The sequence below is a fragment of the Streptomyces sp. ST2-7A genome, assembly GCF_021390475.1.
Lineage (GTDB): Bacteria > Actinomycetota > Actinomycetes > Streptomycetales > Streptomycetaceae > Streptomyces.
The window spans coordinates 1-115,343 of record NZ_JAJUWS010000001.1 but is presented as its reverse complement, the minus strand read 5'-3'; the positions used below and the strand labels follow the sequence as shown (position 1 = coordinate 115,343).

The 115,343-nt window shown below is 72.3% G+C and carries 96 protein-coding genes and 2 pseudogenes; 55 read left to right on the top strand and 43 right to left on the bottom strand.

Features of this window, described 5'->3' with window-relative positions:
• Positions 1-432: 432 nt before the first annotated feature.
• Positions 433-1,605 (top strand): ADP-forming succinate--CoA ligase subunit beta, encoded by a 1,173-nt coding sequence (gene sucC, locus LZF96_RS00485; protein ID WP_233864512.1) that lies wholly within the window; start codon positions 433-435, stop codon positions 1,603-1,605.
• Between the two features lie 57 nt (positions 1,606-1,662).
• Positions 1,663-2,547 (top strand): succinate--CoA ligase subunit alpha, encoded by an 885-nt coding sequence (gene sucD, locus LZF96_RS00480; RefSeq protein ID WP_233864510.1) that lies wholly within the window; start codon positions 1,663-1,665, stop codon positions 2,545-2,547.
• A gap of 185 nt (positions 2,548-2,732) precedes the next feature.
• Here the strand turns inward: sucD and LZF96_RS00475 are convergent, their stop codons facing one another.
• On the bottom strand, positions 2,733-4,313 hold the full coding sequence (locus LZF96_RS00475; RefSeq protein ID WP_233864508.1) for a sigma factor-like helix-turn-helix DNA-binding protein: 1,581 nt from the start codon (positions 4,311-4,313) through the stop codon (positions 2,733-2,735).
• A 476-nt stretch (positions 4,314-4,789) separates the two neighbouring features.
• Between LZF96_RS00475 and LZF96_RS00470 the strand changes: the two genes are divergently transcribed.
• The gene (locus LZF96_RS00470) at positions 4,790-6,847 is read left to right on the top strand and encodes a DUF6350 family protein (protein ID WP_233864506.1); all 2,058 of its coding nucleotides are present in this window, start codon (positions 4,790-4,792) and stop codon (positions 6,845-6,847) included.
• Between the two features lie 446 nt (positions 6,848-7,293).
• Here LZF96_RS00470 and LZF96_RS00465 read toward each other — a convergent pair whose 3' ends face one another.
• A complete protein-coding gene (locus LZF96_RS00465) occupies positions 7,294-8,070 on the bottom strand; it encodes a hypothetical protein (RefSeq protein WP_233864504.1) in 777 nt (258 codons plus the stop codon).
• 231 nt (positions 8,071-8,301) lie between these two features.
• Between LZF96_RS00465 and purN the strand changes: the two genes are divergently transcribed.
• From purN to LZF96_RS00445, 4 genes are all read left to right on the top strand, one after another.
• Positions 8,302-8,937, top strand: a complete 636-nt coding sequence (gene purN / locus LZF96_RS00460; RefSeq protein ID WP_233864502.1) for a phosphoribosylglycinamide formyltransferase — start codon at positions 8,302-8,304, stop codon at positions 8,935-8,937.
• Entirely contained in the window at positions 8,934-10,496 is a 1,563-nt protein-coding gene (gene purH / locus LZF96_RS00455; protein ID WP_233864500.1) for a bifunctional phosphoribosylaminoimidazolecarboxamide formyltransferase/IMP cyclohydrolase, read from the top strand. Before purN ends, purH begins: the two co-directional genes overlap by 4 nt.
• A gap of 390 nt (positions 10,497-10,886) precedes the next feature.
• Positions 10,887-12,149, top strand: coding sequence for a cellulose binding domain-containing protein (locus LZF96_RS00450; protein WP_374203046.1), 1,263 nt, complete (start codon positions 10,887-10,889; stop codon positions 12,147-12,149).
• A 111-nt stretch (positions 12,150-12,260) separates the two neighbouring features.
• Positions 12,261-13,205, top strand: a complete 945-nt coding sequence (locus LZF96_RS00445; RefSeq protein ID WP_233864498.1) for a hypothetical protein — start codon at positions 12,261-12,263, stop codon at positions 13,203-13,205.
• Between the two features lie 205 nt (positions 13,206-13,410).
• Here the strand turns inward: LZF96_RS00445 and LZF96_RS00440 are convergent, their stop codons facing one another.
• A complete protein-coding gene (locus LZF96_RS00440) occupies positions 13,411-14,223 on the bottom strand; it encodes a class I SAM-dependent methyltransferase (protein WP_233864496.1) in 813 nt (270 codons plus the stop codon).
• Between the two features lie 80 nt (positions 14,224-14,303).
• On the bottom strand, positions 14,304-14,750 hold the full coding sequence (locus LZF96_RS00435) for an ATP-binding protein (RefSeq protein WP_233864494.1): 447 nt from the start codon (positions 14,748-14,750) through the stop codon (positions 14,304-14,306).
• A 240-nt stretch (positions 14,751-14,990) separates the two neighbouring features.
• Between LZF96_RS00435 and LZF96_RS00430 the strand changes: the two genes are divergently transcribed.
• The 9 genes from LZF96_RS00430 (at position 14,991) to LZF96_RS00395 (ending at position 21,889) form a co-directional block, all read left to right on the top strand.
• Entirely contained in the window at positions 14,991-15,812 is an 822-nt protein-coding gene (locus LZF96_RS00430; RefSeq protein ID WP_233864492.1) for a helix-turn-helix transcriptional regulator, read from the top strand.
• 20 nt (positions 15,813-15,832) lie between these two features.
• Positions 15,833-16,033 (top strand): DUF397 domain-containing protein, encoded by a 201-nt coding sequence (locus LZF96_RS00425; protein WP_233864490.1) that lies wholly within the window; start codon positions 15,833-15,835, stop codon positions 16,031-16,033.
• Positions 16,034-16,153: 120 nt separating this feature from the next.
• Positions 16,154-16,669, top strand: a complete 516-nt coding sequence (locus LZF96_RS00420; RefSeq protein WP_233864488.1) for a DinB family protein — start codon at positions 16,154-16,156, stop codon at positions 16,667-16,669.
• Positions 16,670-17,045: 376 nt separating this feature from the next.
• The gene (locus tag LZF96_RS26835; protein ID WP_308294119.1) at positions 17,046-17,756 is read left to right on the top strand and encodes a dihydrofolate reductase family protein; all 711 of its coding nucleotides are present in this window, start codon (positions 17,046-17,048) and stop codon (positions 17,754-17,756) included.
• Positions 17,749-18,297: a deaminase gene (locus LZF96_RS26830; RefSeq protein WP_308294118.1), complete on the top strand. Its 549-nt coding sequence runs from the start codon at positions 17,749-17,751 to the stop codon at positions 18,295-18,297. Before LZF96_RS26835 ends, LZF96_RS26830 begins: the two co-directional genes overlap by 8 nt.
• A 365-nt stretch (positions 18,298-18,662) precedes the next feature.
• Complete coding sequence (locus LZF96_RS00410; protein WP_233864486.1) at positions 18,663-18,992, top strand: hypothetical protein; 330 nt, start codon at positions 18,663-18,665, stop codon at positions 18,990-18,992.
• 158 nt (positions 18,993-19,150) lie between these two features.
• Positions 19,151-19,921 (top strand): ABC transporter ATP-binding protein, encoded by a 771-nt coding sequence (locus LZF96_RS00405; RefSeq protein WP_233864484.1) that lies wholly within the window; start codon positions 19,151-19,153, stop codon positions 19,919-19,921.
• Entirely contained in the window at positions 19,918-21,204 is a 1,287-nt protein-coding gene (locus tag LZF96_RS00400; protein WP_233864476.1) for a hypothetical protein, read from the top strand. Before LZF96_RS00405 ends, LZF96_RS00400 begins: the two co-directional genes overlap by 4 nt.
• Positions 21,197-21,889, top strand: coding sequence for a hypothetical protein (locus tag LZF96_RS00395; protein WP_233864474.1), 693 nt, complete (start codon positions 21,197-21,199; stop codon positions 21,887-21,889). The genes LZF96_RS00400 and LZF96_RS00395 overlap by 8 nt, the downstream gene beginning before the upstream one ends.
• Before the next feature lie 112 nt (positions 21,890-22,001).
• Here the strand turns inward: LZF96_RS00395 and LZF96_RS00390 are convergent, their stop codons facing one another.
• Positions 22,002-22,604: a putative immunity protein gene (locus LZF96_RS00390; protein WP_233864472.1), complete on the bottom strand. Its 603-nt coding sequence runs from the start codon at positions 22,602-22,604 to the stop codon at positions 22,002-22,004.
• A 227-nt stretch (positions 22,605-22,831) separates the two neighbouring features.
• Between LZF96_RS00390 and LZF96_RS00385 the strand changes: the two genes are divergently transcribed.
• The 5 genes from LZF96_RS00385 to LZF96_RS00365 all read left to right on the top strand — a co-directional run bounded on the left by LZF96_RS00385 (position 22,832) and on the right by LZF96_RS00365 (position 25,638).
• Complete coding sequence (locus LZF96_RS00385) at positions 22,832-23,488, top strand: DUF433 domain-containing protein (RefSeq protein WP_233864470.1); 657 nt, start codon at positions 22,832-22,834, stop codon at positions 23,486-23,488.
• Positions 23,478-23,864 carry a toxin-antitoxin system, toxin component, PIN family protein gene (locus LZF96_RS00380; protein WP_233864468.1) on the top strand — a complete coding sequence of 129 codons (387 nt, stop codon included), beginning with the start codon at positions 23,478-23,480 and terminating at the stop codon, positions 23,862-23,864. The genes LZF96_RS00385 and LZF96_RS00380 overlap by 11 nt, the downstream gene beginning before the upstream one ends.
• 56 nt (positions 23,865-23,920) lie before the next feature.
• The gene (locus LZF96_RS00375) at positions 23,921-24,670 is read left to right on the top strand and encodes a MerR family transcriptional regulator (protein WP_233864467.1); all 750 of its coding nucleotides are present in this window, start codon (positions 23,921-23,923) and stop codon (positions 24,668-24,670) included.
• A gap of 10 nt (positions 24,671-24,680) precedes the next feature.
• Complete coding sequence (locus tag LZF96_RS00370; protein WP_233864466.1) at positions 24,681-24,911, top strand: hypothetical protein; 231 nt, start codon at positions 24,681-24,683, stop codon at positions 24,909-24,911.
• A gap of 61 nt (positions 24,912-24,972) precedes the next feature.
• Positions 24,973-25,638, top strand: a complete 666-nt coding sequence (locus tag LZF96_RS00365) for a hypothetical protein (RefSeq protein ID WP_233864465.1) — start codon at positions 24,973-24,975, stop codon at positions 25,636-25,638.
• Positions 25,639-25,758: 120 nt separating this feature from the next.
• Here LZF96_RS00365 and LZF96_RS26825 read toward each other — a convergent pair whose 3' ends face one another.
• From LZF96_RS26825 to LZF96_RS00310, 11 genes and pseudogenes are all read right to left on the bottom strand, one after another.
• On the bottom strand, positions 25,759-26,997 hold the full coding sequence (locus tag LZF96_RS26825) for an FtsX-like permease family protein (protein WP_233864464.1): 1,239 nt from the start codon (positions 26,995-26,997) through the stop codon (positions 25,759-25,761).
• The gene (locus LZF96_RS00355; RefSeq protein ID WP_233864463.1) at positions 26,994-27,740 is read right to left on the bottom strand and encodes an ABC transporter ATP-binding protein; all 747 of its coding nucleotides are present in this window, start codon (positions 27,738-27,740) and stop codon (positions 26,994-26,996) included. Before LZF96_RS00355 ends, LZF96_RS26825 begins: the two co-directional genes overlap by 4 nt.
• Before the next feature lie 46 nt (positions 27,741-27,786).
• A complete protein-coding gene (locus tag LZF96_RS00350; RefSeq protein WP_233864462.1) occupies positions 27,787-28,569 on the bottom strand; it encodes a hypothetical protein in 783 nt (260 codons plus the stop codon).
• Between the two features lie 790 nt (positions 28,570-29,359).
• A complete protein-coding gene (locus LZF96_RS00345) occupies positions 29,360-29,887 on the bottom strand; it encodes a transposase (RefSeq protein WP_233864461.1) in 528 nt (175 codons plus the stop codon).
• Positions 29,884-30,423 (bottom strand): winged helix-turn-helix domain-containing protein, encoded by a 540-nt coding sequence (locus LZF96_RS00340; protein ID WP_233864460.1) that lies wholly within the window; start codon positions 30,421-30,423, stop codon positions 29,884-29,886. The genes LZF96_RS00345 and LZF96_RS00340 overlap by 4 nt, the downstream gene beginning before the upstream one ends.
• A gap of 230 nt (positions 30,424-30,653) precedes the next feature.
• Positions 30,654-30,937 (bottom strand): annotated as a pseudogene (locus LZF96_RS00335) (transposase); the annotation flags it as partial.
• Between the two features lie 466 nt (positions 30,938-31,403).
• A complete protein-coding gene (locus LZF96_RS00330; RefSeq protein ID WP_233864458.1) occupies positions 31,404-32,708 on the bottom strand; it encodes a PQQ-binding-like beta-propeller repeat protein in 1,305 nt (434 codons plus the stop codon).
• Positions 32,709-32,963: 255 nt separating this feature from the next.
• On the bottom strand, positions 32,964-34,424 hold the full coding sequence (locus LZF96_RS00325; protein ID WP_233864456.1) for an aspartate aminotransferase family protein: 1,461 nt from the start codon (positions 34,422-34,424) through the stop codon (positions 32,964-32,966).
• A 185-nt stretch (positions 34,425-34,609) separates the two neighbouring features.
• Positions 34,610-34,870: a hypothetical protein gene (locus LZF96_RS00320; RefSeq protein WP_233864454.1), complete on the bottom strand. Its 261-nt coding sequence runs from the start codon at positions 34,868-34,870 to the stop codon at positions 34,610-34,612.
• A gap of 137 nt (positions 34,871-35,007) precedes the next feature.
• Positions 35,008-35,652: an HNH endonuclease family protein gene (locus LZF96_RS00315; protein WP_233864452.1), complete on the bottom strand. Its 645-nt coding sequence runs from the start codon at positions 35,650-35,652 to the stop codon at positions 35,008-35,010.
• Positions 35,653-35,955: 303 nt separating this feature from the next.
• The gene (locus LZF96_RS00310; RefSeq protein WP_233864450.1) at positions 35,956-36,579 is read right to left on the bottom strand and encodes an RDD family protein; all 624 of its coding nucleotides are present in this window, start codon (positions 36,577-36,579) and stop codon (positions 35,956-35,958) included.
• A gap of 319 nt (positions 36,580-36,898) precedes the next feature.
• On the opposite strand from LZF96_RS00310, the gene LZF96_RS00305 reads away from it, so the two are divergent.
• Entirely contained in the window at positions 36,899-37,774 is an 876-nt protein-coding gene (locus LZF96_RS00305) for a bifunctional methylenetetrahydrofolate dehydrogenase/methenyltetrahydrofolate cyclohydrolase (RefSeq protein WP_233864449.1), read from the top strand.
• Complete coding sequence (locus LZF96_RS00300; protein WP_233864448.1) at positions 37,771-38,211, top strand: DUF3017 domain-containing protein; 441 nt, start codon at positions 37,771-37,773, stop codon at positions 38,209-38,211. The genes LZF96_RS00305 and LZF96_RS00300 overlap by 4 nt, the downstream gene beginning before the upstream one ends.
• A 70-nt stretch (positions 38,212-38,281) precedes the next feature.
• Here LZF96_RS00300 and LZF96_RS00295 read toward each other — a convergent pair whose 3' ends face one another.
• From LZF96_RS00295 to LZF96_RS00240, 12 genes are all read right to left on the bottom strand, one after another.
• Positions 38,282-39,427 carry a glycine betaine ABC transporter substrate-binding protein gene (locus tag LZF96_RS00295; RefSeq protein WP_233864446.1) on the bottom strand — a complete coding sequence of 382 codons (1,146 nt, stop codon included), beginning with the start codon at positions 39,425-39,427 and terminating at the stop codon, positions 38,282-38,284.
• 266 nt (positions 39,428-39,693) lie between these two features.
• Positions 39,694-40,698, bottom strand: coding sequence for a glycine betaine ABC transporter substrate-binding protein (locus LZF96_RS00290; RefSeq protein WP_233864444.1), 1,005 nt, complete (start codon positions 40,696-40,698; stop codon positions 39,694-39,696).
• 258 nt (positions 40,699-40,956) lie between these two features.
• A complete protein-coding gene (locus tag LZF96_RS00285; protein WP_233864442.1) occupies positions 40,957-43,098 on the bottom strand; it encodes a proline/glycine betaine ABC transporter permease in 2,142 nt (713 codons plus the stop codon).
• A 2-nt stretch (positions 43,099-43,100) separates the two neighbouring features.
• Positions 43,101-44,264 (bottom strand): glycine betaine/L-proline ABC transporter ATP-binding protein, encoded by a 1,164-nt coding sequence (locus LZF96_RS00280; RefSeq protein WP_233864441.1) that lies wholly within the window; start codon positions 44,262-44,264, stop codon positions 43,101-43,103.
• Complete coding sequence (locus tag LZF96_RS00275) at positions 44,261-45,904, bottom strand: GMC family oxidoreductase (RefSeq protein ID WP_233864440.1); 1,644 nt, start codon at positions 45,902-45,904, stop codon at positions 44,261-44,263. Before LZF96_RS00275 ends, LZF96_RS00280 begins: the two co-directional genes overlap by 4 nt.
• 163 nt (positions 45,905-46,067) lie before the next feature.
• Positions 46,068-47,570 carry an aldehyde dehydrogenase family protein gene (locus LZF96_RS00270; protein ID WP_233864438.1) on the bottom strand — a complete coding sequence of 501 codons (1,503 nt, stop codon included), beginning with the start codon at positions 47,568-47,570 and terminating at the stop codon, positions 46,068-46,070.
• A 476-nt stretch (positions 47,571-48,046) separates the two neighbouring features.
• On the bottom strand, positions 48,047-49,045 hold the full coding sequence (locus tag LZF96_RS00265; protein WP_233864437.1) for a malate dehydrogenase: 999 nt from the start codon (positions 49,043-49,045) through the stop codon (positions 48,047-48,049).
• Positions 49,046-49,351: 306 nt separating this feature from the next.
• Positions 49,352-50,347, bottom strand: coding sequence for an XRE family transcriptional regulator (locus LZF96_RS00260; RefSeq protein ID WP_233864435.1), 996 nt, complete (start codon positions 50,345-50,347; stop codon positions 49,352-49,354).
• Positions 50,344-51,351, bottom strand: a complete 1,008-nt coding sequence (locus LZF96_RS00255; RefSeq protein WP_233864433.1) for a peptidoglycan-binding protein — start codon at positions 51,349-51,351, stop codon at positions 50,344-50,346. The genes LZF96_RS00260 and LZF96_RS00255 overlap by 4 nt, the downstream gene beginning before the upstream one ends.
• 601 nt (positions 51,352-51,952) lie before the next feature.
• On the bottom strand, positions 51,953-53,239 hold the full coding sequence (gene rocD / locus LZF96_RS00250) for an ornithine--oxo-acid transaminase (protein WP_233864428.1): 1,287 nt from the start codon (positions 53,237-53,239) through the stop codon (positions 51,953-51,955).
• 69 nt (positions 53,240-53,308) lie between these two features.
• Positions 53,309-54,295, bottom strand: a complete 987-nt coding sequence (locus tag LZF96_RS00245; protein WP_233864426.1) for a cytochrome c oxidase assembly protein — start codon at positions 54,293-54,295, stop codon at positions 53,309-53,311.
• Between the two features lie 29 nt (positions 54,296-54,324).
• The gene (locus LZF96_RS00240) at positions 54,325-54,804 is read right to left on the bottom strand and encodes a DUF2243 domain-containing protein (RefSeq protein WP_233864424.1); all 480 of its coding nucleotides are present in this window, start codon (positions 54,802-54,804) and stop codon (positions 54,325-54,327) included.
• 188 nt (positions 54,805-54,992) lie between these two features.
• Here LZF96_RS00240 and trpS point away from each other — a divergent pair, with 188 nt between their 5' ends.
• The 3 genes from trpS (at position 54,993) to LZF96_RS00225 (ending at position 58,604) form a co-directional block, all read left to right on the top strand.
• The gene (gene trpS / locus LZF96_RS00235; protein ID WP_233864422.1) at positions 54,993-56,009 is read left to right on the top strand and encodes a tryptophan--tRNA ligase; all 1,017 of its coding nucleotides are present in this window, start codon (positions 54,993-54,995) and stop codon (positions 56,007-56,009) included.
• 569 nt (positions 56,010-56,578) lie between these two features.
• Positions 56,579-57,151: a 2'-5' RNA ligase family protein gene (locus LZF96_RS00230; protein ID WP_233864420.1), complete on the top strand. Its 573-nt coding sequence runs from the start codon at positions 56,579-56,581 to the stop codon at positions 57,149-57,151.
• A 499-nt stretch (positions 57,152-57,650) separates the two neighbouring features.
• Positions 57,651-58,604: a YihY/virulence factor BrkB family protein gene (locus tag LZF96_RS00225; RefSeq protein ID WP_233864417.1), complete on the top strand. Its 954-nt coding sequence runs from the start codon at positions 57,651-57,653 to the stop codon at positions 58,602-58,604.
• Here the strand turns inward: LZF96_RS00225 and LZF96_RS00220 are convergent.
• A complete protein-coding gene (locus LZF96_RS00220; RefSeq protein WP_233864414.1) occupies positions 58,501-59,841 on the bottom strand; it encodes a D-alanyl-D-alanine carboxypeptidase family protein in 1,341 nt (446 codons plus the stop codon). The genes LZF96_RS00225 and LZF96_RS00220 overlap by 104 nt on opposite strands.
• Positions 59,842-60,195: 354 nt before the next feature.
• Here LZF96_RS00220 and LZF96_RS00215 point away from each other — a divergent pair, with 354 nt between their 5' ends.
• The 4 genes from LZF96_RS00215 (at position 60,196) to LZF96_RS00200 (ending at position 64,723) form a co-directional block, all read left to right on the top strand.
• Positions 60,196-60,447 carry an SCO4848 family membrane protein gene (locus LZF96_RS00215; protein WP_233864411.1) on the top strand — a complete coding sequence of 84 codons (252 nt, stop codon included), beginning with the start codon at positions 60,196-60,198 and terminating at the stop codon, positions 60,445-60,447.
• An 8-nt stretch (positions 60,448-60,455) separates the two neighbouring features.
• The gene (locus tag LZF96_RS00210) at positions 60,456-61,865 is read left to right on the top strand and encodes a metallophosphoesterase (protein WP_233864404.1); all 1,410 of its coding nucleotides are present in this window, start codon (positions 60,456-60,458) and stop codon (positions 61,863-61,865) included.
• A gap of 754 nt (positions 61,866-62,619) precedes the next feature.
• Positions 62,620-62,958, top strand: a complete 339-nt coding sequence (locus LZF96_RS00205; RefSeq protein ID WP_233864402.1) for a carboxypeptidase-like regulatory domain-containing protein — start codon at positions 62,620-62,622, stop codon at positions 62,956-62,958.
• Between the two features lie 136 nt (positions 62,959-63,094).
• Positions 63,095-64,723 carry an ABC transporter substrate-binding protein gene (locus tag LZF96_RS00200; protein ID WP_233864400.1) on the top strand — a complete coding sequence of 543 codons (1,629 nt, stop codon included), beginning with the start codon at positions 63,095-63,097 and terminating at the stop codon, positions 64,721-64,723.
• A gap of 422 nt (positions 64,724-65,145) precedes the next feature.
• Here LZF96_RS00200 and LZF96_RS00195 read toward each other — a convergent pair whose 3' ends face one another.
• Complete coding sequence (locus LZF96_RS00195; RefSeq protein ID WP_233864398.1) at positions 65,146-66,513, bottom strand: FAD-binding oxidoreductase; 1,368 nt, start codon at positions 66,511-66,513, stop codon at positions 65,146-65,148.
• A gap of 300 nt (positions 66,514-66,813) precedes the next feature.
• Between LZF96_RS00195 and LZF96_RS00190 the strand changes: the two genes are divergently transcribed.
• Positions 66,814-68,004, top strand: a complete 1,191-nt coding sequence (locus LZF96_RS00190) for a hypothetical protein (protein WP_233864396.1) — start codon at positions 66,814-66,816, stop codon at positions 68,002-68,004.
• Positions 68,005-68,117: 113 nt separating this feature from the next.
• The gene (locus tag LZF96_RS00185; protein ID WP_233864395.1) at positions 68,118-69,839 is read left to right on the top strand and encodes a choice-of-anchor I family protein; all 1,722 of its coding nucleotides are present in this window, start codon (positions 68,118-68,120) and stop codon (positions 69,837-69,839) included.
• Between the two features lie 218 nt (positions 69,840-70,057).
• On the opposite strand, the gene LZF96_RS00180 is transcribed toward LZF96_RS00185, so the two are convergent.
• Complete coding sequence (locus LZF96_RS00180; protein WP_233864393.1) at positions 70,058-70,471, bottom strand: ATP-binding protein; 414 nt, start codon at positions 70,469-70,471, stop codon at positions 70,058-70,060.
• 923 nt (positions 70,472-71,394) lie between these two features.
• On the opposite strand from LZF96_RS00180, the gene LZF96_RS00175 reads away from it, so the two are divergent.
• The gene (locus tag LZF96_RS00175; protein ID WP_233864391.1) at positions 71,395-72,393 is read left to right on the top strand and encodes a hypothetical protein; all 999 of its coding nucleotides are present in this window, start codon (positions 71,395-71,397) and stop codon (positions 72,391-72,393) included.
• A 124-nt stretch (positions 72,394-72,517) separates the two neighbouring features.
• Here LZF96_RS00175 and LZF96_RS00170 read toward each other — a convergent pair whose 3' ends face one another.
• Positions 72,518-73,342: an alpha/beta hydrolase gene (locus tag LZF96_RS00170; RefSeq protein ID WP_233864390.1), complete on the bottom strand. Its 825-nt coding sequence runs from the start codon at positions 73,340-73,342 to the stop codon at positions 72,518-72,520.
• Positions 73,343-73,806: 464 nt separating this feature from the next.
• Between LZF96_RS00170 and LZF96_RS00165 the strand changes: the two genes are divergently transcribed.
• The 3 genes from LZF96_RS00165 (at position 73,807) to LZF96_RS00155 (ending at position 76,550) form a co-directional block, all read left to right on the top strand.
• Complete coding sequence (locus LZF96_RS00165; RefSeq protein ID WP_233864389.1) at positions 73,807-75,069, top strand: hypothetical protein; 1,263 nt, start codon at positions 73,807-73,809, stop codon at positions 75,067-75,069.
• A 128-nt stretch (positions 75,070-75,197) separates the two neighbouring features.
• Positions 75,198-76,136 (top strand): immunity 49 family protein, encoded by a 939-nt coding sequence (locus LZF96_RS00160; protein WP_233864388.1) that lies wholly within the window; start codon positions 75,198-75,200, stop codon positions 76,134-76,136.
• Positions 76,137-76,286: 150 nt separating this feature from the next.
• Entirely contained in the window at positions 76,287-76,550 is a 264-nt protein-coding gene (locus LZF96_RS00155; RefSeq protein ID WP_233864386.1) for a hypothetical protein, read from the top strand.
• Between the two features lie 262 nt (positions 76,551-76,812).
• Here the strand turns inward: LZF96_RS00155 and LZF96_RS00150 are convergent, their stop codons facing one another.
• From LZF96_RS00150 to LZF96_RS00125, 6 genes are all read right to left on the bottom strand, one after another.
• Positions 76,813-78,312 (bottom strand): Fic family protein, encoded by a 1,500-nt coding sequence (locus tag LZF96_RS00150; RefSeq protein ID WP_233864916.1) that lies wholly within the window; start codon positions 78,310-78,312, stop codon positions 76,813-76,815.
• Between the two features lie 137 nt (positions 78,313-78,449).
• On the bottom strand, positions 78,450-79,223 hold the full coding sequence (locus LZF96_RS00145; RefSeq protein ID WP_233864384.1) for a succinate dehydrogenase iron-sulfur subunit: 774 nt from the start codon (positions 79,221-79,223) through the stop codon (positions 78,450-78,452).
• Entirely contained in the window at positions 79,223-80,977 is a 1,755-nt protein-coding gene (sdhA, locus tag LZF96_RS00140) for a succinate dehydrogenase flavoprotein subunit (protein ID WP_233864382.1), read from the bottom strand. The genes LZF96_RS00145 and sdhA overlap by 1 nt, the downstream gene beginning before the upstream one ends.
• Positions 80,978-80,999: 22 nt before the next feature.
• Positions 81,000-81,479: a succinate dehydrogenase hydrophobic membrane anchor subunit gene (locus LZF96_RS00135; RefSeq protein WP_233864379.1), complete on the bottom strand. Its 480-nt coding sequence runs from the start codon at positions 81,477-81,479 to the stop codon at positions 81,000-81,002.
• Positions 81,480-81,485: 6 nt separating this feature from the next.
• Positions 81,486-81,866 carry a succinate dehydrogenase, cytochrome b556 subunit gene (gene sdhC, locus LZF96_RS00130; protein ID WP_308294117.1) on the bottom strand — a complete coding sequence of 127 codons (381 nt, stop codon included), beginning with the start codon at positions 81,864-81,866 and terminating at the stop codon, positions 81,486-81,488.
• A gap of 148 nt (positions 81,867-82,014) precedes the next feature.
• Entirely contained in the window at positions 82,015-82,785 is a 771-nt protein-coding gene (locus LZF96_RS00125) for a 2-oxo-4-hydroxy-4-carboxy-5-ureidoimidazoline decarboxylase (protein ID WP_233864376.1), read from the bottom strand.
• Positions 82,786-83,626: 841 nt separating this feature from the next.
• Here LZF96_RS00125 and LZF96_RS00120 point away from each other — a divergent pair.
• The 15 genes and pseudogenes from LZF96_RS00120 to LZF96_RS00050 form a co-directional block, all read left to right on the top strand.
• On the top strand, positions 83,627-84,397 hold the full coding sequence (locus LZF96_RS00120; RefSeq protein WP_233864373.1) for an RNA polymerase sigma factor: 771 nt from the start codon (positions 83,627-83,629) through the stop codon (positions 84,395-84,397).
• Positions 84,398-84,774: 377 nt separating this feature from the next.
• Positions 84,775-86,358: a methylmalonyl-CoA mutase gene (locus LZF96_RS00115; protein WP_233864371.1), complete on the top strand. Its 1,584-nt coding sequence runs from the start codon at positions 84,775-84,777 to the stop codon at positions 86,356-86,358.
• A 602-nt stretch (positions 86,359-86,960) separates the two neighbouring features.
• Positions 86,961-88,361 (top strand): DUF6716 putative glycosyltransferase, encoded by a 1,401-nt coding sequence (locus LZF96_RS00110; protein ID WP_233864361.1) that lies wholly within the window; start codon positions 86,961-86,963, stop codon positions 88,359-88,361.
• A gap of 98 nt (positions 88,362-88,459) precedes the next feature.
• Positions 88,460-89,719 carry an acylneuraminate cytidylyltransferase gene (locus LZF96_RS00105; protein WP_233864358.1) on the top strand — a complete coding sequence of 420 codons (1,260 nt, stop codon included), beginning with the start codon at positions 88,460-88,462 and terminating at the stop codon, positions 89,717-89,719.
• Positions 89,716-90,678 (top strand): N-acetylneuraminate synthase family protein, encoded by a 963-nt coding sequence (locus LZF96_RS00100; RefSeq protein WP_233864355.1) that lies wholly within the window; start codon positions 89,716-89,718, stop codon positions 90,676-90,678. Before LZF96_RS00105 ends, LZF96_RS00100 begins: the two co-directional genes overlap by 4 nt.
• Positions 90,679-91,384: 706 nt before the next feature.
• The gene (locus tag LZF96_RS00095) at positions 91,385-92,554 is read left to right on the top strand and encodes a hypothetical protein (RefSeq protein WP_374203055.1); all 1,170 of its coding nucleotides are present in this window, start codon (positions 91,385-91,387) and stop codon (positions 92,552-92,554) included.
• Positions 92,555-93,099: 545 nt separating this feature from the next.
• Positions 93,100-94,311 (top strand): amidohydrolase, encoded by a 1,212-nt coding sequence (locus tag LZF96_RS00090; RefSeq protein WP_233864353.1) that lies wholly within the window; start codon positions 93,100-93,102, stop codon positions 94,309-94,311.
• 249 nt (positions 94,312-94,560) lie between these two features.
• Complete coding sequence (locus LZF96_RS00085; RefSeq protein ID WP_233864349.1) at positions 94,561-95,592, top strand: BMP family protein; 1,032 nt, start codon at positions 94,561-94,563, stop codon at positions 95,590-95,592.
• 372 nt (positions 95,593-95,964) lie between these two features.
• Positions 95,965-97,680 carry an ABC transporter ATP-binding protein gene (locus LZF96_RS00080; protein WP_233864913.1) on the top strand — a complete coding sequence of 572 codons (1,716 nt, stop codon included), beginning with the start codon at positions 95,965-95,967 and terminating at the stop codon, positions 97,678-97,680.
• On the top strand, positions 97,677-98,882 hold the full coding sequence (locus LZF96_RS00075; protein WP_233864340.1) for an ABC transporter permease: 1,206 nt from the start codon (positions 97,677-97,679) through the stop codon (positions 98,880-98,882). Before LZF96_RS00080 ends, LZF96_RS00075 begins: the two co-directional genes overlap by 4 nt.
• A complete protein-coding gene (locus tag LZF96_RS00070) occupies positions 98,882-100,168 on the top strand; it encodes an ABC transporter permease (protein WP_233864337.1) in 1,287 nt (428 codons plus the stop codon). Before LZF96_RS00075 ends, LZF96_RS00070 begins: the two co-directional genes overlap by 1 nt.
• Positions 100,165-100,659 (top strand): cytidine deaminase, encoded by a 495-nt coding sequence (locus LZF96_RS00065; protein WP_233864334.1) that lies wholly within the window; start codon positions 100,165-100,167, stop codon positions 100,657-100,659. Before LZF96_RS00070 ends, LZF96_RS00065 begins: the two co-directional genes overlap by 4 nt.
• A 245-nt stretch (positions 100,660-100,904) precedes the next feature.
• Entirely contained in the window at positions 100,905-102,191 is a 1,287-nt protein-coding gene (locus LZF96_RS00060) for a thymidine phosphorylase (RefSeq protein ID WP_233864332.1), read from the top strand.
• A gap of 947 nt (positions 102,192-103,138) precedes the next feature.
• Positions 103,139-104,464, top strand: a complete 1,326-nt coding sequence (mgtE, locus tag LZF96_RS00055) for a magnesium transporter (protein WP_233864320.1) — start codon at positions 103,139-103,141, stop codon at positions 104,462-104,464.
• 185 nt (positions 104,465-104,649) lie between these two features.
• A pseudogene (locus LZF96_RS00050) lies at positions 104,650-104,970 on the top strand (hypothetical protein); the annotation flags it as partial.
• A gap of 259 nt (positions 104,971-105,229) precedes the next feature.
• On the opposite strand, the gene LZF96_RS00045 reads toward LZF96_RS00050, so the two are convergent.
• Positions 105,230-106,519 carry an MFS transporter gene (locus LZF96_RS00045; RefSeq protein ID WP_233864317.1) on the bottom strand — a complete coding sequence of 430 codons (1,290 nt, stop codon included), beginning with the start codon at positions 106,517-106,519 and terminating at the stop codon, positions 105,230-105,232.
• Between the two features lie 230 nt (positions 106,520-106,749).
• Between LZF96_RS00045 and LZF96_RS00040 the strand changes: the two genes are divergently transcribed.
• From LZF96_RS00040 to LZF96_RS00030, 3 genes are all read left to right on the top strand, one after another.
• Positions 106,750-107,691: a LysR family transcriptional regulator gene (locus LZF96_RS00040; RefSeq protein WP_233864912.1), complete on the top strand. Its 942-nt coding sequence runs from the start codon at positions 106,750-106,752 to the stop codon at positions 107,689-107,691.
• 112 nt (positions 107,692-107,803) lie between these two features.
• Complete coding sequence (locus LZF96_RS00035; RefSeq protein ID WP_233864313.1) at positions 107,804-108,952, top strand: adenosine deaminase; 1,149 nt, start codon at positions 107,804-107,806, stop codon at positions 108,950-108,952.
• A gap of 181 nt (positions 108,953-109,133) precedes the next feature.
• A complete protein-coding gene (locus tag LZF96_RS00030; protein ID WP_233864309.1) occupies positions 109,134-109,526 on the top strand; it encodes an ATP-binding protein in 393 nt (130 codons plus the stop codon).
• Between the two features lie 205 nt (positions 109,527-109,731).
• Here the strand turns inward: LZF96_RS00030 and LZF96_RS00025 are convergent, their stop codons facing one another.
• From LZF96_RS00025 to LZF96_RS00010, 4 genes are all read right to left on the bottom strand, one after another.
• Positions 109,732-110,544, bottom strand: a complete 813-nt coding sequence (locus tag LZF96_RS00025; protein ID WP_233864306.1) for a VanZ family protein — start codon at positions 110,542-110,544, stop codon at positions 109,732-109,734.
• Positions 110,545-110,698: 154 nt separating this feature from the next.
• Positions 110,699-111,436 carry a hypothetical protein gene (locus LZF96_RS00020; protein ID WP_233864302.1) on the bottom strand — a complete coding sequence of 246 codons (738 nt, stop codon included), beginning with the start codon at positions 111,434-111,436 and terminating at the stop codon, positions 110,699-110,701.
• A 4-nt stretch (positions 111,437-111,440) separates the two neighbouring features.
• Complete coding sequence (locus LZF96_RS00015) at positions 111,441-113,276, bottom strand: HAMP domain-containing sensor histidine kinase (RefSeq protein WP_233864911.1); 1,836 nt, start codon at positions 113,274-113,276, stop codon at positions 111,441-111,443.
• Positions 113,277-113,583: 307 nt separating this feature from the next.
• Entirely contained in the window at positions 113,584-114,261 is a 678-nt protein-coding gene (locus LZF96_RS00010; RefSeq protein WP_233864300.1) for a response regulator transcription factor, read from the bottom strand.
• A 259-nt stretch (positions 114,262-114,520) separates the two neighbouring features.
• Here LZF96_RS00010 and LZF96_RS00005 point away from each other — a divergent pair, with 259 nt between their 5' ends.
• Positions 114,521-115,312 carry a SigE family RNA polymerase sigma factor gene (locus tag LZF96_RS00005; RefSeq protein WP_233864298.1) on the top strand — a complete coding sequence of 264 codons (792 nt, stop codon included), beginning with the start codon at positions 114,521-114,523 and terminating at the stop codon, positions 115,310-115,312.
• The last annotated feature ends 31 nt before the right edge of the window (positions 115,313-115,343 follow it).

Sequence of the window (115,343 nt, the reverse complement as noted above, 5' to 3'; positions counted from 1 at the left end):
ACACCTGCCGGAAGGAAGGCCGGAAAGCCGGACGACCGGATGCACGAGGTGTGCGGCCGGTCGGTGTCCCGGAATCCGGTGATCCGCGCGCGAGGCACCCGCGCCGGAGTCCTTCGTGCCGGTGCGGGGCCCGCGGGTGCCGGTCGGGCCCCGCCGCTTCCGGCGCCCGATTCCCGGACCGGCCCTGGCCCCCCTCGCACCTCCACCGCGATGGCACGAGGTGCCGCTTCGCCGGCACTCGATGTGACGGGGCTCACCGCGCCGGTGTGACCTGGATTTCAGGTTGACCGGCCGCGGGCCGATACCCTGCGAAACGGACCTGCCGCGCGCCGGGGCACGGCCAAGGAAAGTACTCCTGTCCCGCCGTCCGCGGGCTTCGCGGCATGCCCGGTCGATCGATACCGCGAGACCACTGACAGAGGACGGACACGCGTGGACCTGTTCGAGTACCAGGCGAGGGACCTCTTCGCCAAGCATGACGTACCGGTGCTGGCCGGTGAAGTCATCGACACGCCGGAGGCGGCCCGCGGGGTGACCGAGCGACTCGGCGGTCGTGCGGTCGTCAAGGCGCAGGTCAAGACCGGTGGTCGTGGCAAGGCCGGCGGCGTGAAGCTCGCCTCCGACCCCGACGACGCCGTGGAGAAGGCCCGGGCCATCCTGGGCATGGACATCAAGGGTCACACCGTCCACAAGGTGATGCTGGCCCAGACCGCGGACATCGTGGAGGAGTACTACGTCTCCTTCCTGCTGGACCGCACCAACCGCACCTTCCTGGCCATGGCCTCCGTCGAGGGCGGCGTGGACATCGAGGAGGTGGCCGCCACCAAGCCGGAGGCGCTGGCCAAGGTCCCGGTGGACGCCATCGACGGCGTGGGCATCGAGAAGGCCCGCGAGATCGTGGCGGAGGCGAACTTCCCGGCCGACGTGGCCGAGCAGGTCGCCGAGGCCCTGGTGAAGCTGTGGGACGTCTTCATCAAGGAGGACGCCCTCCTGGTCGAGGTCAACCCGCTGGTGAAGACCGGCGAGGGCCGGATCATCGCCCTGGACGGCAAGGTGTCCCTGGACGCCAACGCCGAGTTCCGCCAGCCGGAGCACGCCGGCCTGGAGGACAAGGCCGCGGCCGACCCGCTGGAGGCGGCGGCCAAGGCCAAGGGCCTGAACTACGTGAAGCTGGACGGCGAGGTCGGCATCATCGGCAACGGCGCCGGGCTCGTCATGAGCACCCTGGACGTCGTCGCCTACGCCGGCGAGAGCCGGGGCGGCGTCAAGCCCGCCAACTTCCTCGACATCGGTGGCGGTGCCTCGGCCGAGGTCATGGCCAACGGCCTGGAGATCATCCTCGGCGACCCGGCCGTGAAGTCGGTCTTCGTCAACGTCTTCGGTGGCATCACCGCCTGCGACGCCGTGGCCAACGGCATCGTGCAGGCGCTGGAGTTGCTCTCGAGCCGCGGCGAGAACGTCGACAAGCCGCTGGTCGTGCGTCTGGACGGCAACAACGCCGAGCTGGGCCGCAAGATCCTCTCCGACGCCGACCACCCGCTGGTCGAGCAGGTGGACACCATGGACGGCGCCGCCGCCCGTGCCGCCGAACTGGCCGCCAAGTAACCCCCGGACGACGCCCATCCACGTCCGTTCAGGACAGATCGAGGACACCGTAGAGAAATGGCTATCTTCCTCACCAAGGAGAGCAAGGTCATCGTCCAGGGGATGACCGGCTCCGAGGGCCAGAAGCACACCCGGCGCATGTTGGCGGCGGGCACGAACATCGTCGGTGGCGTGAACCCCCGCAAGGCGGGCACCACCGTCGACTTCGACGGCACCGAGGTACCGGTGTTCGGCGGCGTCAAGGAGGCCATCGAGGCCACCGGCGCCGACGTCACCGTCATCTTCGTGCCGGAGAAGTTCACCAAGGACGCCGTCATCGAGGCGATCGACGCCGAGATCGGCCTGGCCGTGGTGATCACCGAGGGCATCGCGGTGCACGACAGCGCCGCCTTCTGGGCGTACGCCGGCAAGAAGGGCGACAAGACCCGGATCATCGGCCCCAACTGCCCCGGCCTGATCACCCCCGGTCAGTCCAACGCCGGCATCATCCCCGCCGACATCACCAAGCCGGGCCGCATCGGCCTGGTCTCGAAGTCCGGCACGCTGACCTACCAGATGATGTACGAGCTGCGGGACATCGGCTTCTCCAGCTGCGTCGGCATCGGTGGCGACCCGATCATCGGCACCACCCACATCGACGCCCTCAAGGCGTTCCAGGACGACCCCGACACCGACCTGATCGTCATGATCGGTGAGATCGGCGGCGACGCCGAGGAGCGGGCCGCCGACTTCATCAAGGCCAACGTCACCAAGCCGGTCGTCGGTTACGTGGCGGGCTTCACCGCGCCCGAGGGCAAGACCATGGGCCACGCCGGCGCCATCGTCTCCGGCTCCTCCGGCACCGCCGCGGCCAAGCAGGAGGCCCTGGAGGCCGCGGGTGTGAAGGTCGGCAAGACGCCGTCCGAGACCGCCCGGCTCGCCCGCGAGCTGCTGGCCGCCTGACCCGTCCGGGTTCGGCACCACCATCGGGCACCCGGTCGTCGGGCCGGGGCCCGGCGGCCGTCGACACCGTCCGCCGATCGCCCCGGCGGACGCGCGACGCACCGGAGCGGCCCGGTCCCCTCGGGGACCGGGCCGCTCCGGTGCGTCGGGACGCCGCCCGACGCCGGTGACACGGGACGCGGCGCTCAGAGCGGCAGCAGCGAGGCCACCACCGCGCCGGCGATCAACAGGATCAGCAGCACCGCCGCCAGCACCCGCCGGCGGGTCAGCCGCTCGCAGACCTCCCGTACCCGGTCCTCCGGCACCGGCGGGCCCGGGGCGTGCTCGGCGATGCGCTCCAGGGCCGTCGTCAACAGCCGTCGCCGCTCACCGGGCGGCGCCTCCGCCAACTCCGGCACCCGCTCCACCAGCATCACGTGCGCGTGCCTCAACCGGCCGAGGACGGCGGCGGAGGAGGACTCCACCTCGGCCGCGATCCGGGCCACGCTCATCCCCGGGCCGTAGTGCAGCAGCAGGCAGCGGCGGTAGTCCGGCGGCAACGAGAGCAGGGTCCGCAGCAGTTCGCCCTCGTCGGGGACGGCCCGGGTCCGCTCCGGGGCGTCGGTGTCGGTGTCGGTGTCTGGGCCGGTGTCTGCGCCGGTGGCGGTGCCCGCCGTGTCGGGGCCGTCGGTCCCCGTCCCCCGGTCCCGGTTCCGGTCCCGGCGGAAGGAGGACGGGCGCGGGGTGGCCCGCGCCATCCGGGCCGGGTGCAGTCGGTGCCACGGGGAGAGGGCGTACTCGTAGGCCGCCGCCCGCACCCATCCGGCCGGGTCCCGGTCCACGGCCACCTCCGGCCAGTGTTCCCAGGCCAGCCGGAAGGCGTGCACGACCGCCCGGGTCGCGACCCGCCGGTCCCCGCACAGCAGGAAGGTCTGCCGGGTGAGGGAGTCGGCGTGCCGGGAGTAGAGCAGATCGAAGGCCCGCAGAGGGGCCTCGTCCGGCTCCACGTCGGGGTCGAGGTAGGGGTCGAGGAGTTCGTCGTCCGGGTCCGCGTCGAGGTCGGTGGCGCCGCTCGCCGGGGCGGGGGCCGCCCCCTCGTCCGGCCGGCGTTCGGTCCGCACGGCGAGGTCCCCGGCCGCCCGCGCGGCGGTGCGGGGCCCGGTGCCGGCGTCCACGGGGACGCGGGCCGGCGCGGCGGTCGGGGCGGCCGATCGGGCCGTGGGGGGCGCGTCGTCGCTCGACGCTCCATCGACCGGCGCTCCATCGACCGGTCGGGTGACAGGTCGGGTCGGGACACCGTCGCCCCGGCGGGCCCCGTGCCGGTCATCGGCGCGGCCGGGATCGGTGTCCACCGGCTGTCGCGCCGCCGGGCGGGGACGGTCGGCGGGCTTTGAGGCCCCGGCGGGGGAGGCGTCCGGCGCCGACGGGGCGTCCGTGGCCGGGGTGTCGGCGGTCGGGGCGTCCGTGGCCGTCGCACCCGCCCGTGCGGGGGCTTCGGGGGAGTCACCGGCGTCGTCGGCATCGCCGGTGTCCGTCCCGGGCTTCGGCGTCGTGGCGTCCCGGTCCGTCTCCGTCGCCGTCTCGGCCGCACCGGCGGCCTTCGCGTCCGTCGGGATGTCGGCGTCCTCGGGATCGCCGGTCGTCCCGGTGGCATCGGTGCCGCTCGGCTCGGTGTCCGGGGCCTCGGAGGTCTCCGCCGTGTCGATCGGGGTGTCGGGGGCGTCGGCCGGATCCATCACGGTATCGGCGGATGTGTCCGGGGGCGTGTCCGTGGCGGTGGTGGCCATGGTGGCGGTATCGCCGCCCGGGGCACCGCCGCCGGCGGGATGCCGACGGTTCCGGCGCCGGGGCCGTCCGGCCGACTCGCCGGGTTCGTGGGTGGGCGCGGCGGTACGACCGCCTCGGCGCGCGCCGGTCCGGGTTCGGGTGCCGCCTGCGGCCCCGGGCCGGTCCGTTCGACCGTCGGGGTTCCCGGTTGTGGGGGTGGGGTGCTTGGCCATCCGCTCCGTCCGGTGTGGTCTCGTGTCCTCCCGCCGGTGTGTCCGTGGTGGCACGTCCCCGGCGGGAAGACGGATAAGGCGGGAAGTTCGGGGAACGCGTGACGCGGGGGCGTCACTACGGGGTCGGGAACATCTGTTCCTGCGTCTCCCCCGATCAGGGCTTCTCATAACGTAGGAAAAACCGCATGAACCTATAGTGGTAGACACAGCGGGAAAAGGCTCGTTACCCCGTCATTCGGGGCGTCATTGGCAGCATGGCGGCCGTGAGTCCCCTCGACGTCGTCGCCGACCGCCTGCGCACGGTGGCCCGCCGACGGCTCCGCCCCCGCCCCACCGGTACGACCCCCTCCCCGTCCGGGGCCGGGCGCCCCGTGGACCTCCTCGCCGGCCCGCTGCGCGGTGCCGGGCGCCATCCGGGCGCCCTCCTCGACGGAGCGGTCGCCGCCGTGCTGGGCATCGGCGTTCCCGCCGTGATCGTGCTGATGTTGTGGACCACCTCGCCACACCCCGACGCGGGCGCGGCGGCGGCCCTGCGGACCGCGATCGACCTGTGGCTGCTGGCCCACGGCACGCCGCTGGAGCGCGTGGACACCCTCCACGGCGCCCCCGCGCCGCTGGCGCTCACCCCGTTGCTGCTCACCGCGTTGCCGGTGTGGTTGCTGTGGCGGGCGGTACGCACCGCGCTGACGCCGGGGCGGCCCCCGGGAGAAGCGGTCGGTGCCGCCGTTCGGGTGAGTCTGGGGTACGCGGCGGCCGGCGTGCCGGCGATCCTGTTCGCCGCGGCGGGCCCGCTGCGGGCGAGCCCGCCCCGGGCCCTGGGTCATCTCCTCCTGCTCGCCCTGGTCGTCACCGTGGTCGCCGCACTGCGCTCGGCGGAGCCACCGGCCCCCACCGGGCGCCTCGCCCCCCTGTTGCGCCACACCGGCAACGGCGCACTGCGCGCCGCCGGTGCGGGGGTCGCCGGGATCCTGGGGGCGGGTGCCCTGCTCGGTGCCGTGGCGCTGATCGGCGGGATCGACACCGCCCTGGCGGACTTCACCCTGCTCGCCCGGGACTGGTCCGGCCGCGTCGCGCTGGTACTGCTCCTGGTGGCGCTGCTGCCCAACCTCGCGGTGTGGGCGGCCGCGCACGGCCTGGGGCCGGGATTCGCCCTCGGCGGCGGCACGTTGACGCTCGGGCCGCTCCCCGCCCTCGTGGCGGGACGGACGATCGGCCCGATCACGGTTCCGGTGCCGGGTGATCCGCCGCCGCTGCCGGCCTTCCCGCTGCTGGCCGCGCTGCCCGGGCCCGGCCCGGCGGGCCCGGTGGAGCTCGCCGCGGCGACGGCCGTGCCGCTGGTCGGCGGGGTGCTCACCGGGGTGGTGCTGGGACGGGCGGCCGTGCCGCGTCGGTCCGATCGGGCCACCGCCGCCGGGGCGGGGGACACCGTGCTCGCGGCGCTGGCCGCCTCGGTGACGCTGGGGGCGCTGCTGGCCGTCGCGGCCGGCCTGGCGGGTGGACCCGTGGGCGTCGGGCGGCTGGCCGAGTTCGGCCCCTCCGCGCCGTGGACGGGGATCGTCGCCGGTGGGTGGACGCTGCTGTTGGGCCTGCCGGTCGCGCTGTCGGTCCGCGCGGTACGCCTGGGTCGGCCGGGGCCGGGGCCGGGGCCGGGGCCGGGGTCGGGGCCGGGGTCGGCGCGAGGCGCGTCGGCCGCCGCCTCGGCGGGGAAGCCGACCGGTGGGAACGGGAGTGCCCGTCAGGGGAAGTCGGGCACGCGGTCGAAGGGCGGGGTGAGTGAACGGTGGAAAGCCATTCGTATTCCCTTCAACCTTCCTGAAACGGATGAAAGGGCTGGAGAGTTGCCGGAAACGGTGAAAGCGGGAAAGCCCCCGGGGCTTCGAAAGTGGTGGAGGGGGCGCGACGGTCGGACGACGGAAACCGGCGGGGGCCCCGAAAGCGCCGAGAGTACCGAGAGCACCGAAAATGACGAATGGGTCGGAGTCACCGACGCCGGGGAGATCCCGGGACGCCGGGGCGGCCGTGTCGCGACACCGGTGTCCGCCGTCGTGCGAGGGCTGCCGCCCGGCCCCGACGAGGGCCTCGCCCCCCTCGGCGGTTTCGGGATCTCCGCCGACCCCCGGTCCATCGGCTTCCCGCCCGTCGCCGACGGCAGCGAGGCGCCCGGTGCGTGGCACGCGCCCGACGCCCGCCGGTCGCGCTGGGCCGCGCTTCGACACGCCCTCCACGCGGCCGACCCGTCCTCCGCCGCGGACCCGCCGCGCCGGCCCCCCGACCGCGCCCCGGACGAGGGTCCCGTCACCGGCCCACCGCCCCGACGATGACCCGGTGCCGCATCGGGCGACGTTCGCCCCGTCGCCCGATGCGGCACGGCACGGCACGGCACCTCGCCGCGTCGCCGAAGCGACGGAATCCCCGAACGGACTCCCACCACGAGGCTGATTCGGCGTCCTGCGCCGCACCGCACCGGACGCCGCTCCCCGACGTTCACCCCGTCGCCCGATACGGCACCGGACACGTCTTCGACCGGCCCGGGAGACCCGGGCACGACTGCCCCTCATCGACCACCGGCCGGCACCGCCCACGGCGTCCTCGAGAAGGTCTCCGCCGGGCCCGTCGATCCGCCGACCCGTCCCGGGCGCCGGGGCACCCGGGACCCGATCACGCCCCGGCCGGCCCCGTCACCGATCCGATGGCACCGCACCGACGAACGGCTCCGGGCCGGCCACCGCGGGGGTGGCCGGCCCGGAGCCGTTACGGAGCGCGTCGCTCAGGCGTTCTCGGAGAACACCTCCCGCAGCGGCTCCGGCAGCAACTCCTCGCACGCCTCGCGGGAGGGGATCGTCAACGAGTCCTCCACGCAGTCGAAGTAGTCCTTGTAGACCATCTGCACGGTGAACACCGCCGCGACCACGGCCAGCGCGATCCCCGAGAGCACCACGCCGGCGATCGCCGAGAGCGTCTGCGGACGCCGCGAGGGATCCTTCGGACCCCGGTCGTCGCCCACGCCGCCCGGCCGGGTGCCGTACCCCTCACCCGTCTCGCTCCGGGCCGGCTCCGGGTCGGCCGCCTCCACGCGGTTGGCCGGCCCCGTCGGCGCCGCCTGCTTGCCCGACAGCGCGCCGCCGCGCAGTGAGTCGATGCCCCAGTACAGGCCGAAGGCGGCCAGGAAGAGCGCCAGCCAGTCCCAGCCCAGCAGCGCGGCGAACACGGCCCACATACCGGCCAGCACCGCGTAGCGGGCGTGGCGCTGGATCGGGTCGGTGGGGTCCCAGCGCGGACCGGGACGGCCGCCCGGCCGTTCCCGGAGCCGTTCCCCGAATCCGCCGCCCTGGCGGCCCGGTTGACGGCGACTCCACAGGCCCCCGCCGGCGCCGTCGCCCCGATCCTCCCCGTTCTCGCGGTCGTCCCCGTCCCCGCGGTCGCCGTTCTCCCCGCGCGGATTCCGGGAATGGTCCGGGGCATCCGTGGGGGGCGGCGCGAACGGGTTGTCCCGCTGCTCGTCGCCGGAGTTCTCGCGGCCGGAGGCAGGGCGTCGGTCGGTCATCTGCTCCTCGTGTCCCCTTCGTGGCGCCGATCGTCCCGGATGGTACGGCGGGTGGCGATGTCCCCGACCGTACCGGGGCGGGGTCGGGACCGTCGCACGGGGTCGGCACGCCGGGCCGGTATCGTGACCCGGGGCCCGCCCGCGCCGACCCCGGCCGCCGCGTCGCCCGAGCCCCGTCCCGACCGGTCCGCCGGCCGGGGCACGAGCCCCCGCCCCGAAGGAACAACAGCCGTGGCCCCTGCCCGGGAAACGTCTCCGAAGCGCCTGGTCGTCCTGGTCTCCGGATCCGGAACCAACCTCCAGGCGCTCCTCGACACCGTCGCCCGGCTCGGCGCCGACGACTACGGGGCGCGGGTGGTGGCGGTCGGCGCCGACCGGCCGGGCATCGCCGGTCTCGACCGCGCGGCGGACGCCGGTCTGCCGACCTTCGTGTGCCGCCTCGCCGACCACCCCGACCGGGACGCCTGGGACGCCGCCCTCGCCGAAGCCGTCGCCGACCACGAGCCCGACCTGGTGGTCTCGGCCGGCTTCATGAAGATCCTGGGACCGCGCTTCCTGGCCCGGTTCGGCGGACGCACCGTCAACACCCACCCGGCCCTGTTGCCGAGCTTCCCCGGCGCCCACGCCGTGCGCGACGCGCTCGCGCACGGCGTGAAGGTGACCGGGTGCACCGTCCACTTCGTCGACGAGGGCGTCGACACCGGCCCGATCATCGCCCAGGGCGTGGTCGAGGTCCGGGAGGAGGACGACGAATCCGCGCTGCACGAGCGCATCAAGGACGTCGAGCGCCGGTTGCTCGTCGAGGCCGTGGGCCGGCTGGCCCGCGACGGCCACCGCATCGAGGGACGAAAGGTGTACATCCCGTGACCACCGAATCCACCCGGCGCCCCATCCGGCGCGCCCTGGTCAGTGTCTACGACAAGACCGGGCTGGAGGAGCTGGCCCGTGGGCTCGACGCGGCGGGCGTCCGGCTCGTCTCCACCGGCTCCACCGCGAAGGTCATCGCCGCCGCCGGGGTGCCCGTCACCCCCGTCGAGGAGCTGACCGGCTTCCCCGAGTGCCTGGACGGCCGGGTGAAGACCCTGCACCCCAAGGTGCACGCCGGCATCCTCGCCGACCTGCGCCTGGAGGACCACCGCTCCCAGCTGGACGAGCTCGGCGTCGAGCCGTTCGACCTCGTCGTGGTGAACCTCTACCCGTTCCGCGAGACCGTCGCCTCCGGCGCGGGCCCCGACGAGTGCGTGGAGCAGATCGACATCGGCGGCCCCTCGATGGTGCGCGCCGCCGCCAAGAACCACCCCTCGGTGTCGGTGGTCGTCAACCCCGAGCGGTACCCCGAGGTCATCGCCGCCGCCGAGGGCGGCGGCTTCGAGCTGTCGGTGCGCAAGCGGCTCGCCGCCGAGGCGTTCGCCCACACCGCCGCCTACGACGCGACCGTCGCCTCCTGGTTCGCCGCCGAGTACGCCCCCGACGCGGAGGCGCTGCCGGCCTTCACCGCCACCGCCCTGGAGCGCACCCGCTCCCTGCGCTACGGCGAGAACCCGCACCAGCCGGCCGCCCTGTACGCGGACCCGGCCGGTACCGGCCTGGCCTCCGCCGAGCAGCTCCACGGCAAGGAGATGTCCTACAACAACTACGTGGACACCGACGCCGCCCGACGCGCCGCCCACGACCACGAGCGGCCGTGCGTGGCGATCATCAAGCACGCCAACCCGTGCGGCATCGCGGTCGGCGCGGACGTCGCCGAGGCCCACCGCAAGGCGAACGCCTGTGACCCGCTCTCCGCCTTCGGAGGTGTCATCGCCGTCAACCGGCCGGTGTCGGTCGCGATGGCCGGGCAGGTCGCCGAGATCTTCACCGAGGTGATCGTCGCCCCCGACTACGAGGACGGCGCCCTGGAGATCCTGACCCGGAAGAAGAACATCCGGGTGCTGCGCTGCCCCGACGCCCCCGCCCAGCGGTACGAGACGCGACCCATCGAGGGCGGCCTGCTGGTGCAGGAGCGCGACCTGTTCCAGGCCGACGGCGACGACCCGGCGAACTGGACCCTGGCCGCCGGCGAGGCCCTGGACGCCGACGGGCTGGCGGAGCTGGCCTTCGCCTGGCGGGCCTGCCGCGCGGTGAAGTCCAACGCCATCCTGCTCTCCCGCGACGGCACCTCGGTCGGTGTCGGCATGGGTCAGGTCAACCGGGTGGACTCGGCCCGCCTCGCGGTGCAGCGGGCCGGGGAGGAGCGGGCGAGGGGCGCGTACGCCGCCTCCGACGCCTTCTTCCCCTTCCCCGACGGCCTGAAGGTGCTGCTCGACGCGGGTGTGCGGGCCGTGGTGCAGCCGGGCGGCTCGGTGCGGGACGAGGAGGTCATCGCCGCCGCCCGTGAGGCCGGCGCGACGATGTACCTCACCGGGACCCGGCACTTCTTCCACTGACCCTCCACCGAGTTCCACCAGGGGTGGTACCGCTCCCACGGCTTCCCCCCCCCGGGGGTCGGTGCGACCGGACGGTCGCGCCGACCCCCGGGGGCGTTTCGGGGGCGCCTCGACCCGGGATCGGGGGTGCGCCGGAGCGAACTCCGTTGTGGTGCACACGGGATTCGAGGGAAAACGATGGGCTGAAAGGCGAACCACTCGGGCGGTTCGTTCGTCCTGAAGAGGTGAGGGGTCCGGGTCGCCGTGGGGGGCGGCCCGGGCTCCCTCCCACTCGATTCCTTCTCCGTGTCCTCGCCGGGAGTCTTGACGGAAACGCTGATCGCCGGCTGGATGGTCGGGCGGCGTTGGGAGCGCTCCCATTCATCGGGTGTGAATGGGAAGGACGAAACCTTGCGAGGAGATCGGAAGCCGGCGGACCATCGGGCGCCGGGAGCACCGCCCCGGAGTCGAACCACCCCGTACCGGGTCGCGATCCGCGCGGCGCTCACCGCGTTCGTCGCCGCCACGGCCCTGCTGCTCGCCGGCCCGCTGGCGTCACCGGCCGTCGGGAGCACCGCTACCCCGATGCCGGGCGGAACCGAAACGGGATCCGGCGGCGGACACGCCGCCGTCGAGCCCGTGCGGATCATGCCGCTGGGCGACTCCATCACCGGCTCCCCCGGCTGCTGGCGCGCGATGCTCTGGGACGACCTGCGACGCGCGGGCCACACGAACATCGACTTCGTCGGCACCCTCGGTCCCCAGGGCTGCGGCATCCCCCACGACGGGGACAACGAGGGCCACGGCGGCGCCCTGGTCACCGACATCGCCGACCGGGGGCAGCTCGTCGGATGGTTGGCCGTCACGAGGCCGGACGTGGTGCTGATGCACTTCGGCACCAACGACGCCTGGAGCGCCCGCCCCACCGACACCATCCTCGACGCCTACACCACCCTGCTCGGGCAGATGCGCGCCCACAACCCCGAGATCACCCTCCTCGTCGCCCAACTCATCCCGCTCGAACCCCCCACCTGCGCCGCCTGCGCCGGCCGGGTGGTCGCGCTCAACGAGCGCGTCCCCGGCTGGGTCGCCTCCGTCACCACCGACCGCTCCCCGGTGATCGCGGTCGACCAGTGGACCGGCTTCGACACCGCCGTGGACACCTACGACGGCGTCCACCCCGTCGCCTCGGGCGACCGGAAGATCGCCGACCGGTGGTTCCCCGCCCTGACCGGCGTCCTCACCGACGGCGGGTCCGGGCCCGGTGGCGGCGGTGACGACGGCGGCCCCGGTGGCGACGGAGGTGTCGGCGACCCCGGGGGCACCACCGCCGGCGGCGCGGACGCCGGCCCCGGCGACCCGCCCGCCGACGCGTCCTGCGCCGCGCTGCCGGTCTTCGGCTCCTCCTGGCCGGGCGGTTTCCAGTTCGAGGTGACCGTCACCAACACCGGCACCGTCCCGATCACCGGGTGGAGCGTCCACCTGCCGACCATCACGGCCGACCAGGTGTGGGGCGGCACCGCCGAGCCCCACCCCGACGGCGGCACCCTCGTCACCAACGTCGCCTGGAACGGCACCGTCGCCCCCGGCAACTCGGTGTCCTTCGGCCTGATCGGATCGGGATCCGGGTCCACCGACGCGCCACCGCCCGGGTGCGTCCCCCGGACCGGCTGAACGAGCCGGATCGGCCGCGCCCCACCAGCCGGGGGCGCGGCCGTTCACCGGCCGGTCGGCGCGGCGTACGCTGTCCGCGACGCCAGGGGAGAACGGCCGACGGGGGATGCCATGGACACCGGTGACATACGGCCCGGGGAACCCGGTTCGACGGGAAGGACCGGCACCCCCGGGAACGCCCGGCACGCCCGGTGCCCTTCCTCCCCGTCCGTCGGTCGGGGCCGCCCGACGCCCGCCCGCTCCGGGGACGCCGGGGGCACGACGCTCGGCCTCGTCCTGGCAGTGCTCGCCGGCGCCGGCGCCGGCCTGGGGGCTCACTGGCTGCTCGATCAACCCGTGGAGACCTCCGGCGTCATCGGCGGCACCACCCTCCTCCTCTTCCTGATCGCCCACACCATCGGCGCGCGTGGTGCCGGCCCCGACCCCTCCACCGGCGGGCGGATCACCGAGACCGCCCGGCAGCGTCGGGTCGAGGTGGTCGCCCCGCCGGAGACCGAGCAGTGGTTGCGCCGGGCCCGCCGCGCCGCCGACCGCCTCGACGCCCACCGGGAGTTGGCCGCCCGCCGGGACGGTTCGGACGCCCTGGCCAACCTCCTCTCCGACAGTGCCGCGCACGCCCGGGTCGCCGCCGACCAACTCGTTCACCGGGCCGAGGCCGTCACCGCCATCGACACCACCGTCGCCGACGGCCCCGACACCCGCGAACTGCGCGGGGAACACCTGCGGTTGACCCGGGAAATCGAGTCCCTGCCCAAGGGCCCGGTCCGCCGCGCCAAGGAGACCTCGGCCCGGGCCGTGGCCGACCGCGCCGCCTCCCGCGAGCGGCTGGAGGAACTGCGGGTCGTCCTGATGGCCGAGCTGGAATCCCTCGCCCTGCACTTGGAGACCGCCGCCGAGCACGGCGGGGCGCTGCTCTCGTTGCGAACCGCCGGTGACCTGGCCGCCTCCAACCTCGACCTCACCCCGCTCACCACCGAGCTGGAGGCGGTGCGCGAGGGACTGGACCGGATGGACTCCCTCACCCGCGACCTCCTTCCGGAGCCTCCGGCCCGCTGACCGGTGCCGCCGGGCCCCGCTCGGCGGGGTGCTTTTCCCGGCCGACCCTCACCCGCCCCACCCACGCGGCCGGTGAGGGCGGAGACCTCGACATCCCGGGAACCCCGCACCCGCCCGGAACGGGGGCCACGCCGCACGCCGCACGCCGGGATCGACGGCCGGAACCGGGACGTGGCGTCGCCCGCCCGCGCCCTTCCCCGCCGCCTCAGCGCCGGGCGGCGCGCAGTATCTCGGTGAGGCGCGGTGGACCCTGCTCCGGGCGCCGGGCCCACCGCGCCCGGGCGACCACCGCGTACCGCTCGTCGTCCACCGGGCCGCCCCACAGCACCGGGTCCCCGGACAGCGGGACGGTCATCCAGGCCGCGACCAGCGGACGTATCGCCTCCTCCAGTGCCTCCGTCGGCACCCCGCCGGCCCACGGCAGCGGCTCCGCGCCCTCGCCGTAGGGGGAGGTGGGTGCGGCCGACTCCGCCCACCGCCCCTCGATCAGCACCAACCGGCCGCCCGGTCGCAGCAGGGACACCCAGCGGCGCAACGCGGCCAACGGATCCGGCAGTGTCCACAGCAGGTGCCGCACCACCACCGCGTCCCAGCCGTCGCCGGGAGCGGCGGGCGGGACGCCGGGTATCGCGCCCGGATCGTCGGATGCCCCCGCCTGGTCACCGGGCGGTGCGACCGGCCCCGGCACGGGCGGGTCGGCGGCGTCCCCCACCAGCACCTCGCCGGACAGCCCAGCGTCCGCCAGCTTGGCCCGCGCCGCCTCAATCATCGCCGGCGACAGGTCCACCCCCGTCACCCGGTGGCCGGCGGCGGCCAGGAGCAGGGCCAACGAACCGGTGCCGCACCCGAGGTCGAGCACCCGGGCGGGGGGCTCCGGAACCCACCGCGCGAGCAGGCGCGCCCAGGCGGCCCGGGTGCTCTCCTCCCACAGGCCGTGGTCGGGCTCCCGGTCGAAGATCGGCGCGGCGGCGTCCCAGTAGGAGGCCACGACGGATGCGTGCGTCCGCAGGGCTGTCATGTCGTCATGCTGACACCCACCACTGACAATTCCCGGACGAATGCCCCGGGATCGGACGCCCGCACGGGGCCGTCCCGTCCTCAACCCGGAACCCCGAGGGGGAGCTCGCACCACACCGTCTTGCCGATTCCCTCCGTACGGGGGCGTGGCACCAGGCCCCAGTCGGAGGCCAGGGCTGCGACCAGGAACAAGCCCCTGCCATCCTCGGTGTCCCTTCCCGTGCGGAGACGGTCGGGCGAGGGCGGGACGGCCGGTTGGGTCGGAGAGTCGTCGGAGACCGCGATCCGTACCCGGTCCCCGTTCAGGGTGGTCCTGATGGTCACCAGCGAGACCGAGGTGTGTCGGAAGACGTTCGTCACCAGCTCGGAGACCAGGAGGCGAGCGGTGTCCACCGGGTCGCTCCCCGTCAGGGGTGCCAACACCGAGGCCACGTGATCGCGGGCGATCCTCGCCGTTTCCGCGGTGTTGGGCGCGATCAACAGGTAGGTCGAGGTGTGGGTGGGCCGGGAGAGTGTGGTGGTGGCCATCCGGGGGCGCCTTCCTTCTGATGCGGAGAGTGGATCACCGTGGCTCGGTCATACGAAATGACTGCACTGCGGATTCACTGAATCACTCAGAGTGAGTGAACGATAGGGCGCATCCATGTGACGGCGCAAGGGTGAGACGTGTGCGTGAGGGTGAACCGAGGCATGAGAGAGTGACGCCGCGAAACGAGACGATCGCCGGGAGTTGGAATGCCGCCGAGGAGGAACCCCACCCTCCGCCAGGTGCGCCTGGGTCTGGAGCTGCGTCGCATGCGCGAGGCCGCCGACCTGTCGGCCCGGCAGGCCGGCGAACTCCTCGGGGGAAGTCAGGCCCAGATCAGCCACATCGAGTCCGGCCGATGGGGCGTCAGCGCCGATCGGGTGCGTCACCTGGCGGGCCTCTACGGAGCGAACGATCAGGGATTGATCGCCGCATTGTGCGAGATGACCACCCGTCAGGAGAAGGGGTGGTGGGAGAGGTATCGAGGGGAGCTACCCGATGCCTTCCTCGATCTTTCCGAGTTGGAATTCCACGCCCGTGAGATCTTGTCGTTCCAATCGTTCACCGTGCCCGGAATGCTGCAAACCCCGGCGTATGCGCGCGTCCTTTTCGCGCACGTACTTCCTCCTCTCTCCCGAGAGGTGATCGAGGCACGCTTGGAGCATCGCCTTGCTCGTAAAGCGGTGTTGCGGGGCGAGAGGGAGTTGCCGTTCCGCGCGGTGATCCACGAGGCTGCTCTTCGGGTGAGGTACGGCGGGGTTGACGTCGTGCGGGAGCAGATCGAATACCTGATCTCCGCCACGGGATGGGGCAACGTCACCATCCGGGTCGTGCCCTTCACCGCGGATGTCATGATCGGGTCGGCTCAACCCATGCTCTATGTTCGCGGTCCGGTCGAACGGTTGGACGCGGTTCAGTTGGACAGTGCCCACGACAATTACTATCTGAGCGACCCGGAAGACCTCAAGAGGTACAGGAGTATTTTCGACGCGGTGCAACACATTTCGCTGCCACCCGAGGAATCAGTGGACTTCATGCGTGAGATCCTGAAGGAGATGAAGTGACGATGACCGCAGGGGAGTTCATGGAAGCGAATTGGCAAAAATCCTCCTACTCGGAGGGTAACGGGGCCAACTGCATTGAAGTGACACGCCCCGGTCACACTGTTCTACTGCGGGAGAGCGAGGAACCGACCATCGTGCTCGGGGCCCCGCCCGTTCGCCTGGCCGCTCTGCTCGGCGCGATCAAGGAGGGGCGTCTCGGGCCTGCTCGGCGGATGATGTGACCGGAACCTTTCCGGTAGGTCCCGCAGGTCGTGCCGGCCCAGGGCGGGTGGTCGCACGCTCGCCCGCGCGGCTTCTAAACCACGCGACACCGCATCCGAGGTGTGGAAGCCTCACCCACGATGACACAACGAACCGATACACCCCCCGCGTGGGACGAACGTACGCAGCTGGCCACCTTCCTTGACTACGCCCGTGCCACGGCGCGAGCCAAGTGTGAGGGTGTCTCCGAGGAAGATGCCCGCAGGGCACCGCTCCCGGGTTCACCGTTGATGACGATGTGCGGGCTGATCAGCCACCTGCGGTGGGTCGAGTACCACTGGGTCCAGGTGATGTTTCTCGGGGAGGAGCCCGAGGGGCCGCTCACGGAGGCAACCGACGACGACCCCGACCCCGAGATGCGGATGGCGGCCGGGGTTCCGTTGTCCCGACTTCTCGCCGAGTACGAGGAGCAGAGCACCCGCTATCGCTGCCTGATGGCCGACCACGACCTGAACTCGACAGCCGAACGTCCCATCGGCGACGGCCGCCACGTGGACCTGCGCTGGGTGGTCCTCCACCTCATCGAGGAGATCTCCCGCCACAACGGCCACCTCGACATTGTGCGTGAACTCGTCGACGGACGGACCGGTGTCTAGCTTCTGACCGCTCCTCATGGGCGGAGCCGGAATGTGATCGAGGCGGCGATGGCGGTGTCGTGGAAGGCGCAGGCACGCGTCTCGGGCCTCGTGGCCACGGGCCGGGAGCCCTTCGGGACGTTGCTCGTCCGCTCCGCTTCGTTCCCCTGCTTCTCCCTCGTCTTGTCGAAGCCACCGGGGAGCCCTCCCACCACACCGGCCTGCCGGTCGGCCCTCTGCTTCCCCGGCTCGCGGATGGGGTCCTTGGTCCGGCTTCGTCACGGCCGGCGACGATTGCGGCGGGACGAGTCCGCCGGGCCCGGCGGGGCCGGATAGCGTTCGGGGTGCCCGGATCACCGGGCGCCCGAGCCCGTCCCCGCGCCCCCGGAGGGAAGAGATGACCGCCCGACCCCGCCGGCCCCGGGTGCTGCTGTCCGTGGCGACCTCGGTGGACGGGTACATCGACACCGCCGGCCCGGAACGCCTCCTCCTCTCCGGGGAGGAGGACTTCGACCGGGTGGACGCCGAGCGGGCGGGGTGCGACGCGATCCTCGTCGGCGCCGGCACGCTCCGCCGCGACGATCCGCGTCTGCTGGTCCGCTCCGCCGAACGACGGGCCGCCCGGTTGGCCGCCGGCCTTCCGGAACACCCGGCCAAGGTGGTGCTCACCACCTCCGGGGACCTCGACCCCGCCGCCCGGTTCTTCACCACCGGCCCGGCCGAGTGCCTGGTGTACTGCCCCGGCCGGGCCGTCCCCGGCGCCGCCGCGCGGCTGGAGGACGCCGCGACCGTCGTGGACGCCGGTGACCCACTCGATCCGGTCCGGGTGCTCGCCGACCTCGCCGGGCGCGGCGTGCGGCGGTTGATGGTCGAGGGCGGCGGCGGGATGCACACCCTCTTCCTGACGGCCGGGCTGGTGGACGAGATCCAGCTCGTCGTCGCCCCCTTCTTCGTCGGCGACCCCGATGCCCCCCGGTTCGTCGGCCCCGGAACCTTCCCGCACGGCCCCGGCAACCGGATGACGCCCGTCGAGACCCGCCTGGTCGGGGACTGCGTGCTCATTCGCTGGCTGACCCGTCCGCCGGCGCACACTGGGGATCATGTCTGACCCCGCGCGCCCCCCGGTTCCCCCTTCGAGCTTCCCGACCCCGCAGCCCTCGCCGTCCGCCGGGCTGCCCGACCCGCCGGCCGGGGCGACGCCCGGCGAGGTCCACGACCACTGGATGCACCGGGCCGTCGCGCTGGCCCGCAACTGCCCGCCGTCGACCACCGCCTTCTCCGTCGGCGCGGTGATCGTGGGGGAGGACGGGCGGGCCCTGGCCGCCGGCTGGTCCCGGGAGACCGCCCCGCACGACCACGCGGAGGAGGCCGCCCTCGCCAAGCTGCCGCCCGGTGACGAGCGGCTGACCCGGGCCACGATGTACAGCACGTTGGAGCCGTGCAGCGCACGGGCCTCCCGGCCGCTGACCTGCACCCAGCTGATCCTCGCCGCCCGCATTCCCCGGGTCGTCCTGGCCTGGCGGGAACCGTTGCTCTTCGTGGACTGTGACGGTGCCGAGAGGCTGCGCGGGGCGGGCGTCGAGGTGATCGAGACGCCGCACCTCGCCCCCCTCGCCCGCGCCGTCAACGCCCACCTGCTCAAGGGGTGATCGGGTGGGGACGGATTCGAGGCGGGAATCCGGGATTCCTTCATGGGGCACTTCGATTCGAAGAGTGAACTTCCCCGCCTGATTTCGGCTATTTCCGGCCGGATCCCGCTCCGCCCGGGCGCGGGAGCGCAAGGGGTGCGACCGCCGAAGCGGAGAAAGGGGCCGCCCCCACCCCCGCGTTCAGCGTGTGTTCGAGTCATGACCTCAAGTCATGGTCGAGGTTCATGCCGGCCGGTAATGGCGCTTGTCGCCTTCTGTCGCGCCCGGCACGATGGGCGACCTCACAAGATCAGTCGGGGCTTCGACCCGTCCACGCCGAGGCCCTTTTCCCGCCACACCACCGTGCTCCGAGGAGAGGTAGGTCCATGGCGAAGAGGTTCGTGATCCCCGGAGTCGTCGCCGCGTTGGCGCTCGGCACCGTCGTGACGTTCGGGGTTGTCCCGTCGGCACAGGCGGCCGGTTCCAGCGCCCGTATCAACAACTGCTGGTCCACTTGGGGCAGCACCGGGAGCGCCGCCCACTGCGTCAACACCTCGGTGACCGGTCACTACCGGAACGAGGCCCACTGCGGGGGGATCGACTACGACCGGGTCTCCGGGTGGGTCCGGATCGCCCGGGGCTCCACGGTGGATCCCTGGGGTCGGTTGGAGTGCGCGTGGTCGATCAGGTCCTCCGACCTCTCCTTCAAGTACTGAGCGGGACCCCGGTACCGGGCGGAAGGCCGGCCGGGGGTCCGGTCGCCGACCTCCTTTCGGCGATCCCGGGCCCGGCGGCGAACCGGGCGGTGTGACGCTGTTCGTCGGGTCACGCGCTCCTTCGGGAGCGCGGGGCCCTTTCACGTGAAGGTGTTGTTGTGCGGTCGGTTGTTCGGGTCTCGGGTCTGGTCCAGGGGTACGGCAGGGATCCGGTGATCTCCGGGTTGGACCTGGGGTTGGAGCCGGGTGTCACCGGCCTCCTGGGGCCCAACGGGGCGGGGAAGAGCACGCTCCTGCGCACGCTGGCCACGGTGACACCTCCCCTGGAGGGGGAGGTGCGCGTGCTCGGCGAACACGTGCGCTCCGAGCGGACGGCGCGTGCCGCCCGCCGGGAGATCGGCTACCTCCCGCAGGACTTCGGGTACTTCGGGAACTACTCCGTCCACGACTTCGTGCGGTACTGCGCCTGGTTGCGCGAGGTGCCCTCGGCCCGGATCGCGGAGGCGACGCACGCCGCGCTGCGCCGGGTCGGCCTCGCCGAGCGTGCCGGAGCCCGGATGAGGACCCTCTCCGGCGGGATGATCCGCCGGGCGGGGATCGCCGCCGCCGTGGTCGGCTCCCCGGCCCTGGTGCTGCTGGACGAGCCCACCGTCGGCCTGGACCCGGCCCAACGGCTGGAGTTCCGCGAACTGGTGCGCTCCCTCGACGGCTCGGCCGTCGTGCTCAGCACCCACCTCGTGGAGGACGTGGCCGCCGTCTGCGAGCGGGTGCTCGTCCTCGACAGCGGAAGCGTCCGCTTCACGGGCACGCCCCGGGAGTTGGCCGAGCGGGCCGTGCCGGGCGCACCCGGGGACACCGAGCTGGAACGCGGCTACATGGCCGTCCTCGGTTCGGCGACGGCCACGGCGGAGACGGGGGCGCCGGCGTGACGGGGCGGATCCTCCTCGCGGAACTGCGGCACTCGCCCCTGCGGTGGGCCTGGCCCGTCCTGGTGGCGATCGACCTCTTCACGCTCTTCGGACGGTCCGATCACTGGATCGGTGTCTGGTCGGAGGCCGGCGCGGCCGCGCAGATCCCGGCCTTCTACCTGGGCCCGGCGATGGCGGCCCTGGCGGCGTGGACGGCCGCCCGGCGCCGCCGGGAGAACACCGGCGGGTGGATGGACGCCGCCGCGCGCCCCGCCCCGTTGATGGAGTGCGTCCACCTCGGCACCGCCCTCGTCTACGGGGTGACGGCCTACGGGGTCGGCGTGATCGCGGCCGTGGCGGTGACCGTCCCCGGCGGCGGAACCCACTTCTTCTGGCCCGGGTACGTGCTGCTCGGTCTCGTCGTGATCGTGCTGTGCACCGGCGTGGGGCACGCGGTGGGCAGGACCGGCACCTCGCTGGTGGCCGCGCCCCTGGGTACGGCGCTCGCCCTGTTCGTCCTCTTCTCCTTCTTCGGGTTCGTGCCGCAGGGCCCGGAGTGGGGACTCGGCCTCATGGTGCTCTCCGGCTATCCCGACGTGGTCACCGCCGTCGGCCCGATGCTGGCCAGAAGCGCTCTGGCACTCGGGGTGGTGCTCGTGGCCGTGGCGGTCGGGCGGCGGCTGCGCTCGACCCCGGGGCGGCCCGGTTGGCCCGGCGTCCCCGCCATGGGACTCGCCGCCTGCGGGCTCCTCACGGTGGCGGTGGTGGGCTTCGCGATGGCAGGCCCGGTGCTCCAGCAGCGCGGCGTCCCCGACGAGCCGCTGTGCACCTCGCACGAACCCCGGGTGTGTCTGTGGCCGGAGAGCCGCAGGTACCTGGAGGAGGCCGAGCTGATGAGCCGGCGGGTGGCCGCCCTTCCCGCCGACCTCTTCACCTCGCCGGCCGCCTTCCACGAGACCGGTCTGCGGGGGGAGACCACGATGGGCTCGGGCTTCCACATCCGCGAGGGTGAGATGTGGGAGGTCGCCACCTCGCTGGCGATCGGGGTCCAGGAGGCGACCACGCCGCCCTACTGCGACGCGATCACCTTCGACGAGGCCGAGAAACGGTGGGCGGCGGACATGGAGCTGATCTCCTGGCTGACGGCGCGCATCGCGGGCGGGGGGAAGCCGCCGACCGTGCACGGTGGTCCGCCGGGGGTGGACGAGAAGGCGGTTCACGCGCTCCTCACCGAATCCGAGGAGGTTCAGATGGCCTGGGCCGAGGAACGCCTCGCGACGATCCGGGACACCCGCTGTGTCTGACCTGCGGAGCCGCCTGCGGCTGTGTCACCCGACGGGCGTGGTCATCGGCGCGGCGGGGATGCTCGCGGCCCTGGTGTGGTTGGGCGGGCTCGCCATGCCGGTGCCCGTGGCGGTCGGGGGCGACTCGACGGTGCGGCTGCGGATGATCGTGGTGCTGGCGGGCGCGATCCTGGTCGCGGTGCCGATGCGCAGCCCCATGGCCGACTGGGAGGCCGTGGCCGGACCCCGGGCTCGCCGGGCGGAGTTGACGCTGTTGGCCGTTCTCGTGTCGGTCGGCGTGGTCCTGGTCGGGGTGGGCGAGGCGCTGGTCCGGTCCCCGGAGTCGGCGGCCTCGCTGCTGCGGGCCCAGGCGATCTGGTTGGGCCTGGCGGTGGTCTCCGCCCGGTTGCTCGGCGGATGGTCGCGGGCCTGGGTGCTGCCGTTGACGACGCTCTTCCCCCTCACCTACCTCGGTTGGGACGCGACGGGGGAGGTGTACTGGTGGAACTGGCTGTGGCAGCCGCACACGGCGGTGGGCTGCTGGGCCCTGGCCGCCGCGAGCGCGGCCGGCGCGGTCCTCGCCCTGTGGGCCACCCCCTGGCGGACGCGCCGGGTGCGCCCCCGCCTCCGGCGGGGGCGCGGGGCGCCCCCGGCCGCGCCGGCCCGGCCCGGGAGCCGGGCGAAGGCGCCCGCCGCCGGCCGCTGAGCGGCGGGGCACGGTCGGTTGTACCGGGCACGGCCGGCCCCGGCGGTTCGGACCCCCGGGTCCGGGAGTCCGGAGCCGCTCGTCCGCCGCGGAGGGTGTCGGGCCCTCGGCGTCATCGAGCCCGTTCCCGGCCGCGCAGGGCGGCGTCGAGTTCGCGGAGGAGCTCGCCCGGGCGCCCGCCTCCGGGCGGGGCGGCGGGCAATCGGCCGAGCACCGCGAGGACGGCCGGCGGCGCGTGACGCCGAGCCCAATCCGCTGTCCCGGCGGTGGCGTCCCGGTCCTCCCCGGACACCAACTCCTCCGCCCGTGCCGCGTGCGCCGCCGCGCCGAGGACGTGTTTCACCTGGTGGGCACTGGCCAGGGGGTGGAGATACGCGGCGGCGGCCGCGTGCCCCGCCGCCCGTGCCGCGTCGACGGCGGTGGGCGGGGTGGCGTCCTTCGCCGCCCGGTGGGCGGCCCACGCGCTGTTCCGCAGAGCGGCCGTGCGACGCCCGCCGTCGGCGAAGGCGCGGGCCGCCTCGATCGCCTCGCGGGGGCGGGGGTCGTTGGGGTGGGCCTCCTCGAAGAGCGGCAGCACCCTGCGCGCGCACTCGGCGGCGTAGCCCGTGATCCCACGGAGTTCGTCCTCGCTCAGCTCGATCGCGCTCGTCCCGGTGGCCACGGCCTCATCCTGCCCCGGGTCGCCGATCGATGCCGAGGGGTTCTCGGTCACCATCGATCAACGTCCGGGAGTATTCCGTCGATCGAATGGTGGTCGAGGGTGCGTGATTCACGGTCGGCATGCCTTTCGTCGGGATATTCCCGCGGGATGGCGAGGTCTCTCATCCGATTTTCGACGCCGTCGGAGGAGGATTTTCCGTGTGAGGGGTGGATGTGTCGGTGCGACATGCCACACTGTGGATCCGATGGTTGAGGTATTCGGGAAACGAAAGGAGGAATGCCGTGACGGACAGGTTCGAGCAGGCTTTCCTGACCCGCTCGGAGACCGCTTCCCACCTTCAGATCCCGTGTTCGACCTTGAACAGCTGGCTCAGGGGGGAGGCGGCCGGTGCTCCTCTCGTCCACGAGGTGGAGGCCGAGCAAGCCAAGCAGCCCACGATTCCCTTCGTCGGTGTCGCCGAGGCGTACGTACTGCGTTCGTTGCGGGACCTCGGCCTGCGGATGAGTGAGATCCGCGAGGCGGCCTCGGCGGTACGGGCCGCTTTCCACACCCCGTACGGGTTGGTCTCCCGGCGCATCGCCACCGACGGGGTGGAGATCTTCGTCGAGCACGGCTTGGGGGACCTGCGGCGGGTCCGGGACGGGCAGAGTGCCATCCGGGAAGTGGTCGCGGATCACCTGCGATACCTCTCCTGGGAGGCGGGCGACGAGTTCCCCTCGGGCATCCGGCTCCGGCAGTATCCGGCGGAGGTGCCGGTGGTCCTTGATCCGCGCTTCGGGCACGGGCGTCCTGTGATCGAGTCGAACCGGGTACCCGTGACGGCCGTGGCCGACCTCTGGGAGGCGGGGGAGAGCGTCGAGGAGATCGCGTACGAGTACGACATGACGCCGGAGCAGGTGGACCTGTTGTGCCGGGCGGTGGTGCGTCTTGCCGCCTGAGTTCCTCCTCGACCGCAACCTCGGACGCCGGGTTTCGGAGGAACCGAGCGCACGGGGTTGGGTGGTCCATCGGATCGGTGATGTCTATTCGGACGATGGTCAGGATGTGCCGGACGAGGAGTGGATCGCTTTCGGCCTCCGTAGGGGATGGGCGCCGCTCTCGAAAGACGGTCGCATCAGGGGAAGGGATCGCGAATGCGGTCCCCTGCGTGAACATGCCGGTATTCTCTTCTATCTCGACAATCAGCAGTTGCGCTCCACGGTGATAATCGATCGTTTCGATTCGTGCCGTCCCCTCATCCTGGAGGCGGTCGAGAAAGGCGGTCCGGCGGCGTACGCGGTGCGGGCGGAGGGGATCGAGCAAACCTGGCCGTGAACGCCCGACCGGCTCCTGTTGACCTTCGGGTTGGTCGAAGGGCCACGCTCGGGGCCATGGACGATCACACGGACCTGCTGGGGATCGGAGCCTTCGCCCGCCGCGTCGGGCTGACGCCGAGCGCCCTGCGCTTCTACGACGACTGCCGCGTGTTGCGACCCGCGCAGGTGGACCCGGTGACCGGCTATCGGTACTACGCACCCGGGCAGGAACGACGCGGTCGGTCGCTGCGGACGTTGCGCGAGGCGGGCGTTCCCCTGGCGGAGGCCGCCGTGGTTCTGGACGGCTCCCGTACGGAGGCGGTGGCCGTGTTGGAACGGCACCGTCGGCGGACGCGGGAGTGGACGCGCGTCGCGGAGGCGGCGCTCGATGAGCTGCTCACCGCCGTGACGGGTGCGGGAGCCGGGACCGGTGACGCCCGTGAGCGGGGGACGGAACCGGTCGGCCCCGACCGGCACCCGCCCGACCCCGACGGGATCACGCGGGTGCGACTGGACGGCCTCGAACTGGCCGGGGCGGTGCGGCAGGTGGTGCCGTCGGTCGAGCGGACCGGCGAGCACCCGGTGCTCGGCTGTGTCCTGATCGAGGTCGGGGGCGGCGGGGACGATCGGAACGGCGAGGCCGGCGAGGCGCGGTTCGTCGCCACCGACCGGTATCACCTGGCGGTGAGATCCCTCGTTCCCCGGGAGCTGTCGGGGCCCCGGCGGGCGGTGCCGGTTCCGGCGGATGCCCTGGTGGGGTTGGCCGCCGGCGCGGTGCGGACCGACACCCGACCGGGACACCGTCGCCGTCACGGCGGTGGGTGAGGCCGGGGAGGTGCCGGCGCCCGTTCACCTCCCCGCCGTGTGGCGCGGAGAGGGCCGGCTCCGGATCGGTTTCGACCCCGCTGTGCTCGCCCGCGCGCTGGAGGCCGGGATCGGCCCGGACGTGTTGCTGGAAGTGGCGGACGAGTGCTCCCCGGTTGTCGTGCGCTCCGCCGACCAGGGCGGCTTCACCACACTGGTCATGCCCATCGCCCTCCCCGGCGACGGCCGGCCCGTCCGGTGAGTGCCCGTCACCACCTTTCCGTCCTCCCACGCCCTTCCACGAGTTCACCGGGAGTCGAGACATGGACCCGAACAACCCCGTCGTCCGCCTGTGCGGCGAGGGCATGACCGCCGAGCCCGAGGGCCGGCAGGACGAAGCCCGCGAGCTGTTCCGGCGGGCCCGGGACGCCGCATCCGACGACTGGGAGGCGTGCGTCGCCGCCCACTACCTCGCCCGGCACCAACCCGGTCCGGAGGAGACGCTGCACTGGAACCGCGAGTGCCTGCGCCTGGCCGAGCGGGTGGGGGACGACCGGGTGCGCGGCTTCCACGCCTCCCTGCACGGCTCGATCGGGCGCGCGCTGCTGGAACTCGGCAGGCCCGGGGAGGCCGGGCCCCATTTCGCGGCGGCGGCCGATGGCCTGGCGGACCTCCCGCCGGGGCCGTACGCCGACCGGCTGCGGTTGTGCGTGGCCCGAGGACTGCGGGAGACCGACCCCGGGCCGGGGAACAGCCCGGCGGAGGAGCGGCTGAACGCCCTGGTCACCGCCTGGTGCGCCCGGTCCGACCTCGACGCGCTCGCCCTGGTGCTCCCGGCTCTGCGCGGTGATCTGCGCACCCTGGGGGACGCCGAACGCCTCACCACCGTGCTGCGGATGCTGCATACCGAGCGGCGCCTTCCGGCCGGGGAGCGGGAGACGCTCACCGCCGTGATCGCCCCGGAGCGCGCCGACGCCCCGACCGGGTGAGGTCTGGGCCGGGGCGTTCGGGCCGCCGGGTGGGGTCAGTCCACGCGGGGTGCAGGGTGAGGACGGGGCCATCACGCACCACGCCGCGGCGTATCAGAAAACGAGGAGGGGAACCACTCTTCAGAGATTTCGAAGCACTGTGTCGGGAGGAAGACGACGGACGTAGTGAAGAGGGAAGAGCGCTCCGAGAAGCAGCACCAATCCAGGAACGGGCAGCAGCGTGAGTCCCAGGAGAAGATCCGCTTTGGTTCCTCCGAAAAGAAGCAACGTTACCCCCAGCCCCAGGCCCACTCCTATCAATGCTGCGATAAAGCCCAATGCGAATAGTTCCATCGCGAGAAGACGGAGAATTCGGGTGTCGGTGAAGCCGAGTGCCTTCAGTAGACCGATCTCGCTCATGCGGGAACGAACTCGTTGAGTTCCCAGCACCAGACCGAATAGGAGGCCGAGCCCAAGCAGTGCCCACAGGGCAACGTTGGTGGCAGTATCGAGCATTGCCATTGCAGGGGAGAGACCTCGCATCTGGGCAGTGACGCTGGCGGCGTAGAGGCCGGCTTCTCTCAGCATCCGCTGAACTTCGGGAACATCCTGTGCAGAGGCCGCTTCCACTCTCAACGAGTCGTAACCCTCGCCACGTTCAATCTCCTCGACAGTCGCACCCCGCATCCCGGCGTATACAGTAGTGGCCACATCGGGATGCACATATGCCGTACCGGGGCCATCCAAATTCCCCAGAGTATCGTTGTGTACGGCAGTCACGGTGAAGAATAGCTCTTCGGGATCACCGCCATACATGGCTTCCGAGCCACGCTCATCCCGCTCTATGTGCTCTACGGGTGTATGGAGTACCACGATCTCCTGGCCAATAAGGTCTTCGGCTGAGAGTCCGGAAAAACCTTCGGGCATGAGGATTTCATCCCGCTCCAGGAAGACGGAATTTTCTCCTTTCCCGCCAGCTTCCTGCTTTTCTTGACCAGCCACCACCGTCGGGTGGGCTGCCGTGAGCGGAAGCAACGTCAGCATGCGGGGATCGGAGCGGTCTTTGTCCTTACTGAGGTAAGCTTCTCCTCCTCCGCCCCCGTAGGGAGTCACTGCGGTGACCCGGGGAAAATTCGCAATGGTGTTGATTCGCTCACGGGTGAGAGGCGTACGGCCGTCAGGTGTATCCGCCCATACATTAATTGTGCGCAAGAGTCCGTCTCGGGTGTCGAGCTCTTCCACGGTGGCCTGAGCCTCGTGCACCGCTCCCCGAGCAAGAACACTGAAACTGACAAGGAGAGAAAGAACTACCGGAATCAACCAGTGGCGACGTAGTGAACGCAATAGCTCTACCTGCACCAAGCGGTTTTCTGTTTTCACGCCTCCCCCTCCGTATCCAGCATGGAGTCAGAGCGCACCTTCGCCTCCCGAGCCATATTTTTCACCAATTTCCCATCACGCAATTCAAGCGTGTGTGTGGCATGGTCGGCAAAGGCCTCGTCATGGGATGCGACCAGCACGGCTCGCCCGCCTGTGGCCAGATTCGTGAGATATCGACGCACGACTTCTCCCGAAGACGTGTCCAAGCCCGCTGTCGGCTCATCAGCCAGAATCAGAGGAGGCTCGTTGATCAAGGCTCTAGCCAGAGCAGCACGCTGTGCTTCACCTCCGGACAACAGCGCCGGACGATGGCTCAAGCGTCCCTGCAAACCAAAATTTTCCAGAAGTTCAATGGCTCGATCATGTGCATTGAGCTTGGTATCGACAGAAGGAAGCAGAACATTTTCCAGAATGTTTAGGGCGGGAAGAAATGTTGGCTTCTGGAAAACGAAGCCGATACTCCGGCGTCGTATTGAAGCTGCCTTCGCCCCTACGAGGTCAGAGACGTTCTCTCCCGTCACGTAAACTTTTCCGCTGTCAGGCCATGCCAAAAGACCAGAGATTGACAGCAGAGTGGTCTTTCCGGTACCCGAAGGGCCTCGCAACCAAACCAAATCTCCACCGCAAAGTCGCAAAGACACTGAATTCAGAACTGTCGAGTCCCCGGTTGAATTCTTTGCATGCTTCACGGGGAAGCTTTTGGTGACGGACTCAAGAACGAGGGCGTCATTTTCGTTTTTCATTTTTCTGTCGGTATCTTTCCGTTCCCGAGGTACCGTACTTGCACACTCATCGAGGAATCAACCCACTGATCAAGCCCAACCAAGAGTCTTGGAGAACGCAGAAATCGACATCGAGGGAAGCGCGATAATGTGTCTCGCTATTCCCGCATCCACGTACAGATTCCAGCCAGTTTAGCAAGCCATCGGGAAGTTCGTTGATGTTGGTGCCGCTTCCGGGGACCTTGTATGCTGCCACAACTTCCGAAAGAAGAGCATCGTTGTCGGGATTCTTTAGGAATTTCCCAGCCTCGATTATTTCCCGCTTGTAATGCCTTTTAATTTCTTGATCATTCTCGATGTAGGGCAGGAGGGCGAGAATTTGCCATGCATGATAGCGGTCGAGTCGAGTATCCACATCGAAGGTTTCTGCGGTAAGTGGAGGGATGTTCTCCCAATAGCCCAATCGCTCCACCATCTGTATGGCCAGCTCCACCCCATCGGCGTTCATGCGATGCACGCCGTCGTTCTTCAGTCGATCTACCGTACACGAGACAGCGCGCTGCTCAAGCTCAGTGTTGCGTTCTTCGGCTATGTGAAGAATTGCTGCGGAGAACAACATTCCGTCGCATTGATTCTCGCGGCTTGTGATGTCGGCATACTCCTTGGCTCTCTCTACCCCTTCGGCGCCAATAATTCTGGCTCCTTCACCTGTCGAGTCTGCTATGGCGGCAGCGAAATATAGCGAGGTCATGTCATTGGGCGGTGCTGGGTCCACCTGTTCTTCCATCGGTGACACGGGCGAGTAAACACCTTCTTGGAGTTGGAACTCAGAAAGGTCCGCGATCATCACCTCCACATCTGATTGACCCATGCAAGCCGAAACCGAGAGGATGAGCCCCAGAGAAACGACCACAGATACCAAACGCCCCAGCGGGGCACCCTCAATAGGATGCCCCGGGGACGACCCTTTCCGGGTCACTTGCGCTCCTCAGTTAGCGGTGGCAACCCGGTTCACTTGGTAGTACCGAGTGGTCGCAGTATTCTTCCAGCTGGCGTAAACAGTGGTAACCCCGAAGCAAGTGTTCCCACTCAGGTAAGCGCCACGCTGCCCCCTGTCATTGGTAAGGTGCCTATCGAGTGAACCGGTCTGAAAAGCCCCGCCACCCCAACCGATTCCGTATCCTGTGGCCTCAACATGAGTCTTCACCATGTCAATCCCAGAACGTGGGGCTGCACCACCGGATATGACAGCAGATACCTGGAAGTCTGAACAACCCCTTATGCTAAGAGTGTTGCTGTACCAGATATTCGAAGTCAGAGAAGCGCTACTTGTGATGGCAATGGTCTTTGAGCTACCTCCCGCATGCGCGGATCCGGCCGTTCCAAACCCTACCAAGACAGCAATAGAAGCAACGAAAAGCTTGCGTGCCAGATTCACTTTCCCCCTCTTTCGCCACATGAGAACCCTTTCTCTGTCGGGCCCTCGGATGTGCATAGCTTTACACGCATCTCAGCTATGTGCAACCAACCGTAAGCGCACAGTAAATGAGTATTTATCGGAAATTCCACCTCTCGCGCTTCCGTCAAGTCGAATTCTTTGAGGTCTACTGAGGTTGAAATCGTGATGTCGTCTTCGGTGATCAGGGGCTGAGGGGCAGTCCTGTCTCGGTGAGGCAGCCGTCTATGAGGTCGCTGCGGTACTGGATGTGGCGGAGACCGCGTCGGATGGTCTGGACGAGGTGTTCGGGGGTGCTGAAGGCGACGTTGGAGAGCCGGCCGCGCCGCAGCAGTGACCAGATCCCTTCGACCGGGTTGAGGTCGGGTGCGTAGGGCGGCAGGTAGTAGATGGTCGGCCAGTCCCGGGCTGCCGCCCATTTCCGCAGGTCGGCGGCCTTGTGGACGTTGAGATCGTCCCAGACCGGGACGATCGGGCCTCCGAGCTGCCGGTGTGCGGCGATCAGCAGGTCGCGGTAATCGCGCCAGGAGAAACTCTTGCGTCCGTCGCGGTTGCCCTCGTCGCGGCGGGGCCGGTAGATCAGCCTCGATCGGTGACCGGGTTTGTAGCAGGTCAACGCTGCGATGGAGATGCGTCTGCGGGAGCGGCGGCGGACTCGCACCACCGGGGTTCGACCGCGCTGTGACCAGGTCTTCGCCTGCGGCGGCGTCATGGAGAAGCCGGCTTCGTCCTCGAAGACGAGCCAGGCTCCACGGGCCGCCGCGAGTCTTCCGCGCAGGGCCAGGTCTCCTTCACCCAGCCGGTCACGGCCTCGTCGTTGCGTTCCAGGGCCCGGCGGGCGGGGACCTGGCAGGACCAGCCGTTGCGCACCAGCAGCTTGCGCACACCCTGAATGGTGTAGGTCAGGTGGAAGCGCCGGCCGATCACGGTCTTGATCCGGCTCGGGGTCCAGCGCTGGTCCTGCCAGCCGTGCGCGACCGGCCCCTTGGCCAACTCCGCCTCCAGCTGCGCGAACTGCTTCTCGCTCAGTCTCGGCAACGACGCCGAGCCCTGCGACCGCAGAGCATGCGCCCCGTCCTCCTCCCACGCCTGCCGCCATCGCTGCACCGACCGGACGTTGACACGCAGATCCTTGGCGATCACAGAACTCGCCTCGCCCCGGGCGAACCGCTCGGCTGCCTGGAGCCGTAACCCCTCGCGAAACCGCTGCCGTTCGGCGGTCAGCCCGCCCCCTTGTGGATACCGCATGTCCCGGTGATACCGCAGAGGACCGCCGTCCGTCAGCCTCTACGACACCACGAGTTCAACCTCGGTAACCTCGATGTTTCGTGAGGGTTTATCGACGGGGTCGGTGGACCCTTTCGCTCTCCGGAGTTGTTGGTGGGCAGGCCGGGGGCCCGGCTGTCGCGTCGGGTGGGCGCCGGGTTCCACTGCTCCGGGGTGAGTTCTTGTTTCGTCGGGACAGATGGTTTCGCTGGTCAGCCGGGGTTGGGCAGGAGTGCGAGCCGGTGGAGGGTGCCGGTGATCTCATGGGTCCGGGGCCAGTGGTGGGTGAGGCGGAGGATGCGGCGGCGGCCGGTGGTGACGAGCCGGCCGGCCACGGAGAACAGGCGGAAGCGCAGGCGCCGCGGTTCCCGGGGCCCGGCTTTACCTATCAGGGCGAGCATCGGCATCCAGGCGGTGGGTTCGGTGCCGTCTGGACAATCTCCAGCCAGATCTGGTTGTAGGCGAAGTTGTGGAAGGGCAGGTTGCCCAGGTCGGTGTCCCCGTAGACCACACCGTCAGTCATGTGTCTGACGGCGGTATCACCGCACAGCTCTTCTGCGTGGCAGCGGGGTGTGATGAGGACTCCGGCTCCTCGGGGGTGTCCCCAACGACGCTCAGGACTGGGCTCTACGGCACACGGACCGCACCGGGCACGACCTGTTCCGGCACGAGTACACCGACCAGGCCCGTGTGATCCGCCACGGGAGTGGGCCCCGGTCCGCTGAACAATGGAGAGCAGGACACTCCAGCGGTTCGGACGATTGCGCTTCCGACCGGACGTGCCCCCGTTGAGCCAATGCGCTCAGGCTCTCGCCTCCGTCCCTCCTTCCGTTGGGTGCCCCCCCGCGTGAGGAGACCGTAGCCACTCAGCCCCACCGTGCCCCATCTCCGTGGTGTGCAGCGGGACTCTCGCAGGTGTCCTGGTTCTGTGCGGTTGGGCCGGATACCCGCCGTCGGGGATGTCAGTCCGCGCGGGGGTGCAGGGTGAGGACGGGGCCGTCCCGCACCACGCCGAAGCCGGAGCCGAAGAGGGCCGGGGCGACGCCGCTGTCCTCGTTCACCACCTCGCCGTCGGCGGCGTTCACGGCGACGGGCGGCGCGTCCTCGCCCCGGTCGACGAAGACGATGCCCTCGTCGGTCCCGGTGGGCACGCCGCTCCATCCGTCGTCGTCGCGGGACAGGCTCCACAGCACCGTCCCGTCGGCGTCCACGGCCACGGCCACGGCACCGGAGTCGGCGCCGCACACCACGATGTCGGCGGCCCGGTCGTGCACGCAGTGCGGTGAGCCCGTCGGCAGGCCGTCCTCGTCGGTGACGAGTACGGAGCCGTCGGCGGCGGAGACCAGCGCGGATTTCAGGCCGTCGGGCAGCCCGACCCGCAGCACGGGACCGAAGCCGGCGCCGCCGTTGGTGTCGTCGTCGGCCTTGCGCCACACCACCGAGCCGTCGACCGGGGAGAGACCGGTCAGCGGCCCCATCAGTCCGCCGTCCACGATCTGACGGGCGATGATCACGTCCTCGTGTACGGCGAGGGAGAAGTGCGCGTCGGTGTCGCTCCAGGCGACCGCCGCGTCCGGCACCGAGACGGCGTAGGTGCTGCTCATCATGCGGTCCTTGACGATCTGGAGGATCAGCAGGTCGTCGTGGTACCCGAGCAGCGAGGTGGAGGCCGAGACCCGGGGCGGGGCGGTGCCCCACTTCTCCGGGGCGAAGGAGGTGTTCCAGACCCGCTCGCCGGTGTCGGCGTCGGCGGCGATGATCTCCAGGCCCTCACCGGCGGGCAGTTCCACCGGGAAGCCGGAGAAGACGACCGGGTCGCCGTTCAACTCGCCCGCGAGCGGGGTCTGGACGGAGCGCACGCCCGCCTGTGCCTGGTCCAGGGAGTCCTCGGGGATCGTGTCGGGGATGTGGATGACGGGGTGCTCGGGTTCGGCGCGGCCGGTCTCCGTGCCCTCGGCGTCGAAGCGGGTCAGGCCGGTGTGATCGGCGAGGAAGACGGCGTCGCCGAGGACGGCGGCCGGCATCGGCGGGGTGAACGCCTCCTCGGTGAGGGTCGCGGCGGGCTCCGCGGCGAAGGCCGGGGGAGCCTCCGGCTCCTCCTCCACGACCGTTTCGGCACCGCCGGCGGCGTCGTCACCGGCCGTCTCCCCCGTGTCCTGTCCACCGTCGGAACAGGCGGCGAGCAGGAGGACGCCCAGCAGGGCGGCTCCCGCGACGCGTGTGCCCCGGCTCGGCCCGGGCTTCCTCTTCCGTGTCCCCGTTCGCATGATTCCCGCCCCTCCGTTGTCCACCCCGGCGATCCGCATCGGCTCGTGCGGACGCCGCGCCGAGGTGTCGATTCGGTTGTCGATCGATCACTACTCGTGTTCGGTCGATGAACCTATCAACCGCTTCCCGGCGCGCGGCGCGGTACGGCCAACGGCCCTGTCGGGACCGGTGAAGCGCCCGGCTTCGACGCTTCGTCGAGGGGTGGGCCTCGGCCGTGGTCACCGCCCCGGCCCGTGGTCACCGTTTCGGCCGGGTCACCGCCCGGGCGCCGCCGGCCCGGGGCGCCCGGGGCCGGCGGCGGTGGTGTGGCGGTCGGCGACGTCCAGGGCCCGGTCCAGCAGGGCGATGCCGTACCGGACCTCCTCCTCGGTGATCGTGCACGGTGGTACCACGTGGGTGCGGTTGAAGTGCGCGAACGGCCACAGCCCGCCCGCCTTGCAGGCCGCGGTGAACTCCGCCATCGGCGCCGCGTCGGCCCCGCTCGCGTTGAACGGCACCAACGGCTCGCGGGTCTCCCGGTCGCGCACCAGCTCCACCGCCCAGAAGACGCCCAGGCCGCGTACGTCGCCGACGCTGGGGTGCCGCTCGGCCAGGGCCCGCAGCTCCGGGCCGATCACCTTCTCGCCGAGGGTCCGCACGTGCTCCAGGATGTTCTCCTCGCGGAAGACCCCCATCGACACCACGGCCGAGGCGCAGGCCAGCGGGTGCCCGGAGTAGGTCAGGCCGCCCGGGTAGGGGCGGTCGCGGAAGGTGTCGGCGACGGCGTCGGAGATCACCACGCCGCCCAGTGGCACGTACCCGGAGTTGATGCCCTTGGCGAAGGTGATCAGGTCCGGCACCACACCCCAGTGGTCGACGGCGAACCACTCGCCGCACCGCCCGAAGCCGGCCATCACCTCGTCGGCGATCAGCAGGACGCCGAACTCGTCGCACAGTGCCCGCACGCCCTCGAGGTAGCCGGGCGGCGGCACCAGGATGCCGTTGGTGCCGACGACGGTCTCCAGCACGAGGGCGGCGATCGTGTGCGGGCCCTCCATGACCATGGTCCGCCGCAGGTGTTCCAGGGCGCGGGCGCTCTCCTCCTCCTCGGTCCCGGCGTGGAAGGCGGAGCGGTAGGGGTACGGCCCCCAGTACCGCACCACGCCCGGGGCGACGGGTTCCGAGCCCCAGCGGCGGGGCTCGCCGGTCAGCGCGATGGCTCCGGCGGTGGCGCCGTGGTAGCTGCGGTAGGCGGCCATGACCTTGTGCCGGCCGGTGTGTGCCCGGGCCATCCTCACGGCGTGCTCGTTGGCCTCGGCGCCGCCGTTGGTGAAGAACACCCGGTTGAGGTCGCCGGGCGCCACCTCGGCGATCAGTCGGGCCGCCTCGGCCCGGGCGTCGTTGGCGAAGGCGGGTGAGACGGTGGCGAGCCTCGCGGCCTGTTCGGCGATCCCGGCGACCAGTTTCGGGTGCTGGTGGCCGATGTTGACGTTGACCAGCTGGGAGGAGAAGTCCAGGTAGCGGTCGCCGGAGTAGTCCCAGAACCAGGAGCCCGCGGCGCCGGCGATCGGCAGCGGGGCGATGTGCCCCTGCGCGGACCACGAGTGGAAGACGTGGGCGCGGTCGGCGGCCCGGATGCGGGCGTCGGTCTCCGGATCGGGCGCGGGGACGGGGGGGGCGGTGGCGGGCAGCGGCGGGAGTTCGGCCCGGTCGGGCCGCTGGTTCCGGGTGGTCATGTGGTGATGATGGCGCGCGACCCCGGGCGGTGACAACGGTCGTCCCGGGCATCCCCGGCGTCCCACCGGTCCCCGCCGTCACGGTGACGGCCCCCGGCGCGACGGTGTCGGGAAGGGGGTCGCGGCCCGGACCCGGACCCGGGCCGCCGGCCCGACGGATCGGGGGCGGCGGCCCGGGCCCGGTGTCAGGGCTGGGGCCGGTGCAGGAGGCTGATGATCACGTCGTGCAGGACCTCGTGGTCGCGCGGGTCGTGGAGGGTGAAGGGGCCGCCCTCGGGGGTGTACCACTCCTCGGCCCCCGCGTAGCGGATCCGCAACACCAGGGTGCCGTCCTCCTCGGCGCTGGTCAGGAGTTCCAACTCGCCGGTGACCACGCCGACTTCGAGGGTCATCACGCCGCCGCGCGGCGCCTTGAAGACCGTGCTGCGTTCGCTGATATCGCTCATGGCGGACATCTCACCATGCTTTCCGGGGTTTCTCCGGGACCAATCCCGTTTCCCGCCCGGCGGTTCGCCCGGGCGGGAGACGGAGGCAGGGGGACGAGGGGGGAGGCGGCCGGCCGGAGAACTCGCCGGAGCGGGGGTCAGCAGGTGTTGAGCATCCCCTGGAGGGCGGACTTCTCGGCGGAGTCCACGGTCAGGTCCCAGCGGTGCTTGACCCGGATCCAGATGCGGGCGTAGGTGCAGCGGTAGGCGGCGCGGGGCTGCCAGTTGGCGGGGTCCTGGTCGCCCTTGGAACGGTTGGAGGAGGCGCTGACGGCGATGAGCTGCGGCCAGTACAGGTCGTTGGCGAACTCGCGGCGCTCGGCGGTGGTCCAGTTGCGGGCACCCGAGCGCCAGGCCTCGGCGAGCGGCACGAAGTGGTCGATGTCCACCTGGGAGGCGCTGGTGAGGGTGACGCCGTCGAACTGGCTGTACCAGCTGCCGGAGGTGGGCTGGCAGTTGCTGTTGACGACGACGTTGTCGCCGTCGCGCTTGAGGACGGTCTGGCGGGTGGTGCAGCCGCCGCTGGAGGACCAGTGGGGGAAGAGGTCGCGGGAGTAGCCGCCGGTGCTCTCGGCGGCCACCCGGAGCTGGTTCAGTTCGGTCTGCGCGGTGGCGGCGTTGGGGATGCGCGGGGGTGCGGCGGAGGCGGGCGGCGCGAGCAGCACGGAGAGCAGTGCCGCGACGAGCGCCGCCACGAGTATGCCGAGGGGTCGGCGTCGGAACACGGTGGTCGGCTGGGACATCGGGGTTCCTCCCAAGAGGGTTTGTCCGTGGGGGAGTTGGGGGTTGCCCGATGGATTGTTGAGGTTCTGGGTAACGCGGACATGACAAAATCTACGCGAGTTGATTAAGGCTCTACGCGAGTTGCGTCCACCACCGGACGCATGGCGGTCACACCGACTCCCAGCCGTCCCGGTACGCACCTTCCGAGCCCGTGCGCACCTCCCGTTCCGGGGTCCGGGCCCACGGTCCGGGCCCACGACGAGGGGCCCCTTCCGAAAACGGGAAGGGGCCCCTCGTGCGGTGCTCGCCGGGCCGGCGGGCGCTCAGTCCTTGCGGATCACGATGCTGCCGACGATCTTGTCGGCGAGGGTCTGCTTCTTCGCGTCCCACAGCGGCCACAGGTAACCGACGTAGCAGGGCAGAGCGTTGACGATGTCCAGCAAGATGCGGACGATCGCCATCCCGACGCCCATCGGCTGTCCGGTGGACTCCTTGACCACCTGGATGTTGACCATCTTGCGGCCGGGGGTCTGCCCGGTCGTGCCCACGAGGTAGGCGAGGAAGAACCAGCCGGCGAAGACGAGCAGGAAGCCGAGGTAGTACATCGGCCCCATCGTCACCGTCTCGCCCTCCACCTCCATGCCCATGACCATGAGAATGACCGGCACCACGCTGATGATCAGACCGTCCACGATCCTGGCGACCACCCGCGAGCCCCAGCCGGCGTAGGCGTTCGGCACCCCGCCGTAGGGCATGCCCCCGGGGTGCCCCGCACCCTGCTGGGGGTAGCCGTAACCGGCCTGCTGCGCGCCCTGCTGCGGGTAGCCGTACCCCTGCTGCTGCGGGGGCTGCTGGGGATACCCGTAGCCGGGCTGCTGCGGGGGCTGCTGACCGTAACCCGGCTGCTGGCCGTAGGGGTTCTGACCGGGCTGGGGCGGGTGACTCATGGGGAGGTTCCTCACGGCTTCGGGGACGGTCGTCCGCACGGGAGATCAGGGGAGCGCGTCCCGTACCGGTCGTCCCCCCGTGGTCCCGGCGGTCGTCATTGCACCGTTTCGGTACGCCGGCTGTCCAGTGAAATCCACACCTCGTGGCGGAGTCGCAACGTTTCATGGTCATACGGAGACATTTCCTGCGGATCATCGGGGTCGCGGGCCTCCGGCTCGTGGCGGTCGCGCGCGGCCTTCCGTCCGGCGGGGCACGCACCCGGCGCCTCGCCGACGACCGGATTGGTCCTGTCCCGCCGGCATCCGCGAAGATGGGACCATGACCGCCCAGATTCTCGATGGCAAGGCCACCGCCGCCGCGATCAAGTCCGACCTGACCACCCGCGTCGAGGCCCTGCGCGCCCGCGGGGTCGTGCCCGGCCTGGGCACGCTCCTCGTCGGCGAGGACGTCGGCAGCCAGAAGTACGTAGCCGGCAAGCACCGCGACTGCGCGGCCGTCGGCATCACCTCCATCCGGCGCGACCTGCCGGGTACCGCCGGACAGGAGGAGATCGAGGCCGCCGTCCGGGAGCTGAACGAGGACCCGGCCTGCACCGGCTACATCGTCCAACTGCCCCTGCCGCGCGGCGTGGACACCAACCGGGTGCTGGAGCTGATGGACCCGGAGAAGGACGCCGACGGCCTGCACCCGATGAGCCTGGGCCGGCTCGTCCTCAACGAGCCCGCCCCGCTGCCCTGCACCCCCAACGGCATCGTGTACCTGCTGCGCCGCTACGGCGTGGAGATCGCCGGCGCGCAGGTGGTCGTCGTCGGGCGCGGCACCACCGTCGGCCGCACCCTCCCGCTGCTGCTGACCCGCCGCAGCGAGAACGCCACCGTGACCCAGTGCCACACCGGCACCCGCGAACTGGCCGAGCACCTGCGCCGCGCCGACATCGTGGTGGCCGCCGCCGGCGTGCCGCACCTGATCAAGCCGGAGGACATCAAGCCGGGTGCCGCCGTGCTCGACGTGGGCGTCAGCCGGGACGAGACCGGTCGGATCCTGGGCGACGTGCACCCGGGCGTGGCCGAGGTCGCCGGCTGGATCTCCCCCAACCCCGGCGGGGTGGGGCCGATGACCCGCGCCATGCTGCTGCACAACGTCGTGGAGATGGCCGAGCAGGCCGCCGACCGTGCCGAGGGCGGCCGGTCGTGACCGGGACCGCCGGTGCCGCGGCGGGGGCCGAGCGCCCCGCCGGGGCGCGGCGGGCGCGGCGCCGCTACCCCACCTTCACCCGGGACACCGCCCGCCCCGAGGGCGGGCGGCGGACCGCGCCGGGTGACGCCCCGGCGCCGGCCCGGCAGTGGCCGCTGCTGTGCGTGCTGTCCCTGGCCTTCGCCGGCCTGGCCTCCACGCCGGTGAACTTCCGGATCGGCCTGCTGGTGCTGGGCGGCGCGATGCTGGTGGGCGCGACGCTGCGGGCGACGGTGCGCGAGGTGGGGATGCTGGCCGTCCGCTCCCGCTTCACCGACGTCATCACCTACGGCGTGATGGGGTCGCTCATCGTGCTGCTGACCCTCATGGCGCAGCCGCGCCCGTGGCTGGAGATCCCCTTCCTCAGCGAGATCCTGCGCTTCTCCGCCGGCACCTGAGCCGGCCGGCCCGGCCCGCCTCAGCGGGGGCCGGCCCGGCCCGCCTCAGCGGGGGCCGGCCCGGCCCGCCTCAGCGGGGCGGGGTGCCCGCGGCGCGACCGGCGGTGCCGGAGCCGCCGGCGGTGCTCCCGGTGTCGTCGGCGCCCTCGGACCCCTCGCCGTCGTCGCGCAGCCAGGCGGTCACCCGGCCCGGGTGGGCCTCCACCCAGCGGGCGGCGGCGCCCTCGGGGGTCATCCCCTCGGCCGCGATCAGCCGGGCCACCTCGTTCTGCTCGCGGGCGGTCCAGGAGAAGCGGGTCAGGAAGGCCGCGGCGGCTTCGCCGTTCTCGGCGAACTCGGCGTTGAGATACTTGCGCAGGGTGATCTCCGGGTAGCCGCACGGCTCCCCGGGGGAGTCGGCCCCGTCGGTGGCCCGCGCCGGGTCGGTCTCCTCGCATCCCTCGGTGTACGGGGGCAGTTCGATCTCCACCAGCCGCAGCTCGGCGTTCAGCCAGTGCGGCTCCCACCAGGTGGCCAGCAGGCCCTCGCGCTTGTCGGCCGCCCTGCGCAGCGCCGCGACCAGCTGCTCCTCGCCGCCGAGGGGGACGGGGGTCAGGTCCAGGTCGAGGTCCTCGATGAGGCGCTCGTCCAGCCCCGTGGCGTCGTCCGGGTGCCCGTACACCAGCGCCCCACCGGCATCGGCGGCATCGGTGGAGTCGTCATCTGCGTCGGTGTCATCGGCGCTGTCACCGGAGGTGCCGGTGACGGCACCCGGCGGGACGGTCAGTTCGTCGGTGAGGTCGGCCAGCCACTCCGGGGTGGGGGTGCCGGGGTACGAACGGGCCCAGGAGGCGGGGACGTACCAGCCCACGCCCCCCACCGGGCCCAGCTCCCCGGCGTCCACCACCGACCCGCGCGGCCCGGTGTACAGGTCGAGGCGTTCGGGCAGGGCGCCCCAGTCCTCCAGGACGGCGTGCACCTCGCCGGTGTCCATCAGGTCCCAGGCCCGGCCCTGGTCCAGGTCGCGCAGCACCACCGGCACACCCAACTCCTCGCGCAGCACGTGGGCGGCGACGGCCGCGTTGGCCTGACCACCGGGCCAGCGCGGCAGGGCTATGACCACCTCCTCGAACCCGCCGGCCGCGGCGGGTTCGGAGTGGCAGGCGCCCAGCGGCAGCAGCACCGTCACGCAGACGGCGGTGATCGGCAACCGGCGGGCCCTCGGGCGTGCGCGCATGTCGAAGCGGTGTCCCCACGGTGTCTCGAGCGGCGGCTGCCGGCGGGGCCCGACGCCGTCACGGCCGTTCCCGCACACCCGTTCCGCGTTCCGGTGTGCCCCCCGGAACACAGTAATCACCCGAAAGGGCCCCGGAAAGCGCGGGCGCGCGCTCCGGGGCCCTTATTTCGGGCCGGGGCGCCGCTCGGGGAGCGGCGGCCCGGCCCGGTGGCGATCATCCGCCGGGTGGGAAACCGTTCCCCGGGCGTGCGGGCCCGGTGCCGGGGTCAGGACTGCTCGGGCAGCCAGGCCTCGACCTTGTCGCGGTTCTCCTCGGCCCACTGGGCGGCGGCGTCGGCCTGGTCCATGCCCTCGCCCTGGATCAGCTGGGCGACGTACTCCTGGTCCTCGGTGCTCCACCGGAAGTTCTTCAGGAATTCGGCGGCGATACCGCCGTTCTCCGCGAAGTCGGCGTTGAGGAACTTCGGCAGGTCCACCTCGGGGTAGGCGCAGGCGATCGAGGAGAGGTCCTCGTAGCACTCCTCGCTGTACGGGGGCAGCTCGACCTCGACCAGCTCCACGTCGGCGTTCAGCCAGTGCGGCTCCCACCAGTAGGTGAGCAGCGCGGTGCCGTCGCGGTCGGCGCGCTGGATCGCGGAGATCAGGGCCTCCTCGCTGCCGCCCTCGACGACCTCGAAGTCCAGGTCCAGCTCGCGGACGATCTCCTTGTCGTAGCTGGTGAAACCGGGGTCGCCGTTGAGGAGCTGGCCCTTGTCGCCGGACTCGGCGGTGCGGAAGTCCTCGGCGAAGTCGTTGAGGTTCTCCCAGTTCAGCACCTCGGGGTTGGCGTCGGCGTACGCCTTGGGGACGAACCAGCCGATGTGGCCGACCACGCCCAGCTCCCCGGCGTGCACCACGGAGCCCTTCTCCTCGATGTAGAGCTGCTCCTTCTCGGGGGCGCCGCCCCAGTCCTCCAGGATGGCGTGGATGGAGCCGTCGTCCAGGCCGTCCCAGGCGAGGGTCTCGTCGAGCTGCTGGATGCGGACGTCGATACCCAGGTCCTCCTCCAGGACGTGGGCGGCGACGGCGGCGTTGGCGGCGGCGCCGACCCAGTTCGGCTGGGCGATGACGACCTCGCCGGTCCACTCGCCGTCGTCGCCGGTGGAGCCGGAGTTGCCGGTCTCGGCGGCGCCGCAGGCGGTGAGGGCGAGCAGGCCGAGCAGGCCGGTGCCGGCGATCAGCGGACGGCCGGCGCGGCGGAGGGTCCTGCGGGTGGGGATGGTGGTGCGCATCGGGTGGTCACTCTCCTGGTGTGTATCGATGTGTGGTGATGTGTATCGGGTGGTGTGATCGGGCGATGGGTGACGGGTCCGGGACGCGCGTCGGATGGCGCGCCCCGGCCGGGTCCCGGTCTGGACCCGGGTGGGGACTGTCGGCGACGGATGTGACCCGGGGGCCGGGAGTCCGTCGGAGGGCGACCCGCGAGGGGTCCGGGAAATCGGGGCCCGGGGTCCGGTCGCCCGGCAGGACGGCCGGACCCCGTCGGCGGGTCAGTGTCCGCCGGGACGCGCCGGGGTGGCCGGGCGCTCGGCCGGCTGCGTGATCCGGTCCAGCAGCAGACCGAGGCAGACGATCGCCGCGCCGGCCGGCAGGCCGACACCCAGGTCACCGCGTTGCAGCCCGTAGACGGTGTCGAAGCCCAGGGCACCGCCGCCGACCAGGCCGCCGACGACGACCACCGCCAGCACCAGCACCACGCCCTGGTTGACCGCGAGCAGCAGTTGCGGGCGGGCGAGCGGGAGCTGCACCTGCCACAGTTGCTGCCAGGTGCTCGCACCCATCGACCGGGAGGCCTCGAGCACGGTGGGGTCCACCTGCCGCAGTCCCTGGGTGGTGATCCGGATGACGGCGGGCAGGGCGTAGATCACGGCCGCGCCGATCGCCGCGATCCGGCCGACGCCGAACAGGGCGATCACCGGGATCAGGTAGATGAACTGCGGCATCGTCTGCATGACGTCCAGCCAGGGCCGCAGGAGTCGTTCGACGAGCCGGCCGCGGGCGGCCAGCACCCCCATCACGACGCCCAGCAGCAATGTCACCAGCAGGGCGGCGATCACCTGGGAGAGGGTGTTCAGCGACTTCGTCCACAGTCCGAGCAGGCCGATGACGGCCAACGCGCCGACGGCGGTCAGCGCGCTGCGCCACCGCCCGGCCAGCCAGCCGAGGACGCCGACCACCAGCAGCACCGCCCACCAGGGCGTCGAGTACAGGGCGTCGCGCAGCGGGTTGAGCACCCACAGCGTGAAGTTCTCCGCCCAGGTCAGGGTGCCGCCCAGGACGGGGACGCCGGAGCCGAAGGTGTCCACGATCCAGTCCACGGTGTCGTTCACCGGGCGGGAGACGGAGAAGGTCCACTCGCGGGGCCAGTCGCCCCACCCGAGGACGAGTCGGCCGACGATCCAGCCGAGCAGCACGCCGCCGAGGGCGAGCAGCGTGGCGCCCGGGCCGCGCAGCACGCGGTCGAGGGGGCCGGCCGGGGCGTCGCCGACCGCCGCCTCCGGGTGTTCGAGGCGGTCGCCGGCGGCGGCCGTGGTGCGGTCCAGCCACACCGCGATGAGCACGATGCAGACACCGGCGGTCAGCGCGTTGCCGACGTTCTGCGTGGTCAGGCCGTTGAAGACACGGTCGCCCAGGCCGCCGGCGCCGATGATCGAGGCGATGACGACCATGGACAGCGCCATCATGATCGTCTGGTTCAGACCCAGCAGCATCCGGCCGCGCGCCAGCGGCAGGCGGGCCGTCACCAGCCGTTGCCACCCGCTCGCGCCCAGCGACCGGGAGGCCTCCAGGGCCGCCGGGTCGGCGTGCCGCAGGCCCAGCGAGGTGAGCCGGGCCATCGGCGGGGTGGCGTAGATGACGGTCGCGAACAGCGCCGGCGCGGTGCCGATGCCGAACAACAGCACGAATGGCAGCAGGTAGGCGAAGGCCGGCATCACCTGCATGGTGTCGAAGACCGGGCGCAGGATCCGTTCGGCGCGGTCGGAGAGACCGGCGGCGAGGCCCAACAGCAGGCCGAGCGCGGCGGACAGCGACACGGCGACGATCATCAGCGCCAGGGTGAGCATCGCCGGGTTCCACATGCCCAGCAGGCCGATCACGCCGAAGGTGAGCAGCGCCGTGCCGGCGGTGGACAGCGCGCGGCGGGAGGCCCCGCCGCCGGCGGCGGCCCAGGCGCCGAGGACGGCGCCGGCGGTGACGCCGATCCAGCCGAGGGCGTCCAGGAAGCCGGCGACCGCGTCGACGGCGGCGTTGACGTTGTTGCTCAGGTGCAGCAGGAAGTACAGGAAGACCGGGTGCGAGTCGCGGTTGAGGATGAGCCAGCGGTTCAGCTCGTCCAGCGGGGTCTTCGCGTCGATCGCCCAGCTCTCCGGCCACGCGGCGTCGGTGGTGACCAGGGCGCCGAGGATCGCGACGGTCAGCGCCAGGGCGATCAGGCCGCGCGGGCCGCGCAGCGCGGACATCCGGGCGAGGGGGCCGCGGGGTCCGGGCTTGCCGGGGCCGCCGTCGGCGCCGGTACCGGTCGAGCCGGTACCGGTGGATCCGGTCGCGGGGTCGCCGTCGGCGCCGCCCTCGCGGGCTGGGTCGCCGTCGCCGGCACGGGGGGAGTGGGACGGGGTGGTGGTGGCGATCATGATCAGGTCGCCTCCCCGTTCCGCGCGCCCTCCGCCTCTCCCGTGGCGGGCGCGGACCCCCGTCCGGGTCGCCGGGGCGCGTCGGCCTCCGGTCCCGCGACGACGGACAGCAGCCGCTCCGCGTCCACGACGCCCAGGCAGCGGCCGTCCTCGACCACCCGGGCCGGGGCGCCGCCGCGCACGACGGCGGCGACGGCCTCGGAGACCCGGGCCGTCGGGGCCAGCTCCTCGCCGGTCTCCTCCTCGCCGGGGCGCGCCGGGCGCAGCGCGTGCCGCACCGAGACCACGGAGGCCCGGGGCACGTCGCGCACGAAGTCCCGCACGTAGTCGTCGGCCGGCGCGGAGACGATCTCCTCCGGGGTGCCGAGCTGCACGATGCCGCCGTCGCGCATCAGGGCGATGCGGTCGCCGATGCGCAGCGCCTCGTTGAGATCGTGGGTGATGAAGACCATCGTGCGGCCCTCCTCGCGGCGCAGTCGCAGCACCTCCTCCTGCATGTCGCGGCGGATCAGCGGGTCCAGGGCACTGAACGGCTCGTCGAACAGCATCACCTCGGGGTCCACGGCCAGCGCGCGGGCGATGCCCACCCGCTGCTGCTGGCCGCCGGAGAGCTGGCCGGGACGGCGGTGCTCCAGGCCGGCCAGGCCGACCTTGGCGGCCATCGCCGCCGCCCGCTCGTGGCGCTCGTCCCTCGACATGCCCTGGATGCGCAGGCCGTAGGAGATGTTGTCGAGCACGTTGCGGTGCGGGAGCAGACCGAAGTGCTGGAAGACCATGGCCGCGCGGTGCCGGCGCAGTTCGCGCAGCCGGTGGCGGTCCATGGCCCGCACGTCCTCGCCGTCCATCTCCAGCTCGCCGGCGGTGGGTTCGATGAGCCGGGTGAGGCAGCGCACCAGGGTGGACTTGCCGGAGCCGGACAGGCCCATCACCACGAAGCACTCGCCGGGGTGGACCTCGAAGGAGACGTCGCGCACGGCGGCGGTGCAGCCGGTGCGGGCGGTGAGCTCGGCGGGGGACAGGGCGGAGAGTTCGGGGTCGCCGGGCACGCGCTCGGCACCGGGCCCGAAGACCTTCCACAGGCCGCGCACGGAGAAGACGGGGGTGTCGGTCGCGGTGTCGGTGGGTGGCCGGGTGTGGGGTCGGTGGTCTGTGGTGGTCTCGCTCATGCGGGGGCTCCTCCACGGTGGGTCTCGCGTATCAGGTCACTGGCCCGCTCACCGGTCATCAGCACGCCGAGCATGGGGTTGACCGCCGGCAGGGTGGGGAACACCGAGGCGTCCGCGATCCGGATGCCGGAGAGTCCTCGCACCCGCAACTCCGGGTCCACAACCGCGAGTTCGTCGTCCATGGCACCCATGCGGCAGGTGCCGGCGGGGTGGTAGACGGTGTGCGCGACCGCGCGCATCAGCGCGCTCAGCTCCTCGTCCCCGACGACCTCCGGGCCGGGGAAGACCTCCCGGGTCAGCCAGCCGGCCAGCGGTTCGCTCGCCGCGATCCGGCGGGCCAGGCGCACGCCGTCCACCAGCGTACGGGCGTCCTCGTCGTCCTCGTCGGTGAAGTACCGGAAGTCCAGCGCCGGCTTGACCCCGGAGTCGGCGCTGGTCAGGTACAGCCGGCCGCGACTGCGCGGCTTGGGGATGTTCGGCGTCATCGACACGCCGTGCGCGGGGCGTTCCCAGCCCAGTCGCTCGGGGTGGTCGGTGAAGGGGATCTGGTAGAAGTGGAACATCAGGTCCGGGCCCGGCGAGGCGGGGTTCCGCCGCACGAACAGGCCCGCGTCGGAGTCCATCGCGGAGTTCTCCGGGATCGGCCCGTCGGTCTCCCAGACGATCACCGACTCGGGGTGGTCGGTGAGGTTCTCGCCCACGCCCGGCAGGTCGTGCCGCACCTCGATGCCCAGCTCCGTCAGGTCCTTCGCGGGGCCGACGCCGGAGAGCAGCAGCAGGCGCGGGGTGTCCACGGCGCCCGCGCACAGCACCACCTCGCGGCGGGCGGTCAGCAGCCGGTCGGTGCCGTCGGCGGCGCGCACCCGCGCCCCGGTCACCCGCTCGCCCTCGAACTCCAGCCGGTGGGCCCATGTCTCCAGCAGCAGGGTGAGCCCGGGGCGGTCGCCGGCGATCAGGTGCGGGTGCAGGTAGGCCACCGAGGCGGAGGAGCGCTTGTTGTCCTCCGGGTGGTAGGCCAAATCGAAGAAGCCGACGCCCTCGGTGAAGGGAGCGGCGTTGAAGCCCTCGATCTCCGGCACGTCCAGGGACTCGCGGGCGGCGGTGACGAAGTCCCGGGCGATGGCGTTCCGGTCCTTCTCGGCGACGGGGACGATGTTGTTGAGCAGCCGGTCGTAGTAGGGGTCCATGACGGCGGCGTTCCAACCGTCGGCGCCCAACTCCTGCCACTCGTCCCAGTCCGAGGGCAGCGGTTTGAAGGAGATCAGGGTGTTGTGGGAGGAGCAGCCGCCCAGCACCCGGGCGCGGCTGTGCCGGATGTGGGAGTTGCCGCGCGGCTGTCGGGTGGTGGGGTAGTCGTAGTCGAGCTCGCCGCCGAGCAGGCCCATCCACCGGCGCAGGGTCAGCACGTCGGGACGGTCCAGGTCGCTGGGGCCGCCCTCGACCAGGGCCACGGTGACGTCCGCGTCCTCGGTGAGGCGGTTGGCGATGACCGAGCCGGCGGTGCCGCCGCCGACGATCACGTAGTCGTACTCGGTGGGGGCCTCGGCCAGGGGGGTGTCCACGCGGCGGGGCGGGTCACCGGCGGCCGGGGTCCGGTCCGGGTCCGGGTGGGTCGGATCCTGCGGTGGGGTGGTGCTCATCGGGTTTCGCGAAGCCCTTTCCGGAAAGTCGGGGTATGCGGGTGAAGTAGGCGAATCGAGCGGTGAATTGTGCGGGGGCGCACGGTGGTGGGTGGGGGAGCGTGCGGCGGGCGGGGGCCCGGGCGGGGCGCGCGTCCTCGTGGCGCCCCGCCGCCCCCGCGGCTCAACCGGCGAACCAGCGCACCGGTGCCGGGCGCAGGTTCTCGTAGACGTGCTTGGTCTCGCGGTACTCGGCCAGGCCGGAGGGGCCCAGCTCGCGACCGATGCCGGACCTCCCGAAACCGCCCCACTCGGCCTGCGGCAGATAGGGGTGGTAGTCGTTGATCCACACCGTGCCGTGCCGCAGCCGACCGGCCACCCGGCGGGCGCGGGCGGTGTCGGCGGAGAAGACGGCGCCGGCCAGGCCGTACTCGGTGTCGTTGGCCAGCTCGACGGCCTCCCGCTCGGTGCGGAAGGTCTCCACGGTGAGGATCGGGGCGAACAGTTCCTCCCGGATGACCCGCATCTCCCGCCGGCACCGGTCCAGGACGGTGGGACGGTGGAACCAGCCGTTCTCCGGGATCAGCGCGTCCGGCTTCGCGCGTTCACCGCCGCAGCGCAGCACCGCGCCCTCGGCCAGCGCGGAGGCCACGTACTCCTCGGTCCGCTCGAGCTGTCGGGCGGAGACCAGCGCGCCGCACTCGACACCGGGTTCGGTGCCCCGGCCCAGCCGGATGCGGTCCGCGCGGGCGGCGAGTTCGGTGACGAAGCGCTCGCGCACCGACTCCTCGATGATCAGCCGGCTGCCGGCCGAGCAGACCTGGCCGCTGTGGATGAAGGCCGCGTTGAGCGCCTGGTCCACGGCGGTGTCGAAGCCCTCGTCGGTCGCACAGGCGTCGGCGAAGACGACGTTGGGGTTCTTGCCGCCCAGCTCCAGGGCGACCTTCTTGACGGTGGGCGCGGCGGCGGCGGCCACCGCGGTGCCGGAGACCACGCCGCCGGTGAAGGAGACCAGGTCCACGTCCGGGTGCTCGGCCAGCCGGGCGCCGACGGCCGCGCCGGCGCCGGTGACCAGGTTGGCCACACCGGGGGGCAGGCCCGCCTCGGTCAGCAACCGGATGAGGTGGATCGTGGACAGCGGGGTCAGCTCGCTGGGCTTGAGGACGAAGGTGTTCCCGGCGGCGAGGGCCGGGGCGACCTTCCAGCTCGCCTGGAGCAGCGGGTAGTTCCACGGGGTGATGAGGGCGCAGACGCCGACCGGTTCGTACACCACGACGCTGTGAACGTCGGGGGAACCGGCGTCCACGACCCGGCCGCCGCCCTCGTTGACGACGAGGTCGGCGAACCAGCGGAAGGCGGCGGTGACGTCGTCCACGTCGATCCGGGCCTCGGCGAGGGTCTTGCCGGTGTCGAGGGACTCGGTGCGGGCGATCTCCTCGCGGTCGCGCCGCAGCAGCTCGGCGGTGCGGCGCAGGACGGCGGCGCGGTCGGCGACGGGGGTGCCGGGCCAGTCGCCGGAGTCGAAGGCATCGCGGGCGGCGGCGACGGCCGCGTCGGCGTCGGCGCTCCCGCCCTCGGCGACGACGGCGAGGGGGGAGGCGTCCGCCGGGTCGAGGATCTCCCGGGTGCCGCCGTCGGCGGCGGTTCGCCACTGCCCGGATAGGTGGATGCTCTCGATGGCCGACACGTGCTGCCCTCTCCTCGCGCGTATGTGTGACGCGCGTCACCGCTTGCGGTCCCGCCGGGGTGTGGCGGGCGGTCGTGCGCACCCGTCGACGGCCGATGGCCTCGACCGAGCGGGATACGAGGTCCGCTCATGCCCGTTCCGGGGGCGGGCATGTCCACCGATGCGCAAAAGTGATGGCTGTCACCGCTGAATGTGACCATCGACGATCTGTCAATGGGGCGAAAAGCCAATAATTCACCCCGAAGCGATCTTCGCGGGCGTCATGTTCATGCGGCCGGTGGGTGGTCTACGCGTATCGACCACATCTCCGCCATGTCTCGACCGCGTCACCTTCGCATCACGGGTGATCTCCCGTCATGTCCACCTTCGGTGCCACGCGCGTCGGCCCCCGGCGGACAACGCCACCGGGGGCCGACGAAGCATCCGGACCGAACCGGACCCGCGAACACGACGGGACGGAGTCGGGGCGGGGAGGGTCAGATCAGACCCAGACCGCGCACCGCCTCGCGCTCCTCGGCCAGCTCGCCCACCGAGGCGTCGATCCGGGTCCGGGAGAACTCGTTGATCTCCAGCCCCCGCACGATCTCGTAACGGCCGTCCCGGCAGGTCACCGGGAAGGAGGAGATCAGGCCCTCCGGCACGCCGTAGGAGCCGTCGGACGGGATCGCCATGGAGGTCCAGTCGCCCTCGGCGGTGCCGTTCACCCAGGTGTGGACGTGGTCGACGGCCGCGTTGGCGGCGGAGGCCGCGGAGGAGGCACCGCGCGCCTCGATGATCGCCGCGCCGCGCTTGGCGACGGTCGGGATGAACTCGTCGGCCAGCCAGGCCTCGTCGTTCACCGTCTCGGCGGCGTTCTTGCCCGCCACCTCCGCGTGGAAGATGTCCGGGTACTGGGTGGCGGAGTGGTTGCCCCAGATGGTCAGGCGACGGATCTCCGACACCGGCGCGCCGGTCTTCCTCGACAGCTGGGTCAGGGCGCGGTTGTGGTCCAGGCGGGTCATCGCGGTGAAGCGCTCGGCCGGGACGTCCGGCGCGGCGGCCTGCGCGATCAGCGCGTTGGTGTTCGCCGGGTTGCCGACCACCAGGACCCGCACGTCGTCCGCGGCGTGGTCGTTGATGGCGCGACCCTGCGGCTTGAAGATGCCGCCGTTGGCCTCGAGCAGGTCACCGCGCTCCATGCCCTTGGCACGGGGGCGGGCGCCGACCAGCAGCGCCACGTTCGCGCCGTCGAAGGCGACGTTCGGGTCGTCGCTGATCTCGATGCCCGACAGCAGCGGGAACGCGCAGTCGTCCAGCTCCATGGCGGTGCCCTCGGCCGCCTTCAGCGCCGGGGTGATCTCGAGCAGGTTCAGCTTCACCGGTACGTCCGGGCCCAGCAGCTGGCCGGAGGCGATGCGGAAGAGGAGGGCGTAGCCGATCTGGCCGGCGGCGCCGGTGACGGTGACGGTGACGGGGGTGCGGGACGCGGTGGACATGGGTGGGTCTCCCGTTGGTCGGACGACGGCGGCCGGTCCCCGGAGCAGAGGAACACGCCGAGTTCTCTCTACGTCAAGAGACCTCCAGCAGCCTAGCGGACGGCCCCCGGCCGCCCTCCCGGGGCGCGCGGCGGGGGCCGCCCCGACCCCGGGAGGGCGGTTGGGGGCCGGGGTTCCGACTCCGGTCCGGATCCACCGAACCGCTGGGACGCCCCGGGTCCCGACCCCGCCGAGCGCGGTCCCGGCGACGGCCGACGGCCTTGGTTCCGGCCGCCGACCGCCTCGACGGTCCCGACCCGCCCCCGATCAGGGGGTGAAGCAGCGGGACTCGGGGGAGTCGGGGGTGCGCAGACACGCCTCCACGCCTTCGGGGTTCCCACCCACCATCGGCGTGTAGATATAGCCCTCGGCGTCCCAGCGGTCCCGGATGGTGACCTCCTGCACCCCCTCCCCGGGGGAGCGGATCTCCACGTGATCGCCGACCGACCCCAGCCAGATCCGCGCCCAGCCCGCCTCGCATGCCCGACTCCACCGGATCTCCATCCGGGCCCCGGTGGGGAAGTGGTGGGTGGCCACGGTCGCCGGGCCGTGGGCGGGGAGGGTGCAGCCCTGCGACTCGGGGTCCTTGCCCGTGCATCCCGGTCCGACGCAGCCGGGCGGCATCGGTTCGGCCTCCGCGTCGGCACCGCCGCCGGGCGGGAGCAGGGCCAGCGTCACCACGAGCGCCGTGTAGACGATCAGCCCCGGGGCGACCAGTGCCCGGCGGCGCCGGCGCCGCCGGGCACTGGCCGTGTCGTCGGCGTCCGGCCCGCCGGGCCCCGACCCGGGGGGATCCCCGTTCCCGTCGGGAGCGTCGCCGTCGCCGTCCGCCGGTGGCGTCGAATCGGCGGAGCCCGCCGGGCCCGACACCGGTGACCCCGGAGCCGGTGGGATCGCGCTTTCCCGGCTCCCCTCCGCGCTCCCACCGCCGGTCGGCTCCCCCCGATCACCCGGCGAGCCCGCGGCGTTCCCCGTCGGCCCCGCCCGGGGGAACGGCCGGGGCGGGGTGTCCCGGCCGCTGCGCGCCGCCTCCGCCAACTCCCACAGGGCCACCGCCCGACCCGGTGACTCCCCCGCCAGTACGCACAGCTCCACCACCACGTCGCGCGGCGGCAGCTTCGTCCCCGCCAGATAGCGGTGCCAGGAGGACTTGCTGGCGGTGGTTCGTTCCGCCAGGGCGGCCAGGCTCGTACCGGTGCGCTCCCGCAGGGCCCGGAGCTCGGCGGCCAGCGCGGTGCACTCGGGGGGCAGTCTCTCGCTCACCGCCGCAACTCCTCCCAGGTATGGGGGCCGACGATGCCGTCGACCACCAGGTGCTCCCGGTCCTCCTGGAAGCGTTTGACGGCTCGTTCGGTGAGCGCGTCGTAGGCGCCGTCCACCGGGCCGGGCGGGAATCCGTGATGGTCCAGCAGACACTGGACCTCCAACACGTCCCGGTTGATGACCAGTTGGTACAGCAGCGCCTCGGAGCTCTCCCCGTGCCCGGCGTAGAGCAGGCCGTCCCGGCGGTGGACGGTGCAACCGTAGGCGCGTCCCGGTTCGAAGACGAACTCCTCGTCGCCGCCGTCCCACGGGAGGAACGGCCAACCGGTCAGGGCGCGCAGACCCAGCAGCGTCGGCAGGAGCGCCATGACGACCGCCAGGGCGATCCACCCCGGTCGTCGGTGGAGCGCGCCCCGCCGGGGGCCCGGCGTCGCGAGGGGGGTGACCGCCGTTGCGGTCGAGGTGCTCCCGGCCGCCGGGGCCGTGCCGTCCTCGGTGGGAGCGCCGCCGGAACCGGGATCGGGGGAGTCGGCCGGGGACATCGGGGCGGGGGTCGGGAGGGGGTGGTGACCCGTCCGGTCGTCACGGTCGCCGGTGGTACCGGCCCCGGCGGGGGCGCTCCGGTCCGGGGAGGTCGCCCCGGACCGGTTCCCCCGATCCCCGCCGCTCGACGCGGGCCCCGCCTCCGGGGGAGGGAAGGGCGTGCCGGGGTGTTCCACGGCCAACGCGTGCAGGGCCAGGAGCCGTTCGGGGTCCACGCCGGCCACCGCCGACAGTTCCCGGACCGCCTCCGGAGGAGGGAACTTCTTGCCGTTGAGGTACCGCTCCCAGGACGAGGAACTGTAGGAGGTCCGGCGGGACAGACCGGCCAGGCTCAGCCCGCTGTGATCCTTGAGGCCGCGCAGGCGCACCACCAGGCGCCGCTCCCGCTCCCCCAACGTGACAGGCAGTTCTTTCCACGACGCCATGAGGTGTTCGCGCTCCGCTTCCGACTCGCCTCGCACCCGTTCGTGTCCCCTCGTGCCGGAGAGGCGACGACGGTCGCGCCCACCCGGCCGCGCCCTTCGCGCCCCGGGGAGGCCCGTCCCCGGCCGAAGGCACCCGACCGCGTCGGGACGGGTTCCACCACCGCCCGGGACGCCGTTCACCGTACCGCGTTTCCGCAGGTGAAGACATGGGATGTCCCGGGGGAGCCCGGGGACGGCCGAAAAGGTGACGGGACATCGGGGAAAGCGCAGTCTGTTGGGCGTCGGGGCGTCCACAGGGCGGTCGCCCCGCCGGCCGGGCGGTCGGGCGCCACACCCCGGTCCGCCCGGCCGCGTCGAGCGGTGCGCGACCCGCACCGTTCGCACCTGTTCGCGATACCGGGCGGGGTCGCGTCCCGGCCCGGTATCGCCGCCGAACGTCGCCGGTGGGGCCCCGACACGGGGGTGGGGCCCCACCGGCGACGTGTCCGCCCGGAAGGACGCCGCGCCACGGGGGCGCGCGGACGCCACCCCGCCGTCACCGCACGGGGGATGACGGCGGGGCCGGCCGGGACCGGGGCGGAGGGAGACGGGGGAGGGGACGCGGGGGCACGGGTCTCGACCCCCGCCTCCGTCCGGCTCAGCGCGCCAGCACCTCCCGCAGCCGTTCCAACCCCCACATCAGGTCGCCCTCCCCGATCACCAGCGGTGGGGCGATCCGGATGGTGGACGCCCGGGTGTCCTTCACCAACACCCCCAGCTCCAGCATCCGCTCCGAGACCTCCCGCCCCGTGCCCAGCGCCGGGTCCACGTCCACGCCCGCCCACAGGCCGCGCCCGCGCACCGCGACCACCCCGCTGCCGGGGTCCTCCCGCAGCGCCGCCAGTTCGCGGTGCAGCGTTTCGCCCAGCGCGGTCGCCCGCCGCTGCGGCTCGCCCTCGCGGAGCATCGCGATCACCTCCAGCGCCACCGCGCAGGCCAGCGGGTTACCGCCGAAGGTGGAGCCGTGCTCGCCGGGACGGTGCACGGACAGCACCTCGTCCGACCCCACCACGGCGGAGACCGGTAGCAGCCCGCCACCCAGGGCCTTGCCCAACAGGTACAGGTCGGGGCGCACGCCCTCGTGTTCGCAGGCGAGGGTGCGGCCGGTACGACCCAGACCGGACTGGATCTCGTCGGCGATCATCAGCACGCCGTGTCGACGGGTCGTCTCCCGCACCGCCGCCAGATAGCCGGGCGGCGGGACGATCACCCCCGACTCGCCCTGGATCGGCTCGAGCAGCACCGCCGCGCAGGTGCCGTCGGCCGCCTCGATCGCGGCCCCCACCGCGTCGGCGTCCCCGTAGGGCACGATGTCGAAGCCGGGGGTGAAGGGGCCGTGGTCGGCGCGGGCCTCCTCATCGGTGGAGAAACCGACGATCGTGGTGGTCCGGCCGTGGAAGTTCTCCGCCGCGACGACGATCCGTGCCCGGTCGGCCGGCACACCGCGCACCCGGTAGGCCCACTTGCGGGCGGTCTTCACCCCGGTCTCCACGGCCTCGGCCCCGGTGTTCATCGGCAGCACCCGGTCCGTGCCGCACAGCTCGGCCAGCTCGGCGCAGAACCGACCGAACAGGTCGTGGTGGAAGGCGCGGGAGGTCAGGGTCAGGCGGTCCAGTTGGGCATGCGCCCGGGCCAGCAGCCGGGGGTGGCCGTGGCCGAAGTTGAGCGCCGAGTACCCGGCCAGCCAGTCCAGCAGCCGCCGGCCGGTGACATCGGTGACCCACGCCCCGGAACCGGAGGTCAGGACGACGGGCAGCGGATGGTAGTTGTGCGCCGAGTGGGCCTCCGCGAGGGCGATGAGAGCCACCGGGTCGGGGGCGCCGTCGGAGGGCTCCCCGGGAGCGTGGTGCCCGGTGTTCCCGGTGTGGGGGTCGCCGACCGTCATGGTCCCGCTCCTCTCCGCCGGCCCACCGCCCCCTCGCGGCGCGCCGCCCGCCTTCGTCCCCCGCGTCCGTCACCCGCCCCCGTCCCCCGGGGGTGGGGCCGGCGCCGGGGTCCCTCCCCCCACGGTGCGGGAAAGCGAGCGGGAGCGGAAGGGGCCGGCGCTCCCGGTCGTTCCGCCGGTCGCGGCCGAACCGGTGTCGGGGGCCGGTCGGGGGCGCGCCCGGCGTCGGGCGCGGGCCGTGGCGCGCCCGCCGGCGGTGTACCAGCCGACGGCCAGGACGACGGCGAGCGCCACCTCCACCGCGTCGCCGCCGTGGTACATCAGCAGCGCTCCCGTACGCAGGTCCTCCCCGGCCACGGCGGCGCCCGGCGGCGGATGGGCGTACAAACTCTTGGCGAGCACCGAGTGGGCGGCCCCGGCGAGCAGCAGTGTGCCGCCGCGCAGGGCGAGGCCGTGCCGACGGTGGACGGGATCCACCTGGCAGACAGTGAACGCGAACAGCAGCCCGGCGGCGAAGACGTGCAGGTGGAGGGCGGCGTGGGTGAGGGGGTGCGCCTGCGCCGCGCTCCACAGCGGCGTGCGGTACAGCAGCCACAGCGCGCCCACGTCGAGGAGCGCCGCCACCGGGGGCAGCAGGAGGACGAACCCCGGACGGGACCGGGCGAACGCGAGCGGCAGCCGCCGCAGCCGCCCGGGCGGCAGGACCCGGGGCAGCAGGCTCAGCGGGCGGCCGAGGACCAACAGCGGCGGGGCGACCATGCCCGCCGCCAGGTGGACGGCCATGTGGGCGGTGAAGGGTCCGCCGGGCAGCGGGCCGAGGGCCGCGTACACCAGGGTCGCGCCGCCGGCCACGAAGGAGAGGTCCCGGACGGGGGGCCAGGCGTCCCCGCGCCGACGCAGCCGGCCGGCCGCGAGCAGGTACGCGAGGACGACCGCGCAGACGAGGAGCGCGGCGAGCGCCGGCAGCGGGATCGGGAGCAGCGGGATCGGGAGCAGGGGACTCGGGGGACCGTCGTGGGCGTGGGCGTGGGCGTGGGCGTGGGCGTACGCGGTCACGGTCGCGGGCGTCGGGAACACGGCCCGGTTCACCGGCCCGTTCCCCGGCGCCGGTGGGCCCGCACCGCCAGGCCGGCCCCCACCGCCAACAGGAGCACGGCGAACGCGTTCCACGCCAGGTCGTAGGGGAGGAGGTCCACCCCGTACCGGACCTGGTGCAGTCGCAGCACCTTGTGCAGCACGAGCCCGTCGAGGAGCTGGAAGGCGCCGGCTCCCAGGAAGAACCCGGCCACGGCATGCGCCCGGGAAAGCGCTCCCCGTCGACGCAGGTCGCACAGGAGGGTGAAGCCGGCGACCAGGGCGAGCAGTTCGGCGGTGTGCAACAACCCGTCCGACATCAGGCCCACGGCCGGTGTGGAACGGTCCCAGAAGTGATGCCAGCCCAGCAGTTGATGGAAGACGATCTCGTCGATCGCCGCCATCAGCCCCGCCCCGATCAGCGCGCACACCCACAGGGAGCGACGCGGAGGTAGGGCCTCGACGGAGGTGGTGGGGGAGGGAGCGTTCATGCGGACCTCTCGGGGCGGGGGGCGCGGTCCGGGGCCCGGGTACCCGGGCGCGCGCCCCGTGACACGGGCACGGTGCCCCGGCGCGCGCGCCGTGACGGGGGACGGTGTCCCGACGTGCCCGGGGCGTCCCCCGTTCCCCCGGTGGACGAGCGGGTTCCGGCGTCGGTGGGTGCTGCCAGAATGGGGGCATGGCCACTGATCGTCGTCCTCGCGTGCTCTCCGGGATCCAGCCCACCTCAGGCTCCTTCCACCTCGGCAACTACCTCGGCGCGGTCCGCCAGTGGGTGGCGCTGCAGGAGAGCCACGACGCCTTCTACATGGTGGTGGACCTGCACGCGATCACGGTGCCGCAGGACCCGGCGCGGCTGCGCGAGTCCACCCGGCTGGCCGCCGCCCAACTGCTGGGCGCGGGTCTGGACCCGGAGCGCTGCACGCTGTTCGTCCAGAGCCACCTGTCGGAGCACGCCCAGCTCGGATGGGTGATGAACTGCATGACCGGCTTCGGTGAGGCGAGCCGGATGACGCAGTTCAAGGACAAGTCCGCCAAGCAGGGCGCCGAGGGCACCACGGTGGGGCTGTTCACCTACCCGGTCCTCCAGGTGGCGGACATCCTGCTCTACCAGGCCGACCGGGTGCCGGTGGGTGAGGACCAGCGGCAGCACGTGGAGTTGACCCGGGATGTCGCGGAGCGGTTCAACGCCCGCTACGGCCACACCTTCACCGTGCCGCAGCCGCACATCGTCCGGGAGACGGCGAAGATCTACGACCTCCAGGACCCGACCGCCAAGATGAGCAAGTCCTCGGCGGGCGCCAAGGGGCGGATCGACCTGATGGACGAGCCGAAGGCCTCGGCGAAGAAGTTCCGCAGCGCCGTCACCGACACCGGTACCGAGGTGCGGTACGACCCGGAGCACAAGCCCGGCGTGAGCAACCTGCTGGTGATCTACTCCGCCCTGACCGGGATCACCGTGCCGGAGTTGGAGGAGAAGTTCACCGGGCAGCTGTACGGGCCGCTGAAGACCGAGGTGGCCGGGGTCTTCACCGATTGGGTGACGCCCTTCCGCACCCGGGTGCTGGAGTACCTGGACGATCCGGCGGAGCTGGACCGGCTGTTGGCGCGCGGCGCGGAGAAGGCGCGGGCTGTCGCGTCCGTCACGCTGCGCGACACCTACGACCGCGTGGGCTTCCTGCCGCCGGCTCCCTGAGCTGCGACGGGTCGGGGTGATACGGACTTTCGGCCCGGTGTCGGGGGGCGGAGGACCGTTCGCGTTACGGCCCCCCGCCCGCCACACTGGCACGGGGCCGCGACCCGTCCGACGCGTCCGACGCGTCCGACCCGTCCGACCCGTCCGACCCGTCCGGCGGACTCACCCGATATCGATCGGGTACAGAAGGGTACGAGTCGGTGCGGTTGGGTACAGATCGGTCTCGGTGGTCGGTGGAACCGTCCACCCGGCCCGGCGCGGCGCGGTGTGACGGGGCATCACGGGACACGACGGGGCACCACCGGATACACGGGACGAAGCGGGAATCGAGCGAAACGGAGAGGGCCACGGGCACGGCAGTCGGGGACGCCGCGGAACGAGCGGCTCACCAGCGGTCCGCGTCGAGGACGCGGACGCTTCGGCAGGCGGAGGCGTCGCGGGGAGGGGCCCCGCGTTCCACGGGATCAATCGGTTCGGCGCGTCCGACCGGTTCAACGGGGTCGTCGGTTTCAACGGGGTCGATGGTGTCGTCCGCGCGCGCATCGCGCGTCACTCGGGAGGAGATGCTGGTGGGGACCGTCACGCTCGGCGTGTCGCTCGCTGTCCCGGAGCCGCACGGCAGCCTGTTGCAGCAATATCGCTTCGGTGTGGGTGACACCGCGGCGTCCGGTATCCCCACCCACGTCACGTTGGTGCCGCCGACGGTCATCGGGATCGGCGAACGTCCGGCCGTGGAGGATCACCTGGCGGCCATCGCCGCCTCCGGGCGCCCGTTCCCCATGCGGCTGTCGGGCACGGACACCTTCCGTCCGCTGTCGCCGGTGGTGTTCGTCCGGGTGGTGCAGGGCGGTACCGCCTGCGGTCGACTCCAGGAACGCATCCGGGACCCGCGCGGGCCGCTGGCCCGGGAGTTGGGCTTTCCCTACCACCCCCATGTGACGGTGGCGCACGGCATCGCCGAGGAGGCGATGGACCGCGCGCAGCGGGATCTGGCCGGGTACGAGGCGGAGTGGACCGTGCCGGGGTTCGCCCTCTACGAGCAGGGCGCGGCGGACGGCGTATGGCGCCCGCGCCGCGAGTTCCGCTTCCCGAGCGGAGCACTGCCGCAGCAGCGGATGGCGCTGCGGCGGATGACGGCCTGACCGACCGACCGGCTCCCCGCCGCACCGGCCCGTCACGGAGCCACCGCGGCGGGTGATCCACCCGTCCCGGGCGGTCCGGGCGTTCCGGCGGCCGGCCGCCGCGGCGGTCCGGTGGCCCCGGGCGTCGCCGTCACGGGGCCGGTCGTTCCGGCGGGGACACGGTCCGGTGGTCCCGGGGGCCGTCGCCCCGGATGGTACGGAGCCGGCGGGAGGTCGGCCGTTCGGACGGTCGGCCCGGCTCCGGAGGTCGCCTGTTCCGCACGGCGCGCGGTGTTGTGCGGAACGCCTTCGCCCGTCCCGGGTGCCGTCGTTCCGGGCGGTCCGGGCTCCCGGCCGGGCTCCCGCCGCCGGTCACCGCCCCGGCCATGGGCGTGCCCCCGCCCGGAAACGGCCCGCGTGCGTGTCGCCGTCCGCTTCCCCCCTCGCCGATCCCGTCCCGCGTAACGTGCCCGTTCGAACATCTTCCGGGAGCGAACGCGAGGACGGGCCGGGACGGACCATGGACGAGGCGACGAAGGAGAAGCTCGGCGGCCTCCCCGTGGTGGGACCGCTCCTGGCGTGGCTGTTCCGCAGCCGTCCGTGGCGGGTGTACGAGCACATGGACGCCCGGCGCTGGACCCGGCTCGCCGCCGCCATCACCTTCAGCAGCTTCCTGGCCTTCTTCCCGGTCCTGGCGCTCGGGGTGGCCATCTCCTCGTCGGTGTTGGACGACGAGGGCATGGCCACGGTTCGGGACTGGGTGGCCGATCAGGTGCCGGGCATCTCGGAGAACCTGGACCTCGGCGGGTTGATCGACAACGCCGGCACGATCGGTCTGGTCGCCCTGCTGTTCCTGCTCCCCACCGGCGCCGGCTGGGTGGAGGCGACCCGGGGCTGCCTGCGGTCACTGTGGGATCTGGGCGATCCGGGGGAGAGCGCCCTGCTGCGGCGGGCCAAGGACGTCGGTGTCCTGGCCGGGCTGGGCGGGGTGGTGCTGCTCTCGCTGGTGGCCTCCGGCCTCGCCGTCTCGGTCACCCGCCTGCCGGCGCAGGAGGCGATCGACGGGCCGGTCGGCCGGGTCCTGCTCCAACTCGTGGCGCACCTGGTGGCGGTGGGCATCACCTTCGTGCTGATGCTGTACCTGTTGGTGTGGCTGCCGGGGGTCCGGCCACCCCGGACCGACACGATCGTGGCCTGCCTGATCGGGGCGGTCGGCTTCGAACTCCTCAAGGCCCTGCTGAGCGGCTACCTGACGGGCATCGCCACCCGCAGTCTCTACGGCGCGTTCGGTGTGCCGATCGCGCTGTTGGTGTGGATGAACCTGATGGCCAAGCTGCTGGTGTTCTGCGGTGCCTGGACGGCGACGGCGGTCACGCCCGGGGAAAGGCCCGCCGCCGACGCCCTGGCAGGGGACGACGCCGGTGGAACAGCCGACGTCCCCACAGCGCCGCCGCTGTCAGGGTCGTCGCGCTGAGCAGCAGGATTCCGACGGCACCGATGCCGCCCGTTCCCGCGCCGGTGGCGCCCGCCTCGCCGTTCGCTCCGGCCGTGACGCCGGTGCCGTCCGGCTGCGGGGCGGCGGCCGCCTCGGCGGCCGCGGCCTCGGCGAGTTCGGTCAGCGAGGGGACCAGCTCACCGATCGGTTCGACCCGGCCGGTCGCCCCGAAACCCCAGTCGAGCAGGTCGGCCGTCTCCCGGTAGACGCGCAGTCGGTCGCCGTCCTCGGGGTTCATGACCGTCACGATCATGGTGCGGCCGTCGCGTTCGGCGATGCCGGTGAAGGTGTGGCCGGCCTTGGAGGTGTAGCCGTTCTTGCCGCCGAGGATGCCGGGGTAGCGGTCCAGGCCGGCGGCGCCGACCAGCAGCCGGTTGGTGCTGCGGATCTCGAAGCTCTCGCGCTTCTTCCCCTTGCCCTTACCGGGGAAGGCGTAGGTCTCGACGGCGGCGTAGCGACGGAACTCGGGGTTCTCCAGCCCGGCCCGGGCGATCAGGGTGAGGTCGTAGGCGGAGGAGAGCTGGCCCTCGCCGTCGTAGCCGTCGGGATTGACGACGGTGGTGTCCATCGCCTGGAGCTCGACGGCCCGCTCGTTCATGCGGCGGGTGACCTCGTCGAGTCCGCCGTTCATGGCGGACAGGGCGTGCACGGCGTCGTTGCCGGAGGCGAGGAAGACGCCGTGCCACAGGTCCTCGACGGTGTAGTCGTGGCCGTCGGAGATGCCCACCGCGCTGCTGCCGGCGCCCAGTCGGCCGAAGTCGAGGGGATCGGCGCGGTAGACGTCCTCGGGATCGGTGTCGGCGAGCAGGGTGTCGGCGAAGAGCATCTTGAGGGTGCTCGCGGGAGCCAGGCGGCGGTGGGCGTCGCGGGCGGCCAGCACCTCCCCGGTGTCGGCGTCGGCGACGATCCAGGACCGGGCGGTGGTCTTCGGCAGGGCGGGTGCGCCCTTCAGGGGCTGCACCCGGGTGCCCCGCAGTCCCAGTTGTTCGCCGCCGATGACCCCGGAGGGGGCGGCGGGGGAGCCCGCGCCGGTGGTGGTGCCGCTGCTCGCGGGGACGGCGGCGCCGGGCGCCGGGCGGGAGCCCTCGGTGGAGTCGGCGGCCGTGGCGGGAGTGGCCAGCAGCAGACCGGGCAGCAGGAGGGTACCGAGGACGAGGCCGGTGCGGCGGCGTCCGGCACCCCGGGGGGTGCGGACGGTCCGGCCGTCCCCGGTCACGGGAGCCGTGTCGGCGGTATCGGTCGTACCGGTGGTCGTATCGGTACGACCACCGGTACGAGACGCATCACTCCGAACCGCATTGATGCGACAAGATGACAAATGATGGATCGACACAGGGCGAACCTACCTGTGAATTCGTGGACCCGGATGGCCAGGGGAGCCGAACCGGTGACCCACCGGGGCATCCGGGGGAGGACCGCGGCGCGTATTCATCCGTCTGGTGGCACCCGGTCGGAAGGTCGGGGCCGGGAGTCGGCGGGCAGCGCGGGACCACCACCCCCGCCTTCCCGGCGGCGCCCCCGGGCACCACCCCCGGGAAAGGTCCTCACCGTGGAAAGGGATACTTGAACGATGAAGCTCGGCCGCGGCGTGTCCTGGTTCCTCCTCGCCTTCGGTGCCTGGAGCTGGTTCATCTGGATCAGCTTCGTGCGCAACCTCACCCGGGACGCCAGTGGCCTCGCCTTCGACGACGCCGGCGCCCCCACCGGTTACTTCTGGGTGCACCTCGCGCTCGCCGTCGTGTCCTTCGTACTCGGCACCCTGATCGGACTCATCGGTTTCCGCTCCCTGCGCGTCCTGCACCGTGAGAACGATCGCCCCTGAGGAGCTCCATGATCGCCCTGTTCCTGCTCGTCGTCATCGCGCTGTTCGGCAGCGTCCACTGGTATCTGTGGCGTCGCCTGGTGCGGGACGTCTCCGCGCCCGGCACCACCTGGCGGCGGGTGGGCACCGTCCTCGCCGTGGTGATGCCGATCCTGATGATCACGGCCCAGGTCGCGGGCAACATCGGTGTCCCGTTCGGTGTGGAACGGGTCCTCGCCTGGCCCGGCTACTACTGGTTCGTCATCATGCTCTACCTGCTCCTGCCGCTCCTGGCGGCGGAGCCGGTGCGCCCCCTCGCCCGGCGCGTCCTCGCCCGACGCGCCGCCCGGACCGCCACGCCGGCCGCCGTCGGCCCGGGTGAACCCGACGGGCTCCGGCCCGGGACCCCGGAGACCGTCGCCGGTGGGGGCGGGGACGGTCTCGTCGGCACCGCGTCCGCGGAGACCGGCGCCGGGGAGTCCGGCACGGGGCAGGGTGACACCACCCACCGCGGCGGGCGCACCGCCACCGCGCTGGCGGAGCACGAGCCGGGCGACGCCGGGGTCACCGACACCGACGCGCCCGGGAACCCGACCGACACCACCGGTCCGAGGGACCCGGGCCGCCGGCTCTTCGTCGCCCGCACGGTCGCCCTGGGCGCCGCCGCCATCGCCGCCGGCACCACCACCTACGGCACCCTGGCCGCGCGCCATCCGGTGATCAAGGAGGTCACCGTCCCGCTGCGCGGTCTGCCGCGTTCCGCCCACGGTTACCGGATCGCGGTGGTTAGCGACATCCACCTCGGGCCGATCCTCGGCGGCTCGCACTGCCGCCGCGTCGTGGAGGCGGTGAACAGCACCCAGCCCGACCTGGTGACCATCGTCGGCGACCTGGTCGACGCCGGCGTGGAGGATCTGCGCTCGGCCGCCGCCCCGCTCGCCGACCTCCGGTCCCGCGACGGCTCCTGGTACGTCACCGGGAACCACGAGTACTACGTGGGCGCCGAACAGTGGATCGACCACGTCCGCGAACTCGGCATCACTCCGCTGGAGAACGCGCGCGAGGAACTGCCCTGGTTCGACCTCGCCGGCGTCAACGACCTGGCCGGCGAGGACAGCGGTCAGGGGCCCGACCTGGAGGCGGCGCTCGCCGACCGCGACCCGCGACGCACCTCGGTGCTCATGGCCCACCAGCCGGTGTTCGTCCACGAGGCCGTGGAGCACAACGTGGACCTCCAGCTCTCCGGTCACACCCACGGCGGGCAGATGTGGCCCGGCACCCACCTCGCCGATCTGGCCAACCCGACCCTGGCCGGGCTGGAGCGGTACGGCGACACCCAGCTGTACGTCACGCGCGGCGCCGGTAGTTGGGGCCCGCCGGTGCGGGTGGGCGCCGAGCCGGACATCACGGTCGTCCGCCTCGCCTCCCCGGAGGCCTGAGCGACTCCGCCGCGACCCCGCCGGGCGCCGGACGCGACACCTCGCGCCCGGGGCCCGGCTTTCCCGTTCGCGGTGTCGGTCGGCGCCGGCGCCCCGACACCGCGAACCCGCCCGAGGGTCGGCGTCGTCCCACTTCGTGGACACCCCGATTCCCCCGCCGGCTCCCGGGGAAGGGGATTCGGGTGTGACGCGGGCCGGGGAAGCGGGGGAACCGCCGGGCGGGGGCCGATGGGGCGAAGAAGCACCGCCTTTCCGACGCCTGGGCCCATCGACCGGTATCCGGTGGCCCGGAGACTCCACGATGGTCCCGCGCCGATGTCACCCCGTCGCCCGATCACCCTCCCGGTCACCACTTTCTCCCCGAAACCGGGGAGAATCCCGACGATCCTCCTTCGGTCGTCCGCTTTCTCCCCGATATCTCCGCCAATCCTCCCCGGACTCCCGGAATCCGGCATTCCGCATGAAACCGGCGTGGGGTGATCCCGGTATGCCCCAACGACTCCCTGGGGTGTCCACCCGCCCCCGTTGGAGGGAAACCCGGACGTTCCACTCCCGGTCGGGCACAACCATTCGGGCCGCCCTGGTGTCCTTGGTAACGAGACGACAACGTCCGGAGGGGGAAAACGGGATCCCGACGGGCAGGAGAGACATCGACCACATTCCACGACCCCACCGGACATCGCCGGAGATCGCGCGGGATGCCCGACGACCCACCCGATCACCTGTGATGTCCACCTCATCGAGGAGTCACGACATGACGGAGTCCCTGACCTCCGACCTCGCCCCCGAGCCCGCCGAACCACCCGACCCACACCTCATCAGCGGTGTCGTCCGGGACTCCTTCGGCGTCGCCCTGCCCCGCGCCCTGGTGACCCTGGCGGCCGACGGGGGCAACGGTCGTCAGCTCGACAAGACCCGCAGCGCCACCGATGGGGCCTTCAGCATCAGGGCCCCGCACAGCGGTGAATACCTGCTCGCGGCCTTCTCCCCGCAACTCGGTGGGGAGAGCGTGCTGGTAACGCTGGACGGTCGACCGGTCACCGTGGAGTTCCGGATCGAGGTCCCCGGAACGGAGGGGCCGGTAGCCGACTGATCACGTCGCGAGTTGTGGCCGGTCCGTTGCCTCCCCGCCGGTGCGGGCTACATGCGCCTATGGTTGGCTGAGCGCGCGAGAGGTCTGTGGCTCGCGACGGATTCGAATTGAGAGAGGCGCGGCGGTAGTGCGAGCGATGGGGGCTAAAGGGGGCATAGGCATCGGCCTGGCCGTGCTGTTGGTGATCGGTGCCGTCGGCGGATGGCTGTTGTTCGCCTCCGGTGACGACCAGGAGGACCCGATCGTGGTGGGTGTGACGGACCGGGCCGACTCCCTGGATCCGGCCTACAGCTACGCCGCGGGGTCCTGGGATCTCTACGGCAACGTGTTCCAGAGCCTGCTCACCCTGAAGGCCGGTTCCGACACCCCGGTGCCCGACGCGGCCGAGAGCTGCGCGTTCACCGACAATGCCTTCCAGGTGTACCGCTGCACGCTGAGGGACGATCTGACCTTCAGCTCCGGTCGGGAGGTCACCGCGGAGGACGTGAAGTTCTCCGTCGACCGCATCCACGCGATGGTCCAGCGTGCCGCCGACGAGGCCGCGGACGACAGCATCCCGGACGAGGAGAAGTTCGTCTACACCGGTCCCGGCAGCCTCGTCAACGGCATCGAGGCCGTGCGGGTGGACGGACTGGACGTCATCTTCGAGCTCGGTGAGCCCGACGTGACCTTCCCCTACATCCTGGCCGGTGGCGCCGTCTCCATCGTGGACCGCGAGGAGTACGAGCTGGACACCCCGCGCGACGACGGCAAGGCCGTCGGCTCGGGCGTCTACACCCTCGAGGAGTTCCGGCTGATCAACGACGAGACCGGCGAGGCCGGTATCGCCGTTCTCCGGCCGAACCCGAACTACAAGGGTGTCAAGGAGGTCTCCTCCTACCCGGTGACCCTGAACTACTACACCGGTCCGGACACCCTCCAGGAGGCCTGGGAGGGCGAGGAGATCGATGTCATCGCCGGTCAGCTGAACCCCGCGGACATCCTCGCCATCGACCAGAACGACCCGGACATCCGCTACTCGGAGATCACCGGCTCGGCGATCCGCATGATCATAAACTCCGGCCAGGGCGACTCCCCGGCCGCCGAGACGCCGGTGCGCCGGGCGATCGCCACCCTCATCGACCGCGAGGCCATCGCCCGTCAGGTCCGACTGCAGACGGTGGAGTCCGCGTACTCGCTGGTCCCGGTCGGTGTCATCGGCCACGGCACCCCGTACTACGACCTGTACGGCCAGATGAGCCCCGCCGACGTGCGGGAGGAACTGGAGGGCGAGGGTTACACGCTGCCGATCGACCTGCACCTCGGCTTCGCCGGTCAGGTGCACGCCGAGGAGGTCGCCTTCATCGCGGAGACCCTGGGGGCCGACGGCATCTTCGACGTCGAGGTCACCGAGTTCGCCACGGTCGGTGAGGTTCTCGGCGCGGCGGCGAGCAACGACGTCGACTCCTACTTCGTCGGTTGGAACCCCGACTTCGCCGACCCGGACACCTACACCTCCGCGCTGCTGATGGAGGACTCGGTGCTGGGCCACGGCTGGGGCACCCCGGAGATCGACGAGCTGATCGCCGACACCCGCAGCCAGCCGCAGCGGGCCAACACCATGGACACCTTCCGCGAGATCCACGCGCTCGCGGCCGAGGAAGCGGTGGTCGTCCCGATCTGGCAGAACCGCAACTTCACCGTGAGCCTTCGCGAGATCACCGGTATCCAGCAGCTCCGCGACGCGGGCGGCATCTTCCGCCTGTGGGAGCTGGGCCGGATCTGATCCGGTCCGCGCCCCTCGCGCACCACGGCACGCACGGCCCGGCCCCGGCGGAATCCTCCGCCGGGGCCGGGCCGTTTCGGTGTCCGGAGCCGCCGGGGCGAAGAGACTCACGCCAACATCAGTCACATCGGCGAAACCAACATTTTTGTTGGTCCACCGAGCGTGAGTCTGCCGAGCGTGAGTCTGCCGGGTGGGAGTCTGCCGGGTGGGAGGGAGCGGGGCGTGGATCATTTCATCGGGCGTGACGAGGAACTGGGCCGACTGACCCGTCTTCTGCGGAAGGTCGAGAACGGCGGACGCGGTGGCCCGGGCCGGGGTCGCGGTGGAGGGCGTCACCGCCGTCGGCCCCGCAGACCTGCTCACCGCCTGGCGGTGAGCGACCCCGGCCCGGCCCCGGCCCTCCCCGGCCCCGCCCGGACCGGTCAGAACACCTTGCCGGGGTTGAGGATGTTCAGCGGGTCGAAGGCCGCCTTGATCCCCCGGTGCAGCTCCATCGCCACCGGCCCCAGCTCCCGCGCCAGCCACTCCTTCTTCAGCACGCCCACCCCGTGCTCACCGGTGATCGTGCCGCCCAACTCCAGCCCCAGCGCCATGATCGCGTCGAAGGAGGCCCGGGCACGGGCCGACTCCTCCGGGTCGCGGGCGTCGAAGCACACCGTCGGGTGGGTGTTGCCGTCCCCGGCGTGCGCGACGACCCCGATCGTCAGCTCGTACTCCGCGGCGATCCGCTCCACCCCGGCGATGAACGCCCCCAACTCCGAGCGCCCCACGCACACGTCGTCGATCATCGTCACGCCCTTGACCGCCTCCAGCGCCGGCAACGCCGTGCGCCGGGCGGCCAACAGCATCTCCGACTCCGCCGCGTCCTCCGCCGGCACCACCGAAGAGGCACCCGCCTCCTCGCAGAGCACCCCCACCCGGGCCAGATCGGCGGCCGGATCGGGGGTGTCGAAGGCCGCCAGGAGCAGCGCCCCGGTCGTCTCCGGCAGCCCCATCCGGGTCATCGCGTTGACCGCGCGCAGCGTCGTGCGGTCCATCAGCTCCAGCATCGACGGGGTGTGACCGTCGGCCATGATCCGGCACACCGCCTCGCCGGCCGCCGCCGTGGAGTCGAACTCGGCCGCCAGCACCAACCGCGGCGGAGGCACCGGGCGCAACGCCAGCGTCGCCCCGACCACCACGCCCAGGCTCCCCTCGGAACCGACGAACAGACGGGTCAGGTCGTACCCGGCGACCCCCTTGGCGGTGCGCCGACCGGTGCGCAGTAGCCGCCCGTCGGCGAGTACCACCTCCAGGCCGAGCACGTACTCGGCCGTCACCCCGTACTTCACGCAGCACAGTCCCCCGGAGCCGGTACCGATGTTCCCGCCGATCGTGCACTGCTCCCAGCTGGAGGGATCCGGCGGGTAACACAGCCCGTGCGCGGCCACCGCCTTGCCCAGATCCGCGTTGACCACACCCGGCTCGACCACCGCGATCCGGTTCACCGGGTCGATCTCCAGGATCCGGTCCATCCGTACCAGGGAGAGCACCACGCAGCCGTCGGTGGCGTTCGCCGCCCCCGACAACCCCGTGCGGGCGCCCTGCGGCACCACCGGCACCCGCAGGTCGTGCGCCACCCGCAACACGTGTCGCACCTCCTCGGTGGTGCGGGGCAACACCACGGCGGCGGGGGCGCCTGCGGGGCAGAAGCTCGCCATGTCGTGCGCGTAGGAGGCGGTGACGTCGTCGTCCACGAGGACCGCCCCGTCGGGCAGACCCTCCCGCAGCCGGGAAACGAGGGTGCTCATACCCGATAGCCTGCCACCGCCGGGGCGGCGGGAACCGGCCGGGACGCGTCGGGTGGTGCCGCGTGCGGTGGATCGGACCCCGGCGGGCCGGGTCGGGTCGCGGCGGCCCTTTGCCGGCGGCGCGGTGGTCGGGTGGCGCGGTGGTCGGGTGGCGCGGTGGTCGGGTGGTCCCCATCGGTGCCCCCGCACCCCTTCCGGCACGGGCCGGGAAGCCGGATGATCACGGAACGAACGAACCCGACCGTCACCCGGCCCGGAGGATACCGGGCCGGGTGACGGGGGACGCGGAGGAGTGGCGCCATGCGATGGCGACGGGCCTGGATACCGGCCACGGCGACCCCGACCGCCCTGGCGGCGATGCTCTGGATCCTGTGCTCGCCGAGAGTGCACGCCCGGCTGCTGGCCCTGGCGGAGGGCGTGCGGGAACACCCCTTCCCGCTGGTCTCCACGGCCGGCCCCGGCGTGGTGGAGAACTGGGTGCGCGCCTGGCTGACCCGCCCGCCCCGCTCCGGCCCGGAAGTCGGGTCGTCATCGGGTGGCGGCCCCTGGCGGGAGGAGGTACCGGCCCCGCTCGTCCACGACGTCTGGCAGCCGGCGGCCCAATGGCTTCAGGTCGGTGTCCTGCTCGCGCTCTGCGCGGTGGGGGTGCTGTGGACGGTCCGCCGCTTCCCGCCCGGCCGCGCCTCCCACCGGGTGCTCATCCCGCTCTGCGTGTGGGCCTGGACCACCGCGTCGGCGGCCGTCGCGATCCCCGCCGGACACCTGTTGCGCGCGCTGCCCCGGGGCCACTTCTCCCGGCGGGAACTGATCGGCTCCGCCATGACCGAGGGCCTCCCGCTGATCGCCCTGTTGGCGGTACCGACCGCGTTGGTGGCCCTGGCTGCGGCCGGGTTCGCCCGGAGCCTGCCCCGACTCACCCCGCCCCGACCCGAACCCGCCCTCCCCGCTCCGCCCACTCCGGAGGCCGCCCTGACGGCCGGGCTCGCCGGCGGGGTCGTGACCGGCGCGCTGCTCCTGTTCACCCTGGCACCGCTGTGGGAACGCCTGCTCCTCGACACCCCCCTGCACCGGCTCCCGGCCGCCATCACACGCTGGCTGCTGCCGGTGGCGGGATCGGCGGAGGCGTCGGAGGGGGTGCGGCTGTACGGGTCGGGTGTGCGGGCGGTGGTCCCGGCCACGATCGTCGTCGTCGCCGGACTGGTGGTCGCCGCCCGGCTCTCACGCGGCCGGTCCCCGCTGGACCTCGGCGTCCTCGGCGTGGTCACGGCCGTCTGCGCGACCACCCTCGCCTTCCCCATCCTGTGGATCACCCGCCCTCCCCGGGACCTGGCGTTGTCGCTGGACCACGCCTACCACCACCTGCCGGGGATGCTCACCGCCGGTTTCCTCTCCGGACTGGTCACCGCCCTGGTGCTGCGCCGGGTCGAACGCGGCGGGGGCGCCGGCGGGGTCGGATCTGCCGGGAACCGGGCGTCGGTCGGCGGGTCCTGAACCCTCGGAAGGCCGCCGGAGGCGCTCCGCACCGGCGGTGTTGCGGGGGACTTCACCTTCCGCCGGCCGTCCGTTCACCCCGGGTGCGCCGCCGGCCGACACGATCGCCTCCCATGAACAGCCGTACCGAACGCCCCCGTCGCCCCCGCCCCGCCGGCCGTACCGTGCCGCGCACCGGCGTCCTCCTCGTCGGCGCCCTCGCCCTGGGGGCCGGCCTGCTCGCCCCCTCCGTCGCGGGCGCCGCCCCGAAGCCGGGCCCGAAGCCCGCCCCGGAGGCCCCCGGTGCCGGCGACCTCGATCTGAGCCTCATCGGCCGGTACGACAGCGGCGTGTACGGCGAGTCCGCCGCCGAGATCACCGCCTGGGACCCGGACACCGAGCGCCTGTTCGTGGTCAGCGCGGTCGCCGGCACGGTGGACGTCCTGGACCTCTCCGACCCCACCGACCCCCGGAAGGTCGGCGAGCTGGACACCCCCGGCGCCAACAGCGTCGCCGTGCACGACGGCCTGATCGCCGTCGCCCGCGAGGCATCCCCGAAGACCGCCCCCGGCACGGTCGCCTTCTTCCGCGCCTCCGACCTGCGACCCATCCGCGAGGTGACCGTCGGCGCCCTGCCCGACGCCCTGACCTTCACCCCCGACGGCAAGCGGGTCGTCGTCGCCAACGAGGGCGAGCCCGACTCCTACTGCGCCGACGGCGTGGACCCCGAGGGCACGATCAGCGTCATCACCATCCCGAACGGCACCCGCACCACCACCCTCAACGGCGTGCGCGTCGCCACCGCCGACTTCCGCGCCTGGAACGGCCGCGAGGACGAACTGCGCGCCGCCGGCGTCCGGATCCTCGGCCCCGGCGCCTCCGCCGCCCGCGACCTGGAGCCCGAGTACGTCGCGGTCTCCGAGGACTCGAAGACCGCGTGGGTCACTCTCCAGGAGAACAACGCGATCGCCGTCGTCCACCTGCCGAGCGCCCGGGTCACCGACGTCGTGCCGCTGGGCCTCAAGGACCACTCGCTGCCCGGCAACGGTCTGGACGCCTCCGACCGCGACAACGCGATCAACATCACCGGGTGGCCGGTCATGGGCATGTACCAGCCGGACTCCATCGCCGCCTTCACCGCCCCGGACGCCGGTGGGAAGCCGGGCAGGGGCGGTAAGCCGGGCAAGGCCGGGAAGGGCGAGGAGTTCCTGGTCATCGCCAACGAGGGCGACGCCCGCGACTGGGGCTGCTACGCGGAGGAGGTCCGGGTCAACGCCCTGATCCTGTCGCCCGAGGTGTTCCCGAACGCCGCCGAGCTGCGGAACAACGCCAACCTCGGCCGGTTGACCGTATCGGTGGAGTCCCCGCGTGACGAGCAGGGGCGTGCCACCGAACTGCACGTCTTCGGCGGCCGGTCCGTCTCCGTGCTGGACTCCGAGGGCCGGATGGTCTGGGACTCCGGCGACCACCTGGAGCGACTGACAGCCGAGCTGTTCCCGGAGGACTTCAACGCCAACAACAGCGCGAACGGCTCCTTCGACAGCCGCAGCGACAACAAGGGCCCCGAGCCCGAGGGCGTGGTCGTCGGCACCGTGAACGACACCCCGTACGCCTTCGTCGGCCTGGAGCGGATCGGCGGAGTGGTGGTCTACGACCTCACCGACCCGCGCGCCCCGCGCCCGGCCGGGTACGTCAACAGCCGGGACTTCTCCGGCGACGCCGAGACCGGTACCGCCGGTGACCTGGGGCCGGAAGGGCTGGCCTTCATCCCGGCCGGGGAGAGCCCGAACGGTCGCCCGCTGCTGGTCGTCGCCCACGAGGTCAGCGGCACCACGGCGGTCTACGAGATCTCCTGACACCCCCGGACCACGCGCCCCGGGCCCGGCGGATTCCCCGCCGGGGCCGGGGCGCGTCCGTGGGCGGGGTGGCCGAGCCCCTTGGTCGCCTCTCAACGACACAGACCTACAGAAAAACTTTAGTTTCGTGCTCCGGTGATGCAGGAAACTAAAAGAAAACTGGAGGAAGCGGCTGTCGGGTGACTCCGTGCTCGGAGATGACACCGTTCATATGGAAATCATTCCAGTCCTACCACGCACCACACCACCTTCCCGCCGGTGGGTGGCCGGAAGTACCCCCACTCCTTGGAAACTGCCTCCACGATGAACAGCCCTCGGCCGTTCTCCGCTCTGGGACCCACGAGCCCTGTGCGGATCGGAGGTTGGGGGAAGCCGTCCGCCACCTCGATTACCACCTTGCCGGGGGAGTGGGTCAATGTCAGCGAGATGCGTGTCAACGGAGCGTTCGGCGTCCCCTCGGCAATACGTACCGCGTTGGTGACCAGCTCGCTGACGCACAGTTCGACCGTGTCGATTCGCTCCGCCACCAGGCCCCGGGAGCCGAGGAGGCTGCGGCAATGGCGACGGGCCCATGTCGCGGCGTCGCGTTGACCGGCCAGCTCCAACCGGCTGACCAGTCGTTCACCATTCACGGCCGGTCTCCCGGCTCTCCGGGACGGTCTTCTCGAGCGGCTCGATCAACCGAACCGGGCCATCGATCTCGCGTTCCCTGTCCGCGCCGGACAACAGAGACGTGTTCGCAGGGGTTTCGACGTGAAGGTGGTTGCATGGTCTCGGCTCCTCACCCCGTTCGCTGGACAAGTGGGGGAACGGGGTTACCGAGCCTGATGACTTCTGTCACCGGCGCCAACCACGGCCATGTATAAGCCGGTATACGTCCGTTGTATTGCCACCCGCCTTCCCCGTCCGGCAATACGCTGGCACGCACAAGTTGGCATGACAGGGTGGGAGCATCAACGGTATGGCACCACAACAACCGGTTCGCCACTGCCCGTGCGGTACCCGGCTGGCCAGGGACAACGCCGGAAACAAGTGCGGGGCCTGTACTCGACGGGAGCGATCTTCGGCAGGGCAACCACCGAACCCTCCCGCCGAGTTCTGGCGGCACTCGCGGATGCGTGACGCCTTGGAGGAGTGGCACTTCGGAAAGGTGTTCCACGCCTACCGCACTCATCCGTACCACCCGCGCCCCATCCCCCAGGGGGCCGTCGCCGACTGGCTGGGCCTGACCCAGGCCCAGCTCAGCCGTATCGAGAACGGAGCGGCTCCGCAAGACCTCTCCAAACTCATGAGCTGGGCGCATATCCTCGCCGTTCCGGCGGATCTACTCTGGTTCAAGCTGCCGGGAAGCGATCACCGGTACACCGCTCCTGTTTCGAATCAGTCGAGTGAGAGCGAGCGGCGGAAGGCCGAGCCGTCATGCCGAACCCGGGCATCCGCGCCGCCTCCCATCACGACCGACGGTCATCCCCTCCCCGAAGCGATTCACCTCGACAGATCGGACGATCTGTCGATGCCCCGAGGCGACGGTTTCGCCAGTACAGGACACGAGGCCATGAGTCCACTCCACCGCAGAACATTGCTCGGAGGCATTGCCGCCACCGCTCTGCCCGTCCCGGGCCCGGAAGGAATCCGGCGCTTTGTAGCCGTCCCGGAGAATTCCCGCCACTGTTTCGAGGGGTCGGCCTTCGACTACTTTCGTATTCAACTGGAGAGCGCCAAACGCGACGACGGGTCCCTCGGGCCGGGAAGGACATTGCCGGTTGTCCTCGGACTGCTCCGCTCCATCGAACAGCACGCACGCGACGTTGGGTCGAGTGATCGCCGCGAGCTGTTGTCGGTCGGCGCCGACGGCGCCGAGTTCGCCGGCTGGCTGTACCGCGACATCCATCAGCCCGCTCGGGCCGGGTTCTGGTACGACCGGGCCATGGAGTGGGCGCAGGAGGCCGACAACGCCGCCATGCAGGGCTACGTCCTGCTCAAGAAGTCCCAGATGGCCTATGACGACCGTGACGCGCTGCGAGTGCTCGGCCTGGCCCGGGCGGCTCGTCACGAGCGGTGGCGACTACCGCAGCGTGTCCGTGCGGAGGTCACCCAGCAGGAAGCTCTCGGACTGGCCATGACCGGTGAATCCCCGGACGCCGTCAAGCGGAAGTTGGACGAATCGCGCAGCTTGCTGATCACCGTGTCGGATGACGATCCGAACCCGCTCGGGGCCTACTTCACCGAGGACACCTTGATGCTCCGCAACGCCGTCGCGTACACCGAGGTGGGAAAGCCGGGCATGGCCGTGCGGTTGTTCGGGGAGACGATCGCCTCCGGTGCCCTGTCACCCCGGGACACCGGGTTCTTCAACGCCCGGAGAGCGGTCGCCATGGCGCTCTGCGGCGAGCCGGATGAGGCCGCCGAGCTGGGCCGGGTGTCCGCCGAAGTGGCCCACACCATGAAGTCCGAGCGAACGCTGTGCGTCCTCGCCGACGCCCTGCGCACCCTTGGTCGGTGGAGCGGCCGGCCTGCGGTACGGGATTTCCGCGAGGCTCTGCGTGCTTCGTGACGGGTGTGAAGGGTGATTTTCGGGACCGGGGTATTCGGTGGGAGGCCGGGCTGCGGACAACGGGCTCGCTTCCGGTCGGGACGCCCACCTCCGGCGCCCGGTGATCGAGGAAGGAGGAAAGGCGTCACCCTTCTCCCGGTTGGGTCACCCAATCCGCCACCGTTCGGATCACGAACGCCTGCCACTCCCGACTTCGCGGGTCGAGGTATCGCGGGTCGTCGTGGGCGGCGAAGCCGTGCTGGGCACCCTCGATCTCGACCAGTTGGCACGGAGCCCGGAACCGGGAGACGGCCGACTTGGAACTCTCGAACGGCACGAGTGTGTCTCCGGTGCCGTGCACGATGAGCGTCGGTGCCTCGACATCGCCCAGCGCCTCATGGGGGCGTAGCCAGAAGACCTCGTTGAAGATGGGGCGCCCGTGCCTGAGTGTCGGTGTGAACTGGATGAAGCCTTCCGAGGCCAACTTCCGGGCGGCCTCTTCCTCCAACCGGTCGTTATCCCAGAACGGCCGGCTGTCGATGGTCCGCTTCTTGTAGTCCAGTTGGGGGTTGAGGAGCACCAGGCGCGAGACCTTGTCGGGACACCGGGCGGCGTAGTAGGCGCAGATTCCACCGCCGAAGCTGGCCCCGAGCAAGGTGACTTCCCCGACCCCGGTCACCTCCCGGGTGTACTCCAGCGCGACCCGGATGTCGTTGAGGATGGCGGACAGGGTCAGGTCCTCCTGACGCCCTTCACTCCGTCCGTGCCCCCGAAGGTCGAAGCGCAACGAAGCCGCGCCGGCCTCGCGCAACCCGACCGCCAACCGAGTGAAGAAGCCCCCTTCCTCCCGGGTGACACCTCCGCCGTGGACGAGCACCACCGCCCGATGAGTTGGTCGTTCCGGAATGACCAGGGTGCCCGCCAGGTGAAGACCGTCGAGGGTCCGAACGCTCACGTCAGTCGTCGGCATGGGGCAAGGGTAGGGACTGCGGAGCGTCCGCGTACGGATGACTCCACGATGTTTCCCGGGAGAGCCCCACGCGTCCTTCGGGAGGGGTGCCTTCTCCGGTTCCGCCGCGCTGCTCGTGGGGGTCGGCGGTAAGCGGTCAGACCGGACGTATGGAATCGGGCCGTGTCCGTTCGACCGGGTGATCGCGGAGGTGCCCGGTGGGCGGTTCACCGGGCGGCGGAAAACCGCCGGGCGGTGGGGCGGCGGCCTTTGTAAAGAACCGGGGGAAAGAACCCTCCCACCCACCCTCCCCCAAGGCTTTCACCCGTTCGGGTGAGCTGAATTGGAAACCGGTTCCGGTGGGGATATGGTCGCGGCGAACGGGGGATATCCACCCCGGAAAACAACCGCACAAAGCTTCGGCCCCCGTACGGGACTGGCATCCCGCCGAGGGCCTAACCGATCAGGAAGCAGGACCCTTCCCAATGGCTGTAGCCCAGATTAGCGTGCCCGGATGCGGGTTGCTGCACATCCGCGTCAAGCAGACCAAGAACTTCACGATTCTACCGAATCCGCTCGTTCAGCGACCCGGAAGTGCCACGGCCTGCGGCATCGCTTCCTATTTGTTTTCGCTGAAGGACGGCACGCTGATCAGTATTGATCGGTTGTGCGAACACTTCGACGAGGGTCGCACCCGGATCCGGCGAGGGCTCGCCGAGTTGGAGCGGGACGGCTGGATCGAGCGCCGCCCCGAGCGCGCCCCCGACGGCACCATCCGCACCCGTACCGTCCTGCACGACGTGCCGAGGAAGCCGGGCGGCCCGGATGGTCCCGGGGAACCGGCCGACCGCTCGCCCAAGACCGCCGTGGCGGCCGAGCGAGCCGCCCTGCCCGGCGTCGGCGAGCACCCGCTCTCCCCGGTGTCCCCGCCCCACCGACGCCGTCCGCCGGGCGTCCTCTCCCTCGCGGCCGGCCCGTTCGCCGCACCGGCGGTCACGGTGTCCGGAGCGCCCGGCGCGCCATCTCCGGCCGTGCCGGGGCCCCTCGCCACCTCCAGGGCCTTCGCACCCGGTCGGTTCCCCGGACAGCCGTCCGTCATCTCGGGACCCGCGACCGCCGTCCCGGCCCGGGCCGGGACGTTCCTCGCACCCGTCCCCACCCCCGACCCGGGGGCTTCCACGAGCGTCGTCGCACCGCCGGTGCCGGTGCCGGCTCCGGTGCCCCGGCCGCGTCCGCCGATGGCCGACCTCCGAGAAACCGGGGGCTCCACCCCGGCACCCGCCCCCGACGGCCGATCGGCGGCGCTCCTGGCCGGGCTGCGGCGGCACGACCCCCGGCTGTGCCTCTCCGTCGCCGAGGCGAGCGCCCTCGCCCCCGCCGTGGACCGCTGGTTCGGCGTCGACGCGACGCCCGAGGAGATCGTGCGCGCCCTCACCACGAACCTCCCGGTGGCCTTCGTCTCCCGCCCGGCCCGGCTCCTGGAGCACCGCCTGCGCGCCCACCTCCCCGCCCCGCGCCCGGGGCCACCCTCCGATTCCGCGCCCCCTGCCTCCCCGCCGCCGCTGCGGACCTGCGTCGACTGCGACAGGGTCGCCTTCCGCAGCACCACCCGCACCCACTGCACCACCTGCGCCCCGGATCAGCTTCCTACTCGCAGGCCGCACAGCTGCGAATCGGGACGGCCGGGCCGGGCCCCGTGGGCCGCCGCCGTCCTCGGCGCGTCCGCCCCAAAGGCCCCGGCGTCGTGAGAGGGGAAAGCCGGATGACGGGGAGCACGGCGGTGGCCCACGGCCCCCACCGGCGGACCCGGGCGAATGTCCGAACCCGTTGATAACGTGCCGCATCCGATGGGGAAGATCATGAAAGGGCGGCAGCCGTGCGGGAAGTGACGTGTCATGGGATCGACGAGGAGCGCGTGGCCCGGGCGCTCGACGACATCGCCTCACGGACGTGGAGGTGGTGGCACCAAATGAGCCACGACGGCCCGTCCCCGGAGAGGTTCGGGGAGATGCGCGATGAACTCCTCGACCACGTCGCCGCCCGGGTCGCGGAGGATCCCGCGCTCGACGAGTCGTCGCGCTCGGCGTTGCGGACGGCCGCCGAGTGCTCCCTGGGCGCGTTGAGCATCGGTTGCTTCCCCAACGGCGACCAGGAGATCCCCCTGCCGCTCATCGATGAGGGGTTCAGCAGCGCGGACATGGCCTTCCAGGACCTCGTCCGGCACGCGCCCACGGCGGAGACGTGGGTCGACACCTTCGCGATATGCCTGGTCAGCGGCCTGGTGTGGGAATGGAAAAGAGTGATCGGGTTGTTGCTGCGAGAGGATTTCGCGCCCGCCATCCGCGACGGGGTGCCGTACTCGAGGTGGGACTCCACGTCGAATCCGGCGGACCTCGCCGCGATGGACGCGTTGTGCGGCTACCTGAGCCGGGCGAGCGGTCACCTGCCCTCGGATTGGCCCGTCGTCACCCTGCGCAAGCCGGACGCCGAGGAACGAGCCGAGGCCGCCCGGCGACTGGACGCGACCGGTCCCCTGTCGCCCGACCATCGCCTCCTTCGCGTTCTCCTCGACGACGATCCACATGCCTTCGAGCGGGCTCTCGAGGCTCGGCTCATCGAGTACCGGGAGAGCGTGGGGCCCGACCCCGCCCCCCGAACCCTGTTGCCGCTCGGTGTCCTCGCCCCGGTCGCGCTCGCGATCCAGGCGCACGGGTGGAGCCCGGGGGTCCGCTCGGACTACCTGCCGCCCGGCATGCCGGGCTCCCCGGACGCACTGCGGCGAGCGGCGGACTCCGACGGGCGGAACGCCGGATAAGCCGGGTCGGCCGGGCCACCGGGGAGCCCTCCGATTCCCCGGGGGGCGATGGGGCCGCTCCCCGGGGAACCGCAGGGAACCACTGCGGGACAGGGGATGGGATGGGGCGGCGGAGGGGTGTGGTTACCGGCGATCGTCGGTGGAGGGACGTTGACGCTCCTGCTTTTCGTGATGGGGATGGCGGAGAGCCCGGTTCAGGGCGGCTTCATCGTGAACCCGTGGGGGGAGCGGTTCCACTCCTGGACGCTCGCCCGGGGCCGGGTCCCGTGGCCCCGCGTGGCGATGGTCGAACCCCTCCCTGGCCACCCCTTGCTCCCCGTGTGGGCGCGGGGCCTCCGGTACGCGGTGCTGTTCACGGTGACGGTGGCCCTCGCCCGGGCCACCGTCCGATCGCTGCCGGGGTCGGGGTCCTGACACGGCCGTCGCCGGCCGGCCGCCGCGCTCGTGTTCCGGGTGGCGGCCGCCGCCGGGGCCGTGGTGGCCGTGACGGTGGTGATCACGACGATCGTCGGGGATTCGGCCCTGCTTCGGCCGATGCCCTGACCCCATCTGCTCGCACGCTCGCTGGATGCGGCCACACCGCCGGTGGCGATCCTCGCTCTGCCCGTGGCGGTCGTCCTCGCGACGGTGGTGGTGCGCCGCTCCGCCGGACGGCGGGAAACGGGACACCGGCGACTCAGCCGAGGCCGGAGGTGAACTTGTGCAGCGAGGCCGCCAAGGTGGTGTCCAGTACGGCTTCCACGTTCTCCCAGTGGGTTTCGGGGGTGTCCGTGTAGATCCAGGTGACCGTCTCGGTGGGGGTCGAGACGACGACGGTGTCAGCTTCCTGGTGGGGACTCTGACAGGTGGCGTCCCCGCCCAGGCTCTCGGCGTACACCGTCAACGCGAGTACACCCGTCTCGCCTTGTCCCACCTTCTGCAGGAAGACCAGATAACGCAGTTCCTGCCCCAGCGCCACGAGACGGAGCCTCGTCCACCAGGCTCCGTCGTGGAGGTTCGTGAAGAAGTCAACGCTCCGGGCCGCCCGGATCATCTGCCACCGCCAGTACCGGGCACGTTCGTCCGGAGGGGCGGCGCTCTTGACGGAGGCGAAGGACTGCGGGTCGATGCCGTCCTTCAACATGGTGTCGAACTGACGGGCCATGTCGCCGAGCCACGTCTCGATCTTCTCCTGGACCGACCCGGCCAGGTCGGCAACCCGACGTGCCCGCTCCATGGCCCCGGTTTCCGATTGCAGACCCCGTAGGCGCTCGATGCCCGCTCCGAGAACGGCTAGGGCCCCTTCGGCGGCGGCCATGGTCTCGGCGCCGGTGAGGGGCCGTTCCAGTTCGCTGCGCAGGGCGACGATCTCCAACTCCGCGAAGAACCGGATCAGCGGACGGAGGTCCCCCTCATTGGCGCGGTCCAGGCAGGTGAGGTAGCGATCCCGTTCACGGCGGTCCACCACCAAGGGGGCCATGTCGCACTTCAACAGACCCAGCAGGGTCAGGCAACGGGCGACCCGACCGTTCCCGTCCTCGAAGGGGTGAATGCGCACGAAACGGTGATGCAACCAGGCCGCCCGCACCAGGGGATCGACACCCTCCATGGACCGGTGGAGTTCCACCAGGGTGTCCATTTGGGCGGCGACGTGCTCCGGCGGGGTGTACTCCAGTCGGGATCCGTCCGAGCGGGTGACGTGGTTCGGTTGGGTCTTCCACTCACCGTGGTGGAGCGTGGCCCGGAAGACGATGCCGTTCGGCCCGGTGGCGGTATAGGTGGGTTGAAGCCGGGTCAATGCGACGTGTAGTTCGCGAATGAGGGAGATGGACACCTCGCGGCCCTGACGGGCGGCTTCGCACAGGAATTCCAGGGCGTCGTACTGCGACCGGATGATGTCGAGAACATCCTCCGACACGCTCCCGTCCGAGCCCCGAGCCACGGCGTCCGCCGTCAGCCCCTCGGCGACCAGTGCCTCGGTGACGCCCCAATCGACGTCGTAGAGGCGCTCGATGATTCCCGTTTCCACCGCATGACGCCGCAGGGAACGACGACGGGCCTCGCGAAAGGCGGCGTCGTTGATGCTCACCACCGCTTTCCACGCGCGTTGCAGGGAACGCACCGAATCGAGGACGGAGGTGAGATCACCGTTGAGGCGCGGGAGGGGATCAACATCCGCCCACGGCATATCGGACATCGGCACGTCAACAGCGTAGCCGTACCCGGCGAACACTTTTCACCGTTACCGGTCGGTACGCCCCCCGAACGGCCGGAGGGCCGGGCCGCGCGGGTGCGCGGGCCGGCCCTCCGGTGGGGGTGCTCCCCGAAAGCGGATCAGAAGCGGCGGGTGATGATCGCCCGCTTGACCTCCTGGATCGCCTTGGTGACCTCGATGCCGCGCGGGCAGGCCTCCGTGCAGTTGAAGGTGGTGCGGCAACGCCACACGCCTTCCTTCTCGTTGAGGATCTCCAACCGCTGCTCCCCGCCCTCGTCGCGCGAGTCGAAGATGAAGCGGTGGGCGTTGACGATCGCCGCCGGGCCGAAGTACTGGCCGTCGTTCCAGAACACCGGGCACGAGGAGGTGCACGCGGCGCACAGGATGCACTTGGTGGTGTCGTCGAACCGCTCGCGGTCCTCGGAGGACTGCCGGCGCTCGCGCGTCGGCTCGTTGCCGCTGGTGATCAGGAACGGCATCACGTCGCGGTAGGCCTGGAAGAACGGCTCCATGTCCACCACGAGGTCCTTGAGGACCGTCAGGCCCTTGATCGGCTCCACCGTGATCGGCTTGGCCGGGTTCAGGTCCTTGATCAGCGTCTTGCACGCCAGCCGGTTGCGGCCGTTGATGCGCATCGCGTCGGAGCCGCAGATGCCGTGCGCGCAGGAGCGCCGGAAGGTGAGGGTGCCGTCCTCCTCCCACTTGATCTGGTGGAGGGCGTCCAGGACCCGTTCCTTGGGATCGATGTCGATCCGGAAGTCCTGCCACGTGACCTCGGCCGAGACCTCGGGGTTGAAGCGGCGCAGGCGGAAGGTGACGGAGATCTTCTGGAAGGCGGCCGAACCCCCGTCGGGGGCGCCGGTCGCCTCCTTCTCCACGGTCGCGGTGCTCATCAGTACTTGCGCTCCATCGGCTGGTAGCGGGTCTGGACGACCGGCTTGTAGTCCAGCCGGATCGATTCGTTGCCCTCGGAGTCCACCTCGCGGTACGCCATGGTGTGCCGCATGAAGTTGACGTCGTCCCGGTCGGGGTGGTCCTCACGGTAGTGGCCGCCGCGCGACTCCTTGCGGGCCAGCGCGGAGACGACCAGCACCTCCGCCAGCTCGAGCAGGTTGCCCAGCTCCAGGGCCTCCAGCAGGTCGGTGTTGAAGCGCCGGCCCTTGTCCTGCACCGACACGTTCTTGTACCGGGCGCGCAGCTCGACGATGTCCTCGCGGGCCTGCTTGAGGGTCTGCTCGGTGCGGAACACCATGGCGTTCCGGTCCATCGTCTCCTGGAGTTCGCGGCGGATCGCCGCCACGCTCTCGCCGCCGGCGGCGTCCCGCATCCGGGAGACCTCGTCGGCGACGAACCTCTCCGGGGCCTCCGGCAGTTCGACGAAGTCGGCGGTCGCCGCGTACTCGGCGGCGGCGATGCCGGCCCGGCGGCCGAAGACGTTGATGTCGAGCAGGGAGTTGGTGCCCAGGCGGTTGGCGCCGTGCACCGACACGCACGCGACCTCGCCGGCGGCGTACAGGCCGGGGACGATGTCGGTGTTGTTGATCAGCACCTCGCCCTTGACGTTGGTCGGGATGCCGCCCATGGCGTAGTGCGCGGTGGGCTGGATCGGGATCGGGTCCGTGTAGGGCTCGATGCCGAGGTAGGTGCGCGCGAACTCGGTGATGTCCGGGAGCTTGGCGTCCAGCTGCTCCGGCGGCAGGTGGGTCAGGTCCAGGTACACGTGGTCGGCGTCGGGGCCGCAGCCGCGACCCTCGCGGATCTCGGTGTAGATGGACCGGGAGACCATGTCGCGCGGGGCGAGGTCCTTGATGGTCGGCGCGTAGCGCTCCATGAAGCGCTCGCCGTCCTTGTTGCGGAGGATGCCGCCCTCGCCGCGGGCGCCCTCGGTGAGGAGGATGCCCATCTTCCAGATGCCGGTCGGGTGGAACTGGAAGAACTCCATGTCCTCCAGCGGCAGCCCGCGGCGGAACGCGGCGGCCTGGCCGTCACCGGTGAGGGTGTGGGCGTTGGAGGACACCTTGTAGAACTTGCCGGTGCCGCCGGAGGCGAAGACGATCGCCTTGGCCTGGAAGACGTGCAGCTCGCCGGTGGCCAGCTCCAACGCGACCACGCCGGCGGCCCTCTTGACCCCGTCGACCTCGTTGAGCAGCAGGTCCAGGACGTAGAACTCGTTGTAGAACTCCACGCCCTCCTTGACGCAGTTCTGGTACAGCGTCTGGAGGATCATGTGACCGGTGCGGTCCGCGGCGTAGCAGGAGCGGCGCACGGCCGCCTCGCCGTGGTTGCGGGTGTGGCCGCCGAAGCGGCGCTGGTCGATGGTGCCCTCGGGGGTCCGGTTGAAGGGCAGGCCCATCTTCTCCAGGTCGAGGACGGAGTCGATGGCCTCCTTGGCCAGGATCTCCGCGGCGTCCTGGTCGACCAGGTAGTCACCGCCCTTGACGGTGTCGAAGGTGTGCCACTCCCAGTTGTCCTCCTCGACGTTGGCCAGGGCGGCGGCCATGCCGCCCTGTGCCGCGCCGGTGTGGGAACGGGTGGGGTAGAGCTTGGTCAGCACGGCCGTGCGGCTGCGCTTGGTGGCCTCGATGGCCGCCCGCATCCCGGCGCCGCCGGCGCCGACGATGACGGTGTCGTACTTGTGTGTCTGCATGAGTCTCGTCAGCCCCGGTGCGTCAGCGGATGTTCGGGTCGAAGGTGAAGATCACCAGCGTGCCCAGGAGGATGGTGAAGACGGTCGCCGTGTAGAGCAGCATCTTCAGCCAGAAGCGGGTGTTGTCCCGCTGGGCGTAGTCGTTGATGATCGTCCGCAGCCCGTTGGCTCCGTGCAGCATGGCCAGCCACAGCATCAGCAGGTCCCAGACCTGCCAGAACGGGGAGGCCCAGCGGCCGGCGACGAACGCGAAGCTGACCTTGCTCACGCCACCGTCCAGCACCAGCTGGATCAGCAGGTGACCGAGCACCAGGAAGACCAGCAGGATGCCGGAGAGCCGCATGAACAGCCAGCCGTGCAGTTCGAAGTTGGTGCGGGTGGAACGTGGGGAACGCCCGGTGCGCGTCCGGGGGGCCTCGATGACCGGGGCCGGGTTGTCGGGGCCGATCGGACGCTCGCCGCCGGCCGTGCCGCTGTTCGCGGTGGTGGTTTCGGTGGACATTGTCGATCAGCTCCCGAACAGCTCGCGGAAGGCGTGACCCAACACGGGCCACGCGGCGCCGGCCATCAGCAGGCCCCAGACGGCCATGACGGTCCACAGCATCTGCTTCTGGAACCGGGCGCCCTTGCTCCAGAAGTCCACCGCCACGACCCGCAGGCCGTTCAGGGCGTGGAAGAGGACGGCGGCGACCAGGCCGTACTCCATGAAGGCGACGAGTGGCGTCTTGTAGACGGCGATGGTGTCGTCGTACGCCTCGGGGGAGACGCGGACGAGGGCGGTGTCGAGTACGTGGACGAACAGGAAGAAGAAGACGAGGACACCGGTGACTCGATGAGCCACCCATGACCACATGCCTTCCCGGCCGCGGTACAGCGTTCCAGCCGGCACGGAAAAACCCTCCGGGAGCGGATGTAGGGGCCTGCCGGCCGTTCCTGTTCCAGGTGAGGTCCGCGGGCCCGGCCGGAGACGGTCCACCGGCCGCCCGACATGGTATCGACGCGACCCGGGGCGACCGGGGCCGGGGGTGTGGATGCGATCAATTCGGCACCCGTCCGGGTTCGTCCACGCGCCGCGGGGCGTGCGCGGGGGCGCCCGGGCCGGCTCCGACGCCCCCGGGGACCGCCGTTTCCGACTCCCTGTCCGCACCCGTGTTCATCCCCGTGTTCACGACTGCGTCCGTGCCGGTCCCCGGGGCCGTCCCCCCGGCCAGGTGTTCCAGTCGGGCCCTCGTCAGGCGGCGCAATTGCTCGGCGGAGTCCTCACGCTCGGTCTCCGGGTCCCCGGACAGCCGGGTTCGCAGCGCGGTCAGCGTCAGGTCCAGCCATTCCTCGGGGCGCCGGGGATCCAGGTGCAGGACGAACCCGTGGCCGAAACATTCCTCGTAGGCGGTCAGCGCGGCGTGCAGGGCGGTGCGGGCCGCGCCCTCCGCGTCGGCGCCGACGCGGAGGGAGGCCGCGTCGCGGGGTTCGGCGGCCAGGGCCTCGGCCAGGTCGGCGGGGGTGAGGTCGTAGGAGGCCTCGTCGCCGGCGGCCAGCAGGGCCCCGAGGTCGCCGTAGGGCCGGTGCTCGGCCACCCGGCGAGCCCAGCGGCGGCTGCCGCAGCAGGGCAACAGGAGAGCCTCGGCGGTCGCCGTGTCGGCGGCGTTCAGCCGACGCAGGCCGGCGGTCGGGCCGGGCGTCGGGTCGGTGTCGGCGAGGGGCGGGGCGGATATTCCGGCGGATGCGGGGGCGGGGCCGGATATGCCGGTCGTGGCGACGGGCCGGGTGGGTGATGGTGGCGCTGCGTCGCGCTGGACCGGCAGGCGCATGGCTTCCTCGGGGCGACGGGGTCGGATGGGGTGGTTCGGTAGCCGCCGCGCGGCGGGTCGGATGGGGCGGGTCGGGTGGCGCCGTACGAGGGGGCGTGGCCGGAGGCGGACCGGTTGGGCGGGGCCGCTGGGGGACGAGGTTCGTACGACTGGGCGAATCCCCGGGGGGTGATACCCGTCACACCCCTGTTGTTCGGGCCATGGGGTCGTTGTCCCCCCGGGCACGATGTGTCGGCGTGGCGTGGCGTGGCGGGTGGGTCCCCCGGGTGGCGTCCTCCCATGACGCCGCGTGTCCGCGTGCCCCGGCGTTCCCCCGAACTCCGTTGTGGCGGGCGGCCACTGTAGCCCCGGCGGGAGTGGCCGGGGGAGGCGCCATACGGGTGGTCCGGCAATATCACCCGAAGGAATGAGGAGGGGGATCCGCCGGGGTCGTCCGGAGTGGGAGGCGGGGTGCGACCGGGGGAGGAGCCGGCCCGGACCGCGCGTTCGGGAGGGGGATGTTCGGCCGCAGGAGCCCGGGGCGGCGGGGGCCGCGGGGCGGGGTGGACAGCCGAGGCCGCCACCCCCCACAGGAGAGACCTCGGCTGCCGCCGGGCGCGAACCCCGCGGTGCTCACGCCCTTGTCTCCCTCTGCGCCGGCGCACGGATTTTCGTTACGGCGCGCCGGGGTCCGAGCGACCGGCGTGCCCCCGGCATGATCCCCGGCCCGGCCGGAGCGGGCCCCGGAGCCGGCTCCGGGGGGCCATGGACGCGCCGGCGGCTGTGGCGTAGCGTTCGGACTCCGGAGAGTGACGGCCGATGGTCCGGCGTCCCGCAGGGGGCCGCCGGGAGTGGGGGCGGGATGTACGGCTGGGTGGGGCGTGGTGGGAAAAACGCAGCGGTGGGGTCGGGTGGGGACGGCACAGCGCCGGGGTCGGGCGGGAACGGGGCCGGGAGAGGGGCGCCGGCCGGAGCGGACGCGGAGCTGACCGCCGCCGTGCTGGCGGCCCAGCGCGGCGACGAGCGGGCCTTCGGGCAGGTCTTCCGCGCGGTCCACCCCCGCCTGTTGGGCTACGTGCGCACCATCGTCGCCGAGTCCGACGCCGAGGACGTGACCGCCGAGGCCTGGTTGCACATATCCCGGGACCTGAAGCGGTTCCGGGGCGACGCGGATCGGTTCCGGGGCTGGACCAACCGGATCGCCCGCAACCGGGCGTTGGACCATTTGCGGGCGCGGGGACGGCGACCGGTGGAGCTGGTCGACGACACCTCGCTCATCGAGCGCCCCGGACCGGGTGACACCGCCGAGGAGGCCCTGGCGGCGGTGGGTACCGCGCGCACCTTCGCGCTGCTGGGCAGGTTGCCGCGCGAACAGGCCGAGGCGGTGGCGTTGCGGTCGGTGATGGGGCTGGACGCCCGGCGGGCGGCCGGGGTGCTGGGGAGTCGGCCGGGGGCCGTGCGCACCGCGACGCACCGGGGGTTACGCCGCCTCGCGGAATTGGTGGAATTGGTGGAACTGGTGGAGGAGGGGGCGGAGCCCCGCGTGCGGCCGGAGGCCCGGGTGCCGGAGGCGCGACGCGCGCCGGTTTCCGCCGTTACGGCGACGGTCGGGGTCGGCGCGTCCGGTCGGTAACGAATTCCCCCCGGCCGGCGCAGTAGGTGGTGAGGCCGACTGGTCATCGGCCGATCGGGTCCCCGGGGGTTCCCCCCGTACCCGCGGGGGCTCCGGCGCGGGCGGGGCCCATCCCCCTGGCTCCCGCCCGCGCCACCCACCCGCCCCGTGTCCGCCCCGCGCGTGCCGCGCCCGGCCACCCGGGTGATGATCGGATGAGCACGCCGCTCCTCTTCTGTGAGGGATCTCCCAACCGGAGCCCCTCCCTCCCACCGCGGTCCCCTCGCTACAGTCCGTCGCGAGACGCACAGGGATGATCAGGACGCAGGGCACGCGCGGCGCCGGGACGACGGGCGGCGCGGCGTGCGGAGACAGTCCACGGCGGGAGGCCACAGACCATGGCACGCGAGTCGGAATCCGGACAGCCCATCGAGCCGGTGTACGGACCGGAATCGCTCAAGGACTGGGACCCGGAGGAGAAGCTGGGGGAGCCCGGCGCCCACCCCTATACCCGGGGCGTCTACCCGAGCATGTACACCGGTCGGCCGTGGACGATGCGTCAGTACGCGGGCTTCGGCACGGCGGTGGAGTCCAACGCCCGGTACAAGCAGCTGATCGCCAACGGGACCATGGGTCTGTCGGTCGCCTTCGACCTCCCGACCCAGATGGGCCACGACTCCGACGCCCCGATCGCGCACGGCGAGGTCGGCAAGGTGGGCGTGGCCATCGACTCGATCGACGACATGCGGGTGCTGTTCGACGGCATCCCGCTGGACAAGGTCTCCACGTCGATGACGATCAACGCCCCCGCCGCCCTGCTGCTCCTGCTCTACCAGCTCGTGGCCGAGGAGCAGGGAGTGTCGGCGGAGAAGCTGACCGGCACCATCCAGAACGACGTGCTCAAGGAGTACATCGCCCGGGGCACATACATTTTCCCGCCCAAACCCTCGCTGCGGCTGATCGCCGACATCTTCAAGTACTGCCGGGCCGAGATCCCCAAGTGGAACACCATCTCCATCTCCGGCTACCACATGGCCGAGGCCGGGGCCACGCCCGCGCAGGAGATCGCCTTCACCCTCGCCGACGGCATCCAGTACGTGCGCACCGCCGTGGCCGCCGGCATGGACGTGGACGACTTCGCGCCGCGCCTGTCCTTCTTCTTCGTGGCCCGCACCACGATCCTGGAGGAGGTCGCCAAGTTCCGCGCCGCCCGCCGGATCTGGGCCCGGGTGATGAAGGAGGAGTTCGGCGCGAGGAACCCCAAATCGATGATGCTGCGCTTCCACACCCAGACCGCCGGCGTGCAACTGACCGCGCAGCAGCCGGAGATCAACCTGGTGCGGGTGGCGGTGCAGGGCCTGGCGGCGGTCTTCGGCGGCACCCAGTCGCTGCACACCAACTCCTACGACGAGGCCATCGCCCTGCCCACCGACAAGTCCGCCCGTCTGGCGCTGCGCACCCAGCAGGTACTGGCCTACGAGACGGACGTGACCGCCACCGTGGACCCCTTCGCGGGCTCGTACGTGGTGGAGTCGATGACCGACGCGGTGGAGGCGGCGGCGCTGGACCTCATGCGGCAGGTCGAGGATCGGGGCGGCGCGGTGGAGGCCATCGAGCAGGGCTTCCAGAAGTCGGAGATCGAGCGCACCGCCTACCGCATCGCCCGCGAGACCGATGCCGGTGAGCGCGTCGTGGTCGGCGTCAACCGGTTCCGGCTGGACGAGGAGGAGCCCTACGAGCCGCTGCGCGTGGACCCCACGATCGGGGCCCAGCAGGCCGAGCGGCTCGAGCGGCTGCGCGCCGAGCGCGACCAGGAGGCGGTGGACTCGGCGCTCGCGGCGCTGCGCGAGGCGGCGAGCGGCGAGAGCGACAACGTGTTGTACCCGATGCGCGAGGCGCTGCGCGCCCGGGCCACCGTCGGTGAGGTGTGCCACCTGCTGCGCGAGGTGTGGGGGGCGTACGTGCCCTCGGAGAACTTCTGAGGGTCTCCCGGCCGGCCCGGTGGCCCCGCGCGGCGATTCCGTCGCACGGGGCCACCGTTCGGTCGTCCCGGCTCCGGCCCGGGCCCCGGCGGGTGGGGTCCGGGGCGCGGGTCCCGGCGGCTCCGGTCCCCCCGACCGGGCCGGCGAGGACCGGGCGCGCGGCGTTCCCCTCATCGGTGACCGGACGGACCCCCTCGCCCTCCCGTGGCTCACCGGAGGCCGGCTCCCCGCCGGACTTCCCGGTCGCTCCCGCGTCACCCGGGTCGGCGCGGATCTTCATCGGGGACGCCCCCGGAAAGCGGCGTCACTTCACCTCCCGGCGCCACCGGGGTTCACCCCTGATGTGGAATCGGGTCACCGATACGCGGGAACGCACCGGGGAAATGTGGAGAAGGTGTGAAATGGCGCGGTCGCCCCCGGGTGTCGTTTCGGTGATAGGGGTCCGTCGCCCCTCGTGAACGTGTCCGCGAGGTGAACTGCCGGCGGATAACCGGTCGATTCCCGCTCCCACCTGGCCGGTTGGGTTTTCGGATGCCTGCTGTTCATTTTCCCTTGCCGGGGCGTTGTCCTTTTCCTTCGGAGGCGTGCCTAGCGTCCGGGACGTGCCCGAAACACCGAACGAATCGCCGCGCACGATCGTGCTGGCGGACTCCGACTCGCGGTGGAAATGGGGCGCGCTCACCGCACGGCGACTGATTCCGGAATCGGAGCCACAGGGGTTCCTGCTGCGGGGTCGCGCCACTCCCTCCGCCCGCCAACTCGCCGAGACCGGTGCCGCCACGACCGGCGCCCCGGCGGAGACCACCCTGGTGGATTTCATCCACCGGTTCGGCCGCCCCCCGGGCGCCGGAACCGCCGGGGGAACCGCCACCGGCGAGGCCGGCCCCGACGCAGTCGCGGCCCCCGGCACGGTCATCGTGCTCGCCTGCGTCGGCCACACCATCCAGGCCGCCCTGCACGGCCTCGCCCGGGCGGCCCGCGCCGGCGGCCCGCGTCCGGTCGTGGTGACCGGTTACGTCGGCGTCGTCTACGAGAAGCTCGCGCAGGGCCTGATGACCCGCCACGGCGCCGACCTGGTGCTGGCCAACAGCCCCCGGGACGCGGAGTTGTTCCGCGAGATCTACCGGGGCGCCGGAGCGGACGACGAGGCGGTCGTCACCTGCCCGCTGCCGTTCCTCGGCGGCACCCCGTACGACGCGGACGCCGTCGGGCGGGGCGACCGCCCCCACCGCGTGGTGTTCGCCGTCCAGCCCTCCGTGCCCGAGACCCGGGCCGAGCGGCTGTACCTGCTGAACCGCGCCGCCGGGCACGCCCGCCGGCGGCCGGAGCGCGAGGTGCTGATCAAGCTCCGCAGCCGCCCCGGTGAGCACACCACGCACATCGAGGCGCTGCCCTACCAGCGGCTGCTCAACCGGTTGGACGACCGCCCGACCAACCTCCACCTGCGCTACGGCCCCATGGCCGAGGTGCTGGACGGCACCGACCTGCTGGTCACCGTCAGCTCCACCGCCGCGCTGGAGGCGATGTCCCGGTCGATCCCCACCGCCGTGCTGACCGACCTCGGCATCCGTGAACCACTGGGCAACCACTGGTTCCTGGGCTCCGGCTGCCTCACCTCCTGGGACCGGATCGACGCCGACGACCTCCCCGCGCCCGACCCGGCGTGGCTGGTCTCACGCGGCGTGCGCCCCACCGACCCCGACGACCCGACGGAGGGCTGGGGCGAAGCCCGGGCCCGCCTGACGGGCCTGCTCGACCGCGCCCGCGACCTCGCCCCGGGCGCGCCGTACTACACCGTCCGCACCGCCCCCGGCCACCTCCCCGGGCTGCTCGCCCGGCACGGCCTCGACCCCGAGGGCGCCCCGCTCCCCGGACGCGCCGCCCCCGCCGGCGGACCGCTCATCCGGGTCGTGCGCGGGCCCGCCAGGGGAGCCGCCCGGGGCGTCTACCGGCTCGCCGCGCAGCGCGTCGCGCCGATGATCCGCCGCTGGGGGCAGCTGTGACCGCCAACGAAACCCGTCCCGCCGCCGGGACTTCCGACACCCGTCCCCGGGCCGGTTCGGGGATCCCCGGCAGGACGACCGTCGAGAGGGTCTCCGAGATGCGTGCCAGGAGCACCGACGCGCCCACGGTGCTGGCCGTGATCCCCGCGCGCGGCGGATCCAAGGGCGTGCCGGGCAAGAACCTCGCCCCGGTCGGCGACCTGCCGCTGGTGGCCCGCGCCGTGCGCGCCTGCCGGGGCGCCCGGCTGGTCACCGCGACCGCCGTGTCCACCGACGACCCCGGTATCGCAGCCGCCGCCCGCGCGGCCGGCGCCGAGGTGATCGAGCGGCCCCCGACCATCTCCGGGGACACCGCCACCAGCGAGGCCGCCCTGCTGCACGCCCTGGACGCCTACGAGGAGCGGCACGAGACCACCGTGGACGTGGTGCTGCTGGTGCAGTGCACCAGTCCGTTCATCACCGCCCCGGAGGTGGACGGTGTCGCCTCCGCCGTCATCGACGGCGCCGACACCGCCCTGACCGTCGCGCCCTTCCACGGCTTCCTGTGGCGCGAGGCCGCCGCCCGTCCGGCCGGTGGCTCGGCCGGCGGCGGCGCCCACGGCGTCAACCACGACAAGGCGTACCGGCCGCGCCGCCAGGACCGACCGCTGGACCTGTTGGAGACCGGCACCGCCTACGCCATGCGCGCCGACGGCTTCCGCGCCGAGCGCCACCGCTTCTTCGGCCGCACCGAGCCGGTGCGCACCGACCCCGCCCGGGTTCTGGAGATCGACGACCCCCACGATCTGGCCCGCGCCCGGGCCCTGGCCCCGCTGCTGGACGGCACCGAGCCGTCCGCGCGCCCCGCACCGCCGCAGCCCGTGCGGGGCCGGCTGCCGAGCCGCGACGACATCGACGCGGTCGTACTCGACTTCGACGGCACCCAGACCGATGACCGGGTGTTCGTCGACTCCGACGGACGGGAGATGGTCGCCGTGCATCGCGGTGACGGCCTGGGCATCGCCGCCCTGCGCCGCGCCGGGCTGCCGCTCCTGATCCTGTCCACGGAACAGAACCCGGTCGTGGCCGCCCGGGCGCGCAAGTTGCGCGTCCCGGTGCTGCACGGCATCGACCGGAAGGACCTCGCCCTCAAGCAGTGGTGCGAGGAGCGGGCCGTCGCGCCGGAGCGGGTGCTCTACGTCGGCAACGACGTCAACGACCTGCCCTGTTTCGACCTGGTCGGTTGGCCCGTGGCCGTCGCCGACGCCCGGGACGCGGTGCTGGCCGCGGCCCGCACCGTCACCGCCGCCCCGGGTGGGGCCGGCGCGATCCGCGAGATCGCCTCGTGGATCCTCGGAAAGGAACTCATCCCGTCATGACCGCACACCTCTCCCCGGCCGCCCCCTCGAGCTCCCGGATCCGTACCCTCGGCGACCGCGAGGTGGGCCCGGGCCGCCCGGTCTACGTCACCGGTGAGATCGGCATCAACCACAACGGTGACCTGGAGAACGCCTTCGCGCTGATCGACGCCGCCGTCGAGGCGGGCTGCGACGCCGTGAAGTTCCAGAAGCGCACCCCGGAGATCTGCACCCCGCGCGACCAGTGGGACATCGAGCGGGACACCCCCTGGGGCCGGATGACCTACATCGACTACCGCCACCGTGTGGAGTTCGACGAGAACGACTACCGCGCCATCGACGAGTACTGCGCCAAGCGCGGCATCCACTGGTTCGCCTCGCCGTGGGACACCGAGGCCGTCGCCTTCCTGGAGAAGTTCGACGTCCCCGCCCACAAGGTGGCCTCCGCCTCGCTGACCGACGACGAGCTGCTGCGTGCCCTGCGCGCCACCGGCCGCACGATCATCCTCTCCACCGGCATGTCCACCCCGGCGCAGATCCGGCACGCGGTGGAGGTCCTGGGGAGCGGCAACATCCTGCTCTGCCACGCGACCAGCACCTACCCCGCCAAGGCGGACGAGCTGAACCTGCGGATGATCCACACCCTGCAGGCCGAGTACCCGAACGTCCCGATCGGCTACTCCGGTCACGAGACCGGCCTGCAGACCACTCTCGCGGCGGTCGCTCTGGGCGCCGTCTTCGTCGAGCGCCACATCACCCTGGACCGCGCGATGTGGGGTTCGGACCAGGCCGCCTCGGTGGAGCCGCAGGGCCTCACCCGCCTGGTGCGCGACATCCGCACCATCGAGGAGTCCCTGGGTGACGGCGTGAAGCGGGTCTACGAGAGCGAGCTGGGCCCGATGAAGAAGCTGCGTCGGGTCAAGGGCGAGGTCGCCGAGCGCGCCGAGAGCACCGCCGACGCCCAGCCGGCCGGCGTCTGATCCCGCAGGGCCTCCGAACCCACCGCCGGTCGCCGCGCCCGCGACGCCCGGCGGGGCGGGGGCCCCGGTCCCGGGGGACCGGGATCGGCGTGCGGGCGGACGGCGCGCGGCAGCGGGCGGGTCACCCCGCCCGACAGGGAGCGGGGGCGATGACGACGGGAGCGGGGACAGTGCAGCAGACGGCGCCGGCGGCGATACCGGAGCGGCCGGCGGGACACCGCGGGCCGGGCCCGCGGGAGCCGGATTCCCCGTGGCCGGGCATGCGCCGGCCGGGCACCCGGCGGTGGGGCTTGCACCGGTGGGACTCCCCGGGATCGGGCACCCGGCGGTGGGATGTCCGGGCGTCGGGCCCCTCGGGGTCGGGCACCCCCCGGTCGGATGCCCCCTCGTCGGATTCCCCGCGGTCGGGCACCCGGCGGTGGGGCATGCACCGGTGGGACTCCCCGGGGTCGGGAACGCATCGGTGGGATGTTCGGGTCTCGGACCCGTCGGGGTCGCGTACCCACCGGCCGGGCACCCGGCGGAGGGCGGCCCGGTGACGGCCGGCCCCGGCGTGTCCCCCGCGCCCGACGCCCCCGAGCCCGCGCCGGTTCCCGCCGCCCCACCGGGCGGCGGGCCGCCGGTTCCCGAACCGCTCGGCGCCGGCCCCCTTCCGGGGGCCGTTCCGCCGGTGCCCGCCCCCGCCCCCGGCGGATACGCCGTGCCGGTGGGGCGGTCCGCGCCGACCGGGGGCACCCTGGCGTTGATCGAGAGCCCCGTCCAACTGCTCAACACATTGGAGTGGACCCGGGCCCGGGGCGCCGGCGCCGCCGGTACCGCGCTGCTGGTGCTGCCGCCCCGGCAGGCCGGGGGGCGGGGCCAGTTGCGACGCATGGCCGAGTTGGCCCGTGACGCCGGTCACCCCGTCCACTGGCGCGAGGTGCGACCCGGTCCCTCCGGGCTGCGCGGTTTGACCGCCCTGGTTCCACGCGTCCGACGCGCCTCCCACCTGGTGATCGGCGACCCCTTCTCGCGCCGGATGCAGCTGCTGCTCTCCATGGCCGGCCCCGAGCGGGTGACGGTCGTCGACGACGGCACCGCGACCCTGGAGTTCCTGGCCCAGATGGCCCGGGGGGAGCGTCTGGTGCGCTGGCACCGCCGCCCGCCGAGCGGGCTGCGGGCCGCGCTCTTCGGCCCGATCGCGGGGCGCGCGGTGAGTCGCCTGGTGCCGGGGCCCGACCGCCGGGTGGAGGTCTTCACGGCGATGCCGGTGGGGGTGCCCGCGCCCCCGGCGGAGCTCGGCGGACCCCTCGCGGCCGGGGATCCGGCCGGGCCGGCGGGGGAGGTGCCGGTGGGTCCGGCGGGAGCCGGGCTGCCCCCCGGTTTGGAGATCACGCGCAACCGGCTGGAGTGGACCCGCTCCGCCTTCGGTCCGCCCGCCGTCCAGGAGGGCGCCGACCTGGTGGGCACCTCCCTGGTGGAGACCGGGGTGGTGCGCGAGGACCGCTACCTGGCGGGCGTCGCCGAACTGGCGGCCCGCCACGACGTGCGGCGCTACTTCGCCCACCGGCGCGAGAGTCCGGAGAAGCTGCGCCGGATCGCCGCCGACTCGGGGTTGGAGATCGTGCGCCCGGACCTGCCACTGGAGTTGGTGGCCCGGCGCGGGCCGATCGCCCGGCGGGTGCTCAGCTTCCCGTCCACCGTGGTGCACACCCTGCCGCCGGTGCTCGCCGGCACCGGGGCGGCGGTGACGGCGTGCCCGATCCCCGCCGAGTGGCTGAGCGCGGGGGTCACCGAGCGGGCGGGGCGTTTCCTCGCCTCGGTGGTGGAATCCGCGCCGGCGGGGGACCGGCCGGACGGCGGAGCGGAATCCGGGGGGACCGACTCCGCCGCGTGACGACCTCCGGCCCGACGCGGGAGGTTCCGGAACCGGCCCCGGGGGCGACGGACCACCGGTCGGTCGGTACAGGCACCGACACGCCGGGCCCGGTGGAGGGGACGTTCGGTCCCGAAAAGGCCCGGACCTCCTCTTCCGTCCCCGGTGACGCACGTCTCATTCGGTGGACTCGCGAGAAGCCGGAAGGCATACCCCTTAATCTTGAGAGGTATGCACGTCCCTGTCGATCAATTGTCCTCCCATCGGGTGAATGCGTCGTGACCGCCGGGAAGTTGGACGCGGCCGACGTTACCCTCGGTGAGATGGCCCACATCCTCTCCCCGAGCCCCCCGAGTCACCCGGGCGGTCCCTCCGGGGCGCCGACACGTGCGGCCGAGGCCGCTTCCGACGGCTCCCTCGACGGTTCGCCCGGAGCCCCCGGTTTCCGGGCCGTGCCCGCCGACGCCCCGGGCGTCCCCGGCCCGGCCGACGGCACGGCACCCGTGACCGACCCCGCGCCGCCCGCCCCGCGCGGCGGAGGGGGCCCGGTTCCCCTCCCCGGTACGGTGCCCGCGGAGCTGGCGGACGAGCTGGTGGCCATCCGCCGCGACATCCACATGCACCCCGAACTGGGCAACCACGAGATCCGCACCACCGGCCTGGTCCGCGAACGACTGGAACGCGAGGGCCTGAAGCCCCGTCTTCTGCCCGGCGGCACCGGCCTGATCTGCGACATCCTCCCCGTCTCGAGCGGTGGCCCCGGCGGAACGGGAGAGGCCCGGCCGGAGGGGAGCCGTCCGATGCTGGCGCTCCGCGCCGACCTGGACGCCCTCCCGATCCCCGACACCAAGTCGGTCGCCTACCGCTCCACGATCCCCGGCCGCGCGCACGCCTGTGGGCACGACGTGCACACCACGATCGTGCTCGGCGCCGGCATCGTGCTCGCCCGGATGGCCCGACGCGGGCTGCTGCCCCACCCGGTGCGGCTGCTCTTCCAGCCGGCCGAGGAGGTGCTGCCCGGCGGCGCGCAGGACGCGCTGGAGGCGGGTGTGCTGGAGGGCGTGGGCCGGATCCTCGCCGTGCACTGCGATCCGAGGGTGGAGACCGGTCGCATCGGCCTGCGCACCGGCCCGATCACCTCGGCCTGCGACCGGCTGGAGATCTCCCTCTCCGGACCCGGTGGCCACACCGCCCGTCCGCACCTGACCACCGACCTGGTCACGGCGGCGGCGCGGCTGGTGACCGACGTGCCGGCGCTGCTGGCCCGCAGGGTGGACACCCGGGCCGGTCTCGCGCTGACCTGGGGCCGGTTGCAGACCGGCCACGCCCCCAACGTCATCCCGCAGGTCGCCGAACTGTCCGGCACCATCCGCTGCCTGGACATCGACGCCTGGCGGGAGGCGCCCGACCTGGTGCACGCCGCGGTGGACGAGGTGGCGGGGATGTACCGCGCCAAGTCCGAGCTGCGCTACTTCCGGGGCGTCCCACCGGTGGTCAACGAGCCCGGTTCCTCGGCCCTGTTGGGGGAGGCGATGGCGGTCCGCCTCGGAGCGGGCTCGGTCGAGCCGACCGAGCAGAGCCTGGGCGGCGAGGACTTCTCCTGGTACCTGGAGCACGTGCCCGGCGCGATGGCCCGGCTGGGGGTGCGTCCGCCCGGCGAGGCGGGGGCCGTCCCGCACGACATCCATCAGGGTGATTTCGACGTGGACGAGAACGCCATCACGGTGGGTGTCGAACTGTTCACGGCGGCCGTCATACTCGACGCCGAGGAACGCTGATCCTCCCCCCGGCTTCCTCCGGGCTCCGGTCGTGCGCCTGTGGCCTGCGACGATGCCGCATCCAGTACGCCGGGTGCGGCATCGTTCGCTTGCGGTGAGGGCACCGTTCGGCCGCTCTCGTGTTGCGGTCGCATTGCGTTCACGACGATCTGATAACGGGAATCCATCCTCCCGTCACCTCTTATCTACGCGCGTTACCATTCCGCCGAAAGCAGCGCCGCAGAGGCGCTCCGAGGAAGGGAACGTCTCTTGCGCCGCGTAACGAGGTTTGCATCCACTGTGGCCGTCACGGCGGCCCTCGCCCTGACCGCGAGCGCCTGCGGTGAGAGCTCCACCGGGAGCGCCGACGGCGAGAGCCCCGGCGTCGGTATCGCCTTCGACGTCGGTGGCCGTGACGACCAGTCCTTCAACGAGGCCGCGGCGCGGGGAGCCGACCAGGCCGAGGACGAGCTGGGCGTCTCCGCCAACTTCCAGACCGCCCGCAACGACGAGACCGACGCGGACCGCGAGCAGCGGCTGACCGAGCTGGCCCAGGAGGGCTACAACCCGGTCATCGGCGTCGGCTTCCTCTACGGCAACGCCATCGCCCGGGTGGCCGAGCAGTTCCCGGACACCACCTTCGGCGTGGTGGACGCGGTGGCCGAGGGCGACAACGTCTACAGCATGGTCTTCGCCGAGCACGAGGCCTCCTACCTCGCCGGCGTGGCCGCCGCGCTGAAGACGGAGAGCGGCAAGGTCGGCTTCATCGGCGGTGTGAACATCCCGCTGATCCAGAAGTTCCAGGCCGGCTTCGAGCAGGGTGTCGCGGACACCGACTCCGAGGTCGAGGTGGACGTGCAGTACCTGTACGCCGACGACGACCGCGGCTTCACCGACGTGGCCAAGGCCAAGGAGCAGGCCGACGGCATGCTCGGCCGCGACATCGACGTGATCTACTCGGCCGCCGGCCTCGCGGGCAACGGCTCCATCGAGGAGGTCGCGGCCGTCGACGGCGCCTGGGCCATCGGCGTGGACTCCGACCAGTACCTCCAGGACGGTCTGGCCGAGTACAAGGACTCGATCCTGACCTCCGCGGTCAAGGGCGTGAACGTCGCCGTCTTCGACCTCATCCAGAGCGTGCACGACGACGAGCCGCTGTCCGGCGTCGGCGAGTACACCCTGGCCGACGAGGGCGTGTGGCTGGCCACCTCCGGTGGCTTCATCGACGACATCATGACCGAGATCGACGCCGCCCGTGAGGGCATCATCTCGGGCGACATCGTCGTCAACGACACCCCCTGAGTCCGCTCGGTCGAGCCGCCCGTCCCCGGCGGTCGTCCGCCGGCCGGCCCGTCGGCCGACCGGTCACGGCATCGACAGCCGCCCCGTCCCCCGCTTCGTCGGGACGGGGCGGTCGTCGGGCCCGGGGCGAGGGTGCTTCGGGAACGACCGTGGTCGCCCACCACTCACCGCTTCCGATCGTCGGCCTTTCGTATCGTGGTTTCCGGGGATCGGACGAGTCACCGTTATCGACCGGGTCCGCCCGTCGCGCCCGGTTCGGAGCCCCGCTCCCGTCGGGACCGGACGCCGGTGCTACGCGGGTAGAATCCGCCGGGTCGCGATAGCGTCGACCGACCTCCGGCCCCGCTCCTTCGCCCCCGAGGAGAGTGCGTCATCCCAGCCTCCACCACCCCTGCCGGCAGCGGCCACGCCGACGGCGTCCCCGCCGTCGAACTGCGGGGGATCACCAAACGCTTCCCCGGTGTCGTGGCCAACCACGACATCGACATCACCGTGCGGCGCGGCACCGTACACGCCCTGATCGGGGAGAACGGCGCGGGCAAGTCCACGCTCATGAAGATCCTCTACGGCATGCAGAAGCCGGACGAGGGCACCATCGCGGTCGACGGTGAGCGGGTCTCGCTGTCCACGCCCGCCGACGCCATCCGGCACGGCATCGGCATGGTGCACCAGCACTTCATGCTCGCCGACAACCTCACCGTCCGGGAGAACATCGTCCTGGGCGCGGAGAAGGCGTACGGCATCGGCGCACGCTCCCGCCGCCGGATCATGGAGATCTCCGACGCCTACGGCCTGGACATCCGTCCCGACGTCCTGGTCGAGGAGATCGGTGTCGCCGACCGCCAGCGGGTGGAGATCCTCAAGGTCCTCTACCGCGGCGCCCGCACCCTGATCCTGGACGAGCCCACCGCCGTCCTGGTCCCGCAGGAGGTGGACGCGCTCTTCGCGAACCTCCGCGAGCTGAAGGCCGAGGGCCTGACCGTCATCTTCATCTCGCACAAGCTCGGCGAGGTGCTGTCGGTCGCCGACGACATCACGGTCATCCGGCGCGGCACCACGGTCGCCTCGGTGGTCCCCGCCGAGACCAGCCCCGGCGAACTCGCCGAGCTGATGGTCGGCAGCGAGCTGCCCGTTCCCGACACCGGCGAGTCCACGGTCACCGACGAACCCGTCCTCACCGTCTCCGGCCTGCACCTGTCCGGCATCGACACCGAGGGCACCCTCCGCGAGATCCTCGCCGACATCGACTTCACCATCCACCGCGGCGAGGTGCTGGGCATCGCCGGGGTGGAGGGCAACGGCCAGGCCGAACTGGTCGAGGCCGTCATGGGCATCCGCACCCCCGACGGCGGCCGGATCGAACTGGCCGGTGAGGACATCTCGCGCGCCGGTACCCGTACCCGCCGCGAGGCCGGTGTCGGCTACATCCCCGAGGACCGCCACCGCCACGGCCTGCTGCTCAACGCCCCGCTGTGGGAGAACCGGATGCTCGGCCACGTCACCGAGCGCCCCAACAGCCGCGCCGGCCGGCTCACCATCGGCGACGCCCGCCGGGACACCGAGCGGATCGTCGCCGAGCACGACGTGCGCACCCCCGGCATCGACGTCACCGCCGCCAGCCTCTCCGGCGGCAACCAGCAGAAGCTGATATTCGGCCGGGAGATGAGCCACGACCCCAAGGTGCTCATCGCCGCCCACCCCACGCGCGGCGTGGACGTCGGCGCCCAGTCGCAGATCTGGGAGCAGATCCGACGCGCCCGCGCGCAGGGCCTGGCGGTGCTGCTGATCTCCGCCGACCTCGACGAGCTGATCGGCCTCTCCGACACCCTGCGGGTGATGTACCGGGGCCGGCTGGTCGCGGAGGCCGACCCGGCGACGATCACCCCCGAGGAACTCGGCACCGCCATGACCGGCGCGGCCACCGGCCGGCTGGACTCCGGCACCGCCGGCACCACCGATCCGGCCCCGGCCGACCGGACCCCGGCCCCCGACGGGGACGCTCCCGCCGACCAGGGTGCCGCCGCACCCGACCCCGCGCCGGGGTCCGGCGCCGAGCACGACGGACGCACCGACGGAGGCGCCCGATGACCCCCTCGCCGTTGCGGCGGATCGATCGCGAGAAGCTGCTCCTCGGCTTCGCCGCCCCCGCCCTGGCACTGGCCACCGCCTTCGTGATCATCTCCCTGGTCATGTCGCTGACCGGCCAGAACCCCTTCCTCGCCTTCCAGATCATGGGGGACTACGGCACCAAGGCCGACAGCCAGGTCTGGATCATCAACAAGGCGATCCCCTACTACCTCTCCGCCGTCGCGGTCGCCATCGGCTTCCGGATGAACCTCTTCAACATCGGGGTCGACGGCCAGTACCAGGTGGCGGCGTTCTTCGCCGCCGCCGTCGGCGGGTACCTCGCCTTCTCCGGCACCCTGCGCATCCCGTTCATCCTGATCACCGCCATGCTGGTCGGCGCGATCTGGGCGGGCATCGCCGGTTTCCTCAAGGCCACCCGGGGTGTGAGCGAGGTGATCAGCACGATCATGCTCAACGCCATCGGTGGCGCGCTGATCGGCTACCTGCTGCACGACGGCCGGCTCGCCGAGCGCACCCAGAACATCGTCCACACCCCGTACCTGCCGGAGTCGACGATGTTCTTCACCATCGACACCGACGCCGGACGGATCTACGGCACGATCGTGATCGCGATCGTCGCCGGTCTCGCCTACTGGTACCTGCTGGGCCGCACCCGCTTCGGCTTCGACCTGCGGTCGGTCGGCGAGTCCGAGTCCGCCGCCCGGGCCGGCGGCGTGAGCGTCAAGCGCATGGTGATCACCGCGATGGTGCTCTCCGGCGCCATGGCCGGGCTGGTCGGGATGCCGACCCTGCTCAACGACTCCGGCACCTTCGGCAACAACTTCCCCGGCGGCATCGGCTTCATGGGCATCGCCATCGCCCTGCTCGGCCGCAACCACGCCATCGGCATGGCCTTCGCCGCACTGCTGTGGGCCTTCCTGGAGCGCACCGGCGGGCGGCTCAACTTCGAGGGCTACAACCAGGAGATCGTCGGCGTGATGCAGGGGATCATCGTCCTCTCCGTCGTCATCGCCTACGAACTGGTCCGCCGCTGGGGCCTGCGCCGCCAGCAGCGGCTGGTCGGCGCACAGCTCGCCGCCCGGGCCGCCGCGGCCCCGGCCGCCATCGGCGCCGGCGCACCCGCCACCACCCCCGGCACGACGGGCGACCGCCGCGCCGGTAAGAACGGGTCGGACGACCCGACCGACCCGGAGGTGTCCTGATGGCCAGTGAACTGGCGACCGCCCCGCCGCCGGTCAGCCCGCGCGGCCGGGTCGAGCGCGGCGGCAGACGCCGGCTGAGCTACCCGATGGTCCTGCTGATCATCGCCGGCGGCCTGCTCCTGCTCTCCCTGGTCCGCGCCCTCACCGACACCGGCAGCCTCACCGACACCCGGCAGTGGGGCAGCGCGCTGGGCCTGGCCGTCCCGATCGGCCTGGCCGGGCTCGGCGGCCTGTGGGCCGAACGCGCCGGCGTGATCAACATCGGCCTCGAGGGCATGATGATGCTCGGCCTGTTCGCCGCCGGTTGGATCGGCTGGCAGTACGGCCCCTGGGCGGCGGTCCTCGCCGGCCTCATCGGCGGTGTCCTGGGCGGTCTGGTGCACGCCGTGGCGACCATCACCTTCGGCGTCGACCACATCGTCTCCGGCGTCGCGATCAACATCCTCGCCCTGGGCGTGGTGCAGTTCCTCGCCAAGCTGTGGTTCGGCGAGGGCGCGGCCGCGCAGGCCGGCGGCAACGACAAGCAGTCGCCGCGGATGGAGGAGATGCAGACCTTCACCGTCCCCGGCATCTCCGACGCGCTGCGCTCGATCGCCGACCAGGGGTGGTTCCTCGTCTCCGACACCGCCGGCATCCTGGGCGCCGCCGTCACCAACGTCTCCTGGATCACCCTGCTGGCGATCCTGCTGTTCGTGGGCACCTGGTGGGTACTGTGGAAGACGCCGTTCGGTCTGCGGCTGCGCTCCTGCGGCGAGAACCCCGTCGCCGGCGAGTCGCTGGGCGTCAACGTCTACCTCTACAAGTACATCGCGGTCGCCGTCTCCGGCGGCCTGGCCGGCCTCGGCGGCGCCTACCTGGCCGTCTTCATCCGGATGTACCAGGACGGCCAGACCGGCGGTCGCGGCTACCTGGGCCTGGCCACGATGATCTTCGGTAACTGGCGGCCCGGCGGTGTCGCGATGGGCGCGGGCCTCTTCGGCTTCATGGACGCCCTCCAGATCCGCGGCGGCGGCCCCACCGTGCACGGGATGCTGCTGCTCTTCGCGATCGCGCTGGCCGGCCTCGCCGTCTACCAGTTCATCCGCAACAAACGAGTGGCAGGCGCGGTCAGCGGCGTCCTCGCCGTGCTGCTCTTCCTCTGGTACTCGGCGACCGACACCATGCCCCTGGAGCTGGTCACCGCCAGCCCGTACATCACCACCCTGCTGGTGCTCGCGCTCTTCTCCCAACACCTGAGAGTGCCGGCCGCCATCGGCAGGTCCTACAGACGGGGACAGGGAACATGACCGGGCCGGAACCGCCGGAGCCGTCGGGACCGGCCGACCCGGCGGCCCCGGCGGGGGAGTGGGAGACGCTGCGGGCCGCCGCGCGGGAGGCCGCGCGGCACGCCTACGCGCCGTACTCCGGCTACCCCGTCGGCGCCGCCGCCCGGGTGGACGACGGCCGGATCGTCACCGGCTGCAACGTGGAGAACGCCTCCTACGGGCTGGGGCTGTGCGCCGAGTGCGGCCTGGTCTCCGCCCTGCACGCCGGGGGCGGAGGCACCCTGACCCGCTTCACCTGCGTGAACGGGGAGGGTGAGGTGATCGTCCCCTGCGGTCGGTGCCGGCAGTTGCTCATGGAGCACGGCGGGCCCCACCTGTGGGTGGACACCCCCGGCGGCGTGCTCCCGTTGGACCGGCTGCTGGCCCACGCCTTCGGCCCGCAGTGGCTGCCGGACGCCTCCCGACCGGCCGGCCCGCCCCCCGGCGAACAGACGCCTCCCCGCCCGGCCTGACCGCGCCCTCCTCCCGGTGGGACCGACCCCGCCCGGCCTGACCGCGCCCTCCTCCCGGTGGGACCGACCCCGATCGGGGTCGGTCCCACTGCCCGGTCCCACTGCCCGGGTTCACCGATGGGGCAGGTCTCGTCCCGCCACATCCCCGTCCGCACGTTCCCGCGTCCCGCCGTTCCGGCGCCGACGCGTCCCCGCCCGGCCCCGCGAAGGGGCGACCCGAGCCCGGAAGCACGAGGATCGCACCCATGGACGCCATCACCGTCATCCGCACCAAGCGCGACGGGGGCCCCCTGTCCCCCGAACAGATCGACTGGGTCATCGACGCCTACACCCGGGGCACGGTCGCCGACGAGCAGATGTCCGCGCTCGCCATGGCGATCCTGCTCAACGGCATGGACCGCGCCGAGATCGCCCGCTGGACCGCAGCCATGATCGCCACCGGCGAGCGCATGGACTTCTCCGCCCTGAGCCGCCCCACCGCCGACAAGCACTCCACCGGCGGGGTCGGCGACAAGATCACCCTTCCGCTGGCCCCCCTGGTGGCGGCCTGCGGCGCCGCCGTACCGCAGCTCTCCGGGCGCGGGCTGGGCCACACCGGCGGCACCCTCGACAAGCTGGAGTCGATCCCCGGCTGGCGCGCGGACCTCGACAACGAGGAGATGCTCGACATCCTGGACCGGGTCGGCGCGGTGGTCTGCGCCGCCGGCCCCGGTCTCGCCCCGGCCGATCGCAAGCTCTACGCCCTGCGGGACGTCACCGGCACCGTGGAGTCCATCCCGCTGATCGCCGCCTCGATCATGAGCAAGAAGATCGCCGAGGGCACCGGCTCGCTGGTCCTGGACGTCAAGGTCGGCTCCGGCGCCTTCATGAAGAACCTCGACGACGCCCGGGAACTCGCCTCCACCATGGTCGGCCTGGGCACCGACCACGGCGTGCGCACCGTCGCGCTGCTCACCGACATGTCGGTCCCGCTCGGCCGCACCGCCGGCAACGCCCTGGAGGTCCGCGAGTCGGTGGAGGTGCTCGCCGGCGGCGGCCCGGCCGACGTGGTGGAGCTGACCGTGGCCCTGGCACGGGAGATGCTCACCGCCGCCGGTCTCCCCGACGCCGATCCGGAACGGGCACTGGCCGACGGTTCGGCCATGGACGTGTGGCGCCGCATGATCACCGCCCAGGGCGGCGACCCGGACGCCCCGCTGCCCGGGGCCCGCGAGACCCACACCGTCACCGCGCCGACCACCGGCACCCTGGTGGGCCTGGACGCCTACGCCGTGGGCCTGGCCGCCTGGCGACTGGGCGCGGGCCGGGCCCGCAAGGAGGACGCGGTGCAGGCGGGCGCGGGCGTGGAGTGGCACGCCCGCCCCGGTGACCGGGTCACCGCCGGCGCCCCGCTGCTGACCCTGCACACCGACACCCCCGAGCGGTTCGCCGGGGCGCTGGAGGCGCTGGAGGGCGGGGCGGTGACCATCGGCGAGCCGGTGGCGGGCGAGGTCGGTCCCGTCGGTCCGCTGGTCCTCGGCCGGGTGGACTGACGGACCCTCCGGTCGGTCCGGGCCGCGCGGGCCCCGGTTCCCTCCGGACGCGCCGCCCCCGGGCCGGTGCCCGCTTTCCGACGGACCGGTCCCCGGTCCGGGGCATCCGCCCCGGTCCCCGGTCCGGGGCATCCGCCCCGGTCCCCGGTCCGGGGCGGACCGTGCTCCCGGTGTCCGGGGTCCCGTCCGGGGGCGGCCCGGTGCCGGGGCCCATGAGCCGGCACCGCGCCGGGGGCATCGGGGTGGTGGGACGAGCGCCCGGGGCGGGGGCGGCGCGGTCCCGTCCCCGTGGGGCGCCGCCGCCCCCGCGGCCCGGTGCCCGGCACCCCTTCGCCGGTTCCGGCCCACCGCACCGTTCCTCGTCGTGCCGGCGGCACGGGACGGTTCGGGGGCCCGGGTGACGACGCGCCGTCCGGGTCGTCGGGCCGGGCACGACGTCCCGTACCGCACCCCCCGTGCGGCGCGGTACCCGCCCGACCGAGCTCTCCCCGCCCGTGGCGGCCCTTGCCGTGGTCCTCGGCGCTCTCGCACTCGTCGGTACCCCCGACGGGGCCGGGGCCGCTCCGCCCCGCTCCGCGCGCCCGACCCCGACGACCACCGGTCCGGTGACGACACATCCGGGCGCGTGGCGGCGGATTCCCCCTGCCGTTGACCGCGCCGGCGCGGCACTGTCTGTGCACATGACATGATTCACGCCCCTTCCCCGCCCGATACGCCGGAGTTCGGTCGGAAGACCACCCGGGGGACCTGTAGCCTGAACGACGGATTCGACGGTGGTACACCCCGGGAGGTGAGGCTGACATGCGCAGCGAGCCTCCCAGTCATGCCGGGCGCCGCGCCCGCCACTCCCGTCCGACCGCCTGATCGGGGCGTCGGCCCGGGGGAAGGTCGGTGTGTGCGCTCCCCCGGACGCCCGTGACCGCCCGATCCCCCGGGAGAACCCCGTCATGACGCACCTCCCCACCCTGCTCGACGACCACGACCTCGCCGGCGCGATGGAGTGGCTGGAGACCCAGCCCGCCTACTCGATCGCCGACGAACTCGCCCGCATGGACGCCGTGAACTCGGTGGTCTCCTTCCGGCTCCTGGACAAGGACCGGGCCCTGGAGGTCTTCGAGGAACTGGACCCGGTGGACCAGCAGCAGATCCTCGAGAGCCTGCGCGACCAGCCCTTCCGTGACCTCGTCGAGGGCATGGACCCCGACGACCGCGCCCGGATGCTCGGCGAGGTTCCCGCCAAGGTGGCCCGCCGGGTGCTGGCCGGCCTCAGCGCCCACGAGCGGCAGATGACCGCCGCCCTGCTGGGCTACCCCGAGGGCTCCGTCGGCCGGTACATGACCCCGGAGACCGTCGCCCTCCAGCAGAACCTCACCGTCGCCGAGGCCCTGGAGGTCGTCCGACGGCGCGGAGCCGCCGCCGAGACCATCTACACCCTCCCCGTGGTGGACACCGGACGCCGACTGACCGGCATCGTGGAACTGCGGGAACTGGTGCTGGGGGACCCCAACTCCCAGGTCTCCCAGCTCGTGGAGACCGAGCCGCAGCGCGCCCGCGCCACCGACCCCGCCGAGCAGGCCGCCCGCCTGATGCGGGAGACCAACGTGCTCAACCTCCCGGTGGTGGACAGCGAGGACCGCCTGGTCGGTCTGCTGACCATCGACGACGCGGTGGAGGTCATCGAGGCCGCCGACACCGAGGACGTGGCCCGCCAGTCCGGTGCCGAGCCGCTGGAGCGGCACTACATGTCGGCGAGTGTCTTCCAGCTCTCCCGGGCCCGGGCGCTGTGGCTGATGCTGCTGTTGGTCGCCGCGACGCTCACCGTCTCGGTGACGCAGGCATTCGAGGGCGAGCTGGAGACGGTGACCCAGCTCGCGTTGTTCATCCCGTTGCTGATCGGCACCGGCGGCAACGCCGGCGCGCAGGCCGCCACGACGGCGGTCCGCGCGCTCGCCGTCGGCGAGGTGCGCACCTCGGACCTGCTGAAGGTGATCTGGCGGGAGTGCCGTACCGGGTTGTTGCTGGGACTCATGCTCGCCGTGGTCGGCTTCGGGGTCGGGGCGGTCTTCGTCGGTCTGGAGATCGCGGCGGTGGTGGCCGTGACACTGGTGATCATCTGCGCCTGGGCGGCCACGGTCGGCGGCACGATGCCATTGCTGGCCAAGAAGGTCCGGATCGACCCCGCCGTGGTCTCCGCCCCGATGGTCACCACGCTGGTGGACGCCACCGGCCTGATCATCTACTTCACCACCGCGAAGCTGATCCTCGGCATCTGAGACCGGGACGGCCGCCCGATGCCCCGCCGCCGGGGCGTCGGACGGCCGTCCCGGTTCCGCCGACCCGGCCCCCGCCCGCGTCCCGGCCTCTCCCGCCCCTCTCGAACCGGCGGGACGGCGGTTGTCACATGGGTGTGGAAGAGTGCCCGGTCACGGACGGGCGTCCATCGGGGAAGGGCGGAGCGGTGGGGTTCACGGGGGAGACCTGGCTGGTGGGCGGCGAACGGGAGCCGGTGGGGGAGATCCTGATCGAGGACGCCGACTTCCCGTGGCTCTCGGGGCGGTTCATCCCCGGCCCCGGCTTCGCCGCCGTTCGGACGCTGTTCGAGCGCGAGCTCGCCCTGATGGAGGCCGACGAGGGGGAGGGGTGGGCCGAGTGGGAGAGGGTGTGGGACGGCATCCGGAGGGCCGTCACCCCGAGCTCCCCCTCCGGCCTCGTCCCCGAGTTCCTGCTGCACATCGACGGGGAGCGGGCGTGGTTCCGGTGGAGCGACGAACCGTTCGACCGAGGCCCGCACCCTCGAACCGGTGGGGAGGGGGCCCGGCCGGGCCCCGGGCCGTTTCCCGGCTCACGCGCCACCACGCTCACGTTCCCCACGGCATCCAGCCGCGCGAGGAAACGCTCCCTCAATCCCGCAAGATCATCACGCTCAACGCCCACGGTCCTCGCAACTCCCACAGAGCGCGGGTGTTGCGAGGACCGTCAGAACCCAAGACCGCCGGGGTCCTCGTCGCGGGTGGGGACCGGTTACGACCCCGGCCGGATCAGCTCGCGGCGGCGGCCGGCACCCGGGCGCGGGTGGTGACGGCCGGTCGGCCGACCGCCGCCACGGCCGCCTCCCGGCGGGCCCGACGGGTCGCGTAGAGAGTGATGCCGGCGGCGGCCAGCAGCGCGATCAGGGAGAAGGCGACCGTGCCGTCCCACCGGGCGTGGTGGTAGGTGAGGGCGCCCAGCAGCCCGCCGACGCTGGCACCCAGGTAGTAGGTCACCTGGTACAGCGCCGAGGCCTGGGCGCGGGCCTCGGTGGCGGTGCGGCCCACCGAGGAGGAGGCCACCGCGTGGCCGAAGAAGAAGCCGCCGGTGATCAGCACCAGGGCGACGATCACGGCCGCCAGGTGGTCGATCGTGCTGACCAGCAGTCCGGCGACGACCGCGCCGATCCCGATGTACAGGGCGCCGCGCCGTCCCAGCCTGCTCATCCCGGGGCCGGTGATCGACGAGGAGCAGGTACCCACCAGGTAGATGACGAAGATCGAGCCGATCAACCCGGCGGAGAGGTCGAAGGGGGCCTCGCTCAGTCGGAAGGCGATCGCGGTGTACACCGCGCTGAACGCCGCCATCAGCAGACCGCCGATCGCGTAGAGCCGCAGCAGCAGACCGTTGCGCAGGTGGCAGCCCAGGCTCGCGGCGGCCGGCCGCAGCCGCAGCGTCCGGGCGGTGAAGTTCCGGGAGGCCGGGATCAGCGCCCGGTACAGCGCCACGCCGATCAGGGCCAGCACGGTGACCGACGCCAGACCGGCCCGCCACCCCCAGCCCTCGGCGACCCAACCGGAGAGGATCCGCCCGGTCATGCCGCCGACGCTGTTGCCGGCGATGAACAGCCCGACCGCCCCGGCCATCGCCCGGCCGTCCAACTCCTCGGACAGGTAGGCCACGGCCGAGGCGGGGATGCCCGCGATCGCCGCGCCCTGCAGGGCCCGCAGCACCACCAGGGTGGACAGGTCCGGGGCGAAGGGGATCACGAACGCCAGGGCGAGGGCGGCGCCCACCGACGCCGTCATGGTGCGGCGCCGGCCGAACCGCTCGGAGAGCAGGCTCAGCGGCACGACCGCCAGGGCCAGGGCGATCGTGGCGGCGGAGATGGTCCAGGTGGCGGCGTCGGGCCGGACGCCGAAGCCGGCGGCGATCTCCGGCAGCAGCGACTGGGTGGAGAAGAGCATCGCGAAGCTCGCCAGACCGATGCCGAACAGGGCCAGGTTCATGCGCATCAGCGGCGGGCGCGACGCGACGGGAGTGGCCCCGGGGACGGTGGGAGCGGTCGATGCGGAAGACATGTAACGAAAGTAGAACGGGGGGTTTCATCCGTCCAATGCATGAAACTGTCATGATCGATCCATTGATGCATGAATCCAGGTGAGGACGGTCCGTGACACCCATCGGCAACGGGAAAGAGATCCCCGTAACACGCCACGCGCCCCGGGCGGGGTCCGGCGGTCGGCGCGCTGGTCGCGTCGGCGGTCGGGCCGGAGAGGTCACCCCGACCTCCTCCCCGACACGGCCGGCCATCCCGCCCGGCGCGGGTGATCCGGAGACCGGCGAGGACGTGGCGGCCCTGCTCGCGCCCCGCCTCGCCCACTTCGCGGCGGTCGCCCGGCACGAGCACGTCACCCGCGCGGCGGCCGAACTGGGCGTCCCCCAATCCACCCTCAGTCGCTCGATCGCCCGGCTGGAGGGGGAGTTGGGCGTGGCGCTGCTGGCCCGGCACGGACGGGCCGTCGCCCTCACCCCCGCCGGTCGCACCTTCGCCGGCCACGCCGAGCGCGCCCTCGCCGAGATCGTCCGCGCCGCAGAGACCGTGCGCACCGACGCCGACCCGGCGGCCGGGCGGGTCGCCTTCGGTTTCCTGCGCACGATGGGGCCGGAGACCGTCCCCGGCCTCATCCGCGCCTTCCGCGCCGACCACCCCCGGGTGCGCTTCTCACTGGTCCAGGGGTACGGCGAACACATGGTGGAGCGGATGCGCGAGGGGGAGTTGGACCTGTGTCTGATCTCGCCGGTTCCGGAGGGGCCCGATCTGATCGCCCGCCGGCTGGACGAGCAGCGGTTGTACCTGGTGGTGCCGGAGGGCCACCGGCTGGCCGGGCGGCGGCGGGTGCGGCTGGTGGAGGCCGCCGAGGAGGCCTTCGTGATGCTGGAGCGCGGCTACGGCATGCGCACCCTCACCGAAAACCTGTGCGGTCGGGCGGGATTCCGCCCCCGGGTCGCCTTCGAGGGCGAGGAGCCGGAGACCCTGCGCGGGCTGGTCGCCGCCGGTCTCGGTGTCGCCCTGTTGCCCCCCTCGACGCTGCCCCGGCCGGGGGTTCGCGAACTGGCGGTGAGCGCACCGCGCGCGGTGCGGGAGATCGGTGTGGCCTGGATGGCCGGCCGCCCGGACACCCGGCCGGTGGCGGCCTTCAAGAACTTCCTCCTGGGCCGGCGCGGGCACCTGCTCACCGACACCCACTGAGCGCCGGGGCCGGGTGAGGGCTTCGGTGTCGCCTCCTCGCCCACTCGCCTCCCGGGCGGGACACCGTGGCCGGATATGGCGTATCTACGCGCGTAGGCGTTACAGTCGCGGGATGACACGGCCATCCACTTCCCCCTCCCGCGTCCCCACCCCGGAGCAGATCCTGCGGGCCCCGAAGGTGCTGCTCCACGACCACCTCGACGGTGGGCTGCGCCCGTCCACCGTCGCCGAGTTGGCGGCCGAACAGGGCTACGCGAACCTGCCCGTGCCGGCCGACGACTCGGAGGCGCTGGGCCGCTGGTTCCGGGAGGCCGCCGATTCCGGGTCGCTGGAGCGCTACCTGGAGACCTTCGAGCACACCTGCGCCGTGATGCAGACCCGCGACGCCCTGGCGCGGGTGGCCCGCGAGGCGGTGCTGGACCTCGCGGCGGACGGCGTCGTCTACGCCGAGATCCGCTACGCCCCCGAGCAGCACCTGGCCGCCGGGCTGACCCTGGAACAGGTCGTGGAGGCGGTCAACGACGGCTTCCGCGAGGGCGAGCGGGAGGCGGCGGGCGAGGGGCGCCGCATCCGGGTCGGCGCGCTGCTCACCGCCATGCGGCACGCCGCCCGCTCGTTGGAGGTCGCCGAGCTGGCCAACCGGTACCGGGACGGGGGCGTGGTCGGCTTCGACATCGCCGGCGCCGAGGCCGGGTACCCCCCCACCCCCCACCTGGACGCCTTCGAGTACCTCAAGCGGGAGAACAACCACTTCACCATCCACGCCGGCGAGGCCTTCGGGCTGCCCTCCATCTGGCAGGCCCTGCAGTGGTGCGGCGCCGACCGCCTGGGGCACGGCGTGCGGATCATCGACGACATCGAGATCGATCCCGCCGCCCCCGAGGGGGCCCGACTCGGGCGGCTGGCCGCCTACGTGCGCGACCGTCGGGTCCCGTTGGAGATGTGTCCGACCTCCAACCTCCAGACGGGCGCGGCCGAGTCCTACGAACGTCACCCGATCGGCCTGCTGCGCCGACTCGGTTTCCGGGTCACGGTGAACACCGACAACCGGCTCATGAGTGGGACGACGATGAGTCGTGAGTTCGAGGAATTGGCCCGGGCATTCGATTACACGCTCGACGACCTCCAGTGGTTCACCGTCAATGCGATGAAATCCGCGTTCATTCCTTTCAATGAACGTCTGGTCATGATCAACGACGTGATCAAGCCTCGATACGCCGAGCTGCGATCCGAGTGGTTGTTCGCAGGGAAGGTCGGGTAACCCCGTACCACCTGCGGTGATGCCGGCTCCGTCGGCGGTTGTCGGAGAATGTCCACGACATTCCCGGGGCCCGCCCGGGGCCGGTATTCGTGTTTTCCCGGTTTTGCGGTGCGCGACTCGGGCCGATATCTTCCGGTCGCTGCCACATGACCCCTCACCCGAGACGAGAACGGGAAGACCCATGAAGAAGTCAACCGCGCAGTCCATCGGCGTCGCCGCCCTCGGCGCCGCGATCGCCGTCACCGCCGCAGGCCAGGCCCACGCCGCCCACGGGGAGGCGAAGGACCCCGTGGGCTCCACCCTCGACCGCCTGTCGGCCGCGGCACCGGACCTCTCCCTCGGCGGTGCCGCGGACATGGTCCCGGCCACCGCGGCCACCAGCCTGGGCGCCGGCATGTACGCGCTGGGCGAGGCCGTCCAGGGCGCGGCCGAGCACGGTGCGGGCCAGGGGATGATGGAGGGCGCCGCCCAGAACATGGCGGAGTCCAACCCCGCCGCCGGTAGCGGTGGCCTCGGCGGGATTCCGATGCAGGGCAGCAGCCCCTCCCTCCTCGGTGGCCTGCCGATCGGCTGACCCCGGGGCCGGCGCCGTTCCCGTGGGGGCGGTGCCGGGGCCGGCGCCGTTCCCGTGGGGCGGGAACGGCTTCCCGGCCGGGAGGCGGGCGATCACGGCGAAGCCCACGGCGGTGGAGGGGCGGCGCGACCGGGTCCGCCGTCGGCCGGCGGGGAACGGGTCGCGCGGGTCCCCGGATCCGGACACGGGAACGGACGCGAACAGGTCAGACCGGTCGGACCGGTCGGACCGGTCGGACCGGTCGGACCGGTCCGGGGGAGGCGGGGCCCCGGCCGACGACGACGGCGTGGCCGCCGTCCGGCCGTGCCGCCACCGGCGTCATGCCCGGTCCCTCCTCGGGATCGCCGTCCGGGTCGGCGATGCCCCCGAAACGCGTGTCGGTGAAACGCGTGTCGGTGAAGCGGGCGTCGGTGAACGGGCCGGGCACCACCCGGCCGCGCGGCGGTTCGTCCCGATGGAAGGCGTCGGGGTCGACGCGGGGGGCACGGTTCCCGCCCGCGCCCGGGAACCGCCGGCGCAGGGGGGCGAAGCAGAGCAGGTGCACCAGCGCCACGCCCAGCGTGCTCAGGATCAGCGCGTCGATGTCCGCCTGGCGGCTCGGCATCGCGGACCGGGCCAGCCCGAGGGTCAGGGAGATCATCGCGCCGGCGAAGACGGTCCGGGCGAAGGAGATGACCGGCGAGCCCCCCAGCCGACGCCCCAGGAGAGGGAAGAGCACACCCAGCGGGGCGAGGAGCACCAGGCCGGCCCCGAGGCAGCGCAGGGCCGCGCGCGGTCCCTCGTGGAACTCGGCGCCGATCGTCGCGAAGGGACGGGTGTTGGTGGGCGGGACCCAGGTCACGGCCACCGGTCGCAGCGTCAGCCACGCCACCACCGCCAGGTAGGCGATCGTCAGTACTCCCGCCGTCAGGCGCAGGGAGCGGGGGACCCCCGGGGAACCGATCGGGTCGCCGGGGGCGTCGAAGCCGGCCGGGCCGTCGGGCGGCCGGCGCCGGGACGCTTTCCGTTGACGCTGCACGGAGGCGATGACGCCTCGCGGGAGGCACCGGTTCCCCGCATTCACGGTGATCCGCCTCACGCGGGCGGAATCCACTCGTACGGGGGAAACCGGCGCGCGGGGACCGCGGGGCCCCCGGGGCGCCCCGGGCTGCGCGGAGGCGCCCGACGGGCGCTCAGCCCGTGGCCGATTCCCCGGTCTCCCCGGCCGTCGGGGGCGGCAGGATCACCTCGGTGCCCGCGTTCCGGGCGTTCTCCGGGCGGTTGCGCAGCGAACTCGCGCAGGTGTAGCCGCGTGCCTCGCGGTCCTCCGCGTCCGGAGGTCCACCGAGCAGCACCGAGGTACCGTCCCCGACGGGACGGGTGTGCGCGAAGGTACAGATGATCTGGACCAGGGCGAAGGCCGGCAGGTCGTCCGGGTGCAGGCTCAGCCGCAGCAGCCGCTCGGGGTCGTTCCCGGACGGCCCGGTGACCCGCAGCTCCTCCGGCACGGCGCTGCTGAACCCCGCCGCCTGCTCCTCTTCCGGCGGCTCGGACTGCAACTCGCGCAGCAGTCGACCCGCCACCGCCAGCCGTTCGGATGCCGACACCTCCCGGGAACCCGTCGGATCGGTCGGCTTCCCGGCGTCCCCGGACCCCTCCGCTCCGGGCGGGGCCGGGTCCGGAACGGGTACGTCGCGCGGCACCGACTCCACCCGCGAGCCGCACACCAGGTAGACGTCGACGCCCTCGGAGTGCTCCGGCACGGCACAACTAGCCCGGGACGGGGCCGGTCCGGCGTCGACCGGGACGTCCATCGAGCGGATGCCGCAGCCGGCGGTGGACAGGGCGAGCAGCGCTGCGAGCCCGGCCGCCCCGGCGCCGCGCGGACGCGCGCGCCGCCCGCCGGACCGCCGATGGTGGGTGATCCGCATGGTCTCAGCCGTCCCTCTCCGCGTGTTCGCCCCCGGCGCCACCCGGGGTCCCGGTCTCCGACGCCCCCGCAGCGTTCGACGCGCCGGACCCCTCACCGGATCCCGGTGCCCGCCGGGGGGCGGGCACCGCGCCCCCGCCCCCGACCGAACGCTCGTCGACCGGCGGCAGGGGCCGACGGGGCAGCCTCAGCGTGAAGACCGCGCCGCCCTCCGGGTGGTTGGCGGCGCTGATCCGACCGCCGTGCAGATGGGCGTTCTCCAGCGCGATCGACAGCCCCAGCCCGCTGCCCTCCGAGCGCGGGCGCGAGGCGCTGGCCTTGTAGAAGCGGTCGAAGACGTGCGGCAGCACCTCCTCGGGGATGCCGGGCCCGTGGTCCGCGACCTCTATGACCACCACGTCGGCGGGGCCGCCCCGGCGGCCGGGGCGTTCGGCCCGCCGGCCGTCGCGCGGGGCCGGCACGCCCGCCGCCCCCGCCCCGAGACCGGTCCCGGCGCCGGTTCCGGTGGTCCCGTCCGGGGGCCCGGTCACGGGGCCCGCCGGGGACTCGTCGGCGCCCGGCTCCACCGCCTCGACGGGCCGGGCGCAGCCGCTCTCCTCCCGGACGGTGACCCGCACCGGCGAGCCCCCGTGCTTGAGGGCGTTGCCGATGAGGTTGGCCAGGATCACGTCCAGCCGGCGCGGATCCAGCCTCGCGGTCACCCCGCGCTCGGCCCGCAGGTCGACCGCGTCCAGCCAGGCGCGGGCGTCGACACAGGCGGTCACCTGATCGGCGATGTCCACGTCGTCCAGCACCATCCGGGCGGTTCCCGCGTCGAAGCGGGTGACCTCCATCAGGTTCTCCACCAGGTCGTTGAGCCGACGGGTCTCGCTCACCACCAGTTGCACGGCGGGCGCGATCATCGGATCGAGGTTGTCCACCTCGTCCTCGAGCACCTCGCTCACGGCGGTGATCGCGGTCATCGGGGTCCGCAGCTCGTGCGACATGTCGGCCACGAACCGGCGACTGGCCGCCTCCCGGGCGCGCAGGTCGGCCACCCGCTCCTCCAGCGCCCGGGCGGTGCCGTTGAAGGTGTGGGTCAGCTCCGCCAGCTCGTCCGTGCCGCTCACCGGCAGCCGGGTGCTCAACCGTCCCTCTCCCAGCTTGCGCGCCGCGCTGTTGAGCCGCTGCACGGGACGCAGCACGGTGCCCGCCGCGGCCTGCGCGAGCAGTACCGAACCGATCAGGGCCAGGGCGGTGGCGATCCCCAGGGACCAGGCCAGCGAGTTCAGGTCGTCGCGCTCGGGGGCCAGCGAGGAGAGCATGTAGCCGGTGGGGCCGTCCTCCATGACCCGGGCCCCGGCCACCAGGTACGGGTCGCCGTCGTGGACCACCCGTTGCCAGTACAGGTGGTGGCTGGGGTCCTCCCCGACGGTGTCGCCCGTCGCGGCCCCGGGGCCCGTCGGGCTCCCGGCCCCCGACGGGCCGGCGGTGTCGGCGCGCTCGGTGTGCACGGCCTCGATCAACGAGGCCGGCACCATGTCCATGGTGAACAGGCGGGGGTCGGACTCCTCCACGCAGCGCTCCCCGTCGGAGGTCTCGTCCCCCTCCAGTACCAGCACCACCTGGTAACCGGGGGAGTCGCCGGCCATCTCGGCGGCGGAGGTCCGCAGGACATCGCAGGTGGGGGACTCGGGCAGGGCGCCCGCCCGGTCGCCCAGCGACTTGCGGAAGTCGGCCAGCGCGGAGTTCTGCGCCCGGGTCAGGACGGCGTCCCGGTTCAGCCAGTAGGCGATGCCGGAGACCGACACGGCGGTGGTGAGCGCCACCAGGGCGAAGACGGTGATCAGCCGGAAGCGCAGGCTGGAAAGGCGACCGGGGAACCACCGGCGTCGCGACGCGGTGCCCTCCCCCTCGGGTTCGACAGCGGGTTCGGTGGCGGGAGACGGATCGCCGGCCGGCCCGCCGGTGCCACCGGTGTCGTCCGTCTCCCCGCTCCTCCCGGGGTCCCGGGCGTTGTCGCGGGCGACCCGCCGGCCGTCGTCCTCCGTGTCGTGCTCCACCACGTGCCCCGTTCACCCCGTTCGCCGCCGCACCGGCCGCCGGGCTCCGACGGCCGGTTCCGGCCGGTCCCCTCCGTCCGGCGGGACGACTGCCCCGCCGGCCCGTTCACTGCGGCGAGTCCAGCCGATAGCCGACGCCCCGCACCGTGCGGATCAGTTTCGGGGAGGACGGCACGTCCTCCACCTTCGCCCGCAGCCGCTGCACGCAGGCGTCCACCAGCCGGGAGTCCCCGAGGTAGTCGTGCTCCCACACCAGACGCAGCAGCTGCTGGCGGGAGAGCGCCTGGCCGGGACGCCGGCTCAGCTCCAACAGCAGTCGCAGCTCCGTCGGGGTGAGCTGGAGGTCCTCGCCGTTCTTCGTGACGGTCATCGCGGCCCGGTCGATGACGACGGCGCCGAAGGTCGCGGCGTCGTTCGCCTCCCGTTCGCCGCGCCGCATCACGGCCCGGACGCGGGCGTCCAGGACCCTGCCCTGCACCGGCTTGACCACGTAGTCGTCGGCGCCGGACTCCAGGCCCACCACGACGTCGATGTCGTCGCTGCGGGCGGTCAACAGGATGATCGGCAGCTGATCGGTGCGGCGGATGCGGCGGCACACCTCGAAGCCGTCGATGCCGGGCAGCATGACGTCCAACACGATGAGGTCCGGTCGCTGCTCGCGCAGCAACTTCAGACCCTCCTCACCGCTGGGGGCGGTGATCACCCGGTGACCCTGGCGGGTCAGCCCCATCTCCAGGGCGGTGCGCACCGCCTCGTCGTCCTCGATCAGCAACAGGAAAGCCACGCCGGTCATTGTGTCCCATGGGCGTGTCGGAGTTCGACCGGCCGGCGCCGGGTTCCGCCGGGAAACCCGGGAAGAGCCGGTGAACATCGGCCGATCGGGGGCGATGAGTGCGGACCGGTGCCGTGCCCGGATCGGCACCCGGCCGCACACACGTGCGCTGTGACACCGCTGTGACAGACGGCGGACCGCCCGATGAAACTGGCCCGGCAATGTATTCCCCATCGAACGAACACCGGTCCGCACCACGAGGGGGAGCGCGATGAACGCACTGCACCGCACCACCACCGCAGTCGACGCGTCGCGCCCGCACACCCCGCGCGGCATCGGACGGTGTGAGGGGACGTCCGGATCGACGGGACGGCCGGGGGGCCGTCGCGTCGCCGGGCACCCCCGCCCGACACATCTGACGCTCGCTTCGGGGGAGACGGGCGCCGGGTCGTCGGGCGGTTCAGGGGGGCGTGCGGGGGAAGGCGGCGGCACGAGCGGGGCGATCACGGGGGGTCGCACGGGGGAATGGTGTTCCGGGGACGCGGAGGCGGAGTTCACCGCCTACGTGAGGGAACGCCGATCCTCGCTCTACGCCGCCGCCTACCACCTCACCGGTGACCGCCACGAGGCGGAGGACCTGCTGCAGAGCGCGCTGCTGTCCACCTACCGGGCCTGGGACCGGATCAGCGACAAGGGCGCGGTCGGCGGCTACCTCCGCCGCACCATGACCAACCTGCACATCAGTGCCTGGCGGCGCCGCAAGCTCAACGAGTACCCGACCGAGGAACTGCCGGAGGAGCCCGGCGAGCAGGACACCATGCGCGGCACCGAGCTGCGGACCGTCCTGTGGCAGGCGCTCGCCCGGCTGCCCGAACAGCAGCGCACCATGCTCGTCCTGCGCTACTACGAGGGCCGCACCGACCCGGAGATCGCCGACACCCTGAACATCAGCGTCGGCACGGTCAAGAGCAGCATCTGGCGCACCCTGCGCCGGCTGCGCGAGGACCGCACGCTCGGCCCCGGTCGGGACCGGGACCTGTGCTTCGGGGAACTGGTGGCCTGAGGGGGGACCGCCGGCCCGGACGGGGCGGGGC

What these genes read in the sequence shown, in the direction of transcription:
- sucD (WP_233864510.1), top strand. Translation starts at nt 1,663, where the DNA reads ATGGCTATCTTCCTCACCAAGGAGAGCAAGGTCATCGTCCAGGGGATG.
- LZF96_RS00475 (WP_233864508.1), bottom strand. Translation starts at nt 4,313, where the DNA reads ATGGCCACCACCGCCACGGACACGCCCCCGGACACATCCGCCGATACC.
- LZF96_RS00465 (WP_233864504.1), bottom strand. Translation starts at nt 8,070, where the DNA reads ATGACCGACCGACGCCCTGCCTCCGGCCGCGAGAACTCCGGCGACGAG.
- LZF96_RS00445 (WP_233864498.1), top strand. Translation starts at nt 12,261, where the DNA reads ATGGACACCGGTGACATACGGCCCGGGGAACCCGGTTCGACGGGAAGG.
- LZF96_RS00440 (WP_233864496.1), bottom strand. Translation starts at nt 14,223, where the DNA reads ATGACAGCCCTGCGGACGCACGCATCCGTCGTGGCCTCCTACTGGGAC.
- LZF96_RS00435 (WP_233864494.1), bottom strand. Translation starts at nt 14,750, where the DNA reads ATGGCCACCACCACACTCTCCCGGCCCACCCACACCTCGACCTACCTG.
- LZF96_RS00425 (WP_233864490.1), top strand. Translation starts at nt 15,833, where the DNA reads ATGGAAGCGAATTGGCAAAAATCCTCCTACTCGGAGGGTAACGGGGCC.
- LZF96_RS00420 (WP_233864488.1), top strand. Translation starts at nt 16,154, where the DNA reads ATGACACAACGAACCGATACACCCCCCGCGTGGGACGAACGTACGCAG.
- LZF96_RS26835 (WP_308294119.1), top strand. Translation starts at nt 17,046, where the DNA reads ATGACCGCCCGACCCCGCCGGCCCCGGGTGCTGCTGTCCGTGGCGACC.
- LZF96_RS26830 (WP_308294118.1), top strand. Translation starts at nt 17,749, where the DNA reads ATGTCTGACCCCGCGCGCCCCCCGGTTCCCCCTTCGAGCTTCCCGACC.
- LZF96_RS00410 (WP_233864486.1), top strand. Translation starts at nt 18,663, where the DNA reads ATGGCGAAGAGGTTCGTGATCCCCGGAGTCGTCGCCGCGTTGGCGCTC.
- LZF96_RS00390 (WP_233864472.1), bottom strand. Translation starts at nt 22,604, where the DNA reads ATGGTGACCGAGAACCCCTCGGCATCGATCGGCGACCCGGGGCAGGAT.
- LZF96_RS00375 (WP_233864467.1), top strand. Translation starts at nt 23,921, where the DNA reads ATGGACGATCACACGGACCTGCTGGGGATCGGAGCCTTCGCCCGCCGC.
- LZF96_RS00365 (WP_233864465.1), top strand. Translation starts at nt 24,973, where the DNA reads ATGGACCCGAACAACCCCGTCGTCCGCCTGTGCGGCGAGGGCATGACC.
- LZF96_RS00355 (WP_233864463.1), bottom strand. Translation starts at nt 27,740, where the DNA reads ATGAAAAACGAAAATGACGCCCTCGTTCTTGAGTCCGTCACCAAAAGC.
- LZF96_RS00345 (WP_233864461.1), bottom strand. Translation starts at nt 29,887, where the DNA reads ATGACGCCGCCGCAGGCGAAGACCTGGTCACAGCGCGGTCGAACCCCG.
- LZF96_RS00340 (WP_233864460.1), bottom strand. Translation starts at nt 30,423, where the DNA reads ATGCGGTATCCACAAGGGGGCGGGCTGACCGCCGAACGGCAGCGGTTT.
- LZF96_RS00330 (WP_233864458.1), bottom strand. Translation starts at nt 32,708, where the DNA reads ATGCGAACGGGGACACGGAAGAGGAAGCCCGGGCCGAGCCGGGGCACA.
- LZF96_RS00325 (WP_233864456.1), bottom strand. Translation starts at nt 34,424, where the DNA reads ATGACCACCCGGAACCAGCGGCCCGACCGGGCCGAACTCCCGCCGCTG.
- LZF96_RS00320 (WP_233864454.1), bottom strand. Translation starts at nt 34,870, where the DNA reads ATGAGCGATATCAGCGAACGCAGCACGGTCTTCAAGGCGCCGCGCGGC.
- LZF96_RS00315 (WP_233864452.1), bottom strand. Translation starts at nt 35,652, where the DNA reads ATGTCCCAGCCGACCACCGTGTTCCGACGCCGACCCCTCGGCATACTC.
- LZF96_RS00310 (WP_233864450.1), bottom strand. Translation starts at nt 36,579, where the DNA reads ATGAGTCACCCGCCCCAGCCCGGTCAGAACCCCTACGGCCAGCAGCCG.
- LZF96_RS00305 (WP_233864449.1), top strand. Translation starts at nt 36,899, where the DNA reads ATGACCGCCCAGATTCTCGATGGCAAGGCCACCGCCGCCGCGATCAAG.
- LZF96_RS00295 (WP_233864446.1), bottom strand. Translation starts at nt 39,427, where the DNA reads ATGCGCGCACGCCCGAGGGCCCGCCGGTTGCCGATCACCGCCGTCTGC.
- LZF96_RS00290 (WP_233864444.1), bottom strand. Translation starts at nt 40,698, where the DNA reads ATGCGCACCACCATCCCCACCCGCAGGACCCTCCGCCGCGCCGGCCGT.
- LZF96_RS00285 (WP_233864442.1), bottom strand. Translation starts at nt 43,098, where the DNA reads ATGATCGCCACCACCACCCCGTCCCACTCCCCCCGTGCCGGCGACGGC.
- LZF96_RS00280 (WP_233864441.1), bottom strand. Translation starts at nt 44,264, where the DNA reads ATGAGCGAGACCACCACAGACCACCGACCCCACACCCGGCCACCCACC.
- LZF96_RS00275 (WP_233864440.1), bottom strand. Translation starts at nt 45,904, where the DNA reads ATGAGCACCACCCCACCGCAGGATCCGACCCACCCGGACCCGGACCGG.
- LZF96_RS00265 (WP_233864437.1), bottom strand. Translation starts at nt 49,045, where the DNA reads ATGTCCACCGCGTCCCGCACCCCCGTCACCGTCACCGTCACCGGCGCC.
- rocD (WP_233864428.1), bottom strand. Translation starts at nt 53,239, where the DNA reads ATGACGGTCGGCGACCCCCACACCGGGAACACCGGGCACCACGCTCCC.
- LZF96_RS00240 (WP_233864424.1), bottom strand. Translation starts at nt 54,804, where the DNA reads ATGAACGCTCCCTCCCCCACCACCTCCGTCGAGGCCCTACCTCCGCGT.
- trpS (WP_233864422.1), top strand. Translation starts at nt 54,993, where the DNA reads ATGGCCACTGATCGTCGTCCTCGCGTGCTCTCCGGGATCCAGCCCACC.
- LZF96_RS00225 (WP_233864417.1), top strand. Translation starts at nt 57,651, where the DNA reads ATGGACGAGGCGACGAAGGAGAAGCTCGGCGGCCTCCCCGTGGTGGGA.
- LZF96_RS00215 (WP_233864411.1), top strand. Translation starts at nt 60,196, where the DNA reads ATGAAGCTCGGCCGCGGCGTGTCCTGGTTCCTCCTCGCCTTCGGTGCC.
- LZF96_RS00210 (WP_233864404.1), top strand. Translation starts at nt 60,456, where the DNA reads ATGATCGCCCTGTTCCTGCTCGTCGTCATCGCGCTGTTCGGCAGCGTC.
- LZF96_RS00205 (WP_233864402.1), top strand. Translation starts at nt 62,620, where the DNA reads ATGACGGAGTCCCTGACCTCCGACCTCGCCCCCGAGCCCGCCGAACCA.
- LZF96_RS00200 (WP_233864400.1), top strand. Translation starts at nt 63,095, where the DNA reads ATGGGGGCTAAAGGGGGCATAGGCATCGGCCTGGCCGTGCTGTTGGTG.
- LZF96_RS00195 (WP_233864398.1), bottom strand. Translation starts at nt 66,513, where the DNA reads ATGAGCACCCTCGTTTCCCGGCTGCGGGAGGGTCTGCCCGACGGGGCG.
- LZF96_RS00190 (WP_233864396.1), top strand. Translation starts at nt 66,814, where the DNA reads ATGCGATGGCGACGGGCCTGGATACCGGCCACGGCGACCCCGACCGCC.
- LZF96_RS00185 (WP_233864395.1), top strand. Translation starts at nt 68,118, where the DNA reads ATGAACAGCCGTACCGAACGCCCCCGTCGCCCCCGCCCCGCCGGCCGT.
- LZF96_RS00175 (WP_233864391.1), top strand. Translation starts at nt 71,395, where the DNA reads ATGAGTCCACTCCACCGCAGAACATTGCTCGGAGGCATTGCCGCCACC.
- LZF96_RS00170 (WP_233864390.1), bottom strand. Translation starts at nt 73,342, where the DNA reads ATGCCGACGACTGACGTGAGCGTTCGGACCCTCGACGGTCTTCACCTG.
- LZF96_RS00165 (WP_233864389.1), top strand. Translation starts at nt 73,807, where the DNA reads ATGGCTGTAGCCCAGATTAGCGTGCCCGGATGCGGGTTGCTGCACATC.
- LZF96_RS00150 (WP_233864916.1), bottom strand. Translation starts at nt 78,312, where the DNA reads ATGTCCGATATGCCGTGGGCGGATGTTGATCCCCTCCCGCGCCTCAAC.
- LZF96_RS00145 (WP_233864384.1), bottom strand. Translation starts at nt 79,223, where the DNA reads ATGAGCACCGCGACCGTGGAGAAGGAGGCGACCGGCGCCCCCGACGGG.
- sdhA (WP_233864382.1), bottom strand. Translation starts at nt 80,977, where the DNA reads ATGCAGACACACAAGTACGACACCGTCATCGTCGGCGCCGGCGGCGCC.
- LZF96_RS00135 (WP_233864379.1), bottom strand. Translation starts at nt 81,479, where the DNA reads ATGTCCACCGAAACCACCACCGCGAACAGCGGCACGGCCGGCGGCGAG.
- LZF96_RS00125 (WP_233864376.1), bottom strand. Translation starts at nt 82,785, where the DNA reads ATGCGCCTGCCGGTCCAGCGCGACGCAGCGCCACCATCACCCACCCGG.
- LZF96_RS00120 (WP_233864373.1), top strand. Translation starts at nt 83,627, where the DNA reads ATGTACGGCTGGGTGGGGCGTGGTGGGAAAAACGCAGCGGTGGGGTCG.
- LZF96_RS00115 (WP_233864371.1), top strand. Translation starts at nt 84,775, where the DNA reads ATGGCACGCGAGTCGGAATCCGGACAGCCCATCGAGCCGGTGTACGGA.
- LZF96_RS00105 (WP_233864358.1), top strand. Translation starts at nt 88,460, where the DNA reads ATGCGTGCCAGGAGCACCGACGCGCCCACGGTGCTGGCCGTGATCCCC.
- LZF96_RS00100 (WP_233864355.1), top strand. Translation starts at nt 89,716, where the DNA reads ATGACCGCACACCTCTCCCCGGCCGCCCCCTCGAGCTCCCGGATCCGT.
- LZF96_RS00075 (WP_233864340.1), top strand. Translation starts at nt 97,677, where the DNA reads ATGACCCCCTCGCCGTTGCGGCGGATCGATCGCGAGAAGCTGCTCCTC.
- LZF96_RS00070 (WP_233864337.1), top strand. Translation starts at nt 98,882, where the DNA reads ATGGCCAGTGAACTGGCGACCGCCCCGCCGCCGGTCAGCCCGCGCGGC.
- LZF96_RS00065 (WP_233864334.1), top strand. Translation starts at nt 100,165, where the DNA reads ATGACCGGGCCGGAACCGCCGGAGCCGTCGGGACCGGCCGACCCGGCG.
- LZF96_RS00060 (WP_233864332.1), top strand. Translation starts at nt 100,905, where the DNA reads ATGGACGCCATCACCGTCATCCGCACCAAGCGCGACGGGGGCCCCCTG.
- mgtE (WP_233864320.1), top strand. Translation starts at nt 103,139, where the DNA reads ATGACGCACCTCCCCACCCTGCTCGACGACCACGACCTCGCCGGCGCG.
- LZF96_RS00045 (WP_233864317.1), bottom strand. Translation starts at nt 106,519, where the DNA reads ATGTCTTCCGCATCGACCGCTCCCACCGTCCCCGGGGCCACTCCCGTC.
- LZF96_RS00035 (WP_233864313.1), top strand. Translation starts at nt 107,804, where the DNA reads ATGACACGGCCATCCACTTCCCCCTCCCGCGTCCCCACCCCGGAGCAG.
- LZF96_RS00030 (WP_233864309.1), top strand. Translation starts at nt 109,134, where the DNA reads ATGAAGAAGTCAACCGCGCAGTCCATCGGCGTCGCCGCCCTCGGCGCC.
- LZF96_RS00020 (WP_233864302.1), bottom strand. Translation starts at nt 111,436, where the DNA reads ATGCGGATCACCCACCATCGGCGGTCCGGCGGGCGGCGCGCGCGTCCG.
- LZF96_RS00005 (WP_233864298.1), top strand. Translation starts at nt 114,521, where the DNA reads ATGAACGCACTGCACCGCACCACCACCGCAGTCGACGCGTCGCGCCCG.